Annotated in this window: 93 protein-coding genes (2 of these 93 cut by a window edge); 61 read left to right on the forward strand and 32 right to left on the reverse strand. The window is 31.8% G+C overall.

The window, feature by feature from the left end; all coding sequences use genetic code 11:
* Both Q0975_RS16720 and Q0975_RS16725 read left to right on the forward strand, forming a co-directional pair.
* Positions 1-59 carry the 3' end of a T9SS type A sorting domain-containing protein gene (locus tag Q0975_RS16720; RefSeq protein ID WP_299438727.1) on the forward strand. It extends 1,066 nt beyond the left edge of the window, so the window shows 59 of its 1,125 coding nt (coding positions 1,067-1,125); its start codon lies off the left edge, out of view; its stop codon occupies positions 57-59.
* A gap of 6 nt (positions 60-65) precedes the next feature.
* Positions 66-893, forward strand: a complete 828-nt coding sequence (locus Q0975_RS16725; RefSeq protein WP_299438729.1) for a heparin lyase I family protein — start codon at positions 66-68, stop codon at positions 891-893.
* 33 nt (positions 894-926) lie between these two features.
* Here Q0975_RS16725 and Q0975_RS16730 read toward each other — a convergent pair whose 3' ends face one another.
* Entirely contained in the window at positions 927-1,781 is an 855-nt protein-coding gene (locus Q0975_RS16730; RefSeq protein WP_299438731.1) for a DUF5777 family beta-barrel protein, read from the reverse strand.
* Positions 1,782-1,809: 28 nt separating this feature from the next.
* Entirely contained in the window at positions 1,810-2,193 is a 384-nt protein-coding gene (locus Q0975_RS16735) for a hypothetical protein (RefSeq protein ID WP_299438733.1), read from the reverse strand.
* Between the two features lie 126 nt (positions 2,194-2,319).
* Between Q0975_RS16735 and Q0975_RS16740 the strand changes: the two genes are divergently transcribed.
* From Q0975_RS16740 to Q0975_RS16770, 7 genes are all read left to right on the forward strand, one after another.
* Entirely contained in the window at positions 2,320-2,688 is a 369-nt protein-coding gene (locus tag Q0975_RS16740) for a hypothetical protein (RefSeq protein WP_299438735.1), read from the forward strand.
* Between the two features lie 13 nt (positions 2,689-2,701).
* Complete coding sequence (locus Q0975_RS16745) at positions 2,702-3,241, forward strand: YceI family protein (RefSeq protein ID WP_299438737.1); 540 nt, start codon at positions 2,702-2,704, stop codon at positions 3,239-3,241.
* A 276-nt stretch (positions 3,242-3,517) separates the two neighbouring features.
* Positions 3,518-4,417 carry a nucleotidyltransferase domain-containing protein gene (locus tag Q0975_RS16750; protein ID WP_299438739.1) on the forward strand — a complete coding sequence of 300 codons (900 nt, stop codon included), beginning with the start codon at positions 3,518-3,520 and terminating at the stop codon, positions 4,415-4,417.
* Complete coding sequence (locus Q0975_RS16755; protein WP_299438741.1) at positions 4,410-5,873, forward strand: radical SAM protein; 1,464 nt, start codon at positions 4,410-4,412, stop codon at positions 5,871-5,873. The genes Q0975_RS16750 and Q0975_RS16755 overlap by 8 nt, the downstream gene beginning before the upstream one ends.
* Positions 5,866-6,657 carry a class I SAM-dependent methyltransferase gene (locus Q0975_RS16760; protein WP_299438742.1) on the forward strand — a complete coding sequence of 264 codons (792 nt, stop codon included), beginning with the start codon at positions 5,866-5,868 and terminating at the stop codon, positions 6,655-6,657. The genes Q0975_RS16755 and Q0975_RS16760 overlap by 8 nt, the downstream gene beginning before the upstream one ends.
* Positions 6,654-8,042, forward strand: coding sequence for a radical SAM protein (locus Q0975_RS16765; RefSeq protein ID WP_299438745.1), 1,389 nt, complete (start codon positions 6,654-6,656; stop codon positions 8,040-8,042). Before Q0975_RS16760 ends, Q0975_RS16765 begins: the two co-directional genes overlap by 4 nt.
* Before the next feature lie 3 nt (positions 8,043-8,045).
* Complete coding sequence (locus Q0975_RS16770) at positions 8,046-8,804, forward strand: methyltransferase domain-containing protein (protein ID WP_299438747.1); 759 nt, start codon at positions 8,046-8,048, stop codon at positions 8,802-8,804.
* On the opposite strand, the gene Q0975_RS16775 is transcribed toward Q0975_RS16770, so the two are convergent.
* The 3 genes from Q0975_RS16775 to Q0975_RS16785 are packed head-to-tail and all read right to left on the reverse strand — an operon-like array spanning position 8,801 to position 11,271.
* Complete coding sequence (locus Q0975_RS16775; RefSeq protein ID WP_299438749.1) at positions 8,801-10,213, reverse strand: radical SAM protein; 1,413 nt, start codon at positions 10,211-10,213, stop codon at positions 8,801-8,803. The two genes, Q0975_RS16770 and Q0975_RS16775, sit on opposite strands and share 4 nt — an antisense overlap.
* Positions 10,214-10,232: 19 nt before the next feature.
* Positions 10,233-10,973, reverse strand: a complete 741-nt coding sequence (locus Q0975_RS16780; protein ID WP_299438750.1) for a hypothetical protein — start codon at positions 10,971-10,973, stop codon at positions 10,233-10,235.
* Positions 10,974-11,019: 46 nt separating this feature from the next.
* The gene (locus Q0975_RS16785) at positions 11,020-11,271 is read right to left on the reverse strand and encodes a hypothetical protein (protein WP_299438752.1); all 252 of its coding nucleotides are present in this window, start codon (positions 11,269-11,271) and stop codon (positions 11,020-11,022) included.
* A gap of 212 nt (positions 11,272-11,483) precedes the next feature.
* Between Q0975_RS16785 and Q0975_RS16790 the strand changes: the two genes are divergently transcribed.
* From Q0975_RS16790 to Q0975_RS16830, 9 genes are all read left to right on the forward strand, one after another.
* The gene (locus Q0975_RS16790; RefSeq protein WP_299438754.1) at positions 11,484-12,224 is read left to right on the forward strand and encodes a glycosyltransferase family 2 protein; all 741 of its coding nucleotides are present in this window, start codon (positions 11,484-11,486) and stop codon (positions 12,222-12,224) included.
* Positions 12,208-14,385, forward strand: coding sequence for a hypothetical protein (locus Q0975_RS16795; protein WP_299438756.1), 2,178 nt, complete (start codon positions 12,208-12,210; stop codon positions 14,383-14,385). The genes Q0975_RS16790 and Q0975_RS16795 overlap by 17 nt, the downstream gene beginning before the upstream one ends.
* A gap of 72 nt (positions 14,386-14,457) precedes the next feature.
* Positions 14,458-15,534 (forward strand): SGNH/GDSL hydrolase family protein, encoded by a 1,077-nt coding sequence (locus Q0975_RS16800; protein WP_299438758.1) that lies wholly within the window; start codon positions 14,458-14,460, stop codon positions 15,532-15,534.
* Between the two features lie 147 nt (positions 15,535-15,681).
* A complete protein-coding gene (locus Q0975_RS16805) occupies positions 15,682-17,112 on the forward strand; it encodes a hypothetical protein (RefSeq protein ID WP_299438759.1) in 1,431 nt (476 codons plus the stop codon).
* Positions 17,113-17,121: 9 nt separating this feature from the next.
* Positions 17,122-18,108: a polysaccharide deacetylase family protein gene (locus Q0975_RS16810; protein WP_299438761.1), complete on the forward strand. Its 987-nt coding sequence runs from the start codon at positions 17,122-17,124 to the stop codon at positions 18,106-18,108.
* 4 nt (positions 18,109-18,112) lie between these two features.
* Complete coding sequence (locus tag Q0975_RS16815) at positions 18,113-19,045, forward strand: GNAT family N-acetyltransferase (RefSeq protein ID WP_299438763.1); 933 nt, start codon at positions 18,113-18,115, stop codon at positions 19,043-19,045.
* A gap of 2 nt (positions 19,046-19,047) precedes the next feature.
* The gene (locus tag Q0975_RS16820) at positions 19,048-19,884 is read left to right on the forward strand and encodes an FkbM family methyltransferase (RefSeq protein ID WP_299438764.1); all 837 of its coding nucleotides are present in this window, start codon (positions 19,048-19,050) and stop codon (positions 19,882-19,884) included.
* Positions 19,885-19,992: 108 nt separating this feature from the next.
* On the forward strand, positions 19,993-21,042 hold the full coding sequence (locus Q0975_RS16825) for a glycosyltransferase (RefSeq protein ID WP_299438766.1): 1,050 nt from the start codon (positions 19,993-19,995) through the stop codon (positions 21,040-21,042).
* Positions 21,035-22,213 carry a hypothetical protein gene (locus Q0975_RS16830; protein ID WP_299438768.1) on the forward strand — a complete coding sequence of 393 codons (1,179 nt, stop codon included), beginning with the start codon at positions 21,035-21,037 and terminating at the stop codon, positions 22,211-22,213. The genes Q0975_RS16825 and Q0975_RS16830 overlap by 8 nt, the downstream gene beginning before the upstream one ends.
* On the opposite strand, the gene Q0975_RS16835 is transcribed toward Q0975_RS16830, so the two are convergent.
* The gene (locus tag Q0975_RS16835; protein ID WP_299438771.1) at positions 22,181-23,707 is read right to left on the reverse strand and encodes a hypothetical protein; all 1,527 of its coding nucleotides are present in this window, start codon (positions 23,705-23,707) and stop codon (positions 22,181-22,183) included. The two genes, Q0975_RS16830 and Q0975_RS16835, sit on opposite strands and share 33 nt — an antisense overlap.
* A gap of 179 nt (positions 23,708-23,886) precedes the next feature.
* Here Q0975_RS16835 and Q0975_RS16840 point away from each other — a divergent pair, with 179 nt between their 5' ends.
* From Q0975_RS16840 to Q0975_RS16855, 4 genes are read left to right on the forward strand one after another with little or no spacing between them, the layout of a single operon-like run.
* Positions 23,887-24,966, forward strand: a complete 1,080-nt coding sequence (locus Q0975_RS16840; protein ID WP_299438773.1) for a radical SAM protein — start codon at positions 23,887-23,889, stop codon at positions 24,964-24,966.
* 2 nt (positions 24,967-24,968) lie between these two features.
* Positions 24,969-26,492, forward strand: a complete 1,524-nt coding sequence (locus tag Q0975_RS16845; RefSeq protein ID WP_299438775.1) for a radical SAM protein — start codon at positions 24,969-24,971, stop codon at positions 26,490-26,492.
* Positions 26,493-27,167: a methyltransferase gene (locus tag Q0975_RS16850; protein WP_299438777.1), complete on the forward strand. Its 675-nt coding sequence runs from the start codon at positions 26,493-26,495 to the stop codon at positions 27,165-27,167. It begins immediately after the preceding gene.
* Positions 27,151-28,335, forward strand: coding sequence for a hypothetical protein (locus tag Q0975_RS16855; protein WP_299438779.1), 1,185 nt, complete (start codon positions 27,151-27,153; stop codon positions 28,333-28,335). The genes Q0975_RS16850 and Q0975_RS16855 overlap by 17 nt, the downstream gene beginning before the upstream one ends.
* On the opposite strand, the gene Q0975_RS16860 is transcribed toward Q0975_RS16855, so the two are convergent.
* From Q0975_RS16860 to rpmH, 11 genes are all read right to left on the reverse strand, one after another.
* The gene (locus tag Q0975_RS16860) at positions 28,289-28,447 is read right to left on the reverse strand and encodes a DUF5989 family protein (protein ID WP_256439425.1); all 159 of its coding nucleotides are present in this window, start codon (positions 28,445-28,447) and stop codon (positions 28,289-28,291) included. The two genes, Q0975_RS16855 and Q0975_RS16860, sit on opposite strands and share 47 nt — an antisense overlap.
* Positions 28,448-28,449: 2 nt before the next feature.
* Complete coding sequence (locus tag Q0975_RS16865) at positions 28,450-28,857, reverse strand: SxtJ family membrane protein (protein WP_299438781.1); 408 nt, start codon at positions 28,855-28,857, stop codon at positions 28,450-28,452.
* A complete protein-coding gene (locus Q0975_RS16870) occupies positions 28,844-30,595 on the reverse strand; it encodes a carbamoyltransferase (protein ID WP_299438783.1) in 1,752 nt (583 codons plus the stop codon). The genes Q0975_RS16865 and Q0975_RS16870 overlap by 14 nt, the downstream gene beginning before the upstream one ends.
* A gap of 3 nt (positions 30,596-30,598) precedes the next feature.
* Positions 30,599-31,540 carry a hypothetical protein gene (locus Q0975_RS16875; RefSeq protein ID WP_299438784.1) on the reverse strand — a complete coding sequence of 314 codons (942 nt, stop codon included), beginning with the start codon at positions 31,538-31,540 and terminating at the stop codon, positions 30,599-30,601.
* 218 nt (positions 31,541-31,758) lie between these two features.
* A complete protein-coding gene (locus Q0975_RS16880) occupies positions 31,759-32,265 on the reverse strand; it encodes a hypothetical protein (protein ID WP_299438786.1) in 507 nt (168 codons plus the stop codon).
* Between the two features lie 672 nt (positions 32,266-32,937).
* Positions 32,938-33,306 (reverse strand): hypothetical protein, encoded by a 369-nt coding sequence (locus Q0975_RS16885; RefSeq protein WP_299438788.1) that lies wholly within the window; start codon positions 33,304-33,306, stop codon positions 32,938-32,940.
* Positions 33,275-37,027: a DUF6443 domain-containing protein gene (locus tag Q0975_RS16890; protein ID WP_299438790.1), complete on the reverse strand. Its 3,753-nt coding sequence runs from the start codon at positions 37,025-37,027 to the stop codon at positions 33,275-33,277. The genes Q0975_RS16885 and Q0975_RS16890 overlap by 32 nt, the downstream gene beginning before the upstream one ends.
* 3 nt (positions 37,028-37,030) lie before the next feature.
* Complete coding sequence (locus Q0975_RS16895; RefSeq protein WP_299438792.1) at positions 37,031-40,510, reverse strand: hypothetical protein; 3,480 nt, start codon at positions 40,508-40,510, stop codon at positions 37,031-37,033.
* Positions 40,511-40,570: 60 nt separating this feature from the next.
* On the reverse strand, positions 40,571-42,220 hold the full coding sequence (locus Q0975_RS16900; RefSeq protein ID WP_299438794.1) for a hypothetical protein: 1,650 nt from the start codon (positions 42,218-42,220) through the stop codon (positions 40,571-40,573).
* A gap of 291 nt (positions 42,221-42,511) precedes the next feature.
* Positions 42,512-45,364, reverse strand: a complete 2,853-nt coding sequence (carB, locus tag Q0975_RS16905) for a carbamoyl-phosphate synthase large subunit (RefSeq protein WP_299438796.1) — start codon at positions 45,362-45,364, stop codon at positions 42,512-42,514.
* 109 nt (positions 45,365-45,473) lie between these two features.
* Positions 45,474-45,632 carry a 50S ribosomal protein L34 gene (rpmH, locus tag Q0975_RS16910; RefSeq protein WP_081414554.1) on the reverse strand — a complete coding sequence of 53 codons (159 nt, stop codon included), beginning with the start codon at positions 45,630-45,632 and terminating at the stop codon, positions 45,474-45,476.
* Between the two features lie 172 nt (positions 45,633-45,804).
* Here rpmH and Q0975_RS16915 point away from each other — a divergent pair, with 172 nt between their 5' ends.
* Positions 45,805-46,320 carry a DUF2892 domain-containing protein gene (locus Q0975_RS16915; RefSeq protein ID WP_299438798.1) on the forward strand — a complete coding sequence of 172 codons (516 nt, stop codon included), beginning with the start codon at positions 45,805-45,807 and terminating at the stop codon, positions 46,318-46,320.
* A gap of 147 nt (positions 46,321-46,467) precedes the next feature.
* Positions 46,468-47,271, forward strand: a complete 804-nt coding sequence (locus Q0975_RS16920) for a redoxin domain-containing protein (RefSeq protein WP_299438800.1) — start codon at positions 46,468-46,470, stop codon at positions 47,269-47,271.
* A gap of 245 nt (positions 47,272-47,516) precedes the next feature.
* Here the strand turns inward: Q0975_RS16920 and Q0975_RS16925 are convergent, their stop codons facing one another.
* The 3 genes from Q0975_RS16925 to Q0975_RS16935 all read right to left on the reverse strand — a co-directional run bounded on the left by Q0975_RS16925 (position 47,517) and on the right by Q0975_RS16935 (position 49,636).
* Positions 47,517-47,885 (reverse strand): sulfite exporter TauE/SafE family protein, encoded by a 369-nt coding sequence (locus Q0975_RS16925; RefSeq protein ID WP_299438802.1) that lies wholly within the window; start codon positions 47,883-47,885, stop codon positions 47,517-47,519.
* Positions 47,886-47,956: 71 nt separating this feature from the next.
* Positions 47,957-48,904, reverse strand: a complete 948-nt coding sequence (locus Q0975_RS16930) for a lytic transglycosylase domain-containing protein (protein ID WP_299438921.1) — start codon at positions 48,902-48,904, stop codon at positions 47,957-47,959.
* A 72-nt stretch (positions 48,905-48,976) separates the two neighbouring features.
* Positions 48,977-49,636, reverse strand: a complete 660-nt coding sequence (locus Q0975_RS16935) for an alpha/beta hydrolase (RefSeq protein WP_299438804.1) — start codon at positions 49,634-49,636, stop codon at positions 48,977-48,979.
* 295 nt (positions 49,637-49,931) lie between these two features.
* Here Q0975_RS16935 and Q0975_RS16940 point away from each other — a divergent pair, with 295 nt between their 5' ends.
* Positions 49,932-50,234, forward strand: a complete 303-nt coding sequence (locus tag Q0975_RS16940; protein ID WP_299438922.1) for an N-acetyltransferase — start codon at positions 49,932-49,934, stop codon at positions 50,232-50,234.
* Between the two features lie 68 nt (positions 50,235-50,302).
* Here Q0975_RS16940 and mtaB read toward each other — a convergent pair whose 3' ends face one another.
* Positions 50,303-51,622, reverse strand: coding sequence for a tRNA (N(6)-L-threonylcarbamoyladenosine(37)-C(2))-methylthiotransferase MtaB (gene mtaB, locus Q0975_RS16945; RefSeq protein WP_299438806.1), 1,320 nt, complete (start codon positions 51,620-51,622; stop codon positions 50,303-50,305).
* Between the two features lie 180 nt (positions 51,623-51,802).
* On the opposite strand from mtaB, the gene Q0975_RS16950 reads away from it, so the two are divergent.
* Together Q0975_RS16950 and Q0975_RS16955 are read left to right on the forward strand one after the other, a co-directional pair.
* A complete protein-coding gene (locus Q0975_RS16950; protein WP_299438924.1) occupies positions 51,803-53,422 on the forward strand; it encodes an ABC transporter substrate-binding protein in 1,620 nt (539 codons plus the stop codon).
* A gap of 129 nt (positions 53,423-53,551) precedes the next feature.
* The gene (locus Q0975_RS16955; protein ID WP_299438808.1) at positions 53,552-54,610 is read left to right on the forward strand and encodes a hypothetical protein; all 1,059 of its coding nucleotides are present in this window, start codon (positions 53,552-53,554) and stop codon (positions 54,608-54,610) included.
* 93 nt (positions 54,611-54,703) lie between these two features.
* On the opposite strand, the gene Q0975_RS16960 is transcribed toward Q0975_RS16955, so the two are convergent.
* The 3 genes from Q0975_RS16960 to Q0975_RS16970 form a co-directional block, all read right to left on the reverse strand.
* Positions 54,704-55,885 carry a GlmU family protein gene (locus Q0975_RS16960; protein ID WP_299438810.1) on the reverse strand — a complete coding sequence of 394 codons (1,182 nt, stop codon included), beginning with the start codon at positions 55,883-55,885 and terminating at the stop codon, positions 54,704-54,706.
* A 275-nt stretch (positions 55,886-56,160) separates the two neighbouring features.
* Positions 56,161-56,412 (reverse strand): type B 50S ribosomal protein L31, encoded by a 252-nt coding sequence (locus Q0975_RS16965; protein WP_299256570.1) that lies wholly within the window; start codon positions 56,410-56,412, stop codon positions 56,161-56,163.
* Between the two features lie 109 nt (positions 56,413-56,521).
* Entirely contained in the window at positions 56,522-57,001 is a 480-nt protein-coding gene (locus tag Q0975_RS16970) for a hypothetical protein (RefSeq protein ID WP_299438812.1), read from the reverse strand.
* Between the two features lie 234 nt (positions 57,002-57,235).
* Between Q0975_RS16970 and Q0975_RS16975 the strand changes: the two genes are divergently transcribed.
* The 9 genes from Q0975_RS16975 to Q0975_RS17015 all read left to right on the forward strand — a co-directional run bounded on the left by Q0975_RS16975 (position 57,236) and on the right by Q0975_RS17015 (position 66,898).
* Entirely contained in the window at positions 57,236-57,766 is a 531-nt protein-coding gene (locus Q0975_RS16975; RefSeq protein ID WP_299438814.1) for a DUF4199 domain-containing protein, read from the forward strand.
* Between the two features lie 301 nt (positions 57,767-58,067).
* A complete protein-coding gene (locus Q0975_RS16980) occupies positions 58,068-58,595 on the forward strand; it encodes a DUF4199 domain-containing protein (RefSeq protein WP_299438815.1) in 528 nt (175 codons plus the stop codon).
* A 281-nt stretch (positions 58,596-58,876) separates the two neighbouring features.
* Positions 58,877-59,386 (forward strand): DUF4199 domain-containing protein, encoded by a 510-nt coding sequence (locus Q0975_RS16985; protein ID WP_299438817.1) that lies wholly within the window; start codon positions 58,877-58,879, stop codon positions 59,384-59,386.
* Between the two features lies 1 nt (position 59,387).
* Complete coding sequence (locus tag Q0975_RS16990; protein ID WP_299438819.1) at positions 59,388-60,335, forward strand: glycosyltransferase family 2 protein; 948 nt, start codon at positions 59,388-59,390, stop codon at positions 60,333-60,335.
* 313 nt (positions 60,336-60,648) lie between these two features.
* The gene (locus Q0975_RS16995; protein WP_299438821.1) at positions 60,649-62,376 is read left to right on the forward strand and encodes a phospho-sugar mutase; all 1,728 of its coding nucleotides are present in this window, start codon (positions 60,649-60,651) and stop codon (positions 62,374-62,376) included.
* Between the two features lie 30 nt (positions 62,377-62,406).
* Positions 62,407-64,239 (forward strand): ABC transporter ATP-binding protein, encoded by a 1,833-nt coding sequence (locus Q0975_RS17000; protein ID WP_299438822.1) that lies wholly within the window; start codon positions 62,407-62,409, stop codon positions 64,237-64,239.
* Positions 64,240-65,231: 992 nt separating this feature from the next.
* Positions 65,232-65,774, forward strand: a complete 543-nt coding sequence (locus Q0975_RS17005; RefSeq protein WP_299438926.1) for an RNA polymerase sigma factor — start codon at positions 65,232-65,234, stop codon at positions 65,772-65,774.
* A gap of 31 nt (positions 65,775-65,805) precedes the next feature.
* The gene (locus Q0975_RS17010; protein ID WP_299438824.1) at positions 65,806-66,444 is read left to right on the forward strand and encodes a hypothetical protein; all 639 of its coding nucleotides are present in this window, start codon (positions 65,806-65,808) and stop codon (positions 66,442-66,444) included.
* A gap of 10 nt (positions 66,445-66,454) precedes the next feature.
* Positions 66,455-66,898 carry a sensor of ECF-type sigma factor gene (locus Q0975_RS17015; protein ID WP_299438826.1) on the forward strand — a complete coding sequence of 148 codons (444 nt, stop codon included), beginning with the start codon at positions 66,455-66,457 and terminating at the stop codon, positions 66,896-66,898.
* 54 nt (positions 66,899-66,952) lie between these two features.
* Here Q0975_RS17015 and Q0975_RS17020 read toward each other — a convergent pair whose 3' ends face one another.
* A complete protein-coding gene (locus Q0975_RS17020) occupies positions 66,953-68,020 on the reverse strand; it encodes an oxidoreductase (RefSeq protein WP_299438828.1) in 1,068 nt (355 codons plus the stop codon).
* A 76-nt stretch (positions 68,021-68,096) separates the two neighbouring features.
* On the opposite strand from Q0975_RS17020, the gene Q0975_RS17025 reads away from it, so the two are divergent.
* The 9 genes from Q0975_RS17025 to Q0975_RS17065 all read left to right on the forward strand — a co-directional run bounded on the left by Q0975_RS17025 (position 68,097) and on the right by Q0975_RS17065 (position 85,811).
* Positions 68,097-69,305 (forward strand): RsmB/NOP family class I SAM-dependent RNA methyltransferase, encoded by a 1,209-nt coding sequence (locus Q0975_RS17025; RefSeq protein WP_299438829.1) that lies wholly within the window; start codon positions 68,097-68,099, stop codon positions 69,303-69,305.
* 20 nt (positions 69,306-69,325) lie between these two features.
* Positions 69,326-71,164, forward strand: a complete 1,839-nt coding sequence (locus tag Q0975_RS17030) for an endonuclease (protein WP_299438831.1) — start codon at positions 69,326-69,328, stop codon at positions 71,162-71,164.
* Positions 71,165-71,318: 154 nt separating this feature from the next.
* Positions 71,319-74,984, forward strand: coding sequence for a phosphoribosylformylglycinamidine synthase (gene purL / locus Q0975_RS17035; RefSeq protein ID WP_299438928.1), 3,666 nt, complete (start codon positions 71,319-71,321; stop codon positions 74,982-74,984).
* A gap of 170 nt (positions 74,985-75,154) precedes the next feature.
* Complete coding sequence (locus Q0975_RS17040; RefSeq protein ID WP_299438833.1) at positions 75,155-77,554, forward strand: M14 family metallopeptidase; 2,400 nt, start codon at positions 75,155-75,157, stop codon at positions 77,552-77,554.
* 280 nt (positions 77,555-77,834) lie between these two features.
* Complete coding sequence (locus Q0975_RS17045) at positions 77,835-79,607, forward strand: long-chain fatty acid--CoA ligase (RefSeq protein WP_299438835.1); 1,773 nt, start codon at positions 77,835-77,837, stop codon at positions 79,605-79,607.
* A gap of 192 nt (positions 79,608-79,799) precedes the next feature.
* Positions 79,800-80,255 (forward strand): MarR family transcriptional regulator, encoded by a 456-nt coding sequence (locus Q0975_RS17050; protein WP_299438837.1) that lies wholly within the window; start codon positions 79,800-79,802, stop codon positions 80,253-80,255.
* Positions 80,256-80,272: 17 nt separating this feature from the next.
* Complete coding sequence (locus Q0975_RS17055; RefSeq protein ID WP_299438839.1) at positions 80,273-82,678, forward strand: 3-hydroxyacyl-CoA dehydrogenase/enoyl-CoA hydratase family protein; 2,406 nt, start codon at positions 80,273-80,275, stop codon at positions 82,676-82,678.
* Positions 82,679-82,769: 91 nt separating this feature from the next.
* Complete coding sequence (locus Q0975_RS17060) at positions 82,770-83,960, forward strand: acetyl-CoA C-acyltransferase (RefSeq protein ID WP_299438841.1); 1,191 nt, start codon at positions 82,770-82,772, stop codon at positions 83,958-83,960.
* Positions 83,961-83,993: 33 nt separating this feature from the next.
* Positions 83,994-85,811: an acyl-CoA dehydrogenase family protein gene (locus Q0975_RS17065; protein ID WP_299438843.1), complete on the forward strand. Its 1,818-nt coding sequence runs from the start codon at positions 83,994-83,996 to the stop codon at positions 85,809-85,811.
* A 661-nt stretch (positions 85,812-86,472) separates the two neighbouring features.
* On the opposite strand, the gene Q0975_RS17070 is transcribed toward Q0975_RS17065, so the two are convergent.
* The 3 genes from Q0975_RS17070 to Q0975_RS17080 form a co-directional block, all read right to left on the reverse strand.
* Entirely contained in the window at positions 86,473-86,595 is a 123-nt protein-coding gene (locus tag Q0975_RS17070) for a glycoside hydrolase family 11 protein (protein ID WP_299438845.1), read from the reverse strand.
* Positions 86,596-87,120: 525 nt separating this feature from the next.
* Positions 87,121-87,348, reverse strand: a complete 228-nt coding sequence (locus Q0975_RS17075) for a M57 family metalloprotease (protein WP_299438847.1) — start codon at positions 87,346-87,348, stop codon at positions 87,121-87,123.
* Between the two features lie 52 nt (positions 87,349-87,400).
* A complete protein-coding gene (locus Q0975_RS17080; RefSeq protein ID WP_299438848.1) occupies positions 87,401-87,982 on the reverse strand; it encodes a M57 family metalloprotease in 582 nt (193 codons plus the stop codon).
* A 763-nt stretch (positions 87,983-88,745) separates the two neighbouring features.
* Here Q0975_RS17080 and Q0975_RS17085 point away from each other — a divergent pair.
* Entirely contained in the window at positions 88,746-89,825 is a 1,080-nt protein-coding gene (locus Q0975_RS17085; RefSeq protein WP_299438850.1) for a hypothetical protein, read from the forward strand.
* 77 nt (positions 89,826-89,902) lie between these two features.
* On the forward strand, positions 89,903-90,472 hold the full coding sequence (locus Q0975_RS17090) for a TlpA disulfide reductase family protein (protein ID WP_299438852.1): 570 nt from the start codon (positions 89,903-89,905) through the stop codon (positions 90,470-90,472).
* Positions 90,473-90,545: 73 nt separating this feature from the next.
* Here the strand turns inward: Q0975_RS17090 and Q0975_RS17095 are convergent, their stop codons facing one another.
* Positions 90,546-92,165 (reverse strand): hypothetical protein, encoded by a 1,620-nt coding sequence (locus tag Q0975_RS17095; protein WP_299438854.1) that lies wholly within the window; start codon positions 92,163-92,165, stop codon positions 90,546-90,548.
* Positions 92,166-93,094: 929 nt separating this feature from the next.
* On the opposite strand from Q0975_RS17095, the gene Q0975_RS17100 reads away from it, so the two are divergent.
* Both Q0975_RS17100 and Q0975_RS17105 read left to right on the forward strand, forming a co-directional pair.
* Positions 93,095-93,352 carry a hypothetical protein gene (locus tag Q0975_RS17100; RefSeq protein WP_299438856.1) on the forward strand — a complete coding sequence of 86 codons (258 nt, stop codon included), beginning with the start codon at positions 93,095-93,097 and terminating at the stop codon, positions 93,350-93,352.
* Between the two features lie 460 nt (positions 93,353-93,812).
* Complete coding sequence (locus Q0975_RS17105) at positions 93,813-94,544, forward strand: hypothetical protein (protein WP_299438858.1); 732 nt, start codon at positions 93,813-93,815, stop codon at positions 94,542-94,544.
* Between the two features lie 34 nt (positions 94,545-94,578).
* Here the strand turns inward: Q0975_RS17105 and Q0975_RS17110 are convergent, their stop codons facing one another.
* Positions 94,579-96,396 carry a LuxR C-terminal-related transcriptional regulator gene (locus Q0975_RS17110; RefSeq protein ID WP_299438860.1) on the reverse strand — a complete coding sequence of 606 codons (1,818 nt, stop codon included), beginning with the start codon at positions 96,394-96,396 and terminating at the stop codon, positions 94,579-94,581.
* A gap of 382 nt (positions 96,397-96,778) precedes the next feature.
* Between Q0975_RS17110 and Q0975_RS17115 the strand changes: the two genes are divergently transcribed.
* The gene (locus Q0975_RS17115; RefSeq protein WP_299438862.1) at positions 96,779-97,792 is read left to right on the forward strand and encodes a hypothetical protein; all 1,014 of its coding nucleotides are present in this window, start codon (positions 96,779-96,781) and stop codon (positions 97,790-97,792) included.
* 68 nt (positions 97,793-97,860) lie between these two features.
* Here Q0975_RS17115 and Q0975_RS17120 read toward each other — a convergent pair whose 3' ends face one another.
* A complete protein-coding gene (locus Q0975_RS17120) occupies positions 97,861-99,558 on the reverse strand; it encodes a hypothetical protein (protein ID WP_299438864.1) in 1,698 nt (565 codons plus the stop codon).
* A 1,170-nt stretch (positions 99,559-100,728) separates the two neighbouring features.
* On the opposite strand from Q0975_RS17120, the gene Q0975_RS17125 reads away from it, so the two are divergent.
* Both Q0975_RS17125 and Q0975_RS17130 read left to right on the forward strand, forming a co-directional pair.
* A complete protein-coding gene (locus Q0975_RS17125; RefSeq protein ID WP_299438866.1) occupies positions 100,729-103,014 on the forward strand; it encodes a starch-binding protein in 2,286 nt (761 codons plus the stop codon).
* A 230-nt stretch (positions 103,015-103,244) separates the two neighbouring features.
* Complete coding sequence (locus Q0975_RS17130; RefSeq protein WP_299438868.1) at positions 103,245-104,039, forward strand: sugar-binding protein; 795 nt, start codon at positions 103,245-103,247, stop codon at positions 104,037-104,039.
* Positions 104,040-104,110: 71 nt separating this feature from the next.
* Here Q0975_RS17130 and Q0975_RS17135 read toward each other — a convergent pair whose 3' ends face one another.
* Complete coding sequence (locus Q0975_RS17135) at positions 104,111-105,889, reverse strand: glycoside hydrolase family 15 protein (protein WP_299438870.1); 1,779 nt, start codon at positions 105,887-105,889, stop codon at positions 104,111-104,113.
* A 92-nt stretch (positions 105,890-105,981) separates the two neighbouring features.
* Between Q0975_RS17135 and Q0975_RS17140 the strand changes: the two genes are divergently transcribed.
* The 9 genes from Q0975_RS17140 to Q0975_RS17180 form a co-directional block, all read left to right on the forward strand.
* Complete coding sequence (locus Q0975_RS17140; protein WP_299438872.1) at positions 105,982-108,186, forward strand: bifunctional alpha,alpha-trehalose-phosphate synthase (UDP-forming)/trehalose-phosphatase; 2,205 nt, start codon at positions 105,982-105,984, stop codon at positions 108,184-108,186.
* 55 nt (positions 108,187-108,241) lie between these two features.
* Positions 108,242-109,363, forward strand: a complete 1,122-nt coding sequence (locus tag Q0975_RS17145) for an MFS transporter (RefSeq protein ID WP_366889035.1) — start codon at positions 108,242-108,244, stop codon at positions 109,361-109,363.
* Positions 109,364-109,630: 267 nt separating this feature from the next.
* On the forward strand, positions 109,631-110,500 hold the full coding sequence (locus tag Q0975_RS17150; RefSeq protein WP_299438874.1) for a hypothetical protein: 870 nt from the start codon (positions 109,631-109,633) through the stop codon (positions 110,498-110,500).
* Between the two features lie 19 nt (positions 110,501-110,519).
* On the forward strand, positions 110,520-112,247 hold the full coding sequence (locus Q0975_RS17155) for an amidohydrolase family protein (protein ID WP_299438876.1): 1,728 nt from the start codon (positions 110,520-110,522) through the stop codon (positions 112,245-112,247).
* 223 nt (positions 112,248-112,470) lie between these two features.
* Entirely contained in the window at positions 112,471-112,857 is a 387-nt protein-coding gene (locus tag Q0975_RS17160; RefSeq protein WP_299438878.1) for a VOC family protein, read from the forward strand.
* A 21-nt stretch (positions 112,858-112,878) separates the two neighbouring features.
* Positions 112,879-113,304, forward strand: coding sequence for an Imm7 family immunity protein (locus Q0975_RS17165; RefSeq protein ID WP_299438880.1), 426 nt, complete (start codon positions 112,879-112,881; stop codon positions 113,302-113,304).
* A 69-nt stretch (positions 113,305-113,373) separates the two neighbouring features.
* Positions 113,374-113,862, forward strand: a complete 489-nt coding sequence (locus Q0975_RS17170; protein WP_299438882.1) for a hypothetical protein — start codon at positions 113,374-113,376, stop codon at positions 113,860-113,862.
* A 104-nt stretch (positions 113,863-113,966) separates the two neighbouring features.
* Complete coding sequence (locus tag Q0975_RS17175) at positions 113,967-114,749, forward strand: LytTR family DNA-binding domain-containing protein (RefSeq protein ID WP_299438884.1); 783 nt, start codon at positions 113,967-113,969, stop codon at positions 114,747-114,749.
* 72 nt (positions 114,750-114,821) lie between these two features.
* Positions 114,822-115,343, forward strand: partial view of a serine hydrolase domain-containing protein gene (locus Q0975_RS17180; protein ID WP_299438886.1) — the start only. The gene runs 567 nt beyond the window's last position; only the first 522 of its 1,089 coding nucleotides appear in the window; it begins with the start codon at positions 114,822-114,824; the stop codon falls past the right edge of the window.

The raw sequence follows: 115,343 nt of genomic DNA on the forward strand, positions 1-115,343 counted from the left end.
AATTCATCAATAGACAAACCAATACTTTTTCTGTAAAGCAAATTGTAAAAGTTAATTAAAAATATATGATAAAAGTAATAAAACTACTCTTTGGATTTTTAATATGCTCTCAGCTTTCAGCACAGGTCGTATTAAAAGCTAATGGTTCCGATAACACCTATGAACTTATCACTTCTGTACTTGCTCCAGGATACAAACCTATTGAGGCACCAGGCTCAACAAAAAAAAATTGTGACAATCACTCTTCTTTCAAAGGAACACATATTACAGAAATATTTGATACTGAATTGAATACACATGCTTTTAAGTTTTTAATCCATGTAAACGAAGATAATGACCGATGCAAAAAATTTGACAGACAGCGTAATGAAATTAAATCATATGATAAATCTCCTGAAAACTTAAAAGGAACCAAAGGAGAAACGGTCGTATATCAATGGAAATTTAAATTAGACAAAGGTTTTCAAGTATCAAAAAAGTTTACTCATATACATCAATTAAAAGCTGTGGGTGGTTCTGAAAAAAACATGCCTCTTATTACATTAACTGCCAGAAAAGGAAATCCCGATAAACTAGAATTACGATATTCTTCTGCTTTAGATCAAAATACCTTAAACTCTGTGCCATTAGATGTTTTTAGAGGAAACTGGGTAGAAGTAACTGAAACTGTTACGTATGAAGAAAAGGGAAATGCAAAATTTTCTATGCTTATAATAGATCGTAAAACAGGAATAGAAATCCTAAATTATTCATCTTCTCAATTAAGAATGTGGAAAACCAATGCCAATTTTGTTAGGCCAAAATGGGGAATATACAGAAGCCTCAAACACGCATCTGATCTAAGAGATGAAGAAGTACTGTTCGCTGATTTTTCGATTAAAGAAATTAAATAATTACGTATCTAATCAACAATTTGCCTTACTATTTTAAAGGTCAAAAACTCTGCTTAGATTAAATCCGAAGAAAAAATCACCATCTTCCCAAAGGCCACTTGTCTGACCTAAGAATCCATTCTCAAACATAGGCTGTGCATTTGTAAAATGTATCTGAAACACATGTCCTCCTGTTTCTATATCAAAACCAATAGATAAGGGATGATTAAATGTAGAACTATCACTCTTGTTTAGATGAACACCATAATCCAAATTAAGACTAAATCGTTTGGTTAACTTATAACGTCCTCCCATCCCCAAAATGAACTGTGAATTATCCTGATCATCAAACCTTACATAGTTTTCATGAAGAAAAGATGGAGCCAATTCCAGCGATAATTTTTTACCAAATTTTCTCGCAATCAATACTTGAGAAACGTATGATAATCTATTACTAAACTCCAATTTCGGTAATTGATCTTTTTCTAAACCAGTATTAATCGTTAACAAATTATAGCCTACAATGGTTAAAGGAAAACCGCCTCTCTTTTGCCTAGCTACTCTATATTTAACATGAGCTCCATATGTTTTCTGAAAAGAACTCCGAGCAATACCTACATTTAGTCCATCAGTTATACCATAAATAAACTTAAGCTGAGTAACCGCCTGATCCAAACCAAAGAGGTCATCAATACCGTTTTTTACGGTACCAAAACGGTGAGCAACAACAAAGAATAAATTTCTTTTGTTAACAAGTTTTGTAGATTCAAAATTCACAATCTTTAACCCTTTAAAAGTTGCTGTTACATAGTTGTCTTCTTGGACTTCGGATTCTAATTCACCAAGTAGGTCATCTTGGGCTAATATTATGTAGGGAAAAAGAAATAAAATTAATAGGAGTTTTTTCATGAATATGGTTTTATACAAAAAATGATAATTATTTAACTATTGATACTTGATCTAACTTTACTACTTCCAGAAGTTCATCGTAGCCGATACATCTCCCTTTAATCGTAAAACTTGAATTCATACTAGATTCCGAAATATTGTGATTAACATCAAAAGTACAGTATGCAGCGTCATTAAGCATCATAGAATTATCCTCTATTTCGGTCACCTCGCCTTTCACTATAATAGTTTTGTTGAGATATTTTTTCGTAGAACTATCCTGGTTTTCAGAAAACTCTCTTGCCAAATCAGTTGCATCAACCGTAAATTCTGCTTTTTCTTCTTGTATATCTCGATGCGATTGGTATACATATTTATATCCTATAAATCCTCCTATTAGTAGGACCAAAATTACTATCAACAGTTTTTTCATTATACTTTATTCAAGTTAAACTTGTTTTAAAAGTATGAAAATTATCTACCTAATGAAATTTATTTTTGCATATCTATGAAAATTGACATAATTTCTACCTCTCTAATAATACTCTAAAAGCAATTTATGAGAAGATATCTTTTAAAATTTTTAATTCTTTGCATAGTTTTAATCAACATAAGTTGTGAAAATGATAGTGAAAATGATCTAATAGATGTAACACCAGTACAATCATTAATTACCTATGACAATACTATAAAATCCATTATTGACACGAATTGTATTTTTTGTCATAATGATCCTCCTACTAATTTTGCTCCTATGCCATTATTAACTTATGATCAGGTAAAAGAAGCAGTCGATAATAGAAGCTTATTAGATAGAGTTTCTTCTGAGGATATTAGTTTTTTAATGCCTGCTGGAGGGCCTAGATTACCGCAAGCAACTATAGATCTCATTTTACAATGGAATACTGATGGATTGTTAGAACAATAAAACTCCTTAATATATGAAAAAGTTTACGTTTTTTTTATTTTTACTCGTTGCAGGATCTATCCTTGCCCAAGGAAAATACATTACCAAAAAAGGAACAATTAATTTTGAAGCCTCAGTCCCTTCTTTTGAGGAAGTAAAAGCTAAAAACACTACTGTAACTGCCATTTTAAATACAGACAATGGTGAATTTGCAGCCTTAGCTTTAATTAAGGGTTTTCGTTTTAAAAATGCCTTAATGGAAGAGCATTTTAATGAGAATTATATAGAATCAGATGATTATCCGAAAGCAACTTTTAAAGGTAAACTTGTAGGTTTTGATATCAATGATATTAAGGGTGAATATATGATTAAAGGAACACTGACATTACACGGGAAATCAAAAGAAATAGAGACAAAAGGTTCGCTGAGTAAAGATGATGAAGTAACTATTTCTATTTCTTCTTCTTTTATTGCTAAACCTGAAGAGTTTGATATTAAGATTCCGAGTATTGTAAGTAAAAAGATAGCAGATGATATTTCGGTAAATTTTAATTTTAAACTAGTTAAAAAATAATCTTAAATCATTCAATCCAAAATATTCCTTTTTTAAACTCAATTTTTCCTCTTTAATACATTTTATAGAATATATATTAAAACAATCTTGTTTCTTAGTTCTAACAAACCTTCAATGTTAATTCATTCAAAATTCAGAACAGAATTAACTATATGTTTAATTATTACACTGAGATTGTCTGTAAAATCAATATATTTAGATGCTAGCACAATAATTACTCGTTAAAAAATTTGTACTTATTTTTAATATGATGTTCTAATTAAAACTCAACTCTCTGTGAACTCCCTTAAACCATTATTGTATTTTTCTATTTTCAAATATCCTCTCTCAGCAGAAGAAATATATATGTTTTCTCCAGCGGCAAATAAAAGCGAAATCAATGACGAATTAGAATATCTTAAAAAAAAAGGAGTTGTTTCTATAGATAATAGCTATTACTTTCTCGATGGAGACATTCAATCTGTTACTAGACGTATTGAGGGAAACAAAATGGCAAAGGCTGTTATGGACAAAGCAATAAAAAAGGGAGTATTTATCTCAAAATTCCCGTACATCAAGGGCGTTGGAATTTCAGGAGCTTTATCAAAAAATTACCATGATAAAGATGGTGACGTTGATTTTTTTGTAATCACAAAACCTGGACGCTTATGGATTGCCAGAACGCTGTTAATGTTATACAAAAAAATATTTCTTTTCAATTCCAGGAAATTCTTTTGCATCAATTATTTCATCTCTGAAAGTTCTTTAGAAATATCCGAAAAAAACATATTCACAGCGACCGAGTTATTGACATTAATCCCTGTTTCAGGAAATTTCGCAGAGTTTTATAATAAAAATCAATGGGTTTCTGAATTTTTACCAAATTTAGAAATAGGTAAACCTTCAATTATATCAAAAAATAAAAAGTCGTTTCTATCTAGGTTCATAGAATTTATATTAAATTCAAAAATCGGAAACCTATTAGAGCTTCTATTTTTAAGGCTAACTGTAAAAAAATGGACTACTAAATTTAATACTTTAAGTAAGGAAGACTTTAAAATAGCCATGAAGTCAACCAATGGCGTATCTAAACATCATCCACAAAATTTTCAGAAAAAAGTAATAGCTAAGCTTAATAAAAAATATAATGAATTTCAATCAAAATATAATATAGAACTAGAAAAAGAGCATGCTTGATATTTTGTTTTCACACTCATATTACTATCCTTTAGATGCTAAACAATGGAAGAATCAAACACCTTTTCCTCCATTAGGAACTATTTATGCTGCCTCTTTAATGAGGGAAAAGGGATTTAGTGTCGATCTTTTTGACACGAATCTAAGAGATAATCCCTACGATATTGAAAAAGAAATTGTCGAAAGGAAACCAAAATTTCTAGTATTATATGATGATGGTTTTAATTACTTGACAAAAATGTGTCTTACCACCATGCGCGAAGCTGCCTTTGAAATGATGCGAATTGGTAAAAGTCATGATTGCACTATTATAGTAAATAGTTCTGATGCTACAGATCATTACCCTAAATATCTATTTAATGGTGCTGATTACATCATTCAAGGAGAAGGAGAAATTACGCTATTAGAACTTATAAATACACTGAATAATAATCAATCTGCGGAAAAAATTAAAGGAGTTGTATATACAAAAGAAGAAGAAACTATTACAAACCCTAAAAGAGAGGTATTAAAGAATTTAGATGAGTTACCAATGCCTGCGTGGGATCTTGTTGATATTAGTGCGTATAAGAATGTCTGGAATAGCAGTGGTAAAGATTTTACATTAAACCTTGCGACCACGAGAGGTTGTCCATTTAAATGTAACTGGTGTGCCAAACCAATTTATGGTAATCGTTACAACACCCATTCTCCGGAATACATTGTAAAACATATACAATTCTTACAAAAACAGTTTAAGGTAGAACGATTCTGGATGTGTGATGATATATTCGGGCTTACTCCAGGATGGGTACAGAATTTTAATCTGGAGCTAAAAAAAACAAAAACTAGCCTAAAATATTATATTCAAAGTCGAGTAGATTTATTATTAAAAGAAGATACTATTGAAGCTTTATCAGAATCTGGATTACAAGAAGTCTGGGTTGGAGCTGAAAGCGGATCTCAATCCATTCTAGATGCAATGGATAAAGGAACCAAAGTTGAAGAAATATATAATGCAACCACCTTATTAAAAGATAAAAATATTCGTGTAGCATTCTTTATTCAATTTGGATATCTTGGTGAGACTAAAAACGATATCGCCAAAACCATAAAAATGATTAAAGAATTAGTCCCAGATGATCTTGGTGTATCGGTATCCTATCCGCTTCCTGGAACTAAATTCTATGATAAAGTAAAAGATGATCTTAGGTTTAAAGCAAACTGGACAGATTCTGATGATTTAGCCATGATGTTTAAGGGTACTTATAATTCTAAATATTATAAAAAATTACATCGTTATGTCCATAAAGAATATAGAAAAAGTCAAGGATTACAATTCTTAAAGAGAGTTTTTAAAAGCCCTTCTAAATTATCTACAGTCGCCATTAAAAGAATTGCCTATTTATTATACTATTTTCCAAGTGCTTTTATGGATGCACAAATTTTAAAAAGAATGGAACATTTAAATGACTGAAAGTTTTGACATATCAGCTGCTTTGTATGATGACGTTTTCACGAATAGTCATATTGGTAAACTACAAAGGAAATTGGTGTATAGTTTCCTTAAAAGAACACTTCCTAAAAATCAAAGTCTGGAGATATTAGAAATTAATTGCGGTACAGGTCATGATGCATTATGGCTTGCCGATCAAGGTCATCGAGTAATTGCAACAGATATTTCTACAGAAATGATAGCCGTTGCTAATAGAAAATTAACAGCAACTCATAATCAACCACAATTTAGTCAATTAGACATCAACAAATTGAATGACAAAAATTTTCAACATTCTTTTGATTTAATTTTTTCTGATTTTGGAGGACTAAATTGTCTTTCTCCTGCCCAACTGGAGAACTTTTTTATTGCTGCTGAAAAAAAACTAAAACCCAATGGTAAAATTATTGGAGTTATTATGCCGAAGGCCTGCTTATTAGAAAGTATTTATTTCATAATGAAAGGTAATTTAAAAAAGGCTTTTAGAAGAAATACTGATAAGGTAGTAATGGCAAATGTAGACGGAAACGATGTAAGCACATGGTATTACAATCCTAAGAATATTGAAAAAACAGCTAACAATTTATTTACGGTAGACAAAGTAAATCCTATTGGAATTTGTATTCCTCCCTCCTATTTGGAATCCTTTTTCAAGAACAAATTAGGTCTTTTAAAAGTCTTACAGAAATTAGATTATCTTTTTAATCGTTTTGCTTTTCTATCTAAATATAGTGATCATTATATAATCTCGCTATCCAAAAGATGAGTATTGTACTGACCCACGCATATTATCTTAGTACTGATCCTAAAGAACAAAGGATTATGAAACCTTACCCACCTTTGGGTCAACTTTATATTTCAGGATATTTACAAGAACGAAAAATAGAAAACCATGTGTTTGACACCACTTTTAGTTCTAAAGAAGAACAATTAGGCTTCATTGCTTCTAAAAAACCGGATATCGTAGCTATTTATGCTAATTTAATGACTAAAGTAGAAGTCATCAAACTTATCAAAATTCTTAAAACCGAAGCTTTATATGGCTTTCCTAAAATAGTTTTAGGCGGACCCGACGTTTCTTATAATACAGAAAATTATTTAAGGTCTGGTGCGCAATATATTGTTATTGGAGAAGGAGAAGAAACCTTATATGAACTACATCAGGCTATAGTAAATAAAACTGATATTAATAATGTTTCGGGTATTGCATATTTAGATAACAACAAAGTGGTGAAGACTACGGCAAGAATAAAAATGAAAGATTTATCGTTACTTCCTTTACCTAATAGAAGGGTAATCGATATGCAAAAATATCTAGATACCTGGAAAAATAATCATGGTCAGAGTTCAATGACGGTAAGTACACAACGAGGTTGTCCATACACATGTAAATGGTGTAGTACAGCTGTATATGGACAGAGTTATCGTAGAAGACCTGCCAAACTTGTGGCAGAAGAATTAAGAATGCTTAAGCAGGAATATAATCCAGATACTATTTGGTTTGTAGATGATGTATTTACAGTGAGTCATAAATGGTTAGCAGAATTTCATAAAGAAGTAATACTACAAGATGCTATTATCCCTTTTGAATGTATTACACGTGCGGAACGATTAAACGATGAAGTTTTGCAACAGCTAAAAGAAGCTGGTTGCTATCGGATTTGGATCGGTGCAGAAAGTGGTTCTCAAAAGATCGTAGATGCCATGGATAGACGTGTGGATATTAACGTTGTAAAAAGAGCGATTCAAAAAACCAATGCTTTGGGTATGGAGACCGGTACCTTTATTATGGTTGGATATCCAGGTGAAGATGAACAAGATATAGAACAAACGATTCGTTATCTTAAAGCTGCAAACCCTACACACTTCACAATAACAGTTGCATATCCTATTAAAGGGACATCTCTATATAATGAAATCGAAGATAAAATAACAGTGCAACCTGATTGGCAAACTTCAACTGATCGTGAAATTGATTTTAAAAGGACTTATCATCGTAAATACTATGATTTTGCGGTCCGTAGAATTGTGAATGAGCTGAATTATTTTAAAAAGAAAACCTCCAAAGATCCTTATAGTTTATCCTCTTTGAAGCTTAAAACTAAATCTTTATTAGCTTTTTTCGCTATGAAGTATTATAAATTACAATAGGTTATGTTATCTAATATCAAAAAACATAATGAAGTCTATTTTATTACAGGCAAAAAAGAAACATTTTCTTCAGCATATATCCAAGTTCGCAATAAAGAAGAAAGAATATATACCGATCAGATAGTGAAATTACTTCCCGAGGTTTCCAAAGATCATCGATATTATAATGAATGGAAACTTAGACAAAAATCTACTAAGAGAATTGTAGATTATCTTACCAATAAAAACAAACCTTTAAAAATCCTAGATCTAGGATGTGGCAATGGTTGGTTTAGCAATCAACTATCTAAAATACCAAAGTCAGAAATTTATGCCGTTGATATTAATCAGATAGAATTAGAGCAAGCGGCAAGAGTTTTTCAAGTCTCAAATTTAAAATTCATCTATGCAGATATTTTTTCTTCTGAAACAGGTGTTCTACATGATTTTGATATTATCACAGTAAATAGTTGTATTCAATATTTTAAAGATTTAGATACTATTCTGGATAAATTAAAAAATAAACTAAAGTTGAATGGAGAACTTCATATAATAGATAGTCCTTTTTATAAAAAAACAGAAATTGAGTTAGCAAGAAATAGAACTAAAGTTTATTACAAAAACTTAGGGGTTCCCCAGATGATTAACCATTACTTTCATCATGAAATTGAAGCTCTTGATAATTTTGAAATCATGTATCAACCCAAAAAGGTAATAATCAATAAGTTTTTAAGAAGAAAAGACTCTCCTTTTATGTGGTGCAAGTTCATAAAAAAGCACTAAGATAGTTGTTGTTTGGTGATCATTAAATCTGCATTTTTTTTCTCCAATGGAATATTGAAAAACTTATGTTTACATCGTAACTTAGCTAATACCTGTAAAGGTTTATATAAAATACGTTGTTTAGAATATGCCAGTTTTAGATAAAATTTAAATCTCTCGAAAAAAGCATATTTCTCCTTACTCATCCAAGGTCCTGATGATCCAATGTAATCAAATTCTGCCCACTCTTCAATTGTTTTGGGTAATATATACCCTTTTTTAAGTACATCTTCAGTAATCTTAGACCCCGGATATGGTTTAAAATAAAATATCGGAGTAGAGAAATTATGATGCATACTATTTAGTTCTTTAGCTACTTGTACTGTTGCTTCTATACTTCTATCTGTTTCTTCAGGAAATCCTACAATGAAAGGGAAAATAACCGAAATACCTAAATTCCTACAGCGCTCTGCACACTCATATACCTGTTCTAATTTAATATCTTTTTTTAACCAATCCATCATTTCCTGAGAACCCGATTCTACCCCTATCAGTAATCTCCGTAATCCAGAATTAACGCAGGTTACAAAATCTTCTTCTGTCATTCTAGCTCCTTGATCAGCTCTCATCGTTGCTGCCCAGGTAAATTTCATTCCTCTTTCTACAATTCCCTCTGCTATTTCTATTACCCGATCACGGTACGTGAAATAGGTTTCATCTTGAAGGTTTAAGTCTGTGAATTTATATTTCTTATAAAGCTCTTCTAATTTATCAACCATAATTTCTGGTGATACTGCCGTCCATTTTCGATTATAGACAAATGGATCCGCACAAAAACTACATCGAAAATAACATCCTGTAGAAGATATATAGTCTAGTTGGCGTTGTCCTTTCTTTTCAAAATATTTTTCGACATCTATCAACTCATAATTAATATCCGCATAATTATCCATTGGTGAAATAACCCTAGGAGGATTTTTTATCACCTCACCAACTTCATTTCTATAACAAATTCCATTCACATTTTCCAGCGAATCTTCATTAACAATAGTTTCTACCAATTCTTTAAATGTCAATTCTCCTTGCCCTTGAACGGTTATATCAATAGTTTTTTCATCCATTAAAGTTTGCTCCGGAAATAAAGAAGTATGCCAACCGCCCCAAATTACTGGGATATCTTGTCGAACATTCTTAACCGCTCTGGTAATCTCTAATGCGTCTTTAATTGGGCTTCCGGTTAATGCTGTTACCCCAAAACAAATTGCTCCATCTAAATGTTCATTAATACGATCCATTGGATTTTTATCAATCCTGCCGTCAATGACAATTACCTTATACTTATTTTGATCTAAAGCAGAACCAATTGCCAATAATGCTAATGGCATGTCAAAGAAAACAGCTTTAGGATTGTATAATAGTATTTTTTTCAAAGGAGTATTATTAAGGTAATTATGTATATGTCTTTTGCGGTAAATTAATATCTGTAATCTTCCAGATTAAAAGAGATTTCCCTTTATATTCTCTTTCGAAACCTTTTTCGATATATTCTGATATGATCCTCATAGGTTTAGGAAAATTAAAAGGAGAGATTTCTAAATTTATTGGTCTCCAATCTCCAGTGACAATATCATGATTTATCGTATGGTTAACAAATGAAGTAGTCATTAAATATTTACAATCAGACTTTTTAATATTTATAAGAGATTGATAAATATGATTATATGAAAAATGCACAAAGCAATCTCTCGTTATTAACAAATCTGACAGAGGTAAATCATCTTCTAACAAATCGATTCTGCAAAAATTAATTTTATCCGTTCTGTAGTTTTTAATATTACCTGATATTAAATCTTCAACAATATCACCGCCTATATATGTAATTTTAGAGAAATCGATATAACGAATCCAGTTAAAATCTCCACAAGGAACATCCAATATGCTATTAATAGTAAGTTCGACAACTATTTGATTTATTCCTTCTATTATTTTTTCAGTTTGTTTAACTGAAGAACCAGGACCCGAAATACTTTCTTCATAGTTCCAATACTCTGAAGTGTATATGTTGGTAAAGACGTTTTCTACACTGTTATCCTTAAACTTAGACCTACTCTTAGAATAGGTAACTTTAGAATAATAATCTAAGATCCTTAAAGGAATTAATTTCTTTAGTTCTTTTTTAATTCTATTCATTTATTTTAATTAATTCGACTCTTGTTATAAAAGCATTATCATCCAATTATTCTTCATAAATCATCTTTTTTGTACTATTCTCATAACAAATTATATACAATTGATCAGCCTTTATTTCTCTAATTTCTCTTCCAACAATATCGTACATAGCTGTTATTCTCTTCTCCACAGGTTCTAATTCATATTGAAACAAAGAAGAAGGAACAGGTCTATTAAAATTTTGAGCAATTGTAAAATGATGTAGTATAAAAAATAAAAACAGAATCGACATCTGTCTTTTAATTAAATTGTTAGTCATTTAAATTAAATTAAGAGTTGCGAAAGCATTAAGATATATCATTTTATGATTCTTTCAAAGAATAAAAAATCAACTAATCAAATACCACAAGCTATATATTCAAAAGTTTATTGTATTTTCACTTTACATAAATAGTAATCGGGAAAATCACAAAGTCCGTCTTATTATAATTAAGCAAAATCGAGTGCAACTATATATTCATCTTCACACTTTTGAATAAAAAACATATTGACATAGTTCTTCCGTGTTATCTCTCTCCCTCAGATTGGAAAGAACTTATAATTGAAGCTTTTGAAGCACTTTCTAATCTCTTACCTCAATGGTCAATACAATTTATTATGGTGAACGATGGAGATCCTAAGATATCTCAAGAAGACTTTGATTTTCTTGGCGCTAAAGTTCCTGGGTTCATTGGTATTTCCTTAGAAAAAAATATGGGTAAGGGTTATGCTGTTAGAAAAGGAATGGAGATCTCTACTTCTGATCATGTCATTTATACAGATATTGAGTTTCCATATACCTATCAGTCTATATACAAAATGGTTAAATTACTAGGTGAGAACAATATCGACATTGTAATAGGTCAAAGGGCAATAGTACCTGAAAATATAACTATACCCTATAATAGGAAAATCATCTCTAAGTGCCTTAGAAATTTCAATAAATTATTTATTCACAAATCCATAACTGATACTCAATGTGGTTTAAAAGGCATGAATCAAAAAGGAAAAGAAATTTTACTTAATACAACAACCAATCGATATTCTTTTGATATAGAGTTTATTTTGCAAGCAAAAAAAGAGAGTGAAATCGTAATGAAACCTATGAGCATAGCTCTTAGTACAAGAGTTGCTTTTTCGAATGTAAGTTTGCTTACCTTATTCAAAGAATCTTTAAGTCTTCTCCATATTCTCTTTAAAAACCTATTTTCGAAATATGAAAGAGCTAAATAAATATCGATTCTATATATTGGCATTTGTAATGCCAATTTTATATTTGAGTATCGTATATTATCAGGTTTTTTCTAATCCTAATAGTTACCTTTTCTCAAATATTGGTGATGGCATCAAAAACTATTATACATATGCATATCACATAAAAAACGACTCTGGTTTTATTGAATTCGAAGGAATGAATTATCCCTTTGGAGAACATCTAATCTATACAGATGGTCAACTTTTTCTATCTAACTTAATTAAAGTAATCAGTATACCTATTCCAGAAATAGCTAATTACAGTATTGGCATTTTAAATATTTTAGTTCTGCTGTCTTATGGAATTGGTTCATTGTTCTTGTTTCTTTTTTTACGAAAGCTACAAATATCAAAATGGTATGCTAGCATATGTGCTTTTGCAATTATCATACTTGCTCCGCAATTGTTTCGCATTCCCTGGCATCAAGCACTTTCCTATGTATGTATCATACCAATATCCTTATATCTTTTTACTTGGTTTTATGAAAAAAGGAATCTGCGATCATCCTGTACTATATTGTTTTTTAACTGCTCCTGTATTTTTATACATCCTTATTGGGGATTTATTTTAGGATCTTTTTATGGAATTTTATGGTTTCTTCTATCTATTCAAGAGCGAAAAAGATTACTTTCTAAGCCTATTAGCTATGTTCATTTTACGTTTCAAACTTTACTACCTATTATTATTTTCGTAGGAATACTATTCTCTAGTGACACACATGTTAACAGAGTCAGTTCTCCTGAGTTTTTCTATGATTTTACTGCAAGTTTTAACAACACTTTCGCAACACCGTATTTCCCTTTAGGGAAGTTATATGATTGGCTATTTCATATAGATAAAGCACACCAAACATTACATTGGGAAGGGAGAAGCTACTTGGGAATATTTACTATAATACTTCTTTTAGTAGCCATATCTATTTATATAGCAAAATTATTGAGGAAACAAACTATTTCAAAATATAATCCAATAATGGTTTTATTTGTCGGAACTGGTAGTCTGCTGTTTGTAATTGCTACCACACTTCCTTTTCGTGTTTTTCCCATTTTAATCGACTGGTTCCCTTTGATCAAACAATTTAGAGCATTTGGACGGTTAACATGGGTTAGTTATTTTGTGTTTACAATATTCTCGGTATACTTTCTATATAGAATAGCTAATAAATTAAAGTATAAAAATATTATATTAATCGCATTGCCTATTATGATGATTACAGAAAGTCTGGTTCCTCATATTGCTAATACAAAATATGTAAAAAACTCCTTCAACATTTTTAATAAAGGATGCCTGGAAAGAGAAAAACCGGAATTAGCACAAGCTATTGCTTATATAGACTCCAAAAACTACCAAGCAATAATACCTATCCCTTACTTTCATGTAGGTAGCGAAACTTTTGGTCGTCCAAAATTTAGTTATGCATATGTAGCGGATCCGTTTACAATATCTTACCACACTAGACTTCCTCTTACGGGTGTTTTTATGTCAAGGACATCTATTTCTGAAACTAGAGAATCATTAATACTATTCAGTAAAATCAAACAAGAAAAGGCTATTCTAAAAAAAATGGATACAACTTCTCCTCTATTGGTCGTTCATATGAAAAATCAGCCTATTCCCAATGACGAAAGATGGATTATTGAAAAATCAAACGAAGTATTCTCAAACGACGAAATTGTTCTTTATGAAATTAAAGTCTCTGATTTAAAGACTACAAAGAGTGTAGCAGCCTCTTCTAATATTAGGCCAATATATTCTAATTCTTATGAAAATCTTCCTAGTACATTAACCTATAAAGGCACCGGAGCCCTGAAGTTACCACATTACGGAATTAATGAATTATTAAGATATGATCAAGTATCTCTTAAAAAAAAATCAGAGTACACTTTGCAATTTTGGTTCGAAAATTCAGGTAACCGTTGTCAGGCAAAGTTAAAACTTGGGATATTAGATAACGAAATCATTGAATATCAGGAGACTTTTATTAATACACCAAATACATACAAAATTAACGGCAATTGGTCTCTTTATGAAATCAAACTCAAGCAAGAAATACTTTCTAGGCCTTTTGTTATCTATTTTGAAGGGCATGATAGAAAACAACATATTTACATAGATGAATTAAGTATAATTCCTAATTAGCGAATTCTATATATGTTAAAAAAAACTAATCAAAAGCTACTGCTAGTTCTCTTAAGTATTTTTTTTACAATAATGCTTTGCGAACTTTTAGTATCTATTTTAGTATCAGATGGCTATTTTTTATTTCAACCTAATACAGTGTATGAATTTGAGGTAGATTCTACAAGTCTTAAAGGCGTAAGTGGACCAACCCAGTTTAGCATTAACAAAGATGGTCACCGTGGTAAGCCTTATGATTTTAATGCTGATTATCATATTCTAACTATTGGTGGAAGTACAACTGAGTGCTTTTACCTCAGTGAAAACGAAACCTGGCCCTTTTTACTCGAAAAACAATTAACCAATTCTACTCATAAAAAGGTCTGGGTTGGAAATCTAGGAAAAAGTGGTTTAAATAGCAGGCATCATATCGCACAGATGGAATATCTTGTTCCCACATTTCCTAAAATAGATTTGATAATCATTTTGGTTGGAGCAAACGATTTATTGCGTGAGTTAAAATATAGCCCAAACTACAATCCCTTAACATCGTCGGAAGTAATGAAAACCACTTTTGTTCACTATCCTAGTGATTCCATTAACGGTTTTCCTTACAGTTTTAAATTAGTACAATTAATTTCTGGGCAGAACCAACTCTTTTTCTCAAAAAGAACTACACATCTTGATATAAACGGAAGTAATACAAATGTGTTTAGAAATAATCGTTCATCCACCAAAGAACTTATTGAAAAAGTTCCGAATATGGAGGAATCATTAGATCGTTATGAAAACAACATAAACAAGATAGTTGAACTTTCTGAAAAGCTAAATATTAAGATAGTATTTGTAAACCAACCTACTTTATGGAAAAACAATATGACTAACTCTGAAATACAATCATTATGGTTAGGAGCAAATGGAGACTATACCAAAAAAGGACAATCCTATTTTTCTCATAAAGTATTACGTAACTGCATGGATCAACTTAATAAACGGCTTGAGCAAAGTCTAGAGAAAAGATCTGTAGATTTAATTGATTTAGATAGTAAACTGGAAAAGAGCATGAACTACTTCTATGATGGAATGCATTTTAATGAAAGAGGAGCTAAAAAAGTAAGTGAAATTTTAGAGAAATCGGTTCGAACTTCAATACATCTTCAATCAGAATAGATTTTTTTTTTAAAATTCTATTACTGTTATAACAAACTATAAATAAGTTTTATCTAATAAATTATAAAAACGTAATTATCCTTTCTAATAAATTTTATTCTTTGTCATTCATCAACTATATTTATAATCCATAAAAAAAAAGAGACATTGAACTTTAGAAAGTTAAATTCAAACAATTACGATAACATTGTTCTTTTTGGCATTCTACTGTTTTTCTTATTTGTTGTAAGAAACTTTGGATTTGACGGTTTATATGGGCAAGACGCATATGAATACTTAAGGTATACCAGAGCTCTAATTACGTATCTACAAACCGGAGCTCATCCAGGAGATTATTTTTGGCCATTATACTATCCTATTATAGGGGCACTTCTTGGTTATATTGCGGGACATGAAACATTAATTTTGCAATTAATTAGTTTATTATCAATTGGAGTTATTGCAATTTATATAAAAAAAATAATTGATCTTGTTTACCCTTCAAAATCTTATGCAGTCTTATATATTCTCTTATTTTTTGTACTCGCTCCCTATGTACTAAGGATTGGCCTAAGTATTATGAGTGATACATTAAGTTCATGTTTTATTGTTGTTAGTTATTTCTATGGCATAAAATACATTAAACAAGGTCTTATTAAAACATTATATCTAACTGCTATTTTTGCCGTTATGGCGGTTATGACGAGATATGGTGCCGGAGTAGTTTTATTACCTCTATTTATTTTGGTAATATATCAACTATTCAAAGATCGTTCTCATCTTATACACATATTACCGATACTAATTATTACACTAACTATTACGATTCCTCATTTAATCGTTAGAAATAACAATACTACGGCATTTTTAGAACACAATTTATTAATCAATTGGAGTTTTAAAAACATATTTTCATCTGTTTTTGTGATATCGGATGGTACTCTAAAATATAAATTCTTTAATCTTATATACTCAGGCTTTAATATTGTTCATCCAATTTATTTATTCTGTGGATTTATATTTTTATTCTTTACTAGAAGAGTTGATCTAATAAATAAATGGAGTTTGTTCTTTGGTATTGTAATTCTATCGTATGCTTTTTTTTTGGCAGGAATTCCTTTTCAAAACAAACGTTTTTTACTACTCTCTTTTCCTTTTGTCGTTTTATTCTTTTTCCCTGTATTTATAAGAATTTCTTCAAAGGAATTTGTAAAAAAGCATCAACATATATTTCTAATTTGTATATTTCTATTTCAAGGCATCTTTATTACTAGAGCCTTTATACCACTAATTGAAAGAGTTGACTTTGAAAAAGAAATGATACTGCTAATGAAGCCTCACCAAGATAATACTTTATATAGTTTTGACATAGATATTGCTCTACAAGGCAGAGGTTTAAATTTTGAATATAAAAACATGTTTTTGAAACAATACTTCGATTTTAAATCTAGTGACCTGGTTTTATTCAACCCCACGGCATTTGAAAAGCAATGGAAAGATAAAAACCCAATGATCAATTGGAATTATTTACAAAAACACTACAAATTAAAAGCTATCATAGAAGGTCCAAAAGGTTGGAAGTTATACCAAATTCAATAGGCTAAAGATATGTTATGGATAAAGATAAAATATCGATTAACGATACTATACAAAGCCTTGTTTTTTAAACTTGGTTTAGGCAAACTATTATTAAAAAACAGGTATGGTGAACACATTCTAGTATTTCACGGGATTGATCAAAAGGAGGAAACTAAATATAATAGTCGCTTTATCTCTGAAAAATATTTCGAAAACTTAATTCGTTATTTTACAGAAAACTACAATGTAATTTCGTTAGATGATTTCTATCAAAAAAAATTCAAAAAAGAAACTTTAAATATTGCCCTAACATTCGATGACGGATACCTTAACAACTATAAATATGCCATTCCTATTCTAAAGAAATATAATATTCCTGCTTGTTTTTATATCACTCCGATTCATGAAAAAAGCGATAATTTATGGCCTGACTTTCTTGATTTAGTTTCATTCTATTCACAAAAAAACAAGATCTTTTTTGAAGGAGAAAACTATATGAAAAATAGTCGAAATGAATATACAAGTAATAATGTTTCTCTAAAAAATAAATGCAAAACATTACCTTATGATAAGATTTTTCCTCTTTATCAAATTTTCGAAAAAGAATGGAATGAAATACAATTAAAGCCATTAGTAGATTATTGGAGTTTAATGACTTCAGATCAAATTAAGGAAATTGCTTATGATCCATTATTCACTATTGGGTCACATGGATTAACCCATTCTAATCTACAACAGATTGATCTAAATGAAGCTAAATTAGAAATCGCTAAAAGTAAAACGGTACTAGAAAATGTTTGCAAACAATCAATTGACGAATTTGCTTTTCCTTTTGGCACCTACACCAATGAATTAGTTAATTATTGCAAAGAAATTGGATTTTCTAAAATACTCTTGGTAGATTACAATACTCAAGATGACTCGAAAGACATAACAACCAGAAATCGTTTTGTAATGAATCCGTATATTTCAATGAAACAACAAATCTCTTGTTTATTAAAAGGATCTTATTTTTAGTAGTATGGAATTTAGATTTGAAAAACTTACAGAGACCAATATCAAAGATCTCAAAACTATTTATAAAACTGTTTTTGGAAATAAGGTAAGTGATAATTTTGTTTTTAGAAAATTTGATACTTCCTACCTTGGACTAAAGCATTTCGGTCATCTAGCATACCATAAAGACAAACCTATAGCTTTTCATGGAGCTATTCCCGTACTGATGCAATATAATGACCAAACTGAAATAGCTGCTCAGTATGGTGATGCCATGACATTTCCCGAATATGCTGGAAAAGGATTATTTACCAAATTAGGCAAACTAACAGATATACAATTGCAAAAGGCAGGAATCAAATTTGTTTGGGGATTTCCAAATCAAAATTCTGAATATGGTTACTTAAACAAATTAGATTGGAAATATATAGAACGCATGCAAGGTTTCAAGATAAAGACTACTAATGTGCCTATAGAGAAAATAGCACGGAAAGTTAATTTCACAAACCAGATATTCGAAAAGTATTTAGCTCAAGTATTTGCAAAATATAGAATTGACGAGATTCTTAAAGGAAGTGTTTATAGGAAAGATAATATAATTTCTACCTCTAGGAATAAAAAGTATTACGATTATAAATCTTTTGCAGACAATTTTATTATTAAAATAGAAGGATGCTTATTTTGGATTAAAATTAAAAACGGTTTACTAATTGGTGATATCGAAGTTCCTTCAGAAGAACAATTTTATAAAGGATTAAAAGCGTTAAAAAACATCTCTGCTAAGAATGGCATCGGTGAAATTATTATTCAATCTTCACCAAATACCTTAATAACTCAATTGCTGGAAAAACAAAATGTCCAGCAATTTGAATCATGGGTTGTTGGTTTTAAAAACTTTAATTCTCAATTTCCATTGGATCGTTTAAAATTAACATTTGGAGATTTAGATACTTTTTAAACATGAATATAACGCTTAGAAATTATAGTTTCGAAATCGATCCAGGACAAAATAAATTAATGTGGGAGCACATAAACAAAGAGAATTGGGAAGTTCATTCATTTGATATTTTCGATTTTTTTGTCCCAAAAAACGGAGTCGTATTAGACATTGGTGCTTGGAGTGGTGTTTTAAGTTTATATACCACACGTAAAGCTAAAAAAGTATACGCACTTGATCCCGATCCCGTGTGTTTTAAAGAATTACAAAAAAACATAGCATTAAATCCAACAATGAAGAATAAAATTTCCGCACATCCGATAGCAATTTCTGGAGTGAAAGAAATAGCGACTTTATCGGCAAGGTTGTCATATGGGGGATCGTCGAGTAGTATTATGAATCGAAAAAGAGATACTGAAAATTCTTTACAATTGACAACAGTTCCCTTGCTAAACTTCATAGAACAAGAACGAATTACACAAATTGATTTTATCAAAATGGATGTTGAAGGTGCAGAATTTAGTATTTTACCAACTATAGGAAGTGCGCTGAAAAAAATAAACTATCCTACTTTATATGTTTCGTTTCATTATGGTTTTTTGAATGAACATATTTATCATCAATATGTATCTTCTCGATTTTTGACTAAAGTCTTTCTGAAAATAGAAAAGATTACCGGTTTATCGTTCTTTAAAAAGAAAATAGAAAATAATATTAAAAAAATATACAATGATCTATTTGTTTATAAATACATTTATACCACGAAAGGGAAACTAGTCTCCAAAAATATTTTAAAGCAACAATTAAGATTTATTAAACAAAACGATTTAATATTTACCAATACAGCTTGGAATAGCTGATAATCATTATGATCATTTGCAAATAAGAGTTAGTCAAAAAATGTCATCGCGAACGCAATTGAAGTATAGCTAAGAATACTTAATTTAAAAAAAGATATTTACTCATAATTGAATGTAGAAAAATTACATATTGTTTTTTTAACACCTGGATTTGCAATCTCCGAAGAAGATTCTAATACAATTCCCGCCCTTCAGGTATATTTAAAAAACCTTCTAATTACGGTTCCCGAAGCTAAACTTACATTAGTAGCTTTTCAATTTCCTTTTACAAGAAAAAATTATACTTGGAATGGTATTGAAATAGTTCCTTTAAATGGTAAAAATAATCGTTTTAAGAAATTGTGGATATGGAAGAGCGCTCTGAAAACACTTAAAAAAATTCATAAAAAGCACCCAATAAGTACAATACATAGTCTTTGGATTGGAGAATGTTCCTTTATTGGTAAAAAATTCTCTAATAAACATAACATCTCCCATATTGTAACTGTAATGGGACAAGATACGATTGCTAATAATCGATATAACAAATCCCTTTTAAAATCAAAAGCAAAAATTATTACGCTCTCTATTAATCATCAAAAAGAACTCTATAAAAATCACAATCTAGATTCCCAAATAATCCCATGGTCATTAGACGTTAATTCTTTCCCAGAATTATTAGAAAATAAAATCAATATAATAGGTGTAGGATCTCTAAATACAATAAAGAATTACTTCACATTTATAAACATAATTAGTTTCTTAGTCAAAGATTATCCAAAACTTAAAGTAGAAATTATAGGAGAAGGTAAATTACAACAAGAACTTCTGGCTGTCATTCAGCAAAAAAAACTTGATCAAACTATTAAATTAATTGGTAAATTATCTAGACAGGAAGTTTTAAAAAAAATGTCGCAGTCCCATATTTTACTTCATACTAGCACATATGAATCTTTTGGGTATGTGTTTTCTGAAGCATTATATTCAGGAATGAAGGTTGTATCGTTTGATGTAGGAACAGCAACTAACATTAAAGAATGGAAAATCTGCAAAGATAAATCCGAAATGATCTCACAATGCAATCATATATTAGCTCATCCTAAAACCAAAAAACAACGCGTACTACTTCACCCACCAGAGGAAACTATTGCTTCATATCTAAAATTGTATAATGCATAAGTTACTAACTATTGGTATAAATACGTTAAAAGGGTTTTCTAGCCCCATATTCAATTTTCTAATTGCCGTCATAGGAGTAAAATATTATGGAAAATCGGATTGGGGAATTTTAATAAACTGCATGATATGGGTGTTTTTTATTGCTTTTATAGTTAATTGGGGAAACAGGGATTATCTCATTAGAAAATACTCAAAAACTCCTTCTAAAATTTATGCTATATTTTACTCTAATTTATTAAGCAGAAGCATTTTACTAACAGCTTCCTTATTACTATTCATATTTTTCCCTCCTAATACAGCTTTATATACTATAGTTCTTGTTGTTCTAATTTATGGATATACAAGCTTAGATAGCTTAGTTATATATCGTCAAAAATTTGGTGCACAATTACTTTCCGAAATCCTAGGTTTTCTTACTATCATAGGTGGTGTTTTATATTATGATAGTTTTAATCTGGTTTCATTTTTACAACTTTATTGTCTGGCTTTCTTTTTTAAAACTACGTATCTAGTTTTTGCTTTAGAATTATTTAAGCAAAAGTTTAATCTCCAAATATCTTTTGATGAAATCAGGGATGGATTTCCATTTTTTTTAATAGGTTTTAGTGGTTGGTTACAATCCAAAATAGATATTTATATAGTAAGTTTTTACTTACCTAAAGAACAATTATCAGAATATCAATTATTGATCACAGCATTCCTGATGCTTCAAGCCATATCTGCATTTCTTATCACTCCTTTTACAAAGCATATATTTAGGGTATCAAACAAAGTTCTTTTGAAAATAAAGAAAAAAATATCTTTGATTGCCACACCAATTGTATTAGTAGGAACCTTTTGTATTTGGATAGTTTTAGAAAAAATTGTCAATTTAAATATTTCGTATAATATCTACTTATTAGGAGGATTAAGTGCACTACCAGCTTATTTTTATACTATAAATATTATGCAACTTTACAAACAACATAAAGAAAAAAAAGTCATCTTGATGGGATTTATTGGAGCAATTATTAATTTTACAACAATAATATTGTTTATTCGTAAATATGAAATCCAAGGTGTTTTTATAGGAATCTGTTGTACTCAGTTGATAATTTTAGTGTTATACAAACTAATAGCTAAGAAGATCGAGAAACACTCACCTTCTTCTAACACTATAGATCCCCAGTAAATTGGATTCAGACTGATCAAGGTTATACTCTTTTAACGTTTTTAAATTATCCATTAAATTCATCCCTCCTAAATTTGAATAAAATTGAATACTTCCGGTGAAATCGATTATAACCTCTATTTTTTCTTCGCTGACATACTGATACAATGTCTTATTCTTTAAACTTTCTAATGCAGCATGATTAACCAAACCATCTAAATTTATAACAGTATACTTATCTCCCAAATAACTTCCATAAAAACCAGAGTTAAATGCACCTATACGCGTTCCAGGAGGGATATTTTCTAAAGTCCAATCTAAAACCTGATATTGTTCTCTATGCAAATAGTTACGTGGATAATGGTTTGCTTCAATCCACCAGCAAATAGTAAGTAAAAACAAAATAAGAAATGTATATTTCGCCATTTTTAATTGTTTCATCCCTTCAATAACTAAAAAAGTAATACTTATAATAAACAATATAAAGAGAGATACTCCATACCATTCCCTAAAATAAACTAGCAAAGCGATTAACACGATTGTATAAAAAATAGAAGCGGCTAAAAAAGGTAGAAAAATCCCAGTAAATAATTTATTTCTACTCATTTGTTTATTTTTAAACATACTATAAAACCCAATAACCAATAATAAAAAAGTCGTTATAGAGATTTGTTTTTCAGCCCTAAATGGTAAAGTGCAGATTTTAATTAAATTCTCTACGATGACAAAAGACTTTTTTATAGTTTGATTCCCAAGCTGTTCTTCAAAAATAAATGCTGAATGCAACTTTTTTGCAGCTCCAGAATCGGGGAAAAAGCTAAACGATTGGGTATATAAAAATACAAGCCAACCACCTAAGAATACAACAGGAAGTATTGAAGCTTGAAATAGCTGTCTAATTGACACTTCCTTTCTAATAAGAGATATAAGAGATAATCCAAAAATAAGTAGAGAAAAATCTAACCTTACTAAAATACATACCGCAAAAAAAAGACTACTAACAATTATTTTCTTTTTTTCGATAAAAAAACGATACCAGACAAAAATCAATAGTACAAATACCATCATGGATAGACCACCTTCGGTACCCTGAAAACAAACACTAAGTATTTTTGGATGAACAATAAATAAGGATGCACTAATAGTCCCGAACAAAGAATTATTGCTAAACATTGATAATACAGACCTCATAAAGAAGGCTGTTATAACATTGAAAAATGTTATAACGATTAATAATATCCTAATAGAATTTTCAAAATCATTAAGGAGTAACTTACCAAACGGAACAAGTACTAAAAAAAAAAGTGGTTGTACTCCTGTTCCTGGATTAATTCCATCAAAAGTTAAAAAACCTTTATCAAGAAAATGACCGGCAATCTGAGAATAATAAAACATATCATCCGACCCCCATCTATCCAAAATTATTTCTGAAGGCTGTGCAATGATATAGATCCTAATGAATACGCCAATTACTAGAAAAGTATAAAATAATATCGATTGGTTTTGTTTATTCATGTAAGACTTCATCTAATTACTAACAAATATGAAAAAAATAAATTACTTTTAGAGTGAGAATGTATTTTGTCATACTTTCTTGAGAAAAACATGAAATGTAAATTATTAATGCTAGAATACAACCAAACCGATGAATTCTTCTTTTCGCCGTTTTAGATTGAGTATAACTTTTAGGTAACATGCAATTAAGAACATTAAAAAAAATTAATAAAAAATACCTGCCAAAAAACTATTTATTTTCTCCTGAATGGATTGTTCTTGGAGTTAACAATGTATGCAATCTACATTGTAAAATGTGTGATGTGGGAACCAAGACCTTGGAAACTAATTTTGCACAAAACTTGATTGGAACACACCCTATTAATATGCCATTAGAGTTAATCCAAAAAACCATAGATCATATGGCAACATATTATCCCAATTCTAAGTTGGGATATGCTTTTACAGAACCTTTGGTTTATCCACACCTAGAAGCTTCTTTACTATATGCCAAAAATAAAAACATAAAAACGTCAATTACCACAAATGCTTTAACATTAAAACAAAAAGCAAAGAAATTAGTGGAATCAGGTCTTGGTAATTTGTTCATATCACTGGATGGCCCACAAGATATTCATAATGAGATTAGAGGGCATAAAAAATCTTTTCAAAAAGCTATTGAAGGTATTGAAGAGATCCTAAGTTTAAATCCAGAACTACCCATTTCTATCTTTTGTGTAATCACTGAATGGAACATTGGTCACTTAAAAACTTTAGCCGATTATTTTAAAGATTATCCTTTACAACAACTGGGGTTTATGCACACTAATTTTACTCCACAACGTATCGCTGATGGTCATAACGAATTGTGGGCAAACATTTATCCGGCTACTGCCTCTAATGTAGAAGAAGTAAATGTTGATAATTTTGACTTAGGATTACTTTTTGAAGAAATTATAGCTATAAAAAACAATAATTATAGATTTCCTGTGACATTCTCTCCAGAAATCACTTCAAAAGAAAAGCTTGAGGAATTCTATCATCAGCCCGAAAAAATAATTGGAAAAATGTGTAATGATGTGTTTTCTAATATTATGATTAAATCGGATGGAAGTGTAATTCCTGCTCACGGAAGATGTTACAATTTAACCTTAGGTAACTTAAACGAGAGTTCTTTAAAAGAAATATGGAACTCCAGTGTTTTAAAGAAATTTAGATCTGATTTAATAACCAATGGTGGGTTATTACCCGCTTGCAGTCGCTGTTGTAGTGCTTTTTAATTATGCAAAAAAACAAAATCATCATATTCAATCCCAGAAGTGCCGATGCTAAACATCGCATCCCAAATACTATTCTGCAAGTAGGAGCTTCAATCCATGGAAAATATAACTACGTTTTTGTAGATGGAAATTTAGAGGATGATCCCTGGGAAACGATAAACTCTTATTTTAAAACCGGTGAGTTTAAATACTTCTGTTCGACAGTAATGCCAGGACCGCAACTAAAACAAGCCATTCCCATTTCAAAAAAAATTAAAGAAAAACACCCTGATAGTATTGTGATCTGGGGAGGTTATTTCGCTTCTAATCAATATAAAGTCTCTATTACATCTGGATATGTGGATTACATTGTTAATGGTCCTGGAGACAATACTTTTCCTGAACTTTTAGATACTATAGAAAAACACGATTTAGATCATTTATCCAAAATTAAGAACCTTATCTACCGTAATAAAGAACAAAAGATCATACAAACTGCTAAAGAAGCATTACTAGATCAAGATAGTTTACCCCCATTACCGTATGACTATCTAAATTCTTTTTATGGATTAGACAATTATCTAGCCAAAACCTTTTTAGGTAATAAAACATTAGCCTATCATTCTAGTATGGGTTGTCCGTTTACTTGTTCTTTCTGTGCTGTTGTCCCAATCTACAATGCCAGATGGAAAGCTAAATCTGCCAAAACAGTGTATCAGGATATAAAATATTTTATAGATGAATATGGAATTGATGCTATCGAATTTCATGATAATAACTTTTTTACTTCTAAGAAACGTGTTTTAGAATTTGCAGAATTAGTAAAAGATGATGGTATCCAATGGTGGGGAGAAGGAAGAATTGACACCATCAATCAATATAATGATGAAGACCTCAGACTTATGAGAGAAGCTGGATGCGTTATGTTTTTTTTAGGAGCAGAAACCGGAAATGACGAAGTACTTAAACAGATGAATAAAGGTGGTACTCAGACAGGTAAAATGATTGAAGAGTTTGTAGCACGAATGAAAAAAGTAGATATTATACCTGAACTCTCTTTTGTACTTGGACTTCCTGCTGACTCAGAGAAAAAGGTGTATGATCAGATTTTATGGGATATTAATTTTATTAAAAAGATTAAAAAGATCAATCCTAATGCAGAAATCATTATCTACCTATACAGCCCAGTTCCGATGGAAGGTTCTGAGCTATATCAACAAATTATTGATGCAGGATTTTCATTTCCTCAAAATCTGGAAGAATGGATTGATCCAAGTTGGGAAAAATTTGATTTGAGAAAAAACCCTTTAACACCTTGGCTAAAACCCTATATGATTGATAAGATTAAAAATTTTGAAACTGTTTTAAATGGCTATTATCCTACCGTATCAGATTTTAGAATAAAGGGGTATAAAAAACAGCTGTTAAAACTGGTTTCTGGATATCGGTTTAAATATGGATGGTATCAATTTCCTTATGAAATTAAGGTATTACATAAAATCTGGAAATATCGTCAACCGGAAATTCAAGGGTTTTATTCAGAATAAATGAGACATCTAATTAAAAAGATACTACATCCTTTTCTAAAACTAGGTGCTGATAGATATTATGCTAAACCAAGAATATATAGATACGAAGGTATAGAAGTGTTGGTTGAACCCAGTGTTTTTCCTCCTCATCTAACAATAAGTACCAAAATTTTGTTGGAGTACCTTAAAACGATCGATCTAAAGGAAAAATCTTTATTAGAACTTGGGTGTGGATCAGGCATCATTTCACTATTTACTGCTTCTAAAGGTGCAATTGTTACTGCTTCTGATATTAACACTATTGCCTTAAAAGCACTTACCAAAGCCTCAGAAAAAAATCAATTGCCAATTATTACCATTTATTCTGATTTATTTACTGATATTTCAACACTGCATTTTGATTATATTATTATTAACCCACCATATTATCCAAATCAACCAAAGAATATAAAAGAACAGGCTTGGTTCTGTGGTGAAAACTTTGAATACTTTGAGAGGCTTTTTTTACAACTCTCAAAATACGTAAATCCCTCAAACAACATCTTGATGATTCTATCAGAAGATTGTCAAATCAAAAAGATTAATGATATTGCTCATAAAAACAATCTTTTACTACAGTGTATTTTAGAGAAAAAGGTAATCTCTGAAAAAAATTACATTTTTAAAATATTAATAAATGAAAAAGTGGATTAAAATTTTTACGATTAGTATCCGAAACACAGTAATACTCTTTTTTATATTAGAAATTTTTCTGCATTTTTTATTTCAATACAATGATGAAAATCGCTTTCATAAAAATGTAGATTTTAAAATAGCTTCTGGAGCGTATCAAGATATAGACCCTGAAATTATTAAGGAAATGTATGATGAATTACATCGCCTGGATACAGAATGGGCTCCTTATATTTATTATAAATTGAAGGAATTTGACGAAAAGTATCATCATATTAATGCCAATGGTATTCGAAAAACGGTAAATTTTAACCAGAAAAATAGAGCAAGTGCGTTTAAAGTTTTTTGTTTTGGAGGATCGACCTTGTTCGGAACAGGAACCAGAGAACAACACACTATTCCGTCTCGACTGTCGCATTATATTCATCAAAATTTTCCTAAAAAAAATATCGAAATCACAAATTTCGGATGCCACGGATACACCAGGAGTATAGAAAACATTCAACTTCAGAGAGAAATTCTTAAAAATAACATTCCGGATCTGGTCATTTTTTATGATGGAGTTAATGAAGTAATATCCGCATTTGAAAACAATGAAGCTGATCTTCCGGCTAGTTCTTTTAATCGTCGAAAAGAATTTAGAATATCTAATTATTATGGTAGAAAAATAAGTATGCTTTATTCATCAAGTAATATAAAAAGATTAGTAACCTACTTGCAAAAAAAAGTATTTAAAACAAAACCTATGCAGGTTTCAGATCCAGAAAATTTATCTACACAGATTGCTCTGCAACATATTCGATCTTTTGAAATTACAAAAGCTCTAGGCAAACAGTATAATTTCAAGGTATATAATTTTCTTCAACCAATGATATTCTTAGATAAACCTTTGACAAAACCCGAAAAAATTATGGCTAAAGATAATAGTCATTTCAGGTCATTATACATTAACACTTATAGAGATATTCTGAAACAGACAGAATTAAGAAAAGATTCTACTTTTACAGATATCAGTTCCATTTTTATTGAAGATACTAATACAATTTATACGGATTTTTGTCACATAGCAGAAAGAGGGAATGATAGTATTGCAAAAAAAATATTTAGTTATATTACACCTTCAATAGCAAAGGGTAATGAATCTAAAACAACGAATATACAAACGGAGACACTACAGAGTTTTCAGTAAATACCAATAGTGCCCCTAATAGCACCAATACTATAATAATTGGTATTAACCAATACTTTTTTTGATGCATTAAAAACTTTAGAAACTCTAAAAATATCCCGGACTTATTCATTTTTAATACAGTTTTTCATAATCAATACTTTCTTTTTTATCGACCCATCCTGTAATCACTTTCTTCTTATTTGTGATTTTTAGAAGTAAGGTAATCGGACTTAAAAGCAGATAATATACAATACCTAAAATAATAAAAGAACTGATCTCTCCCAAAATATTCCCTATAAATAACCAGATAAATAGGAAAGGATAAAATACTACTGGAATTAAAAATACAACTATTAGTAAAATAACAGATCCTATTGCTGTATATAACTGTTTAGAATTTAATATCAATCCTTCTTTATAAACAGACACAAAAAAAAGTAATAATAAAAAAGCAATGATCAACCCTCCAAATTGTCTTTGTTTTCTTTTAGCATTACTATTCTGATGAACTGTTTCTAAAGTATCTTTAATCCAACTCATACTCCACTTGTTTAGAAAGGGTTTCGCTTACATTCTTGTTTTTTTCTTTCTGTATTATGTAATTACCCAATACTAATATATCCATTTCTGTCTGAAAAAAGCACTTCAACGCATCTAATGGCGAAGCCACTATTGGTTCTCCTCGCACATTAAACGATGTATTAATCAATACTGGGCAAGAAGTTTTCTGTTCAAAAGATGAAAGTACTTGATGTAGTAATGGATTCTCTTCTTTACATAGTGTTTGTACTCTGGCTGTACCATCTTCATGAATACAAGATGGTATTTTATCTTTCTTATTACTTCTATATGTAAAAAGCATATATTTAGAAGATTGAATATGAGAAAACCAATCCTTTGCTTTTTCCTCTAAAACAATAGGAGCAAAAGGTCTAAATCCTTCTCTTTTTTTGATACGCATATTCACGTGTGTTTTCATATCTTCATATAAAGGACTTGCCAGGATACTTCGATTCCCCAATGCTCTTGGTCCAAACTCCATTTTACCTTGAAACCACCCTATTATCTTTTTATTCTTAAGTTCATTTGAAACTTCATCACAAAGTTCTTTATCATTAGATAACGTATAATCAATCTGATGCTCTTGCAAAGTAGCTTCTATATTTTCTTTACTATAACTTATTCCCAGATACGCCTGTTCAGTTAATGTATTATCGATATAACTTCTTTCACGCTTCAGGTAATGATACCATCCAACAAAAGCAGCTCCTATTGCTCCCCCACTATCACCTGAAGCAGGTTGCACCCATACATCTTTATAAATACTATTCTTGATTAATTCACCATTAGCTTTACAATTCAATGCTACACCACCAGAAAGGCATAAATTTTCCATTCCAGTTATCTTTTGAGCATAGGTAGTTATAGTTTGCAAAAAGTCTTCTGTAATGGCTTGTATGGAACTTGCTACATCACAATAAAAGGAAGTCATTTCGCCATCAGGTTTTCTAGCTGTTTGCCCTAATACATCACAAAAGTTATTATTTATGGTAGATTCTCCTTTATCAAAGGAAAAATATTTTAAATTCAAAATAACCTCTCCCATATCAGAAATAGTCACAAAATGATCTAAAATCAAATCTGTGTATACAGGTTTACCATATGGAGCTAACCCCATTAATTTATATTCTCCAGAATTCACCTTAAAACCGCAATATTGAGTAAAAGCACTATATAAAAGCCCGAAGGAATGTGGATAATGTTGCTCCTTTATAATTTTTACTGTATTATTTCTTCCAATTCCTATGGTGGTACAGGCTTTTTCTCCTACTCCATCTATAGTGACAATAACACTTTCTGTATAAGGAGAAGAAAAGAAAGTACCGGCAGCATGTGCTTCGTGGTGTTCTGAAAACAACATTTTACCAGAATATTGCAATTCTTTTTTAATAATCGCAAGAATCCATAATTTAGTTTTTGTCCAGGATTTAATAGATTTTTTAAAAAAAGAAAAACCGAAAGGAGCCTGCTCCTGAATTGAATTAATGATTCTATCAAATTTTAGAAAGGGTTTTTCATAAAAAACAACTAATGATAGTTCTTTTATTCCTATTCCAGCTTCCCTCAGACAAAACTCAATGGCTTGTTTAGGAAAAGAAGGGTCATGTTTTTTTCTGGTAAATCGTTCTTCTTGAGCGGCAGCAACTATTTTACCATCTTTTAGTATGCAAGCCGCTGAATCATGATAAAACGCAGAAATTCCTAATACAAAACTCACAAACTATTTATTTAATAATAATTGTTTTTTTAAATAATTACCTAAAACTTTCTGTCCCAAATCATTTAAATGAGGATCATTTTCATAATATAAACGATAATGTAATGAATCCGACTCCCTTAATTTTTCTAATGGATTAACTAAAGAAACATTTTTATACGACTTTAAATCTAAGGAAGCTTTTTTAAAAAAACCATAATATGTTCTATTAAATTCATCTTCTTCTAAAAAAGTTGCTCCTATTTGTTTAAGATTATTGTAGTAAAATGAATTTAACTGTGCACAGTGGGGAATAAAAACGATATAAACATTAGTATCAAGCGGAATTTCTGTTATAAATTTTTCTACTTCTCTAATCCAGATTGCGTATCTATTTTTGAAATCTCCTTCAATCACTACCGATTTATATAAATATTCTGGATCAGATTTAAAATATAATTTACTTCTTGGATTGTAATTATCAATACTAAAGGATTCTTTCAAAATATTAAAACCTGTTTTTCTTTTTACTGATTTAAAGCCTCCTAACCTAGCATTAATATAGGAACTACTTAAAATAATATCAGACATATCCCAGTACACGTTTCTTGCGAAGGATATTTTTTTATAATTCGTTAAATGATTCACATCTGTAAGATCATTACCTACATATACCTGATATATAATATTTTTAGGAGTATACTTTTTTAACCTACGATGTATAAAAGTATTCACTTGTTTGATTCCGATGCCAGGTATACTAGAATTAATGAAAGTTTTATCTTTTGATTGTCTTAAATAATCCACATAATTATTTCCTGCTGCAGAAAAAGAGTCTCCAAATACTAAATAATCCACATCCTTAGACTCTATATCCTTAGTCTCATTTAGTGCTTCAAACTCGCCTTTATAAAAATCAATAATCGAAAACCTGTAGGACAATTCAAAAAGTAAAACAACTATCATGAAAATTATAATTGTCTGAAATAAGAATCGAAACAGTTTCTTCACGTATAGAAATTTTTGTCGGTTAACTAACAGTAAACTTACTATTTATAAATAATAAATCAAGCTACTAACTTAACTAGTTATTTTTTTCAAGGGTTATTAAATAGTTTGAAACTAAAAGAACAATGAGTTTTGATTTTTTTATAGGGTTAGTTTATTATAGCGTTTCTAATAAATTAAAACATTAATGGTTCCTTTTTACTAAAATCCTCTGCCTCAATTACTTTCCCATTGATTGTAGTAGTATCCCAATCTTGTGTGATTTTCCAGATACCTTTGATTTTTTTTAATACAATATGAAATTGACCATATATATATTGAGTTTCATTATTTATCGTAATACCGATTTTATAAAAACCTACTTCATAAGAAGTATCTTCATTAGTATGCCTGCTATCAAACCAAAAATCAAGTTTTATCTGTGTTTTGCTTTCTTTTGAAGTTTTAAGACGCTTCAGGTTCTTATCCTTAAACTCATTCTTAGTATCAATTCCTTCTGGTGTCACACGTAATACCTCATCTGCATATATCGCATTTAATGACTCTCCATCTAGCGCTTCATATGCTTTCTGAAAGGGTTCCCAAACGGTTTGATCAATATTTTTTTGAATTTCTGCTACATTGATTTGTCCTATTATATTGGGACTTAAGGATAATAACAAAAGAAAAAAGAAGAGACGCATGATAAAAGTTTTATCCAAAATACAAAAAACCAGCTACATTGCTGTAGCTGGTTATTATCTTTATATTATTACTCATGATCGGCACGAGCCAGCCTAGGGTTCTTAACGTTTATTTTTTTACTCTAACCGCTTACTCAGAATGCTGCGAAGTTGCAAACTATCGCAGAGCATCACTCTTCGGAGAGCAGGTATTTCAAAATTAACATTTGATGTAGCTATTATTAGCAATTTCAATAAGCCTAATTCTTATGTCTTTGATAATACCAACAAAGGAATTAGTGCTTTTCTAAGGTTACTTAAAAACCAAAATATCCAACTATCAGACACTCTTATTTGTATGGAACATACAGGTGTTTATGGAAAGCTAATTATCCTCGCTCTAAGAAGTTTGAAACTTCGTAGTTATTACAATTTACATTTTTTGTTACTTTTTTGATAGTAATTTGCAATTACTAAACATGTTTTTTTGACCAATCTCTTTTGCACAGTGTGCAGCAATTGTTGTAAACTTCCATAAAAATTAACCACTCTTTAACGTGTTGCTGCGAAGTCACAGACGTTCGCAGAGCGAAACACTTCGAAGAGCAGGATTTATTAACTCTTCGAGGAGCTAGGATATCCAAAAGCAATTGACATAAAAAAACCACCCGGAAGGTGGCTTTCTTTTATTATTTAATTTATTAGATATACATTTTTGGTTTTCTTATTATACCTTAATTTTTTATGATTTATGGAATACCAAGCCGTCCAATTATGATAATCTTGTACAGTAGGTGGAAGTTGACCATCAAACTGTATGTCTGCTTCAGATTTATGTCCAGTTAGTTTTTCGAAAAAATTTCTTGCTTTAACAAGATCTTCATCTTTCACTTTTATCAGATAAAAATTATAATTTTCAATAAACTCAAGCTGTCTTTCATATTCTATACAGGCTTTCTTGTCAATAGAATCATATTTTGTCTTAGTAATAGAGCAAGATGTAAATAACAAAAATACTATTACTATAAGATTACCTTTGATCAATATTTGTAACATTTCCATTTTGAATATGCATTGTTGCCCTAACTGTTTTGTTTCCATTGTTATAAATAAAAGTTGTTGTTCCTGTACGTGCTGTTTTATATGGATTTCCTATACGGGAACCTCTAAGACCTCTTTTTTGTGATTTAGGTATTATTTGTAACGAAGTATTTCTTTCCATACCAACTCTTTCAAAACCTGTGATACTTTTTTCAACACCTTCTCCTCGTTCGTGTGCTATATGCTTATTAACAGGCTTTCCATCAGTTCCAACTTGTATTTCAAACTGCTCTTTAATCTCATGAGCAAATAACGACTGTTGGGTTACAGCTTCTCCATTTGTAACATTACTTATATCTCCTATGTCAATACGCTTACTGTCAGCACCTCCTACTACAATATCTACATTGTTTTCCACAATATTAATATTCACATCTGCACTATTTCCTTTGGCATCAACTGCATTGATCCCTTCGTCTAAAACTGCTAAAAATGCTGCCTTTCCTTTGTCTTTACTTATCTCAGCTCTTTGCTCTTTTGTCAAATTAAGGGTAAGATTTCCATTTTTATCAATTTGTGCGACATTGTCAAAACCAAGACCAGAATTTATATTATTCTGCACTGATTGTTCACCAATTCTATTTCCGTCTCGATCAGTTTGAAAACCAAAAATAATCCTCTGTCCATCAGGATCAATATAAAAAATAGGATTGTTAGCAACATAATTATAAGGACTTAAAGAATTATATTGTTCAGCCAAAGGATCAATATTCATCCATCTACCTAATGCAGCATCGTAGTTCCTAGCACCGAAATCATGCCAGTTTAAGCCTAACTCATTCTGCTCTTCTTTTCCTCCAATACTGTAGTTATGTTCCCTACTAGTAATGGTGCTGTTGTACCCTTTGTGTTGTAGTCCAAATGGATAGTAATTCTTTTCTTCTACAATTTCATTCTCAGCAGAGCCTGAGATTAGATCAATATCACCATCGTTATTCTTGTCTGAGTAGGAGAGCCTGATGTTACCAAGGTGATCTTTGTATTGGTAAATATAATCAAAACCACCTGATCCATTAGGTTCAATATATCCTTCAGGGTGGTTAAAGAATTGCAAGACTTTATCATCACTATTATTAGGCCCTAGAGGGAGTCCTAAACTATAATTACTTTCATAGATATAATTCCCTGCATATTCCGTGGTATTTACCGCAGGATAATTTGTTACCACTTTTCGTAATTTCACTCCTGTAGCATCATACGCATAATCAATTCGTTTTTCTGCTCCAGGTACACGAGAAATAAACTCAATACTTTCTGGTAAGTTTAAGTGATTATATGTTATCAAGCTTATATCTTTATTTTTATCCACAGTCATATTTCCATTAACATCATAAAGATAATCATTACCACTGGTATTTCCATCGGTAAACCCTTCTGCTACACCACTAGTATCTGAGACATAGGCTAATTGATTACCTTTTTGATAATCATAAGCTAAATCATCCATCACTCCAAAACTTGCAGTGTTTATATCAATAGGTCCTTTTCGTTCCAACGCTAATATATTACCATTTTGATCATAGGATACAGCCTCTAGATTATACTTATTTGTATTATCAGTAGCTTTCGTTATTCTGTTTAAAGCATCATATTGATACTTATAGGTTTTTTGTGAATTATCTACAGATGCGGTTTTCCAGTGAATTTGGCTTATATTACCATTATAAAGTGGAGTCGCATCCGTTGTTGATCGGCTATAATTAATCTGCATTCCAAACAAATCCCCTGTTCCTAAAGTAACGGTACTTATATCCCTGAAGTTATCTTCTTCTCTAATACTGTGGTTATTAATACCACTTAACCATCCTTGGATATTATAACGATAATCAACTGTCTGTAGTGGTTGGCTTTCTGTGTTACCGACTTTTTTCTGCTCCAATTGTCCTATACCATTATATTGATTACTAGCAATCAATTCTGAGTTCGATGCACCTTCTGCAATAGAAGCACTAAATGTATTGGTACTACTAGCAATAATATGAACACCTGGCTTTAATATAATATTATTGTTTGCTAATAAAGCTGAATTGTTCTCAGGCGTCTCATAGATTATGATTTCATCTTCTTCTGCAGATGATAATGGTAGGGTATGATCACCAATTCGCTGATGATGCGTAGCTAATCTAGCCACGTGATCATAGGTAAACTCATCTATAGTAACAATAGGCGTTTGATCATCTTTTTGATGATAAGTTCGGGTTTTTATTGATTTCCCTGTAAAATCCAGTTTATTTTCTATTATATCAATTGTATTTAGATATGGATTATTCGTCGCTACTCCAATCACACGTCCTTTAGTATCATATAAGGTTTTGGTCTCAATCCATACATTCTGATTCAGTACTTTTACTTTACTGTAGGTACTTAGCCCTTTAACAGGTTCTGTAGTAATTTGGTCTTGAACCAATGGGTACTGTTTATTGGCAATGTTTGGGTTTTCTATAACATCATATCGGTCATAATAATTTATCGTTAAGATCTCCACATTAGTCGTTGGAAATACTGTATTAGAGTATTGCACCTTAGTTCCTGCTGAAGTCCATGTCAAAGATGCGTTAAAAACTTCATTCAACACAGTATATGTATTTACCTCTTCCTGCATGGCCACTTGATCTAATACATTATTGTGTGTGTGTATACCTGTATAAACCACTCGATCAAATGCATCATACTTAGTAAATAACCATTTCTTATCTTCCCTAAGACTAGCGTCTTGTGTTAGCACGGGACGATCTAATTTATCGTATATGATATATTCCCAATCTTTTCCTGGGATCTTTTTCATTCGTAAGCGCTGTTTATAATCATATAGATATTGGTAACATAAATCATCAATATCGGTTTGCGATAACGTTTCTTTTTCTGCTGCTAAAGGAGGAATCACATAGGATAGATTATCATGCACATCATATACATAATATGTATCATGGTTTTCTCCATTATTATAGGCTCGTTTTAGAACTACTTGCCCTTTAGGGTTAGTATACTCTTCGACTGTATGATTTTTGCCTAAAGAAGGTTCCCAGTTTTCATCTTTAGTAGTTTTTTTATACAGTCTATTATCAGGAATTATAAAGCTTGGGTGCTTTTTTAAATAGGAGCCATAAGTAACTATATCTGATTCATCATGATAATCAACACTATAGAATCTAATATTATCTTCTACACTATTAAACCCATTTTCATACTCAATTTCTCCTTGAGAAAATGAAGTTCGTTGTGATCGATCCATCGGTAAACGTTCCTTCTTCACCTCATTCAAAGGCGAATTCTGAAAAGTAATAAAGCGTGCTCTACTTCCTACATCTGTATGGGTATCAAAATGATATTCTTGGGCATAAGAATCTGCATTTATTTCATAGGCTCCATTGTTATTTGCATCACCAAACGGTAAATACATTATATTTTCTCTACCATACTGATCATATTGATGGTAGGTGATAATATCTTCTTTATCACCTCCTGCATGTACTGCATTTTCCTGAAGCACCCTTCCTAATCCGTCGAAATAAGAGATCGTTTGGATTTTATCGTCATCTCCTGCAGTAGCTGTTTGTGATACTGTTAGAGGTATCTGATATACTTTAGTACTAACATAATTTTTATCGGTACTCTGTGCATCACTTATTGCTGCAATCAATAAGCAAGCGATTATACTAATATTTTGTATATAGCTTTTCATAACTTATTGATTTTTATAATTATACTCATATTCTTGTAACACATTTTCTTCTACATCTTTTATATATTGAAGTCTATTATATCCGTCATACACATAGTAACTGGTATATCCTTTTGGATCTGTAGTGCTTGTAGTACCAATTAGAGGATCATAGGTAAAGGTGGTAACCATTCCATTAGGAAAATCATTTCTTAAGGTGTTCAATGCTTCCCTTAGTTCTTGTTCGGTGCAAGTATTTTCTGTACAACGATCATCATCTAAATCGGATAGAGTTTTTAACGTAGTAATTGTATTTTCTGGAATATCATCATATGCTATATTGTGTAACATTGCAATTGGGTATTGCCCCTCATATCCCCATATATAAGATGTTATCGGACTATTTTCTTTTTCCTGAACTTCTATTGGGTTTAAATGGTCGTCATATTGTAGTACCTTACCAGTGATATAGGTTCCGTATCCTTCTTTATAGATTTCAGCATATTCTGGTAATACTTTGTTGCCATCATATTCTTTAAAACGAGTAGTATTTGTACTCTCTAACGATTCTATCTTTCTACTAAAAACCAATTCTGAAATACGATTTTGATTGGTTCTGTTTAGAGTTTCAATCAAAGATCGCTGTTGATTAGGAATATCTGAAGAACTTAAATTACCTATGTCATCAGGGTAATAATTATTTATCGATTGATATGCAAATGTATCAGAATAACTACTAATATATTTGCTAATTCTTGTTTGATTTAGTGTATTACTATTATAGCGATATACGGTAGAATCTTTCATGGATTCATTAGTTTCTGGGTCATATTTTATTCTAACACTACTGTTTAGTACATTCCAAAAAGAGGTCACAGTATATTTCTTAAAAATAGCCTCAATAATTCTTCCTATTAGACCTGCTGATATATTTTCGTCATAGGTGATGCCAATTTTATAAGCATCCTGAGTATGGGGGGTTATTATAGAATAATGATTTATTTCTTCTTCTTCTTTAATAAAACTTCCATTTTGATTTCGATATACGGTCTTAGATAAAAGATCTCCTCGTAAAGGATCGTTATTATATGAAGGAGGGAATGGGTATTCTTTTAAATAAGCAGGGTCTGTAATCATACCAAATCTATATTCTGTTTTACCATTTTCTTTATTTCCTTGATATTCAGTAACCATCTTATATCCTGTATAACTACCGTTTGGTTTTGCTAAAGCAACAGAGCTATTAGATGTATATTTGTGTATTTCACGATGAAATTGAGAAGTTCCAACTCCCACACCATTTATTAATGAACAGCCCCTCGCTTCTGTATATCCCTTAAAATAAGGTATTGAAGCTAATTGACCACTAGGGCTACTATCAGAATATTTATATTCATATTTTGTAGATGTTATATCATGATCACTATCGGTTTCATATAGTATTTCTTTAACTCGTAATCCTCCCGTTAGTACTTCTTCAAATTGATTAGGGTTTGAAGAATCAGTATTTTCCCATACTTGTGTATAAATATCAAAAAGAGGCTCATTGTCATATCTAGTTAAATCGGGAGGTGATCCTACAGTTTGATTTCCTCTATAAGCCGTTAGGGAATAGCTTCCTGCTTCTAAGTTATGAGAAAGTACTCTCTGACCAGATAAAACTCTAGCAATATTCGTCCCAACACTTCCATTTCTAGATAGTAGAACCCACCAAGGACAACTATCTCCATCATCATCATCCGCATCACAAGGAATATTCACATGAAAGTCCACTTGCTGTTCTTGTTGTAGGTCAAATACAAATTCATATTTTAAATAATCCGGAGCATCAAGAGGTACTTGATTTTCTGTATGTAAATCGTTGAAATAGTAAGTTTTTCTTACAAGATCTTCATTTTCTTCAATGGTTCCTAAATTAACAGTCTTCTTCACACGATTACTTTCATAAATGTATGTTTTAGAACCTCCGGTAGGATAGGTGATTTTATTTAAAGTACCATATTGAGATGCTTCTTCATTAACTTTTCTATCTGCTTCTCCAACGGTTTCATAGGTTGTTTGATTGTAAAAACCATTTTGATTATGTTTAAAAATATCAGTAGCAATTAGATCCTTATTGAAGTGTTTTCCATTATGGTACCCCCAATAATCCTGAGCTGCAGAAAAACGATGCGGTAATTTATTAGATTCAATATAATCAAAACTATGACGTTGATAATTATTAGGATCAATACTGTTATCTGGGTTTATTTTATGTTGATCAATTGATTCTAAAAACAATCTTTTTCTAGCATTTCTAAAGGCATCGGTTATATTATTCCCTATATAAAATGGATAGCCTTTGAAATCAAATTTATACAATCCTAAATCCGTATTATCAGTATAAAAATGATTAAGCTTATAATGTTTGATTTTTTTTCCTTTAGTATCAAATAATTCAATATGTTCTAATTTTTTGGATTTTGTTAAATCTTCACGTGTTTCACTAGACTGGGTAAATACAACTTTTCCTTGATCAAATACAATTTCATTTAACCAAACCTCATTATAATAAGATTCTATAAAAGAATGAGTTATGCTCGATTTAGGAAGCTGACAGGTAGTATTTGTTCCACCTGAACTTAACATATGAACAATATTTTTCTCTTCGGAAATTCTTTGTATTGTTCGTATATCTGTATTCAACTGATAATTAAACTCAATTGATTCTTCAGAAAGAGGGTCGTAAATTCGTTTAAGATACCAGGCAGCGATATGTTTCTTAGTTTCTTGAGGTTCTGTAGACGTGGTACCAAAATAGTAATCCCTATAACTGAAGATATATTCGGTGTCAATTCCACCTCGTACTTCTACAGAATGATCATCAGGATTTTGAGAATCTCCGAAGTAAAATTCAATTCCTTGTTCATTTATTACTTTAAATGATGTAATTATGTTATAACCGATCTCATTATGTATTGAAAAAACAGGTTCAATTTTAAGGTTGCTATGTTCTTCAAAAACTGGAAGTCTAGTTTCTTGATCAAAATAAAAACTACCTGAATATCCTGAAAAATTAAAACTATAAATATCTGGTTCATAATCTCTATACTGATTAAGATATCCTAACAGTTCTTCATTTTTTTCATCAAATTCTAAAGGTAATCTTTGTTTTAATGCTTCAACAGTTAAATTAGGCTGTGTATTAAGATATCCAAAAGGAACATCATCAGGGAGTTGTCTCTTTTGTCTGGAAATCATTCCTCCAGCACTTAATGACCATCCTAAACCTATTCGCGAGGCAATTTGATCCAAAGTAACTCCACCTGCATGATAGGATAACGAAATTGGAACCGAAAACCGTTTTTGTTTAATGGTACAAAGAGGGACTCCAATACCAGGAATACCTGTAAAAAGAGATACAGGAGTATCCACATATTGACCTAAAGAAGCTACTTCTGGCGAAGGAGGTATATTATCTTTAATAGGAATCTCTTGTGCCGCAACAGTCAATGAAAAAATCATACAACTAAAAGCAATTAACTTTTTTATTATACTATTAAATATATACATAACTACTACTATTTATTTTTTCAACAATGCCTCAATCTTAGCCAATCTAGCCTCAAGATTTTGGTTGTTAGTTATAAGTTGATCGCTGATTGTTTTTTGGGCTTTGATACTTTTCTCCTGTTCCTTCAACTTCTTCTCCTGCGCTATCGTATACAAAGTCAATTCTTCTATTTTCTCCAGAAGTTTTGCATTCATTTCACCTAATTGGATACCGTTTTCTTCTACTTCCGCAGCAGATGGAATATTGATTAGATGTCCATTTGTAATAATATGGTCTTCTACTTGTTGTAGTGTTGGTAAACTGTAAGCATCTTCGAAAACGTAATCAGGCCAATTGTTGTATAACGCTACTTTCACCTCCTCTGCAGCGATTTTTCCTTGGACACCGAGTTTATAACCTTTTGTATCCATCGTTCCAATACCTACATTACCGTCATCTTTTGCAAAAAAGATAGCTTCATTGTTTTTATCATAGATTCCAAAGCCGGGTAAATTCGAAATACCATTACCGTTTCTATCAAGTTTGAATAAGAATGCTCCATCAGATTCAAAAAGCATATCATCCTTAGTTGTTGTATTTGTAAATCCATCTGTCATATTTATTCTCCCAGGAAAACCTATAGAAGCGTCATCTACTAACAAACCGGTATTATTAACTATATGTAATGCTCCCTCTGGAGCAGTAGTACCAATACCTACATAACCATTGGACCTAATCACCATATCATGATCGTGATTATTCACTCTAAATCTTAAAAGATTGGATGCATGTTCATATTGCATTCCTCCTACAAAATTATCATCCGTATCAGAGAACCCATAATAACCTATCTTATTATTAGGTGATAACAAGTTCATCATTACATGGTCATCATCTTCTAAAGTTAGTTCTGAATACCCATGAACACTACCTCCCGATGATCCATTAGATACTTGCAATTTTGATTGAGGGCTTGTTGTCCCAATACCAGTATTACCATTATGATGTACTGTCAATCGAGCATTACCACTTGACCCCAATTGAACACCTTCACTATTATTCATTCCTATAAATAAATAATTCGCTAATGTACCTGGGTAATCAGTTTTTTGTTCCCAAGTACCAGTTTCATTGGTCCATCTTGGGTATTTATTAACATGAGGAGCTGTATTATTGTTACCTACTAATCCAATAAAACCCTGTACTTGATTATTATCTTGTGACAAGGTTATGAAAGGATTATCCATTTCATTAGCATTATCGGTATCTGCCTCAATAAATAATTCACTATCACCTGTTCCTCCACTCAGATGTAATTTAGCTGTAGGAGAAATTGTTCCAATTCCAATATTACCACTTGGATTAATATTTAGTACTGTATTTGCTCCATAAGAAAAATTAAAAGGATCATTTTCATTAATGTATAATGCGTTACCATAAGGACCTGTTCCAAAAGTTAATCCTTTAGTACCTGACTTTAATGTTAAAAAAGCAGAGTTTGTTGATGGCGCAACTAATTGGAGGACAGATTCACTAGTGCCGAAACCACCTTGAACAGATGTAGCTCCAATACTAACTTTATTATTATTAGAATAAATTAAACCAGAACCTGTTGTCCATTCTTGTCCATAAACACTAACACTTGACACTAAAACACATAAAAAAAACAATGATTTCTTCATAGCTGAAAATTGAATATTATTAAATGATATTATGATATTTATTTATTAAAAAATTGGCAAAAGTAAAGAATTGACAAAAGCTAAGAAGTAATTAATCAAGAAAAATTATTCCTATTATGAATTACTAATTCTTTCTATTTATGTCTAGACATTATTTACCGTCATATAATTAAGTGTCATAACCAAACAATATGTTACCACGGTTTTTTATAAAAATTCAAAAAAAAAACAATTTTGAGCATAAAAAAATCCCGCTAAAAAGCGGGATTTATATCAATATTATTTAGGTAATTACTTACTCAAATACATCTTACGTCTGGAATAAAGATCATAAAATTGATCATCCTTAAGATCATCAATGAATAAAATACTTTCTCCTGTACTCTTCATCTCTGGTCCCAGTTTTTTATTTACATTCGGAAATTTATTAAAAGAAAATACCGGTTGTTTGATCGCATATCCATCTAAATGTGGTTTGAAATCAAAATCTGTAACCTTTTTCTCTCCTAACATTACCTTAGTCGCATAATTCACATAAGGTTCTCCATATGCTTTAGCAATAAAAGGCACTGTTCTAGATGCACGTGGGTTCGCTTCAATAATATAAACGATATCATCTTTTATCGCAAACTGTATATTAATTAAACCAACCGTATTAAGTGCCAAGGCTATTTTATGGGTATGATCCTTGATTTGTTGCATTACAAATTCTCCAAGGTTAAACGGTGGTAATGTCGCATTAGAATCACCTGAGTGTATACCACAAGGTTCTATATGTTCCATAATACCAATAATGTATACATTTTCTCCATCACAGATTGCATCAGCTTCCGCTTCAATAGCACCATCGAGGTAATGATCCAATAATAATTTATTGTTCGGTATTTTGCGGAGTAAATCAACTACATGTTCTTCTAGTTCTTGCTTATTGATCACAATTTTCATTCCCTGTCCTCCTAATACGTATGATGGACGTACTAAAATTGGGAAATCTAATTTATCTGCAACCGCTAGCGCCTCATCAGCAGTTTCTGCTATATCAAACTCAGGATAAGGGATATTATTTTCTTTTAACAATGTAGAGAAACTCCCTCTATCTTCTGCTAAATCTAGTGATTGATAGGTTGTACCAATAATTTTAATTCCGTAGCGATCTAACTTTTCTGCAAGCTTCAATGCTGTTTGCCCTCCTAGCTGAACAATAACTCCTTCTGGTTTTTCGTGTCTTATGATGTCATAAATATGTTCCCAGAAAACCGGTTCAAAATATAATTTATCAGCTGTATCAAAATCTGTAGAAACAGTTTCTGGATTACAATTAATCATAATTGTTTCATATCCGCACTCTGCAGAAGCCAAAACTCCGTGCACACAGCAGTAATCAAATTCAATTCCTTGCCCAATTCGATTAGGACCAGAACCTAATACTACAATTTTCTTTTTATCAGTTACTACACTTTCGTTTTCTACATATACTTCTCCATCTGGAGTTTCTATTTCTGCTTCGAAAGTAGAATAGAAATAAGGAGTCTTTGCTTTAAATTCAGCAGCACAAGTGTCTACTAATTTATATACTCGATTAACTCCTAATTCATCTCTCTTGTTATAGACTTCACTTTCATAACAACCTACCATATGAGCAATTTGTCTGTCTGCAAAACCTTTTTGTTTTGCTTCAAGAATCAAATCCTTAGTTAATGATTGAATAGTATATGTAGAGATTTCTTTTTCTAATAAATGTAATTCTTCATATTGTTTTAAGAACCACATATCTATTTTGGTGATCTCGTGGATTCTACTCAGCGGAATTCCCATTTGGATAGCATCATAGATCACAAAAACCCTATCCCAACTTGCGTATGTTAGTTTCTCTATAATCTGATCATAATCTTTGTACCCTTTACCGTCTGCTCCAAGTCCATTTCTCTTTATCTCCAGAGATTGAGTGGCTTTATGCAAAGCTTCCTGAAATGAACGTCCAATTCCCATTACTTCTCCTACGGATTTCATCTGAAGTCCAAGTCTACGATCCGATCCTTCGAATTTGTCAAAATTCCAACGAGGTATTTTTACTATTACATAATCCAAAGTAGGCTCAAATAAAGCCGATGTTGACTTTGTAATTTGATTATCCAATTCATCTAGTGTATAACCTATAGCTAATTTTGCTGCAATTTTTGCAATCGGATACCCTGTTGCTTTTGAAGCTAATGCAGAAGAACGTGAAACACGTGGATTAATTTCTATTGCAATAATTTCTTCATTCTCATCCGGACTTACTGCAAACTGCACATTACATCCACCTGCAAAATCACCGATACTACGCATCATATGGATAGCCATATCTCGCATACGCTGATATGTTTTATCACTCAATGTCATTGCTGGAGCAACCGTAATAGAATCCCCAGTATGAATACCCATCGGATCCATATTTTCGATTGCACAAATAATTACTACATTATCATTAGCATCTCTCAGTAATTCTAGTTCATATTCTTTCCATCCAATCAATGCTTTATCAATCATTACTTCGTGAATAGGAGAAACCTCTAATCCTCGAGTCAATAATTCATCGAATTCTTCTTCTTTATACACAAAAGATGCTCCAGCACCTCCTAGCGTATAGGATGCTCTAATTACTAAAGGAAAACCAAATTCCTGAGCAATCTCTTTTCCTTTTAAATAAGATCCGGCAGTAGCTTGTGGTGCCATACCAATCCCAATTTTGAGCATTAACTCTCTAAACTGTTCACGATCCTCTGTAATATTAATCGCATCAATGTCAACACCGATAATCTCTACATCAAAATCTTTCCAAATTCCTTTCTCATCAGCTTCTATACAAAGGTTCAATGCTGTTTGTCCACCCATCGTGGGTAGTACAGCATCAATCTGTGGATGTTCTTTAAGGATTTCAATAATAGACTTGGTATTCAATGGCTTTAAATATATATGATCTGCCATTGAAGGATCCGTCATAATAGTTGCCGGATTAGAATTTATTAATATGGTTTCTATTCCATCTTCTCTTAAAGAACGTAAAGCTTGTGATCCTGAATAGTCAAACTCACATGCCTGGCCAATGATGATTGGTCCTGATCCGATGATCAATATACTTTTGAGTTTTTCGTTTTTTGGCATTTTGGTGTTGGTATTGAAATTTTAAAAATAAATTAGGAATCGACTAGATATAAAAAAAGGCGTTACTCCTAAAAGTAACACCTTAATATTTTTCACTGCACTAAAATCATTAGTGCTTATGTCTTAATTCTGAAGAAACAGATAGCTTCTTTCTACCTTTAGCTCTTCTACGAGCAAGGACCTTTCTACCATTAGCAGAAGCCATACGCTCTCTAAAACCGTGTTTGTTTTTTCTCTTTCTTTTTGATGGTTGAAACGTTCTTTTCATTGCTATCTATCTTTATATATCTTCTTGAAATCTCTTTTTTGTAAACTAGTGGATATGTAATCCCAAAACTGCGGGCAAATATACAAAGAGTTTTTACTTTCACAAACCTAATTATCAAAATCTTTTTAATTGTTTTTATTACCTTTGCCGCGACAAAAAAATAATACATTTCATGTACAACAAAAATATTAAACTAGTAATTGCAGCATTAATTGTTGGAACCGCCATTTGGCAAATGATAGAAGGATATATCGGAAACGGTATTATGTTGATTTTATTAGCTTCTATTTTTGTCTTTTTATATTTTAAAAACGAATTAATTCTTCTTTCTTTTTTAAGATTACGTAAACAAGATTTTGCGGGAGCTAAAAAATGGTTAGATAGAATTAAAAACCCTGAAAGCGCTCTTACTACCAAACAACAAGGGTATTACAACTATCTTTTAGGTATTATGTTATCTCAAACCAATATCACACAAGCAGAGAAATATCTAAAAAAAGCGGTGAAACTAGGATTATCCATGAACCAGGATCTTGCAGTGGCTAAACTTAATCTAGCCGGAATTGCAATGACCAAAAGAAGAAAAAGAGAAGCACAAAATCTCTTAACTGAAGCAAAAAAACTAGATAAACATGGGATGCTAAAAGAACAGATCACCATGATGAAACAACAAATGAAAAAGATTTAGGCACACTAATTGTACCTAAAATTACGTTATCTAGTAGTTTAAAGGAAAAATAAGCTCGGTGCTAAAGTAACAAAATATGGTTTTGATTAGCTAAAACTGTTATTTTTAAAGACTTTATAGTACTTTAGCTACCGTAATTAAGTTGTAATGAAGAAAATATTAATTCTAGGAATACTCTTTTTATATTTTGGAAATACTTTTGGACAGTTAGAAAGAAAAGTTCCTTTTTCTATAGCTGTTGCGGCTCATATTAAAAAGTATAATCTTAAAAGTAATGAAGCCTACAAAGACCAAGATCTTGAGTATGCCAAATTTTTATTTGATTCACTTGTCCAAAATCATTTAGTAGGAACCTACATGGATGACTTTAAAATGAGTCCCATCAAAGGAGAGCCTATTTCTTTTAAAGAAATCGAAAAACCAATATTCCTAATCACATATGCCACTTGGTGCGTTCCTGGAATTGGTGAAATACCTGCACTAAATGATTTATCAGATAAATTCCATGATCAAATTGATTTCATCGTTTTATTTTGGGATACAAAAGAAAGGTTAAAAGAAAAGGTTAATGAATACAGTGAGAATATTCAATTGCTCTATGTAAATGAAAAAACCAATCAAAACTCTTACATCATTAATAACTTAAAACACTCTCTTGGTTTTCCTATGATGTATTTCATGGATGACGAGAAAAAATTATTGGATATCCGAAAGATTGTAACACATCATTCTAGCGAAACACTCAGTAATTCCTACACAATCCATTATAATTCTTTATCAAAAGGAGTTTCTCTTTTGATAGCTGATCTTGATGCAAAAGGAGGATTAACACCTCCTGTAGTAGAAGAAAAAGAATCAAAAGAAAGAGATTTTCGTTCACAAGAAGAAAGAGATATCGATGAAGAATATGAACGATATCGAAGAGAAAAAGATTCTATAGACAATAATTAGACGACAATTAAACATACCTCCTGCACTGGTTAGTTTGAAATAGTTCATTCTCTTCTTTACTTATGTGAGAGGAGACATTTTTAGCTCCAACTAGACCTAAAAGAATACTACTGCCATCTAAAGGATTTCTAAGAGGTAAAAATTATCGACACAAAAAAATTCGACGATCAGTCAAAAGTAGTGCTATACTTATTTAATATGTATGAAGAATAAGAATGGATTAGTAATAAAAAAAAACAATATAACTATTTCCCTAAAATCATCTTTAGAGCAACCAGTAAAAGTACGCCTCCAAAGATTTTTTTCAGTACAGTCTGATTAACAGAAATTGCAAACTTACTTCCTAAATAACCGCCCAAAATAAAAGTCACCGCTATTATAGCTGCAAATTTCAGGTTTACGTGACCTTCTTTGTAATAATTAAAGGCTGCTAAAAGGGTTACAGGAACAGAAAGTACTGCTAGACTAGTTCCTTGCGCTTGATGTTGTGAAAAGCCAACCCATAATATCAGTAACGGTATCATCACTACACTTCCACCAATTCCCATAGTTCCACTTAAGAAACCAGCCAATAGCCCTATTACAACTAATGAAATAATTGTCATTGTATCCATACCACAATTTTACAATAATTGTAGTTATGAGACTATAAAAGATTGAAATATTTTAACCGTATGTACCGGTATTACTGTCCTACTCCGGTTTTATAATATCCTTCTCTAGGGATTTTAATCAAATACTCTTTACCTGTGGTATTGTTAAGATTTGTTTCTCGTAACCAAGGATTATGAAGCTTTAAAATCTTATAATTAATATTGTATTTAGCCGCAAATTCATTGAAATCTGTAATTGGCTCATCCACTAAAACATTAAATGTCGGGATATACTCATACAAATCATCCTTCGTAAAGTTGAATCCATATTTTTTAGGATTGCTCAATATTTCTTTCACTGCAGTAATTCTGAATACATATCTCCCAGTTTCTTGTCCTAAAAGAAGATCGTAATACGTAGTCGCATTCTGTCTCTTTAATTGTTTATTGATACCTGCAGGACCTGCATTATATGCTGCTGCTGCTAATGTCCAACTACCAAAACGTTTTTTTGCACTCTTTAAATATTTACAAGCAACTCTTGTAGATTTTTCAATATGATATCTTTCATCCACATTATTATTAACTTCTAGGCCGTATTCTTTTCCTGTATTTTTTAATATTTGCCAAAACCCAGTTGCTCTAGCAGGAGAAACTGCCTGAGTTAAACTACTTTCTATAACAGCAAGGTATTTAAAATCGTCAGGAACTCCTTCTTCTTTTAGAATCGGTTCTATAATAGGAAAATACTTGTTAGCTCGTTTAAAAAGTAATAATCCATTAGATTGCCAATAGGTATTCACCAAAAGCTCTCTATCCATTCGTTCTCGAATATCTGGATTTTCAACAGGTACCAATTCTCCGGCAAAATTTATATTGTCCGGCATAGGTACTGCGTAGACATTATAATCATTGATCAATTTTTCTTCTAAAAGCTCTTGCGCAATTGGTTTCTGAGGTTCTTGTTGAGTAGCGTTCACTAAAATACCAAAGGTAAATAACACGCCTAAAAAAACTAGCATTTTTCTTATCATCTTCATCATTAAGTAGGTTTTATTGGGGAATAATTTCTATAGTTTCCAAAATAATGTAAAATATTGGAATATTGGTAATTAATTCTCGATTATTTCCGGTAAATGCTCATTAAACCATCTTGCGCGATTAATAATCATCACATGTGTACCTTTTTCTAACCTAATACAATCCTTGATATGAGAAATAGGAAAAACGATATCTTTATCACCGTGAATATGAACAATACCCTCTATTGACTCTTCCTGATTCCAACATACAATATTCTCTATTGCCCAATCTAAATATGTCTTGTCATTTACCGAAAGATATTTCTGATACATCGCTGCTCTCTTCTTTGCAAAATCACCAAAAGCAAGTTTTTCCCAATTATCAATCTTTGAAATCAATGATGTCGGCATCAATTTATATGCTTTAGTTTTTCTTGTCAATTTTATCCTTCTCGGTAATTCATGTTTATTTTTTACGCTAGAAATTATGATCAGTTTCTTTACATTGAGGTACTTACTCATCTCCTGAACCATAATCCCTCCAAAAGAAACACCAATAAGTACACAGTCTTTATGTTCAATCTCCTCACACATACGTTTTGCATAGTTTTCTATGGATTCGCTTTTTTCAGGAATCTTCCATGGGATTGTATGTATACTATATGTATCTTTAGGCAGCTCTATGAATTCAAAAATGGATACGTCTGCCGCCATACCTGGAACAAAATAAACATGGGTAACTTCCTTCATACTAGGTATTTTAACAATGGTTTGTGCGTTTAAAGCACTAATTTTCTTATCTTTGCAGCTCAAAATTATAGTAATACTTTATTAGAAAAAAGTAAACAGTGTATTAAATTATTGTAAAAGGGAAAAAATTAACTAACAAATCTTAGTTAGGTTTAAAAAACAATAACAAAATTCAATGCAAATTATGAACCAATTTTCAGGGTAATTATAAAATTTCTGAAAACTAAAAACTATACATTTTAAAACACCCCTTTTAATTTTTATTAAATAGTAAATTAAAAAAAATATGGAGAACATGAGCGATGTAGAATTAGAAATAGTAGATAATGAATTTTTAAGACAATTCGAAACTACTATTGAAGGTCAAAAAGCTAAGATCGAGTATGCTCAACAAGAGAGAAAAATATTCTTAACGAAACTTATCATGACTGATGAGTTGATAGAAAAAGGATATTCTGAAGATTTTATAGTAGCTGTTTTTAATATTATTGAAGAACGTAATATTAGACTAGTCCCTACTAGCCCTATTATCGCTAAGTTTATGCGAAAAAACAGAAGAAAATACAAAGATTTACTTCCTGTGGGAATTAACATATAGAAGTATATCTCTTTTAAAAATAAAAAAACCTGCTTATTAAGCAGGTTTTTTTATTTTTTCAGTTCCGTTTATGTATCTAAGAATTTGAACCTCACCATTCCATCATCATCAATATCAGTTAGTTTTACTTTATATAATGTATTCACAAATGAAGGATTCCAAGGCATTTTCACTTTTACATAATTCTCGGTAAACCCATGGATATAACCTTCCTTATTTTCAGATTCAAACAACACCGTTCTTTCTGTTCCTAGCTGACTTTCATAAAAAGCTCTACGTTTTTTTACAGACAGTCCACGTAACATTTTACTTCTCTTCTTTCTTACATCTTGTGGAATCACATCCTCCAATGAAGCTGCTACTGTATTTTCTCTTTCAGAATATGTAAATACATGTAAATAGGAGATATCTAATTGTGATAAGAAATTATAAGTATCTAAAAAATGATCATCTGTCTCGCCAGGAAAACCAACAATAACATCCACTCCTATACAAGCGTGTGGCATCACTTCTTTAATCTTTTTAACACGATCCACATATAAATCACTAAGATATCTGCGTCGCATTAACTTTAGTATCTCATCATTTCCTGATTGTAATGGAATATGAAAATGAGGTACAAACGTCCTTGATTTTGAAACAAAATCAATAGTTTCGTTCTTTAGCAAGTTAGGCTCAATCGATGAAATACGTAATCGCTCAATACCTTCTACTTCATCCAACGCTTTTACTAACTCATAAAAAGTATGTTCATGTTTCTTATTACCAAACTCTCCTTTTCCATAATCTCCTATATTAACTCCCGTTAACACAATCTCTTTAATATCTTGTTCTGAGATTTCTTTCGCATTTTGCAATACATTTTCTAAGGTATCACTTCTAGAAATCCCTCTCGCCAATGGAATTGTACAATAGGTGCATTTATAATCACAACCATCCTGAACCTTTAAAAATGCTCTAGTACGATCGCCTATAGAATAACTACCAACATAAAAATCAGCTTCTTCAATTTCGCAAGAATGTATTTCTCCAAATTCATTTTTAGACAAATCATTAATATAATCCGTGATTTTAAACTTCTCTGTTGCACCCAGTACTAGATCTACACCATCTACCGCAATCAATTCTTCTGGTTTTAATTGCGCATAACAGCCTACTGCCGCAACAAACGCATCCGGATTTCCTTTTTGAGCTTGTTTTACAATGGTTTTAAATCTTTTATCTGCATTCTCTGTTACAGAACAGGTATTGATCACATAGATATCCGCGTTCTCAGAAAAATCCACTCGATCAAAACCTTCATTCGTGAAGTCTCTGGCAATTGTAGAAGTTTCTGAAAAATTCAGTTTACAACCTAAGGTATAAAAAGCGACTTTTTTTCTATTCATGCTGAACTTGTTTCAGTATCTTCTTAACTTTACACACTTATAGTACAAAAACAGGAATAATATGCTCCTGATTTTGGATTATATACTATTAATAATTAGTTCCTGAAACGAGTTCAGAACGCCCTCATTAAATTAAAGGGTGCAAAGATACCAACAATAATCCGTTTACTAAAATTGAAAATCAACCAATTAACTTCTATAATTCACTATTTAGCAGCAGTTTACCTATGTACCCTATGCTTTTCTTGTGGAAATTCTTCTAAAGAAGATAAAGATCATCTGGTATTCAGATACAATGAGTACTCTAATGTGCTTACGCTAGATCCTGCATTTGCCAGAAACCCATCTATCATTTGGCCAACAAATCAATTATTCAATGGTTTAGTACAACTAGACGATTCATTGCACGTGCAACCTGATATTGCCAAAGACTGGATTATTTCTGAAGATAATTTATCCTATACCTTTACCTTAAGAAACGATGTGAAATTTCATAAACATCCGGAATTCAAAACGAAGGATAGCACCAGAAATGTAATTGCACAAGATTTTGAGTACAGTTTTGATAGACTCATCGATCCTAAAGTAGCATCTCCCGGAAATTGGGTGTTAAAAAACGTTTCTACCTATAAAGCGATTAACGATACTACATTTCAGATACAGCTAAAAAAACCTTTTCCAGCATTTCTAGGATTAATGAGTATGCGCTACTGTTCTGTGATTCCTAGAGAAATTGTAGCATTTTATGGCACTGAATTTAGAGCAAATCCAGTGGGAACTGGACCTTTTAAATTCAAGCTTTGGGAAGAAAATGTGAAATTAATATTACGCCGAAACGAATTATATTTCGAAAAAGACAACAACGGAAAGCAGTTACCTTACCTCGAAGCTGTAGCTGTCACCTTTTTACCAGACAAACAAACTGAATTTCTGCAATTTGCTAAAGGTAACATCGATTTTTTAAACAGTCTTGATGCATCATATAAAGATGAATTACTAACACCTAGCGGGAAACTTAGAGAAAAGTATAAAGATCAGGTGAACCTATCCAAAGGACCCTATCTTAATTCTGAATATCTCGGTTTTTATCTCGACGGTGATAAGGATGAAGTAAAATCTAAACTCTTACGTAAAGCCATTAATTATGGTTTTGATAGAGAAAAAATGATTACCTATCTAAAAAATGGCGTTGGAACACCAGCTACGAGTGGTTTTATCCCAAAAGGATTACCTGGATTCAATAGCCAAAAGGGATTTGAATACAATCCAGAAAAATCTCGTAAACTCATCAAAGAATATATCAAACTTACAGGAAATCAAAATCCAACCATTAGCATTGCCACCGATAGCAATTACCAAAGTATTTGTGAATTTATCCAACGCGAACTAGAAAAGATAGGATTAAATATCATCGTAGATGTGATGCCACCTTCTACGATCAGAAAAAAGAAATGGAGTGGAGAATTAGATGTTTTTAGAGCCAGCTGGATTGCGGACTATCCAGATGCAGAAAATTTCTTATCACCTTTTTATAGTAAGAACTTTACCCCTAACGGTCCTAATTATACGCATTTTAAGAATGAAACTTTTGATCAACTGTATGAAGAAAGTTTTTCTATCACGGATGTTTCGGTAAGAGAAGAATACTACATCAAAATGGATTCTATCATTATTGCTCATGCTCCTATCGTACCTTTATACTATGATCAGGTAGTTCGTTTTACAAGAAAAAATGTAAAAGGATTAACCAATAACCCTCAAAACTTTTTAGTACTGAAACGAGTTTGGAAAGAGAAATGATGACAAAATATACTACACCAATTCAATAAAGTGTATTTAATCGACTATAACCAACTCTTTATCGGTGTTTTTAACTATATTCGCCATCGAATAATTTTATTTTTAACCTAAATTTTTAACCTAAATCTTATGAAAAAAGCCTATTTATGTGCATTTGCATCACTATTTCTCGTAACAATATCATGTAGTGATGATGACTCAGTTAGTGGAATCGTAGCTGTAAATCCTGATCCAGCGGAGGAAGTTGCTTTAAACCCTGATGAAGTATCCGAGAATATTATTATCAATAATGGAATTCAAGTTTCTGGTGACGCGCCTTCTCCAACAGGAACCTTAGCGTTTAGCATGAGTCAAACCACTCAATCAGGTTTTCAGAAAAATGGATTTGACATCACTTTTGACGCTCCTAGTAATTATGCCGGAGCTTACATTCAGTTAACCTCTGAAGACGGAACAATGGCTGGTGAATACTGGAACGTGGCAGTACCTACAAGAGCTAACGGCAATAAAAGAAAAGGAGTATTCAATCAGAAAATAAGCAAAATAAACGAACAAGAAATCGAAATTGATGTAGATTTTGAAGATGCTGTTTCTCCGGGAACATTCTGTTATTTTATATGTATTTATGATACAGACGGTAACATTAGTGAACCTACAGAAGTTTGTGTAGAAGTAGAAGCTTGGGGAGGAAATCCTAACCTAGTTGGCACTTGGAACCTTACTAAAGAAGAAATCACATATGAAGGTGAAACCGATACAGATACTGTAGGGCAAGAAACTTGCGATTCTTCAACAATAGATTGTAATAATGAAAACAACCTAACCGTAGAAGATGCTTTTTGCTACACGATAAACTTCGCTAACATCACATTTAATGCAGATGGAACACTTTCGGAAGCTTATAATGAAACAAGTAGAGATTACAACTATTCAGCAACTGTAGAAAGTTGTGAAGCTGTATATGACGATGCAGAAGAAGATAATTACACTGCAACTGGTTATTGGGCGTATGATGAAGAAGAAACATTACTAACACTAGTTATTTTTAGCGAAAGTGATGATGGAGTAACTAGGACATATGAAAATGGCGATGCTTATTCAGTTAACCTAACCGAAGTTACAGGATCTACATTAACCTTAAATGATCCGGGAATTGAAGCTATCAAATCATTTTTTACAAAACAATAATAACCTCTCTGTATTTCACGAAACAGAAGTTTAAAATACAAAAACGCCATCTTGTAAGATGGCGTTTTTTTTTTATATTATAGCATATGACAACTAAGATTCATATCCCTTACGCCATTGCTTTGTTTCTTCAAATATGTGAGTGAGAATTTTTTGATCTTCTTCTGTTAATTCTATTTCTCGTCTAGACATAACCACTTTTGCTACTTCAAAAGCTTTTTTAGTTAGATAGGTAGTAAATCCACTACTTCCTCCCCAACTATAGCTAGGAACAAAATTACGTGGAAATCCACTTCCAAAAATATTAGCATTCACACCAATCACAGTTCCCGTATTAAACATGGTATTGATCCCACATTTAGAATGATCTCCCATCATCAATCCACAGAATTGTAATCCAGTTTTGGCGAAACCTTCTGTTTCATAACTCCACAATCGCACAGCTGCATAATTATTCTTAAGATTAGAAGTATTGGTATCCGCTCCTAGGTTACACCACTCTCCTACTACCGAATTCCCAATAAATCCATCATGACCTTTATTAGAATATCCAAATATCACAGTATTATTTACCTCACCTCCTACTTTAGAATGTGGACCAACAGTAGTGCCTCCATATATTTTTGCGCCCATTTTAATCGTCGCATGATCACATAGTACAAAAGGTCCTCTAACAATACTGCCTTCCATAATCTCTGCATCCTTACCGATATATATAGGTCCTGCTGACGCATTTAATGTGGTGAATTCTAGCTTAGCGCCTTCTTCCAGGAATATATTTTCTGGAGCAATGATATTATTACTATCCGGAATTGGCTGGCTTTGTCGATCCTTAGTAAGCAAATCAAAATCCTCTTTGATTGCTCGTTCATTTTTAGAAAAAATATCCCAAGTATATTTTACTGTAAATACATCATAATCATACTGAATCACTTCATAGGTATCTAAATCAACTTCCTGATCTTCTTTTGTATAAAAAGCAATCGGTTCATCTTCATAAAAGACTGCTTGATCCGGTTGCAGGTTTTTAATTAGTCTCGCTAGATTCTCTGTTGGCAAATAAGAAGCATTGATTATTACATTTTCTTCTAATTCTACCATCGGAAACTTCTCACTAAGATAATCTTCTGTAATTGTAGAAGTTGTGTATCCTAAATATTGTTCCCATTTCTCACGAATCGTTAGGATGCCTATCCTAATATCTGCAACAGGTCTGGTATACGTAAAAGGAAGAAGCGAATTTCTGGAAGCCCCATCAAAAAGAATATAATTCATAGCTATAAAAATGAAATGTTTGTATTGCCGTTTAATTCAGATTATCAAATTATTAAAATTAAACTTTCACAATGTCAGTCTGAGCTTGTCGAAGACTAATAAAGCAACTTATTTACACTTCTACAAGCTCAGTGTAACATCAGATATCGTTTTTATAAGCTACAACATTACCCAGATTATACAATAGAAAATCTGGGTTCAAAAATACGGTAACGTATAAAAACAAAAAAGCCTTTCTAAAAAAGAAAGGCTTCAAATAATTCTTAACTACTAAATTACTTTTTGAATTTAGCATATTTGTTTTTGAACTTATCAATACGTCCTGCAGTATCGATCAGTTTAGATTTACCTGTATAGAAAGGATGAGATGTTCTTGAAATTTCTAATTTCACTAACGGATACTCAACACCATCAACATCAAGTGTTTCTTTAGTATTCGCAGTAGATTTAGTTAAAAAAACTTCATCGTTTGACATATCCTTAAAGGCAACTAGTCTATAATTATCTGGGTGAATATCTTTTCTCATTATATTATATTATCATTTTCGAGGTGCAAATTTAAACATTTTTTACAAAACACCAACCCTAAATAAAATTAATTTTGATTAAATTAATATCGTAATTTTTCTTTTGAGATTAATTATTCCTTGTTACTTCACATAAAAGTTTAGATAAAAAGACAATTAAATAATCGTCACTTTCTTGATTATCTAATTCTGCACATCCATCACTATTATCTTTTGTACCTCCTGAAAAATTTCTATTTACTGATTCTGCATACGCAATAACAATACTTCTAAGTTCCTCCCTTGTAATATCCAAGGTCGATACATAGTAATACAATTCCGCAAATTCAGCAGTTTGTTGGCTTAAAAATTCTTGCTCAAATTTTTGTAGTTCTTCGGCTGTAATACTTGAAGATGATTTAGTCTGTAATGTTTTAATAAATTTAGAATAACTTGGCGAATCCACTACACTTTTTGAAAACGAATCAAAAAGTTCTTTAACAGCTTCTTCTTTTTCATCCACTGTAGGTTCATTACCATTTTCATCTACAGAACAGGAAGTAAAAAAAACAAGCAGGAAACTTGCTAGATAAAGTAATTTTGTTTTCATATTTTTAATATTTTGGGAGTTAAAAAGCTAAAAAAAACAGTTAAAAAGCATTTATGATTAAATAAGTTTGACTTGTAAAAAATAACAAGAACAATGGTTTAACCGTAATTTTATAACGTAAATATAGTCTTTTTTTGTTTGTTTCACATCCAAAAAGCAAAAACTAAGTAACTTGTAACTAACATTTTGCTATATTTGGATATTATTTATTATAAATAAATCCAGAAAAACTCAATGAAAAGTAAGATTATTCCTGTAAGAAAATATATTATTAAATATGGAATTGTTTTAGGAATCGCAACCGTGATTTTTAGTTTTTTCATCTATCTAACTGGACACTATACAGAGCAAAACTTATTTCATGCTGCTATTTTTTTCTTAATAACTCTTTCCTGTATAATGACGGGTTTAATAGCCTTTAAAAATAATAATGATAAATATATTAGTTTAGGAGAAGCTTTAAAAATTGGAATAGGAATATCATTATTAGGAGGGTTAATAGCCATTTTATGGAAAATATTATTAATAAAAGTAATAGATCCAGGAATTATAATACAACTCGAAAATAATCATATCAAGCGTATAGCAGAAGCTTCATCTGATTTTACACAAGAACAGATTGATAGAAAAATGGCTCTTACTAGAAAATCTATTTCACCTATTAGAATGATAACAACTGCCTTAATTTCAGACTTGTTAGGAGGTTTTCTCATTTCATTAATAGGTGGTCTTATTATTAGAAAAAAGAGAGATCCTTTTAAATAAACCACAATACCACAAAAATCTAACTATTTTGTAATTAGATGTTTTTAAGTTTTTATTAATTCCTTCAAAATAAAAATCTTTCTAAATACCTCTTCTACTTCTACTTCGACAAGCTAAGTAACTAAGGGAAACTTTTTTTATTCTTCCATAGAAAGAAAGATTGAGGATAGATCTTCATTCTAAATTACGTTTCAAATACAATTATATACCGCTCCTAAAAATATATTTCTAACCTAAATGTAACAATTTACTACATTTGTGTACTTATGTGTTATATCTAAATAACCAAAACTTTATAATTATGGAAAAATCTGTTAAATCTAATGCTATATCCTTAGGAGTTATACTTGGTGTAATCCTATCACTTGTAATTGTTCTTGCTTATACTGTCTATCAAGGCTTCTATACCAACTGGATGGCAGGAATCGGCATATCTGTTATGATAATAATTTTTGGTATTGTATCAGCTATAAAGAGTAGAAAACTACTTGGTGGATTTATCTCTTTTAAAGATGCTTTTACATCTTATCTAATACCTATTGCTATCGGTACAATTATAAGTACCATAGTGAGTATCTTAATCTATGTAGTAATCGATCCTGATGCTGCCGCTGGGATTACCGAACAAATTATAGAGTCTACTGTCGGCTTTATGGAAAAATTTGGAACTCCAGAGTCTGAGATCGAAAAAGCTGTTGCCAAAATGGAAGAAGAAAATCAATTTGGCCTTCTTACTCAAATAAAAGGTTGGTTCTGGGGAATGCTTATTTATATCATCATCGGACTATTAGCTTGTCTGGCAGTAAAAAAGAAAGAGCCTTTATATTAAAACATATATAATTCAAAAATTACAAATGGATTGCTGTGACGGCAATCCATTTTTTTATAATAGAACTCATCATAACTTTTCTTTAGGCTACAAAATTCACATTTTAAACTCTAATTTTGCTGTTTTTTATTACCGTAGCTATGGCTATGCTGAGAAAAAACATCTTCATTATAGCTCAAAAGCCGAATTTTTCGGTTCAAAACAGAAAGTCAAGATGAGTTCATATTTTCTATTAATGGAATACTTATATTTGTCAACCAAATCATTTTATTAAATCATCAATGGGGGTCTCTCAGAAAAATTTTCTTAACTACATTCTCGGCATAGCGCTTTTATCTGGTATTGCTAGAGTTGCTTTGGATTATCTTTCCAGAATACTCGATATTGCTCCCATCCTATATTATGCTACGTTTTTGATCGCTTTGATATTGGAGATCATCATTATTATATATGTAATCAAAAAGTACAAGAACACTAAAGGAACTTTAACTATTGTAGATGCTCTAAAAGTAGGTATCATTATCATGGGAGTCATTGGTGTATCTTATTGTTCTATGGCCTATATATATGACATGTATATTGATCCTGATTTTCAGACCAATATGACAATACGATTTACAGAACAATTCTCTCCTGATCAATTGGAGCAGGTACAACAAAATTTAGCTAATCAAGATACTAGCAAATCTTATATTGGTGTCATTATGTATACAATTTGGTTTATATTTTTAGGAGCTGTGATTTCTTTAATTGCAGGTTCTGTTTTCAAAACTAATTCAGCATCAACATAAAATGGATATTTCTGTAGTCATACCATTGCTCAATGAGCAGGAATCACTAAATGAATTATATGATTGGATCATAAAAGTGATGCAATCCAATTCCTATTCCTACGAAATTATCTTTATTGATGATGGTAGTACTGATGGATCTTGGGACGCTATATCTGTATTGTCCAAAAAAGATCAAAACGTAAAAGGAATACAGTTTCTTAGAAATTATGGTAAATCCCAAGCATTACACGCTGGTTTTGCAGAAGCATTAGGCGATGTGGTAATTACCATGGATGCAGATTTACAGGATAACCCAGAAGAAATTCCGGAGTTATATGATTTGATTATTAAAGATAATTATGACTTGATTTCTGGATGGAAAAAGAAACGATATGATTCTGTAATCGCAAAAAACTTACCATCTAAGCTATTTAATGCTGCTGCAAGAAAAACATCAGGTCTGAAATTACACGATTTTAATTGTGGATTAAAGGCTTATAAAAATCAAGTAGTAAAGCAAGTGGATGTCCACGGAGAGATGCATCGATATATTCCGGTGCTTGCTAAAAATGCTGGTTTCAATAAAATTGGTGAAAAAGTAGTATTGCATCAGGCAAGAAAGTACGGGAAAACTAAATTTGGGATGAGCCGTTTTGTGAATGGTTTTTTAGATCTAATTACTATTTGGTTTATGTCTCGCTTTGGTAAGAGACCTATGCACTTCTTTGGACTTATCGGTACTATTCTTTTTATTGTTGGGTTTTGCTTTTCATTATATTTAGGAATAGACAAGTTACTTATAGCAAAAAGAGGGAGATTAATTGCGCAACGACCGGAATTCTATATCGCACTGACCTCTATGATATTAGGAACACAATTTTTCTTAGCTGGTTTTCTAGGAGAAATCATTTTAACCAGCAAAAGAGACAAAGAACGTTATAAAATATCTGAGAAAATACATCTCTAAATAATGGACTGCGTCTACCGGAGTTCTAAGAATTGATAAAACTTTTACCATTACATCAATATATAACTTAAATTTAACGGCTTACATCCGTTTTAAAAGAGCTACCAAATCAAAATGATATCAGTTCTTATATGAAATTACTGAAATACGAAATTGAACTATTTTGAATTCAGGTAAGGCATAAAATTTATTGATAGCCATAGCTATCGATCAATTTTGTAACGAAACATTAATTCAAAAGAGACAATTTTATACGGTCATTTCATATAAGAAATGGTATTAAGTAGTATTTTTGCTATCAAAACCAAACAGAATGCAGATTTCAGATTCCTTAATAACCACAAGAGTTGAAGAATGGTTATCACCAGTTTTCGATAACCAAACTCAAAAAGAAATTTTAGATTTACAACAGAATAACACAGAAATTCTAAAAGAAAGTTTTTATAAAGATTTAGAATTTGGAACTGGTGGTATGCGTGGTATTATGGGTGTAGGAACGAATCGCATCAATAAATACACTTTAGGAAAAAGCACACAAGGATTAAGTAACTATTTACAACAACAATTCCCTGGTGAACAAGGCAAAGCTGTAATAGCCTATGATTGTAGAAACAATAGTGATACACTGGCGCAATTAGTGGCAGATGTATTTTCTGCTAATGGAATACAGGTATATCTATTTTCTAGTTTACGCCCTACGCCAGAATTATCGTATGCAGTAAAAGAATTGGGCTGTCATTGCGGAATCGTATTAACTGCTAGTCATAACCCGCCAGAGTATAATGGATACAAAGTATACTGGCAAGATGGAGGACAGCTGGTACCTCCACAAGATGGTGAAATTATTGCGGAAATTAATTCATTGAATTATTCCGACATTAAATTTGAAGCTAATACTGACCTGATCCAGAAAATAGATAAAGAGATTGATGTACCTTTTATAGAAAACAGTGTTAAGAAAGGTAGCTTTGTAGCCACTCAACAAGCAAAAGATAACACTACAATTGTATTCACTTCATTACACGGTACTTCTATAACTGCAGTTCCAGAAACATTGGAAAAAGCTGGATACAAAAATGTACATATCGTAAAAGAACAAGAAATACCTGATGGTAATTTCCCAACAGTAAAATCTCCCAACCCAGAAGAGCCAGAAGCACTAGCAATGGCTATGGAACTTGCTAAAAAAGTCAATGCAGATATCGTGATTGGTACAGATCCCGACTGTGATCGACTAGGTATTGCAATTCGAAATACTGACGGAGAGCTACAGCTACTTAATGGAAACCAAACTATGGTTGTTATGACCTGGTTTCTATTAAAACATTATAAGGAACAAGGATTGAAAGGAAATGAATTTATTGCTTCGACTATAGTTTCTACTCCTATGATGAAAAATCTAGCAGAAGCTTATGATGTAGAATACAAAGAAGTCCTGACTGGCTTTAAATGGATTGCTAAACTCATTAAAGATTTTCCTGAACAGCATTTTATTGGTGGTGGAGAAGAAAGTTTTGGTTTTATGGTGGGTGATTTTGTTAGAGATAAAGACGCTGTTACCGCTACTCTATTGGCTTGCGAAATCGTAGCGCATACCAAATCACAAGATAGCTCTTTTTATCAAGAGTTATTGGCACTATATGTTGATCACGGTTTTTATAAAGAAAATTTGGTATCCCTTGTAAAAAAAGGAATTAAAGGAGCTGAAGAAATCAAACAGACAATGATTGATTTAAGAAACAATCCTCCTAAACACCTTGCTAATGAAAAAGTAGTACTAATCGAAGATTATCAAACGAGTATTGCTAAAAACACCCAAGATCACACTGAAAAAACTATTGATATTCCTAAATCTAACGTATTGATTTTTTACACTGAATCAGGAAGTAAAATTGCTGCCAGACCAAGTGGAACAGAACCAAAAATTAAATTTTATATCAGTGTACAAGAGTCTTTAGATACCGTTTCTGATTTTGATAAGGTTCAGGAACAATTAGATAGTAAAATAGATGCTATCAAAAAAGACCTTCAATTAACTTAAATAACGGTAATTACCGTTTCTGAATACTAAATGAACTATTTTAAACAAATTCTTCGCTTTGCGAAACCTTATAAATCTTTCGGGATATTAAATATCATATGTAATATTTTTTATGCACTGTTTAGTGCATTATCATTCATTGCATTGATCCCAATGCTTAAGGTTTTATTTAATAAAGATAAAAATACAATATACCCTGAACCTATCTGGAATGGTATCTCTAGCTCAAAGGACTACTTAATGGATTCTCTAAATTGTTTTATTTCAGAGAATGTAGCATCCAGAGGCGAGCTATATGTTCTTACCTATATGATCATAGCTATTATTGCTATTTTCATGCTTAAGAATATTTTCAACTATCTGGCCATGTATTTTATTACATTTCTAAGAAATGGAGTATTAAGAGACATCAGAGATGAATTATACGAAAAAACCATAAGTCTCCCGCTATCTTTTTTCTCAGAAAAGCGAAAAGGAGACACTATCGCTAGGATTTCTACAGATGTACTAGAAATACAACATTCCTTTTTATCTATATTAGAATTAATTGTTAGAGAACCTCTTACTATTCTTTTTACATTAGTTTTCATGTTCTATCTGAGTACCAAACTTACCTTGTTTGTATTCATTTTTATTCCGGTTTCAGGATTTCTAATATCCTTAATCGGTAAAACGTTAAAAAAGCATTCGGATAAAGTTCAAAAGGAACAAGGTCATTTTTTATCTATTGTAGAAGAAACCTTAGGAGGACTTAAAGTAATTAAAGGATTTAATGCCGAAAAAATATTTGGAACTAAATTTCAAGAATCTACATCTAGATTTTTTAAATTTTCTAATACCCTATTGAATCGCCAGAACTTAGCTTCTCCAACTAGTGAATTCTTAGGAATCTGTGTGATTTCTGTATTACTGTGGTATGGAGGAAGACTTGTATTTGTTAGCAAAACTTTAGAAGCTGAAATGTTTTTAGCATATATCGGTTTAGCATATAATATTTTAACTCCAGCCAAAGCTATCTCAAAAGCTAACTACGGAGTAAAAAAAGGAAATGCTGCTGCAGAGCGTGTACTGGAAATTCTAAATACAGAATCTCCATTAAAAGATAAACCTGGAGCTGTTGATAAAAATGATTTTGATGCTGATATCCTTTTAGAAGATATTTCCTTTAAATACGAAGATGAATATGTCCTCAATAATTTTACCCTAAATGTGCCTAAAGGTAAATCTGTTGCGCTTGTAGGACAATCAGGTAGTGGTAAATCTACTATAGCAAATCTGGTTACGCGATTTTATGATGTAAATAAAGGTACTATCAAAATAGATGGTATTGATATTAGAGATATTTCTAAAAATTCTTTACGAGGATTAATGGGCTTGGTGACTCAAGATTCCATTTTATTTAATGATACTATAAAAAATAACTTACTAATTGGAGATGAAAATGCTTCGGACGAAGAAATATTAGAAGCTTTAAAGATTGCAAATGCTTGGGAATTCGTCAAAGACTTACCTAAAGGGATAGAAACCAATATTGGTGACAGTGGTAATAAATTGAGTGGTGGACAGAAACAACGACTCTCTATTGCAAGAGCAGTTCTAAAAAACCCTCCTATTATGATTCTGGATGAGGCTACCTCAGCATTAGATACAGAAAGTGAGCGCTTGGTGCAATCCGCATTAGAAAATATGATGAAGAATCGAACTAGTATCGTTATAGCGCATAGGCTTTCAACTATACAAAATTCGGATTTAATCGTTGTAATGCAAAAAGGGAATATTGTAGAAAAAGGAACTCACGAAGAGTTAATAACTAAAAATGGAGTGTATAACAAATTAGTTACTATGCAATCTTTTGACAGCTAAAACCTGAAAAACAAAAGTATACAAAAACAAAAAAGAGTGTCTCCACACTCTTTTTCTTCACACAAATCATCTTAATTTAGGGGCTTAATCTAAAATTAAAACTCACTTTTATAAAAACCTTCATTTTGGGGGAAATGAAAGCACTAACTCATTTTCACTTTGTAAATATACAATCTATTTCTGAACACAGCAAAGGATTTTGTGTATTTTATCTAAAAAATATGCATTTTAACATTTGTTTAGTTTCATAAAACCACTATTGTAAGTTTTAACCTACAATTAAGTAAACAGAATAAAGAACCACATTAATTAATCCTACGAGGAGATAAGAAAAGTATCTAAAATAAAAAAGAGTGCTTTCGCACTCTTTTTCTTCACACAAATCATCTTAATTTAGGGGCTTAATCTAAAATTAAAACTCACTTTTATTAAAGACTTTCATCTTGGGGAAAATGAAAGTGATAACTCTTAATTACAATGTAAAGATATTACATTTTTTTAATTCACCAAATTTTTATCGCATTTTATCTAAAAAAAGTGTTTTTTACCATACTAAACAAGTAAAAAACAACAATAAAGTAGTATTTTTCTTACTTTAATAGAATTAACCAAATCCAGTAGTACCATTCTTTATTGGAGTCCAAAACAAAAAAAAGAGCACTTTCGTACTCTTTTCTTCAAACAACTAATCGATAATCTTGGGGCTTATTCTAAAATAAAAACTTAATTCTTTAAAATACTTTCAAATTTGGGGAGAAATGAAAGTATTAATTAATCATTACAATGTAAATATACACTAATTTATTAAAAAAACAAACAATTTGTGCACTTTATCTATTTTAACTGTAATTAAACTATATAACTAATATTTATTCCTACAATTTCCTACAAAAAATGTTTTACAAACCTAATTAAACCTTTTTTATGTATTTTAGTCTTATACTATATTAATGTATACTAACGTCCACTAAAACTTTTACCAACCTTTGAATATTAAAGAAGAAGAAAACCTACTCATTGCCTTGCAAACAGATAAAGACATTAACAATGCCTTTACCAAACTTGTTACGGCATATAAAGAAAGATTATATTGGCACATTAGAAATATGGTGAAAAATCATGATGATACTGATGATATATTACAAAATGTATTTATTAAAGTCTATAGAAACATATCAAAGTTTAAAGGAGATAGCAAGTTATACTCTTGGATGTATCGAATAGCCACTAATGAATCTATTACTTTCTTGAATCAAAAGGCAAAAAAATACAATGTGAGTAATGAAGAGTTACAACAGCAACTCATCCAAAACCTGGAAGCAGATGTATATTTCGAAGGAGATGAGATTCAACTTAAATTACAAAAGGCCATTGCACTATTACCCCAAAAACAACAACAAGTATTTAATATGAAATATTTTCAAGAATTAAAATATAGAGAAATATCCGAAATTTTAGAAACCAGTGAAGGTGCATTAAAGGCTTCCTATCATTTGGCTTCTAAAAAAATTGAAGAATTTTTAAAAATTAATTAAACCTTTTTACATTTACAACGTCTTATATATAGTGAAAAAAGATAAAACATACGGCAAAGAAGGATTTAAAGTTCCTAAGGATTATTTCGATAATTTCGAGGAGAAATTTTTTGATAAAATCCCTCAAGAGGGTAAAGACACTTCTTTACTGTCCGATAAGGTAACTTCCGGATTAAAGGTTCCTGAAGACTATTTTGGTACGTTTGAGAATCAGCTTATGGAAAAACTGAATTCTGATAATCCAGAATCATCCATCCTTACTGATAATTTAAAAACTGGTTTAACCACACCTGATAAGTACTTTGAAAATATTGAGAATACTATTTTACAAAACACAATTAAAGTAAAGCAAGAAACTAAAGTAATATCATTATTCTCTCGAAAGAATATATTGTACATTTCTGGTATCGCTGCCATGATTGCTATTGTTTTTTCTATATCCATCAATAAAGGAAATGATCCATTCAATTTTGACACTATAGATATTGTTGATATTCAGGAATATTTTGATGAAGGAAATGCAGAATTCAGTGATACTGAAATTGCTGAATTACTTGATGATGAAGCTAGTTTTATCGATACATTTAATGACGATGAAATCAGTGATGAAGAATTAGAAAACTATTTATCTGATGAAGAATTAGAAGATGAGATTATATATGTTGAATAAAAAAGAACACATGAAAAAGATATTATTACTATTTATTATTGTTTTTACTACACATATTGCTCTAGCACAAAAAGGATCTAGAGAACGAGTAAAAGCTTTTAAAATAGCATACATAACAGAACAATTAGACCTTAGTAGTAATGAAGCTGAACAGTTTTGGCCGATTTATAACGAACATGAAGCTACTATGGATGGACTTAAGAAAAAAGAAAGAAAATCTGTAAGAGCCATAAAAGAAGCTGAAGGTTTTGATAATTTAAGCGAAAAAGAAGCCGAAGATTTTTTAAGCAGTTACCTTGAAGCAGAAGAACAAAAGTTTCTTGCACGAAAAAAACTAATAACTGATCTAAGACAAGTTATTCCTCATAAAAAGATACTAAAGCTTGTGAAAGCAGAGATGGACTTTAATAAGCGTCTGCTAAAGCAACTTCGTAAAAGACGACAAGGACATTGACAATACTAAATATTGCTGATTTTGAATAAAAAGTAAATGAAATCCCTTTATCATTTACTTTTTTGTTTTAAAAGTCAATTTCGCAATCCTGTTTTTTCCAGCCGCAATAGCGATACTATCGTTTATAAATCGAATCGTATAAAAACTTTCTTTACTAATATCTTTCCAGGTATTCCCTGAATCATTAGAAATGGAGATTCCTGTAAAACCAATAGCAACCATTTCCTTACTACCTCCATTAGGTATATATCGGATACAACTTTTATATACTGCTCCTACTCCATTTGCAATTAAATTCCAAGTCTTACCTCCATCCGTAGTAATTGCCTTATTTCTTTTATTCTCTTCTGGTTTTGTATAATCTCCTCCAAAAATAATCCCATTATTATTATCATAAAAATCAACTGAATATGCTCCTGTTGTTTCAGTTCCTTGTATTATTGGTGTTTCTGAAACTTTCCAACTACTCCCTCTATCTGAGGAATAAAACACTCTGGATTTCATTCCACCCGAAACAATCCAAGTATCAGAGCCTACAATCGCTATATTTCCATTACTGGCAGCAAAAGCAGCTTCTCCTTCTACAGATTTAGGCAAATCATCACAAGAAACTTTATTCCAAGTCTCACCTCCATCTCTAGTAATAATAATCGATAAACATCCATCTGTAGGATCACCCATTGCAATTCCTTCTTTGTCATTCCAAAAAGTCATGGAATCATAAAACACTTTTTCATGACCTTCTCTATACACCAACGCCGTTTCTCTTGTAACTTTATTAACTTTATATAAAAGTGCCGGTGATGCAATGCTTAGAAGAAAAAAATCAGTACTTGTATTCGCAATAGCTCTGAAGTGTACTTTCTTTCCTTCAAAATCTATTACCTCTATTTTTTTGCTTCCTAGAGTAACTTCCTCATCTATTTTAAAAGTTCCATATATACCATTACTACCAGCAAACATTAATAAATTATTGTCTAATTCAATAGCTCTAATACTGATTGAATCTTTAAAAACAGTTTCTACAATAACTTCAGAAAAATTATGCTGAATCGTTTTTCGTTGCTCCGAACCACAATTACTAAGAAGTGCTACAACTAATAACAATAGTAAAAATCTCATACCCAATATTTTTGAATCAAATATAACACTATTCTAAAGCAAAGGATTACCTTTGCAAACCCTAAAAAAATAAAGGATGCGTTTACACAGAAATCTGGTCTTTGCCGTAATTGATGGACTGAATGATATTTTTAATGAAGGTGCTTATGCGGATAAAGTAGTTCAAAAATTACTAAAGCGTGATAAAAGATGGGGTTCTCGAGACAGAAGTTTTGTAGCGGAGACTGTATATGATATCGTACGTTGGAAACGTCTTTATTCAGAAATCGCTGGTATTTCTGAGCATTATTCAAGAGAAAATCTTTGGAAAATCTTTGCTGTCTGGGCAACATTAAGAGGTATTACATTGCCTGACTGGAAACAAATTATTCCTACTCCAACCAGACGTATAAAAGGTCGTTTTGACGAACTAAGCAATACGCGTAAATTCAGAGAATCCATACCAGATTGGATGGATGAATTAGGAGAAAAAGAACTTGGGGCAAAATGGGACAAGGAAATTCATGCATTGAATCAACAAGCTCCCGTAGTTTTGCGAGCTAATTCCTTAAAAATCTCCAGAGATAAACTTAGAGGTATTCTTGAGGATGAAAATATAGACACCGAATTTATCAATGGGTATTCATCCGCACTTCAACTTACAGAAAGAGCCAATGTATTCTCTACAGAAGCCTTCAAAAAGGGCTATTTTGAAGTACAAGATGCTTCATCACAATTAGTTGCTGATTTCCTAGAAGTAAAACCAGGCCAGCGTGTAGTAGATACTTGCGCAGGAGCTGGTGGAAAAACACTGCACTTGGCTGCATTAATGGAGAACAAAGGTCAAGTAATTGCTATGGACATTTATAGCAATAAACTAAAGGAACTTAAAAGAAGAGCAAGACGTGCGGGTGCTCACAATATAGAGCCAAGAACCATAGAAAGCACTAAGGATATTAAGAAACTATATGGTAAAGCAGATCGTGTTTTGATCGATGCTCCTTGTAGTGGATTAGGTGTTCTAAGTAGAAATCCTGATGCCAAATGGAAACTACAACCAGAATTTCTAGAAAAAATCAAACAAACGCAATCGGAAATATTAGAGAGCTACTCTAAAATGGTAAAATCGGGTGGAAAGCTTGTATATGCTACCTGTTCTATTTTACCTTCGGAAAATCAAAATCAAGTTAAAGCTTTCTTAACCACAGAAATAGGAAAAGATTTTATCTTTGTAAAAGATAAAAAAGTGCTCTGTTCAGAATCCGGATTTGATGGGTTCTATATGGCATTACTAGAACGAAAATAACTCAACTTACGTAACGAACAATGAAAACAAGATTACTTTTTATTGCACTTTGCACATTTTATTTGGGATTTAGTCAGGTTCCATCTGGATATTATGATAGTGCTAATGGACTTACCGGTTTTACTCTTAAAACAGAATTAAAGGATATCATATCAACTGGTCATGTAGATCAAGGTTATAGTGCTTTATACACTGCATATCAAACTACCGATAATGACAGTTATTACGAAATGGACAATACTGTTCTCGATATGTATACAGAGAGACCTACTGCCTCTGATGTTGTTACATATAATCATGATACAAATGGAGGAACTTCTCCAGGAGATGCTTGCGGTAATGTTGGTAACACGGAAGGTATTTGTTACAACAGAGAGCATTTGTTTCCTCAAGGTTTTTTTAATGAACTATTGCCAATGAGAACTGATGTACATCATGTAGTTCCCTCTGATGGTTATGTAAATGGACAACGAAGTAATTTCCCTTTTGGAGTTGTAGGAACTCCAACAGATACCTATTCTAACGATTCTAAAAGAGGCCCAAGTGCTACTTCGGGGTTTTCAGGAACCGTATTTGAGCCAATCGATGAATTTAAAGGAGATATCGCAAGAATGTTACTGTATTTTGCTACAAGATACGAAGACGAAGCTCTTAATGCTCCTTCTGATGGAAGCGGAACCTGGGATCCTCATACAGCATCAAATAATCCTATGGACGGATCTATAAATCAGTTTTATGAAACCTGGTATATCGAGTTATTAGTGAGTTGGCATCTTTCCGATGCAGTTTCACAACGAGAAATCGATAGAAATAATGCCGCTTACAATTTTCAAGGAAATGCAAACCCGTTCATTGATCATCCAGAATATGTACAAATGATATGGAACGTAACGCTAGACACAGAAGCACCAACAGTTCCAACAAATTTGATGGTATCTAATGAAACCTCTAACAGTATTGATCTTTCTTGGACAGCTTCTACAGATAATACCGCAGTAACTGCTTATGATGTATATGTGAATTCTGTTTTTAATAAATCTGTTGCAACTACAAATACAGCAGTTAACGGTTTAAGTGCTGAAACTACGTACTCTTTTACGGTATCAGCAAAAGACGCAGCAGGAAATGAATCTGCACAAAGTACTTCTGTAAATGGAACAACTTTAGCTGGTGGAACCGGTGGTGGTGATTGTGCATCAGAAACCTTTACTAATATAGGGTCCGCATCTAGTTCATATGCTGATCGTATGTGGACCGGTGATGATGGAGGAACCTGGAATGCTACTGATGCAAGAACAGATCAAACGCTCACAGGTGCTGCAATTACCATTAGGAATGGAGAACTTACAGCTCCTTCAATTTCTGGAGGTATTGGTTCATTAACCGTAACTACCATCAGAGCATTTGGTGGTGGTAGTGGAACATTTACTGTACGAGTTAATGGAACTACTGTAGGTACAATTCCATATAGTGATACACAGGAAACAACCACTATTAGCGATATTAACATTACAGGAAACATTGCTGTTTCTTTTACTGATAAAGCAACTACAAGTGATAGAGTTATTATCGATGATCTTTCTTGGACTTGTTATGATCCTGCCTTAGGAGTAGATGATTTTGATCTGAATGATCCTATAATGATATATCCAAATCCTTCTATTGATGGTTCTATAACCATAAGTATTCCTAACGGTATTGATAATGAACTAAACATATATGATATAACGGGTAAACGAATTATTTCTAAAAAGAATATTCAAGAAACAATTCAACTGTCCAATCTACCTCAAGGAATGTTACTGATAAAAATTATTTCGCCTCAGAGGAGCATAACCAAAAAGGTAATTATACAGTAAAAAGAAAAGCGGCAATTTAGCCGCTTTTTTTATTTAGGTCTATTGTTTAAAATTTAGTGAATAACTCTATTATTCCGTTTAAGTTTTATACAATACTTTCTATATAAAAACAGTAAATTTGCAGCTTATTAAAAACAACACAAAGTCTGGAAGCATGATCCACTTCTTCGGAAACCAAAATGAGAACGTATTTGCGGTACAAACCACTAGCGAAATCTCAACTGAAAATATCAAAAAATTAGTATGGTTATTTGGCAACCAACCTAAAATTTCTTCGGCGTCTATTGACGCTTTTTTTGTTGGTCCTCGCGCCGCAATGATTACTCCTTGGAGTACCAATGCCGTAGAGATTACTCAAAACATGGGAATCGAGGGAATTATTAGAATCGAGGAGTTTCAGTCTGTTACAGAGAACTTCACTGATTTTGACCCAATGCTTTCTCAAAAGTATGCTAATCTAAATCAAGATATATATACCATTGATATTGAACCAGAAGCGATTCTGGAAATAGATGATATCGAAGCTTATAACAAAAGTGAAGGTTTAGCACTAAATAAAGAAGAAGTAGCTTATCTGGAAGGTATAGCAGAAAAGATTGGAAGAAAACTTACCGATTCTGAAGTTTTTGGTTTTTCGCAAGTGAATTCAGAACATTGTAGACATAAAATATTTAACGGAACTTTTATTATAGATGGAGAAGAACAACCTACTTCTCTTTTTAAATTAATAAAGAAAACTTCAGAAATACATCCTAATGCTATTGTTTCTGCTTATAAGGATAATGTAGCTTTTGTCAAAGGTCCAAAAGTGACTCAATTTGCACCGAAGAGTGCTGATAAACCAGATTTTTATCACGAAACACCTTTCGAAAGTGTAATCTCACTGAAAGCTGAAACACATAATTTCCCAACAACAGTAGAACCATTTAATGGGGCTGCTACAGGTTCTGGTGGAGAAATCCGAGATCGTCTTGCTGGCGGGAAAGGCTCTTTACCACTAGCAGGAACTGCTGTGTATATGACTTCTTATTCTCGATTAGAAGAGAATCGTCCTTGGGAACAGGCCGTAGAAGAAAGAAAATGGTTATACCAAACTCCAGTAGATATTTTAATCAAAGCTTCTAATGGAGCATCTGATTTTGGAAATAAATTCGGACAACCACTAATCACAGGATCAATACTAACTTTTGAGCATCAAGAAGACGCCAGAAAGCTAGGTTTTGACAAAGTAATTATGCAAGCTGGTGGAATCGGATATGGAAAAGCTGAACAGGCTATAAAAGATAAACCAGAAACTGGAGATAAGATTGTTATTCTCGGTGGAGAGAATTATCGAATCGGTATGGGTGGAGCAGCTGTCTCTTCTGCAGATACAGGAGAATTCAGTAGTGGAATCGAATTAAATGCTATCCAGCGTTCTAATCCTGAAATGCAAAAACGAGCTGCCAATGCTATTCGTGGTATGGTAGAAAGTGATGTCAATACCATTGTTTCTATACACGATCACGGAGCTGGCGGACACCTTAATTGCCTTTCTGAACTAGTAGAAGAAACGGGAGGAAAAATTGATCTCGATAAATTACCTGTGGGAGATCCTACACTTTCTGCGAAAGAAATTATTGGTAACGAATCTCAAGAACGTATGGGATTGGTTATTGGTCAAAAAGATATCGATACTTTAGAGCGTATTGCAGAACGTGAGCGCTCCCCAATGTATCAAGTAGGAGATGTTACTGGTGATGATCGTTTTACTTTTGAGTCTAAAACCAAGGGTGACAAACCAATGGATTTGGCTTTAGAAGATATGTTTGGCAGTTCTCCAAAAACTATTATGAACGACAAAACCATTGATCGTAATTATCAGGAGATTTCATACAAAAAAGAAAACATTCATCAGTATCTTGAACAAGTATTACAACTAGAAGCTGTTGCTTGTAAAGATTGGTTAACAAACAAAGTAGACCGCTGTGTAGGTGGTAAAGTGGCTAAACAACAATGTACTGGGCCTTTACAATTACCACTTAATAACTGTGGAGTAATGGCTTTAGATTATACTTCTAAAGAAGGTATTGCCACTTCGATAGGTCACTCCCCTATTTCTGGACTTATCGATCCAGAAGCTGGAAGTAAGAATTCTATCGCAGAAGCGTTGACTAATATTATATGGGCTCCATTAAAAGATGGATTACAAGCTATTTCTTTATCTGCTAACTGGATGTGGCCCTGCAAAAATGAAGGGGAAGACGCGAGATTATATAAAGCCGTAAAAGCAATTTCGGAATTCGCTATCGATTTAGGAATCAATGTACCTACCGGTAAAGATTCTCTTTCTATGAAGCAGAAATACCCAAATGAAGAAGTTATTTCTCCAGGGACAGTTATTATATCTGCTGCTGCCAATTGTAATGATATTACAAAAGTAGTTGAACCAGTACTTCAAAAAGATGGTGGAGATATTTACTATCTTAATTTATCAGAAGACGCATACAAACTAGGAGGTTCTTCTTTTTCTCAGGTTGTAAACAAAATTGGATCCGAAGCACCTAGTATTAAGAATGCTGAAAATTTTAAAAACACCTTTAATACCATTCAGCAATTAATCCGTGACAACAAAATTGTAGCTGGTCATGATGTTGCTTCTGGTGGTTTAATTACTACTCTATTAGAATTATGCTTTGCAGATATTAACTTAGGTGCAACATTAGATCTTTCAGAAATAGAAGAACAAGATGCGATTAAACTTCTTTTTGCTGAAAATGCTGGAATTGTATTCCAAAGTACTGCAAACTCAGATATCGAAACTATTCTTTCTGAAAATGATATTCAGTTTTTCAATATCGGGAAAGTAACCAATAAGGGGTCATTAGAAATTAAAAATTCAAACGATTCCTATAATTTTGATATTTCAACTTTAAGAGAAACATGGTATAAAACATCGTATCTTTTAGATCAAAAGCAGACCGCAAATAATTTAGCAAAGGATCGTTTTGAAAATTTTGCTAATCAACCGTTGCAATATACATTTCCAAAGCATTTCACAGGAAAACTTCCGGTAATTGATAATACCCAACCAAGACCTAAAGCGGCTATCATTCGTGAAAAAGGAAGTAATTCTGAACGTGAAATGGCAAACGCTATGTATATAGCAGGCTTTGATGTAAAAGATGTACATATGACCGATCTGATCTCTGGTCGTGAAACCTTAGAAGACATTCAGTTTATTGGTGCTGTTGGAGGATTCTCCAATAGTGATGTCCTAGGTTCAGCTAAAGGTTGGGCAGGTGCTTTCCTTTATAATGAAAAAGCTAACACAGCTTTAAAAAACTTTTTCAAAAGAGAAGACACACTATCTGTAGGTATCTGTAATGGATGCCAGTTATTTATGGAATTAGAAGTAATCAATCCAGAACATAGCGAACACGGAAAAATGATTCATAACGAATCTCATAAACACGAAAGTAACTTTACTTCTGTTAAGATTCAAGAAAATAATTCTGTAATGTTATCTTCATTAACCGGAAGCACATTAGGAGTATGGATCTCACATGGTGAAGGGAAATTTAATCTTCCTCTTTCTGAAGATCAATATAACATCGTTGCAAAATATGGGTATGAAGGATATCCAGCTAATCCTAATGGATCAGATTACAATACTGCCATGATGTGTGATACAACAGGTCGTCATTTAGTAATGATGCCTCATATAGAACGATCTACTTTTCAGTGGAATTGGGCTAATTACCCTAACGGAAGGCAAGATGAAGTATCTCCTTGGATAGAAGCTTTTGTAAATGCCAGGTTGTGGATTGAGAATCGATAATGATTTTTATTTTACAAATAATAATGTGTAAAATAATTTAGGGTTTATTACTATACGGCTGTTATATTAACAACTGTACTACTGATCTATGATTCATGACTTGTGATAATTTAATCAGAATGTTTACAAAAATTTAAATACCATTTTTTAAAACCTAAATACGCCCTATCGTGAAAAGAGTACTCATAGCAATATTTTTTTTGGTTTCAGCAGTAACTAGCTCCCAAACTAAACTAACATATAGTAAAGCTAAAATCATATACAATACTCCTCAGAATTTTGAAATACTAATGAATGCTGGAGTACCAATGGATCACGGCCAGCATAAACGTGGAGTCTTTATCATCTCTGATTTTTCATCAACAGAAATTGAAATTGCAAGAGATCTTGGTTTCCAGGTAGACATTATTATAGAAGATTCTGAAGCTGACTTCATTAGAAGGAATGAAATTGCAAAAAACCAAAAAGCAGTTCAAAACCTAACGTGTCCATCAGGTGGTGGAGCTATAATTGACTATCCTACGCCAACTAATTTTTCATTAGGTTCTATGGGTGGATATTTAACCTATCAGGAAATGTTAGATAATCTGGATGCTATGCGTACCCAATATCCAAATCTAATTTCTGCCAGAGCTAATGTTGGAACTTTTTTAACCAACGGGACTGCAGACAATTCAGTATCTCCGTCTATTGGTGGTAACGCAATACAATGGGTTCGTATATCTGATAATCCAGAGGTAGATGAAAACGAATCAGAAATATTATATGATGCTATCCATCACGCCAGAGAACCAGCGAGTTTATCTCAACTTATTTATTATATGTGGTATCTATTAGAAAACTATGATTCTAATGCAGATGTGAAACAAATCGTTGACAATACAGAACTATATTTTATACCCGTATTAAATCCTGATGGATATCTTTATAATCAAGTAACCAATCCGAACGGAGGTGGATTTTGGAGGAAAAATAGATTTAATACTCATGGAGTAGATAACAATCGTAATTATGATCATTATCCCAACGGAAATGCCGCTGCTGCTACTTGGGGAGGGCCAGGATCTTCTAATTCTACAGGTGATCAAACATATCATGGGACCAGTGCTTTTTCTGAAGTAGAAAATCAAGCTATGAAATGGTTTACAGAACAACACAATTTTGTTATCGCTCTTAACAACCATACTTTTGGCGAATTGTTATACTTCCCCTACTCTTATGCTGCAAACACTCCTACACCGGATGAAGATATTTTTGTAGCAATAGGAGCTGAACTTACATCCCAAAATGGTTATAATCCATTAAGAGATGCTCCTTTTGCCGGAGATAGCGATGATTTCATGTATGGAGGAACTACACAACCACATAATAAAATATTTTCTTTTACTCCGGAAGTTGGTACTTCCTTCTGGCCAGCTTCTAATCAAATTGATGGAATCTGTAAGGGTATGATGTACCTAAATCTTACTGCCGCCAAAATGACTAATAATTATGCTCAACCAGAAAACACAGGTGATTCTTTTATTGGAGATAATTTATCATTTAATGCTGATTATATTTTAAAAAGACTTGGTGTAACAGGAAATGGAAATTTTACTGTTAGCATTTTACCTATATCCAATAACATTACTAGTGTTGGTAATCCAAAAAATTACACGAATACACAAATAGGAACTAATGTATCAGACAATATAGTAGTTAACCTTGATAACTCTGTACAAATTGGTGATGATATCTCGTATACAATTCAGGTAGATGGAGGCAATATTACTGAATCCGTTAACGTAACTAAAAAATATGGAGCTTTTCAGAGTATCGTTAATGACAATGCTAATAGCTTAAACAGTTATACACAATCTGGCTGGTCCACTACTACCGCTACTTTTGTATCTGGTAATGCCTCAATAACTGAATCCCCAGCGGGCAATTATGCACCCAATCAAAATAAAGCAATCGAACTTACTCAGAATATAGATCTTACCGATGTTGCTTTTGCTAATGTTCAATTTTACGCTAAATGGGATATTGAAAACAATTGGGATTATGCACAATTCGAAGTCTCTATAGATAATGGAGCTTCTTGGATTCCACAATGTGGTAAATTCTCGAACTCAGGAAGTACCAATTCGGGACAACCAACCGGCGAACCTTTATATGATGGAACGCAAACGGATTGGGTGTTAGAACAAATCGACCTTAGTGATTATCTTGGTGAAACTATAAAAATTCGTTTTCAATTTGTTTCAGATAGCGGTACAGAACAAGATGGTTTCTTTTTTGATGACCTGATTGTAAACACTATTGACCAAAGCGTACTAAATGTCCAAGATAATTTATTCTCTGAATTCAAAGTATTCCCTAATCCAGTAACGGACATTCTAAAAATAGCGCCATCATCTACCAAATCTTTTAATTGGAAGATGAGAAATGTGATCGGTCAGGAAGTATACACAAAAAACAATACTTCTGGTATTCAAGAATTTAATACCTCACAACTTAATTCAGGCTTGTATTTCCTTACCGTAGAAATCAATGGAAACACAAAAACTTTCAAAATATTGAAACAATAAATATTCAATTTTATCACATAAAACTTAAGGAGTTATCAAAAGATAACTCCTTTTTTTATATATTACGGTTGTATATTGTTAGATTTTTTATAATTTGCGAAACTATGCATGCATAGTAATATTTAGAATTCTCTAATATTGCAGAAGCAAAAGGAATTCAATGATGCTGATCAAACTTTTTTGTGCAGCTTTACGATAAGAGTTAAGTATTGTTTTTATAACATATAATGCTTAATTTAAAAGTTTTTAAAAACAGAGAAAAAATATCTTAAGACAACGTATGAATACAATTACTAGATTATTTGATTTTCCACATTATCAATTAGAGAAATACAATTTAGATAAAGCTTTAATAACAAAATACGATGGAGAATGGGTTGCTACTTCTACCAAAGAATATGTAGAAAAAGCAAATAAGATTAGCCGTGGTTTATTGCGATTAGGTGTAAAACCAAATGATAAAGTTGCAATAATTTCAACTAATAATAGAACTGAATGGAATATTGTTGATATAGGAGTTTTGCAGATTGCTGCGCAAGATGTACCCATCTACCCTACTATTTCTCAGGAAGATTATGAATATGTTTTAAATCATTCGGAATCTGTATATTGTTTTGTATCAGATGATGAAGTTTTACAAAAAGTAAAAAACATTAAGGATAATGTACCTTCATTAAAAGGAGTATACTCTTTTAATGATCTAGATGGTTGTGATAGCTGGAACAAAGTATTAGAACTTGGTACAGATGACAGTAATCAAGAAGAAGTAGAAAAATTAATGGCTTCTGTAAAAGAAGATGACCTAGCAACCTTAATATACACTTCTGGAACTACTGGAAGACCAAAAGGTGTTATGCTTAGTCATAAAAATGTTGTGAGTAATGCATTAGCAAGTTCTACAAGATTTCCAATTGTAGATGGAGAAACAAAAGCGTTAAGTTTCTTACCAGTTTGTCATATTTATGAGCGCATGTTAATGTATTTATATCAATATAGAGGCGTTACCATATACTTCGCGGAATCTTTAGAGACTATCAGTGATAATCTAAAAGAGGTACATCCGGATGTTATGTCTGCTGTTCCTAGATTATTAGAAAAAGTGTACGATAAGATTATAGCCAAAGGAACTGATCTTACAGGAATAAAAAAGAAATTGTTTTTCTGGGCGGTTGACCTTGGTTTACAATATGAACCATACGGAGCTAATGGATGGTGGTATGAAAAGAAACTGGGAATTGCAAGAAAACTAATCTTTAGTAAGTGGCAAGAAGCATTAGGAGGTAATCTAAAGGTAATAGCTTCAGGTAGTGCTGCGTTACAATCTAGGCTTGCCAGAGTCTTTAATGCAGCAGAACTAAATGTGATGGAAGGTTATGGACTTACCGAAACATCTCCAGTAGTTTCTGTAAATGACTCCAGAGATAGAGGTTTTAAAATTGGTACTGTAGGGAAAGTACTCCCAGATACTGAAGTTAAAATTGCAAAAGATGGTGAAATACTTGTAAAAGGTCCGCAAGTAATGATGGGGTACTATAAAGACGAAGAAAAAAGTAATGAAGTCCTACAAAATGGATACTTCCATACAGGAGATATCGGAGAAATAGATAGCGAAGGTTTCTTGCGTATTACAGATCGTAAAAAAGAAATGTTCAAAACTTCTGGTGGAAAATATGTTGCTCCTCAGGTAATAGAAAACGCAATGAAACAATCTCGTTTCATTGAGCAAATAATGGTTATCGGAGATGGAGAAAAAATGCCAGCTGCTTTTATTCAATTAAATTTTGAGTTTGTAAAAGATTGGGCTGATCGTAAAGATATCGCTATAGGAACTACTAACGAGGAGATCATAAATAATCAAATAATAATTGATCGTATTCAGGAAGAAGTAGACGAACATAACGAAAAATTTGGAAAGTGGGAGCGCATTAAAAGATTCGAACTTACCGCTGATGAATGGAGTATTGAGGCAGAACACCTCACTCCTACTATGAAATTAAAAAGAAAAGTGATTAAAGCAAAATATCAAGATCTATATAGTAAAATTTATGGCTAATTCAATTCACTGATTACAAATGTATCGTGTAAAACTTTAACTTTAAATCAGTAAACTCCTCATTTTATGAGGAGTTTTTTTATTAATTCACTAGAAAAATGTAAATTACTTACTCTTTTCATAATTTTTCTAGAATTTATTATGCGTGCATAGTAAATTTTCCTTACCTTTACATCATAACAAATTTTCTGAATGAGAGAAAAAACAATTGATTATGCACTCCGTGCTACATGGATGGCTGTTGCCAAGATGTATAACGAAGAAGCAGGTAAAAAAGGTAGTACAATGGCAACGGGTTTTGCACTGATTAGCATTGATCCCGAAAATGGAACCCCATCTACCTCATTAGGCCCTAAAATGGGAATGGAAGCCACTAGTTTATCAAGAACTTTAAAAACCATGGAGGAAAAAGGATTAATCTTCAGGAAGAAAAATCCGCAAGACGGACGTGGTGTTTTAATATATCTAACTCCTTTCGGAGTAGAAATGAGAAATTTTTCAAAAGACGTAGTTTTTACATTTGATCATGCCGTAAGAAAGCAAGTTCCTCAGGAAAAACTAGATACTTTCTTAGAAGTATTTCAATTGATAAATGATCTTATTTCAACTAAGAAAATTTACACAAAAAAAGAATCTATAAAATCTTAACAACCAGAAGTTAAAAAATGAAAAGAGTCATTAAAAAAGTTGCAGTTGTCGGTTCAGGAATTATGGGTTCCGGTATTGCATGTCATTTCGCTAATATCGGCGTCGAAGTACTATTATTAGATATAGTTCCTCGAGAATTAAACGACAAAGAAAAGGCAAAAGGCCTTACATTAGAGAACAAAGTAGTTCGTAACAGGTTAGTAAATGATTCACTGACTGCGGCTCTTAAATCTAAACCATCTCCAATCTATAGCCAAAAATTTGCTAATCGTATCACTACCGGGAATATGGAAGATGATATAGCAAAAGTAGCTGATGTAGATTGGATTATTGAAGTTGTAGTAGAAAGACTAGATATTAAAAAAATAGTTTTCGAAAACTTAGAGAAACATAGAACTCCAGGAACATTAATTACTTCTAATACTTCTGGTATTCCTATCAAATTTATGAACGAAGGAAGAAGCGAAGATTTCCAGAAGCATTTCTGCGGAACTCACTTCTTTAACCCTGCACGATACTTAAAATTATTTGAAATTATCCCTGGACCAAATACTTCTACTGAAGTTCTTGAATTCCTTAATGGATATGGAGAACAGTTTTTAGGAAAAACTTCTGTAGTAGCTAAAGACACACCAGCTTTTATTGGTAATAGAATAGGTATCTTTAGTATTATGAGTTTATTCCATATGGTAAAAGATATGGGCTTGACTATTGAAGAAGTTGATAAACTATCTGGTCCTGTAATCGGACGACCTAAATCTGCTACTTTTCGTACAGTTGATGTAGTAGGATTAGATACTTTAGTACATGTTGCTAACGGTATTGCTGACAATTGTCCTGATGACGAACGTCACGAATTATTTAAACTTCCTGCTTTCATCAATACAATGATGGAGAACAAATGGTTAGGAAGTAAAACCAAGCAAGGTTTTTATAAAAAGAATGTATCTGCAGAAGGAAAAAAAGAAATTCTTTCTCTTGACTTAGACACATTAGAATACAGAGCTGGTAAAAGAGCTTCCTTTGCTACTTTAGAAATGACTAAAACTATTGACAAGGTAGTAGATCGTTTTAAAGTATTAGTTGCAGGAAAAGATAGAGCTGGAGAATTTTATCGTAAAAGTTTTGCTGCATTATTCGCATATGTATCTAACCGTATTCCAGAAATCACAGATGATCTTTATAAGATTGATGATGCAATGAAAGCTGGTTTTGGATGGGAACACGGACCATTCCAAATATGGGATGCTATAGGTGTAGAAAAAGGAATCGAAATGATGAAAGCAGAAGGATATGAACCAGCTGCTTGGGTTAATGATATGACAGCTTCTGGAAGCACTTCTTTTTATACTGTAAAAAATGGAGCTACTAATTACTACGACATTCCTAAAAAAGAACAGGTAAAAGTTCCGGGACAAGACGCATTTATCATTTTAGATAACATTCGTAAGTCTTCTGAAGTTTTCAAAAACAGCGGTGTTGTTGTAGAAGATATTGGTGATGGAATACTTAACGTAGAATTCCAAAGTAAGATGAACACCATTGGTGGAGATGTTCTTGCTGGATTAAATACAGCTATTGATATGGCTGAGAAAGATTTCCAAGGATTAGTTGTAGGTAATCAAGCTGCCAATTTCTCTGTAGGTGCCAATATTGGTATGATTTTTATGATGGCTGTAGAGCAAGAGTATGATGAATTGAATATGGCTATTAAATATTTCCAGGATTCTATGATGCGTATGCGTTATTCTTCGATCCCTACGATTGTTGCTCCTCACGGTATGGCTTTAGGTGGTGGATGTGAAATATCACTTCACGCTGATAAAGTAGTAGCTGCGGCAGAAACCTATATGGGATTAGTAGAATTCGGTGTAGGTGTGATTCCAGGTGGAGGTGGTTCCAAAGAAATGGCATTAAGAGCTTCAGATCTTTTCAAAAAAGATGATGTTGAGCTAAATGTACTTCAGGAACATTTCTTAACAATTGGTATGGCCAAAGTATCTACTTCTGCATATGAAGCTTTTGATACAAATTTACTTCAGAAAGGAAAAGATATTGTTGTTGTAAACAAAGATCGTCAGATCGCTACTGCTAAAGCATATGCTAAATTAATGGCAGAACAAGGATATACGCAACCAGTAAGGCGAAAGGATGTAAAAGTACTTGGTAAACAAGCACTAGGAATGTTCTTAGTAGGTACAGATTCTATGGAAGCGAGTAAATATATTTCAGAACACGATCATAAAATAGCAAATAAGCTAGGATATGTAATGGCTGGAGGAGATTTATCTGAACCAACGCTAGTAACAGAACAATATTTATTAGATCTAGAGCGTGAAGCTTTCTTGTCTTTATGTACAGAACGCAAAACGCTAGAGCGTATAGAACATATGCTTAAGAAAGGTAAACCGTTACGTAACTAGTATTGAGTAATTAGATTACAGGATCGTTGGATTGTTAGACTATTAAATCCAACTAATCTAAAAATCGAATAATCTAAAAAAATCTAAAGAAATGAAAACCGCATATATAGTAAAAGCATATAGAACAGCCGTAGGAAAAGCACCTCGCGGAGTGTTCAGATTTAAAAGAACTGATGAGTTAGCAGCTGAGACTATTCAGCATATGATGAAAGAGCTACCTCAACTAGACAAAGATCGTATTGACGATGTAATTGTTGGTAACGCAATGCCAGAAGGATCTCAAGGTTTAAACATGGCTCGTTTAATCTCATTAATGGGATTAGACTCTATCGATGTACCTGGTGTAACCGTAAATAGATTTTGTTCTTCAGGAATTGAAACAATTGGTATCGCTACGGCTAAGATACAAGCCGGAATGGCAGATTGTATTATAGCTGGTGGTGCAGAAAGTATGAGTTCTGTTCCAATGACCGGTTATAAAACGGAACTGAATTATGATTTAGCAAAATCAGGTCATGAAGATTACTATTGGGGAATGGGAAATACTGCAGAAGCAGTTGCTCACCAATTCAATGTATCTCGTGAAGATCAAGATGAGTTTGCATATAATTCTCATATGAAAGCATTAAAAGCACAAGCTGAAAATCGCTTTCAGGATCAAATCGTTCCTATCAACGTAGAACAAATCTATGTGGATGAAAACGGAAAAAAAGCATCTAAATCTTATACAGTTACTAAAGACGAAGGACCTCGTGCAGGAACTAGTAAACAAGTATTGGGTAAGCTTAGACCTGTTTTTGAACTTGGAGGAAGTGTGACTGCCGGTAATTCTTCTCAGATGAGTGATGGTGCTGCTTTTGTAATGGTAATGAGCGAAGATATGGTGAAAGAACTAAATCTAGAACCTATCGCAAGACTTGTAAACTATGCCGCGGCTGGTGTAGAACCAAGAATTATGGGAATTGGACCAGTAAAAGCAATTCCTAAAGCATTAAAGCAAGCAGGATTAAAGCAAGATGATATTGAGTTAATTGAACTTAATGAAGCTTTTGCTTCTCAATCTCTGGCAGTAATGCGTGAATTAAACATCAATCAGGACATTGTTAATGTTAACGGTGGTGCGATTGCTTTAGGGCATCCACTTGGATGTACAGGAGCTAAACTTTCTGTTCAGTTATTTGATGAAATGCGCAAACGTGATATGAAAGGAAAATACGGTATGGTAACTATGTGCGTAGGTACAGGTCAAGGAGCTGCCGGTATTTTTGAATTTTTGAATTAAAAAAAATAGAATAAAGAAATAACACTAATAAAAATGAGTACGGAAACTTTAAATAAAGATATTCTTAGAGGAGGACAGTTCCTTGTCAAAGAAACGAAGGCTGAAGATGTATTTACTCCTGAAGATTTTTCGGAAGAGCAAAGAATGATGCGTGATAGTACAAAAGAATTTGTAGATCGTGAACTTTGGGCGCATTGGGAGAAATTTGAATCAAAAGATTATGCATATACTGAGCAATGTATGAAAAAAGCTGGTGAGCTTGGACTACTAGGTGTTGCTGTACCAGAAGCATATGATGGATTAGGAATGGGGTTTGTTTCTACAATGTTGGTATGTGATTATATTTCTGGTGCAACCGGATCTTTCAGTACTGCTTTTGGAGCTCATACAGGAATTGGTACTATGCCAATCTCTTTATATGGTAATGAAGAACAAAAGAAAAAATACGTTTCTAAATTAGCCACTGGTGAGTGGATGGGAGCATATTGTTTAACAGAACCAGGTGCTGGATCAGATGCCAATTCTGGTAAAACTAAAGCTGTTTTATCTGATGACGGAACACATTATTTGATTTCTGGTCAGAAAATGTGGATCTCTAATGCTGGATTCTGTAATCTAATGATTGTTTTTGCTCGTATCGAGGATGATAAAAACATTACTGGATTTATCGTGGAATATGATCCAGAAAATGCTAATGGTATTGCATTAGGTGATGAAGAAAAGAAATTAGGTATTCACTCCTCTTCTACTCGTCAGGTGTTCTTTAGTGACACTAAAGTTCCTGTAGAGAATATGTTATCAGAAAGAGGTAACGGATTTAAGATTGCGATGAATGCACTAAATGTTGGACGTATCAAATTAGCAGCTGCTTGTTTAGATGCACAACGTAGAGTAATTGGAGAAGCTACTAAATATGCTAATGAGCGTATTCAGTTTAAAACTCCAATTATGAATTTTGGAGCAATCAAAGCTAAGATTGCAGAGATGGCTACTAATACGTATGCTGATGAATCTGCAAGTTATCGTGCTGCAAAAAATATCGAAGATAGAATTGCTATCCGTCAAGAGGAAGGAAACACACATCAGGAAGCAGAGCTTAAAGGTGTAGAAGAATATGCTATAGAATGTTCTATTCTTAAAGTAGCTGTTTCTGAAGATGTACAGAATACAGCAGATGAAGGATTACAAATATTTGGTGGTATGGGATTCTCTGCAGACACTCCTATGGAGTCTGCTTGGAGAGATGCTCGTATTGCACGTATCTATGAAGGTACTAATGAAATCAATCGTATGCTAGCAGTTGGTATGTTAGTAAAGAAAGCAATGAAAGGGCATTTAGATCTTTTAGGTCCTGCTATGAAAGTTGCTGATGAACTAACAGGTATTCCTTCTTTTGACACTCCTGATTACTCTGCATTATTTGCAGAAGAAAAAGAGATTGTTGCAAGAATGAAAAAAGTATTTTTAATGGTTGCTGGATCTGCAATGCAGAAATTCGGTCCTCAATTAGAAGAGCACCAACAATTATTGATGGCTGCTTCTGATATTTTGATTGAGATCTATATGGCGGAATCTGCAATTCTACGTACTGAGAAAAATGCAAAACGTTTCGGAGAAGATTCTCAAGAAACTCAGATTGCAATGTCGCAATTGTACTTATACAATGCAATAGATATCGTTATCAAAAAAGGAAAAGAAGCCATCGTTTCTTTTGCTGAAGGTGATGAGCAACGTATGATGTTAATGGGACTTAAGCGTTTCACTAAATATGCGAACCAACCAAATGTAGTAGCATTGAGAAATAAAATTGCTGATAAAGTATCTGCAGAAAACGGATACTGTTTTTCATAAGCAATAAGTATATGCCCTCTCTATGGCATTAAACTAGAGAGTTGTTTAATTTTGATTTAAGAGACCGTCTTTCTGTTGGGGAAAGACGGTTTTTTTGTTTGCTATAATTTATCAAAAAGTTTCTTCCCATATAAAAGAAAAACTACCCTATAATCATTCAATAACATTAATTAAAATATTTAAAAAATAAAAAAGGGAGGAAAGGTATTTTTTTTATCTACTCCACTTTTATATCATAGAAAATACGTTCTTGTATACCTTTTGCTTACATAATATTTATTCTGTATACCTTTTGTTTACACTCTATTTTAGATCAATTTCACATTTATCACGTTCTTAGAAGTACCCTAAAAAAGAATATTATGAACATTGAAAAAATTTCTAAAATCACACAAATTATAGTTCCGATATTAACCGTTATTGTATTAATTATCTTGATCATACATCTAGTTACAATAAATGATGTATTATATTAAACAACAATTTATTAAGACATATTCTAAATCCTTGATCAGCTACTTTGTTATAAGCCCCAAAGTAATCTATAATAGCAATGCGAATATGCTCTTGGACACCAAACCAACCACCATCATTAACTACTAACTACTCTATATACCAATAGAAATTTCTTTATCAATGTGCCAATCTTCACATCATTCTCTTATTCTAAAATATAATATTCTATCAAAGGAGTTTTCATCCAATCATAAACCCCTACAAAATCATATCTTCCTCTTAGTTTCCCTTTATTGTAGTTAATAGTTTTATTCTCACCATTTACCAACTTTAATCACATATAACATACCAATATCATTCCATAAAATTTCGAAATTATCTTCAAAACCGCTTTCAAGAAATTAAACTATGATATACTAAAATAAGTTTAAGTCAGTGATATTACTTATATAGAAGATAGGCAAAATCCAATCTATTTAGTTTTAATAAATGATGCATATTATAAGAAAGCTGAAGGTTATATGTTTCTAATATTTTAGATGCCTCAGGATCTTTAAAAGCATAAATGTAGCTTTACAAAGGTAAGGGCATATACCTAAAGAACCTCTAATTAATAACTCTAACAGAGGATTACAGTATTGCTAAAATAATTATCAAAATGTATTGAATAAAAATAATATAAAACAATAAAGGTAGTGACCTAAAAGTACTACCCCTATTTAAAAGTTTTGTTCAATAAATCTATATCAATTAATTAGGTCGCTGTTTACTTTAATAAAATTGTACTTAAAAAAAGAGTTTGACTAATTAAAGTCAAACCCTAACAATAATTTTCTGAGATTTTTATTTATAGTTAATACACCTTTCTAATAGCTCTTCTATCATTTCTATTAAAAATACTGGTGGTATTTCCTCCAGCACAAGCCTGCATTAAAGAGGTGGTATCGGCTCCTGTAGGAGAACCATCTATATAAATGGCCCCCACTCCTGCTTGTCCTTCATTACCTCCTCTGATGCAACTCTCGCGAGTTGCAAAATCTGTATGTCTAAACCCTATGGCATGTCCAATCTCATGAGCCATAATCTGCGCTAATTCGAACCTTTTGATATCTAATAAATTTATAGCTATACTATTAAGTCCAAAAAGAAGGAGCTGGATTACCTCCTCTAGGAAATCCTTCTGACCTACCTAACACTATAGAACTAGTAATAGGATCAGGTTCTTCTGCGAAAACAGTTACTCTAATATCTATATTGCTAGCTGATTCTCCAGATCTTAATCTACGAAAACGTAGATCAGAATTAATATTATTGTATGCATTAATAGTACGATTAAGTGCTCCGTTACCCAGTGCTCCTAACCCACTACCCGTAATATCAACAATAAGCGTTCTAGCCCTGCCTGACACATTCACCAAGTTATTGGTTCTGTAATGTTTCTGTGGATCTCCAGAATTATCATATTCTTCTGCGAGTTCATATATTTCTTTAAATGTTAGAAACATATCTTCTACAGCTACTACTTCTTTACCTTCATACATAGTCAGAAAAGCGTTTGTTGTACTAAAATGTGCTGATTCTAATTTATCCAGAACATTTTTCGAGACTTCCTTTTTAGATAGAGACTGATGGTTTGATGCATTAGTATCATCTGGTTTACTACAGGAAGCAATAATCATTACGCCTAGAAAGATTACAAAATGGATTTTTTTCACGAGTTTGATTTTTAAAATTAGATAAAAATGAGTTTTCACACTGCGTATAGTTTACACGAAGTAGTTCTTAAATAACTAAATCCCTTTAATTATTTCTTCGAAATTTATGAGGATTAAGGCTGAAAGACAGATATAACAGGTTGATAAAAGGTAAACAACATGAAATGATAGGTTAGCAAAAGGTATACGCTTTTCACTTTACCATTTCAATACTTTTTCACTTTATAGTATAATGATAATATTTAACCAAGATTCGATCTTAAGGATTCAAATCGAATAAATAATTTATTTATACAATAAACTGCCTTTCTCTAACAGAAAGGCAGTTTTCTTTTTATACCAACAATTCGTAAACCTAGATAGCTACCTAAAATGACAAATGTATTTTAACTTGGATAATCGCAAAATTGTACCACTATAAACACATGATTCAAAACCACTAAAATTACAATTATCATTTACCTCCCTTCTTATCGAAATATCAGCTAATAATCATCCTTTCTAACAACCGAGACTCTCCCAAAGGGTTTTATCAGATGATGCATTTGGGTTTACCTCTTTTAAGCAATATATAAGAATATAGATTATAAAGAGCAGAAAGTTTCTATGATTACATCAAAAACTATCAAGCTCCAAACCAAAAACAAACCTCATTATTTTTCAACAAACCTTTTTCCAACTTTATGTCAAGTGCTATTTACAACTTATAGTAGACCTTAGTAGTGTTACGTAACAGTTTTCACTAATTCATAAATTAATCACAATGAAAAATTTTAAAAACAGAATTTTATTGAAGCTATTTTGCCTTTCAATAATCGTTACAGGAACATTAAGTTGTTCTAATGACAATCAAGAAGAAGTTTACGATCAAGAGTTGGCATCATTTGAAGAATTTACAATTGGAGATTTTGAAGAAGAGCTTACTATAGATGATGCAGAGGAGTTTGATGAAAATCCAAACGAAGTCCTGCCTACAAAAGGATCTGAAATTTTGATTATGGAAACTATCGGTAAGAAAACAAATTATTATATAACTACTGATTATGGAGAAACTTACAAAAAAATTCCAAACGAAAAATCTCTAGATTTTGAGGATAACAAATTTTGGGCTATTACACTTTATAGTCAAAATGACTTTTATGGCCAATCAAGTTTTTCCCTTTTTCTTCCAGACAAAAAAATAAAGAGGTCTCATAATTTCAAACTTAATGGAGTACGTTACCGTTCATTTGTTAGCAAAGGAAATATGAATGTAAGATTATTCGAAAGTAGTGATTTTACAGGTCACAATCATTTCTTTGATCGTAAAGACAAAAAACCTTACAAACTTAATAATTTATCTCACCATTATAGAAGTGTTAATCTTTGGCCTCACGATAGTAAAGACGCTAAATCAGTACTCTATGAGGATGATAATTATGAAGGTGCACCAAGACCTATTTGGAACAACGTAAACCTCAGCGATAAATGGAAAACTAAAGTTAGCTCAATAAGAGTGAATACACAGAATTGGTCAACAGGAAATGTATTGTCAAGTTCAAACAGTGATAATAGTATAGTAACGGCCTCGGATATGGGTCTACTTCCACTAGAATTAAGAGATAAGATAATTGAAATTGCGATAACAAATACCAGAGGTAAAGCATGTAATCCAAGACAATCATGTCATAAGGAAAGACTCTGTAATAGTCTGATAAGCGGGGTCGTTGGTAGTCATGACGTAACAACTGCTGCCGGATGCAATAAAGAACTAGCTCGAAAAGGAATACGTCGAAATAGAAGGTCTTTTTGTACTATTTCCGGTTATTGTATAGACCCTCGTACTTTAAATGGCAGAAATTAGTAATTATTAACTCATTAAAAAAGGTGGTAGTAATCTATCACCTTTTATCCTAAACATAATTTACAAAAACAATACTCATGAGAATCTATAATATATTAACAACTATATTATTATTAATGATAGGTTTTAACTGCTATCAAACCTATCAATTACAACGAACCAATCATAAAATACATAAAGCTGCTGCCAGCATGGCCACTCAATTAAAAATCATGCTTACTCCACCGCCAGCACCAGAAAGTATTGCAACAGGAATAGAGGCACCTGCTTTTTCTCTTATTAACAAAGAAAACAAAGAAGTAAGCCTAGCTACGCTATCGAAAGAGAAGAAAAAAATACTGGTATTCTCTAGCAGTACTTGTCAGTATTGCCAGGATTATTATCCAGAACTAGATAAGTATACCAAAGAAAACCAGGAAATCGAAGTGATAGTAATACAAGCAGAATCCACACCAGAAGAAAATGAAAAATTGATTACAAATAACAATTATAGTTTTGATATTTTAGTTGCCGATCAGCAGGTATGGCAGGATTATCAGATACAGGCAACACCCACCACTATTATACTAGATGAGAACAACAAAATAATCAGTAGTTCTATATCTTCTACCTATGCTGATCTAACGAATCTATTAGGGGATTCTTAATAAATTTAAGTTTGTGCGAACATGGCAAAACTGTTTTTTCAGAATAGAAAAAGCAGTTTTTTTTTTTTTTTTATTACATATATTCATCTAATTCTTCTTCAAAAACTTGTTGTAAATAGTCCCTTAGTGATAATTCTTTATCAAACCCCAGCTTTTTCTTAATCATACTTTTAGCATGTTTAACAGTAGTTGGAGCTACACATATTACATCGGCTATTTCTTTAATGGATAAATTAAGCTTTGTAAGTATACAATATCGTATCTGAGTATCTGATAAATTTGGGTACTTATCTCTCAACATATTAGTAATTCCAGAATACTCCTGTAGGATTTGATCTCCTATATGTGTAATATCCTCACCTGAAGTAATTAGCTGGTTTAATTCGGTTCTAACATTTTTTAAATTCGGATCAACTGCTTTAATATTCAAAACGATTGATTTTAACTCTCTAAGTTTATCAACCCTATTGTTAATTTTCATTGCCACAAGTCTTAACTCATCTTCACGCCTTAATAGTTCTTTTTTTTGTTTAGGTATAACCTCAACAAGTTTTGTTTTTTCTTTTTGTATACTCTTATATCCAATAAAGCCTAATATTAAAAATAATGCAAGTAAAAAGACTAAAACACCATTTTCTACACTCAATTGACTAATTTGAGATCCCAATATTCGATTAGAATTTTTCAGCTGTTTTTGATCTAATTTTGAAATAAAAAATTCTCCATTGTTAAGTATACCTACCTTAGCAACAAATGTTAGTAATTTTTCCTTTCTATCTTCTAATTTTTTAATATCTCCCCATTGATCTGATTCCTTTATATACTGAATTAGCTCTTCTAAATACTTAATTTGATTTACTATGGATGAAGACAATTCTATGGCTTTTGCTAATGAATCTATTGCTCTATAATTATCCTCTAGAGATTTTAAGTACAAAAATTCATAATAATATGCTTCTGCTAATGCATCGTTTAGAGATACAGGACCTTTTAAACAAACAATAGCATTTCTAATCGATTGTAATGCTCCTGAATTATTACCCTCTGCATAATAGATTCTACTCAACAACGTAGTAATAACACCCGTTATATAGTTATTACCATAGTCCACAGATTTAACCGCCCACTTTTTAGCTTCATCATATTCACCCAGTGCCAATAGGGTTTTTGCCATTACCCCAGATATATCATGATGTCGAATGTTATCCTCCCAATGATCATCTATTAATTGTTGTATATGAGATAACTCTTCTTCAAGTTTTTCTATACTAGGACTATTTTTCAATATCAACTCTGTCTTCTCCAGTTGTATTCCGATAATACCTCTACAATATTTTTCTTTAATCGATAATTCATACCCTCTATCATAAAGTTCCATAACGGCAGGAGTATAACCGTACTGCTTCCCAAGTATATAAGCTAAATGTAAATGCGCTCTAATTATATTTCTATTCCTTAGATCATTTGAATTCGATAATTTTAGCAAATTGGTTAAACTTTGCGTGTACTTATGTAAGCTATCATAATCTTTATGTCTATAGTAATGAAACATTAATACTCCATTAAAATTTACAGTTTCTTCGAAAAAACCATTCTTTTTAGAAAATCTAAGCAATCCTCTTAAATCATTTGCTGTAAATTCCCCAAAATCTTTTATTAATAATTTTTCTGCATTGGCAATTGAATCCTTCAAAAAAAACAATACGATCTTCAGTCATACTAACAGGTTTGTATAAATCTTGTTTAGAACAAAAACTCTTCAAATTTAGCACTGAAAATAGATTTACTTTAAGTACCAAAAATATTATTGTAATCACAATAGGTTTCATTGGTAAAAAACCTAAACTTTTAAACTTTAATAAAAGAGTATACATATCACTTTTGTTAGAACTATATTTTTTTCTCATCGATAATTTATGAAATTTAAAATTAAACCGTGATCCTTCAGATTTAACAACAAAAACCTACAACGAAAACTGGATATTAACTTTTAAAACCTTATACCGATATCATCTAAATCACAAAACTGAACAAACATCTTTGGCAAAACTAAGGGACATTTTCTACATCTAATGCTAATAACTTGCCATAAACCTTCAGGGCTTACTTCAAGAAACCAATCATTCATATAGATCGCAGTAAAAATTAGAACTAGTATACGAAGTTTATCTATTATAAATAGCAGTAATAATCAATACTTTAAAAAAATATAGTTGTTATTAAAGAGAATTTTAGACTTAAACAAACATATGATGTCAGTCTTAATAATAAAATGCTAAAAGATATTCTGTCAAAAAAGTTCTAAGAACTTCCGACTTGATAGTTTGAGTTGAATATTAGATCAAAACAAACCTAATGTCAATTGTATGAGCTTTTAAACTTGCTAATCTCACCCCATCTATGTTCTATTACCAGAGCAAGAAGGATGATATCAAAGTTATTGATAAACTAAAATAGCTAGCAGAAGCTTATCGCACTTGAGGTTTTGATGAGTATTATTACAAGGATCGTAGCAGATGTTCAAAATGGAATAGGAAACGTGTCTTTCTATATATAGTGAGATTAAGCCAAATTCTGAGGCGTAAACATGAAAAGCGCTTGATAGCATTTGTAAAACGACCTATGAAAACACCTTCTTTACTCAATGAATGTTGGAGTATGGATTTTATGAACCATATACTTGCAAATAGCAGAAAATTGCAAGTATTTAATGCGGTTGATGATTGTAATCTTGAGGTACTAACAATAGATATAGGACTTTCCCTTCCTAAAAGAACTGTTATGGAAACACTTAAAAATCTCAAAAAAGAAATAGGGTTACCAAAATTTATTAGATGTGATAATAGTCTTGAATCTATATCAAAAGCATTTATCAACTGATCTAAAAACTACTTTGTAGAAATCAAATACACTCATCCATGAAAAATCAACTTAAAAAAAACAGGTAATAACTAGAGAGTAGACTACATTTTTTTTAGTCATTCACATAATTCATTAGGACAATATATCTCTATAGAATATATGCCTAGTTTTGAGAAGGAATTTAAATTCTTCATCAAAACTGAATTAAATAGTGATTTCTTCCCGATAAAGTAGAGAATCCTTCAAAAAAACAAGAAACTCCTCAAATCTAGATAGAATAATAGACTATTTTGATACAAAAGAAATTAAAAACTAAAATCAATTCAAACCAAAAACAAATCCAAATTTTTCTTTTACAAACCTATTTCAAACCCAAAATTATTATTAATAAATTATGATAAAAATAAATTTGTAGCGATCAGATGTGGTGCTACAGATCAAGATATTATAATGAATTAATTATCAAAAATTTTAAACCATGAAAAAAGTAAAAGTAGTAAAACTAGTATTTGTCTTATCAATGTGTATTTTCTTCATTAGTTGTTCTAATGAAGATGAAGATCATAACGAAGCTTATCAACAAAGTTCAGAACTTATAGATGTTAACTTTGAAAAAGACTTAGATAATTTTGATTATGTTATTTATTTGAATCAAACTTATACGATGAAGGAAGTCTTAACAAATAAATCTTTATTTGAAACTTATAAAAACCATTCATATGTGGGAATAGACGATGCAACTCCAAGGACAATGTATCTTTTTGATACCGAAATAGAATTGGAGAAAAAAATGGAAGAACTAGACAGTTTTTACAAACCTCAAGCTAAAAATAGAGATAGAGACTATTGGGCTGCAAGAGTTCGTCTCTATGAGCACGTAAATTTTAAAGGTCGTTATATATCCTGGAATTTCCGAACAACTCACGATAAAAGGTACACAAAAAGTATACCTCTTTGGATAAATGACAAAATTTCATCAATGAAAGTAGACAATACTACATTTTCTTGGGAATGGGATAGAACCTATCAAAGAAAGATATGGAGAGCTATTTATATAAAATGTTATGAAGGTTTTCAAACAGATTCCAGAAACACGACGGATAGAATTTGGCATTATGAAGATAATAAGGATTATCCTAATTTACATGACGATGGATGGGGCGATAATATTTCTTTAATTCGTATTGGCGATGGAAATTTAGTGTATTAGTTAAATTAAACATATATGATTTTAAAAGCGAGATTCACAACATCGAATTCTCGCTTTTTATCAATTCAATTTGACCATCATCAAAAGTCAACTGAAGAAATCTTTTCAAGGATAACTTGCTATCAAAACCAATTTTCTTCTTAATCATACTTTTAGCATGTTTAACAGTGGTCGGAGCTACATGCATTACCTCTGCTATTTCTTTAATTGATAAACCCAATTTCGTAAGTATACAATATTTAATCTGGGTATTAGTCAAAAACGAGTGGCTATCCTTCAATATTCCTGCTAAACCAGAATATTCCCGCAATAATCGATCCCCAATTTGGGTAAATTCTTCTCCAGATTTAATTAATCCATTCAGTTCTATTTTAACCTTTTTTAAATCGGGATCAACTGCTTTAATTTTTGAAATGATAATTTTTAATTCCTTGAGTCTATTTACTCGATTATCAAGCTTCATTGAAACAAACCTTAACTCATCTTCGCGTTGCAGCAATTGTTTCTTTTGTTTAGGAATTATTGCAGCTAGTTTTGTTTTCTCGAAATGTACTTTTTTAAAAATCAAAAAAGCTAACACCAAAAGGGACACCATTAAAAAACACATCGCTACTGCAATACTTTTTGAGCGATTTAATTGACCTCCTAGTATTTTATTAGAACCTGACAATTGTATTTGATCAATCTTTGAAACAAAAAATTCACCTTCATTCAGTATATCTGCTTTATAAACTATTGTCAATAATTCTCTCTTTTTTTGTTTATAATCATTTACAAGATCCCATCCATTGTTTTCTTTCATAATTTCAATTGCAATATTCAGATATTTGATTTGATCTACAATAGAAGGCGAAGTTTTGATTGCTTTGCTAAGTAAACCGATTGCTTTATTTACATCATCAGATTTTAAATATTTAAACTTATTATAATATGCATCTGATAGAGCATCTCTGTAAGCAATATTTTCTTTAAGACAAACAATTGCTTTGTCTACAAACTGTATAGCTTTCTCAATATGTCCTTCTTTGTAATAAATTTCACTCAGTAAAGTACTTGTAATTCCTTCTTCATAATCATTGTGTTGATCCACTGATTTAGTGGCCCACTGCTTGGCCTCCTCATACTTTCCCTGCTTCAAAAGAATTTTTGCCATTAATCCCGCAATTGCATTATGTCTTATATTATCTTTCCAGTGGTCATTAATTAATTGTTCTGTTTCTTTTAGCAATTGATCAACTTTTTCTTTGGTAGGGTGATTCCTAAGAATGAGCTCTGTTTTTTCAATTTGTATTCCAATAATCCCCCTATAATATTCTTCTTTAATAGATAATTCGTATCCCTTATCATAAAATTTCATAACATTTGGAGTATAACCATACATCTTGCTAAGTATATAAGCTAAATGTAAATGTAGTAGTATAACATTCCCGTTCTTTTGATGATTTGAATTTGAAAATTCTAACAAATTAGATAAACTCATGGTATATTTATACAAGCTGTCATATTCTTTATGTCTATAATAATGAAACATTAAGGCTCCATTAAAATTTACTGTTTCTTCGAACAAACCATTTTTTTCCGAAAGTCTGAGTAATCCTCTCAAACCTTTTGCTGTAAATTCCCCAAAATCTTTTATTAATAATTTTTCTGCATTGGCAATTGAATCCTTCAAAAAAACAATACGATCTTCAGTCATACTAACAGGTTTGTATAAATCTTGTTTAGAAGAAAAACTCTTCAAATTTAGCACTGAAAATAGATTTACTTTAAGCACCAAAAATATTATTGTAATCGCAATAGGTTTCATTGGTAAAAAACCTAAACTTTTAAACTTTAATAAAAGAGTATACATATCACTTTTGTTAGAACTATATTTTTTTCTCATCGATAATCTATGAAATTAAAATTAAACCGTGATCCTTCAGATTTAACAATAAAAATATAAATACCTGAAATTCAGAATTTTATAAAAAAACATCTAGCACATTGTATACCATTAGTTTACTTTTTAAATCATTTTGTTAAAATCAAATACAACAATTTTTATAATATCTGCATCTTTTGGTTTAAAAAAACTATTACACCATATCATCAAGATTCGTTTTATAGTATAGATTGTTTTTATTATTTAAAAAATTAAAAAATAACCTATAACACCAAACCATTTTCAAACCTTGGTTTCTCCCCCTCTCATTAAATAAACGATTACATTTGAGAAACTAAGATTTATAATTATGAAAAACTTCTTTTTATTCTCTCTACTCATACTGTTTATGAGTTGTGAGAAACCGCAAATTGTTGCCATCGAAGATGAAACAAGCAATGAAAATCATGCTAAACTGGGGAGCTACAGATTTAATTTTTATAAAAATTTAGCATTTCATCATGCACCAATATTCTATCAAGATGTAGATCGTACTTCTATTGCAGGCTCCTCGAACGCAGGTTTAGGTGGCAAGTCTGATTATATAAGTAGATACGATTTTGATGGTGATAAAAACACCAACAACAACTGGGAAAATCTAGCAGGTAAAAGACCAAGTGCTGTTGGGTATTTTTCTGTAGCGGAAACAGAAACACATTATTATATTTTGTACGCATTTTACCATGCTCGAGATTGGGACGATGCACCTTGGTGGCGAGAAGATTCTCACGAAAATGATATGGAAGGAATTCTGATGGCTGTGTGGAAAAATAATGCAAGATACGGTGAATTAGAAGCTGCTATTACCGTGTTTCACAAAGATTTTTATTCCTATAAGAAAAACGGACATCATTGGACAAGCGGTGCAGAGTCTGTTGATGGAGAACTATCTTTTCAATGGCATAATGATATCTCCAGGGCAGAGTTTTCTTCAGAAGCTAAGGGGCACGGAATAAAAGCATATTCTAAACAAAAACCAGGTGGTAGCGACTATGTGGTATATAAGCCTAGTGTAACAACAAGGGGAGTACCGCGCGATCCTTATGACAGAAATGTGCCTTACAAATTAGAACATTTAATTGGTGCTGGTAAATTATGGAACCTTAGAAATGATTCCAGAATATTTGATGGAGCTGCGTTTGTAGGAGATAATTACAAAAGAAATGCAGCAAATCCGCCATGGGGTTGGAATGATCATAATGATCAAATGCCAGGAGGAGCCATGGCATATAAGCCTGCAGAATTGTTTAAAAATTATTTTGACACTAAATGGAGTAATGTAAGCACAAAATATATACATAATCCATATTTAAATATACCTTAGAATCACGAAACCACCCCAACAAATATCAACTAAACGGAAAAGATCGAAGAATTATTCTTCGATCTTTTTTATGCTTGTAATACATCTTCGAGATATTTTTTTAACGATATGTTTGGAGAGATTTCCATTTTCTTTTTTATTCTGCTTCTACTTGTTTTCACAGTATTTGCAGTTACTCCAAGAATATTAGCAGTTTCTTTAAGTGATAAGTTTAATTTAGTAAGTAAGCAATATTTAATTTCTGTATCAGAAAGTTCAGAACATTTTGCTTTTAATTTTAGTACCGCATTTGGATATTGGGATTCAATACGATCTGTAATCATGGATAAATGCGCTCCAGAAGAAACCAAACCTTTTATTTTTTTTTGCAATTGGTTAAAAACATCATCAGAGTTATTTATATTCCTAATATCTGAATTAATCTCAGACAAAACATTTTGTCTTTCAGATAAAGCTGATGCAAGTGTATTCAATTCATTTTCTCTCAATCGTACTTTTTCTTTCAAAAGAATTTTTTCCTGTTCTTTGAGTAAATTTATACTTTTTTTAGATTTTATATTTCTAACTAATAAAATGATCGAAAAAGTACCAATCATTGCAACAATTATTAATCCTAGAACAAAGTATCGCTGTTGTCTATTTTGGACTTGTAGTAACTCATTCTCAGCTTTAAGCTTTTTTGTTGTAAGCTCTTCCTCTATCAATTTATAAAGGGTTTCATTATTATGAATTACGTCCCTATTTCTAATCTTGTTTAAGCTATCACTGATTGAGTAATAATGTTCTCTAAAAGATATCCCTTTTTCAATATTTTTTTGTTCTAAATAAAGTTCTGATAATTCAAAACTAGCTTCTTTTTTAACTATTGGATCTTCAGTCGTATTAAAAGCATTAAGAAACTTGATTTGTGCCTCATTTATTTTTTTTAATCCTACATAAATTTTGCCTAGATAAAAATCTTTATTCCACTGAGTAAAACCTGTATCTACTTGATCATAAATCTTTTGTGCTTCAATAAATTTCTCTTCTTGCAATAAAAAATCACATAAATCAACTAGTAACACATTATGTAAACGTTCATGATTGTGTTTTTTTGTAATAACCATCGCTTTTTCGACCCAACTAATTGCATCAGACATTTTACCTTCTCTTTGATAATTCAAAGCAATACTTCGATATATATTGGCAAATCCTGCATCAGTAGTATCAAAATCATACTTGTCAATTATATCCTTGTAGTAAGTATCTGCCAAATTATACTCACCAAGATTACTATAAACTCTGGCTATGTTAAGCATGCTAATTTTAGTTATCCTTAAAAATTTTTCATGATCTTTTTTTTTTGAATAAGAATAAACTTTTTGATACCAATCCAATGCATTATTAAACTGACGCATCTCTAAATATATGTTTCCTTTTGCCAAATAGTGGCTATAAAGTTCTAGTTCATTATTATCTTCTTTAGCCAGATCTATTGCCTTTTTGATATAAAAAAAAGCGCTATCAAATTGATCCTGCTTTCTATAATAAATACTCAAAAAATTACTTGCTCTACTTTGTCCATAAATATAATTCAATCCTTTACTACTCTCTAAAAGATTATAAAAAGGTTTCGGGCTATCATAACGCCGGTTAAAATTATCAATAATACTATCGATTTTCTTTTGTTGTTGCTGTGATGACTTATTTTGTGCTTTAAATAGAATTGGGAATAATAAGACACATAAGAAAAGATACCTTCGTGTACCGCACATTAAATAAATCATACTAAATAATCGTGTTAGTTAAGTAAAATGGTTCTTTAATTTAAAACACATAAAATTAAGAGTATTAACACTAATCTAAAACCACTCCGTTCCTAAATATTAAAAAAAATGATTTATCTACAAAATATAATATAAACTAAATAAGTTCTATAATCTTAATACACTCTTGTTCTGCTATTTATAAACACTTCTAATAAACAAACCGTTTCATTTGCAGGAATTCTACAACTTGTACACCTTTTGTTGACCTGTAAAACCTTTATTCTTTCAGAAATAATCGGATATTAAAAAATGGAAATATAATACATGTAATTGTATCTAAACTTATATACCATATGATTAACAAAAATAAACTATTAAAGATCGCACAAACGGTAATAATTATAACCATCATTCTCTTAACTGCACTAATACTTCAACTTATTCAGTCAAATAAAGAAATACAAAAAAAAGTCCCCAATAATCCTATGGAAGTACATTTCTCCATTTAGAAATATATTACTAATTGTAAAAGTACCCCAATTTCAGAATTGATATAAAAGTTTCGTGAAAAACTTCCTCTTTAAAAACACTTAGAACTAAAAAAAACCTTTTAAAAACATAATGAATAATGTTTTCGCCCCACTAAACAACTGTTAATTAAAGCCTGTTTTTTAACATATTATGTAAAATGCTAAGAATTTATCAACACGAAAACGTTGTAGTAAGCTTTCCAAATCGCAAAATTGAATATTTCGTAATAACTTAGTAGAAATTTAACACAAGAAACACTTTTACAAACTAAAACTTATGAATTATGAAATCAATTTCACCTCCTCCGAAAATTTCAAAATTGTTTGAGCTACTTTAATCTTTTCTAATTATTAGAAAAATTAATTTTAGAAACTAAATTTTCTGAAAAAAATACATGTACTTGTAATCGTCATACCTCATTATTATTGTAACTAAACAGTACTCAAACCAGTATCTATCTTTACATTATAATAAAGCATAGTCAGTTTTAATTCTTTGTCAGTAGAATTACTTCTTCATTATTGTATATGACTTTCTATACTATCTAAATTATTTTCTTCAGATTCTTATTTTTTCTTGCGAACGAAAATTTGCGAGAAAACACAAACTCACTTATTACAAACTATGGTTCTTAACAGAACTAAAAAAATTATCAAAATGAAAAGAAAAAACTTTTTACGAATCGTACTAAGCTTTATTTTTTGTTTGCCTTTTATAGGACTACATGCACAAGATGAAGATGTAATGTTCCAGGCATTTGACTGGAATGTACAAAACCAACCAGCTGGTCAAACCTGGTATAATGTGGTTTCTAATGCCAGAAACACTATTAGTGATGCAGGTATCGATGTAATCTGGATGCCACCACCAAGTAATTCTGCAGCGCCGCAAGGATATCTACCTAGAGAATTAAACAATCTAAATAGTGCTTATGGAACCCAAAACCAGCTAGTATCTTTGATTGACCAATACCATGGCTTAGGGATGAAAGTAATTAGTGATATTGTAATCAACCATAGAGTTGGTTCTAATGACGCAGTTACTTTTACAAATCCTGCTTGGCCAACATTTTATATTACTGCAGATGATGAAGGCAGAAATTTTGTGAACGGTCCCGTGGAGTTTAGTATCAACGGAGATTTTGTTCCCGGTTTTGATCTTAAATCAGATGGATCTAGTGGAGGATTTGCAGCCGCTAGAGATCTTGATCACAAAAATCCAGCAGTTAGAGCAGAAATCATTAATTGGATGTTATTCTTAAAAAATGATATCGGTTTTGACGGATGGAGATATGACTTTGTACACGGATATGATCCTATCTACAATAAAGAGTATAATGATGCTACTAATCCATACTTTGCTGTTGGAGAATTATTAGAAAGTAGTAGAGTACAAACCAACAATTTCGTAAACAGAACACAGCAATCTTCTTCTGCATTTGATTTTAATACTAAAGTAAGTCTTCAAAATGCTATTAGAGACAACAATCTATCTTATTTGAGAGATGGTCAAGGTAGACCTTCTGGGATGATGGGTATCAATCCTTCTAAATCTGTTACTTTCTTAGATAATCATGATACAGGATTTGCTCAACAATGTTGTGGATCTGATTATGTTTTTCCTGGTGGAGAAACTAATCTTAGAAAAGGATATGCCTATATCTTAACGCATCCAGGAAATCCAATGGTATTCTGGACACACTTCTTTGATGGAGGAACTGGAGTACGTAATGCTATTAAAGATCTTATTTCTGCAAGAAAAAGCGTAAGAGTTCATTCTGGATCTACTATAAGCATTGCAGAAGCAAGAGGAAATCTGTATGCAGCATACATCGATGGTAAATCAGGTACGCTGGCTATGAAGTTAGGATCAGGTAACTGGGCTCCAAATGGTAGTGGATGGACGCTACAAACATCAGGTACGGACTATGCGGTATGGACACAAGGTGGAAACACAGGTGGTGGAGAAACAGTACCTCCATATACCGTTAATTTCTACAAACCATCTGGATGGGGAACCAATATCAATGCATATGTATATGATGATGGGGCCAATGCAACACTTCCTGGTACTAGTGGATGGCCTGGAAATAATATGACCAATATTTCAGGAACGGATTGGTATTCTTTTACTATAACACCGCCAGCAGGTGTATCTGCAAATAACCTTAGAGTGATCTTTAACGACGGAAACAATCAAACTAGTGACCTATCCAGAAGTACAAACGGATGGTACAGAGGAAATGCATGGAGTAATACGTGTCCGAGTGATTGTAGTGGATCTGGAACATCTAATGATGTGACATTAAACTTCCAAAAGCCTGGAGGCGGATGGGGTAACAATACCAATATGTATCTGTACAATAAATCTACAAACCAAACCATTTCTGGCACTGCAGGTTGGCCTGGAGCGAGTATGAATAACCTTAGTGGTACATCATGGTGTAGAAAAACATTTACATTACCTAGCGGAGTAAGTGCTAATAATGTAGGTGTAGTATTCAATAATGGAAATGGACAACAAACTGTAGATCTTACCAGAGGTACAGATGGATGGTTTAGAGTAACTGGTAGTAGTAATGGAAAAAGAACAGGAACTTGGTCTAACAATTGTACGAATAATTGCCCTTCTAACAGAGCAATGGAATTGGCTGATAATGCGGATAAAGAAGACTCTCCTATAAAAGAGAGCATCATAACTTTATGGCCAAATCCAATTAGAGAAAGAGGAACATTAAGTGTAAATACATCAGAAAATGGAATTCTGGAAGTATCTATCTCTAATATCTTAGGGCAAACCAAAACGGTATACAGTCAAAATACTCAAGTTGGTAATCAAACTATAGAAATTAGTGCAAACGACCTAGGCGAATCTGGCATATATTTTTGTACTGTTAAACTAAATGGTGCAAAATTAAAAGGAATAAAAATTGTAAAAGAGTAATTTTTTTGTCCCAACTACTTAACTAAATATCACAAGTTGATATGTTAATCAAAAAGCGGTCGTTTAGCACTAAACGACCGCTTTTTTTTGCAACTTTGTATTTATATTCTATGAGAAATTAACTTTACAAAATCTTAACTTCTGTATAACAACAAGCGAAAGGTGATTGTTTTTAATATCTTTCCACTCTTTAATTTTAAGTTTCATTTAATAATCAAAATACCAGTCTTGTGAAAAAATTAGCCTTCATCCTATCCCTTGTCCTAATAGTATCTTGTAAAAAAGAAGGAAATAGTAATGCTGAGAAAACAATTGCAGAGACTAAAAAGCAACAAATAATTCCAGGAAAAGAAAAAACAGATCATCAAATCCGAGAAATAAAAAAAGCAGAGATTGCTCCGAATGTTGATGGAAAAATGGATGATCCTATTTGGAAACAAACTAAATGGTATCCTATGGATCAAAACTGGATTGGAGAATTTCCAGATTTTAAAGATTTTATGGGTAGATATAAAATGACCTGGTCTCCAGAAGCACTTTATATTTTGGTAGAGATAAAAGACGATGTTTTATATGATCAACATAAAGATCCTCTAAAATTATGGTGGGATGATGACTGTGTAGAGATATTTATAGATGCTGATAATTCTGGTGGTGAACATCAATATAATAATAATGCATTTGCCTATCATGTAGCATTAGATGGCAATGTTGTAGATCTTGATGCACAGAAGAAACCATTGCTTTACAATAATCATGTAAAAATGAAACGCACTACAAAAGATGATGTTACCGTATGGGAATTCGAGCTTACTGTATATGATGATACTTATCAAGAAGGAAAACCCAATGATCCTGTAGTGCTATCCAAAGATCAGAAACTAGGTTTCGCTATTGCCTATAATGACAATGATACCAGCAAAGAAAGAGAGAATTTTATGGGTTCCGTTTTTGTTCCTGGAGAAGATAAAAATCAAGGGTGGATCAATGCTGATATTTTTGGAACAATCGTACTAATTGAATAACAAATACATTCTAAAAAATAAAAAGGATATTTTTCGTTAAAACATTCCTATAACACTGTTGCTGCCAGCTGTTAATCTTTAGTAACTCCTTCAGAAAAATTAACCGCTGTTTCAATTAGTGCTAAGTGAGAATACGCCTGTGGAAAATTACCTAGTAATCTTTTAGACTTAAAATCTATATCCTCACTAAATAGTCCCAAATGATTACTGTAAGATAATAATTGATCAAACATTGTTTTTGCCTTTTCTTTCTCTCCGATTTTATAGAGACTATTAATAAACCAAAAACTACAAATCGTAAAAGAAGAAGAAGGTAATCCGAAATCGTCTTTGTTTTTATATCTATACATTAATCCATCATTGCACAATTCTTTTTCGGTAGCTATAACTGTACTAATAAAACGTGGGTCTTTTGCATCAATAAATCCATAAGATTCCATTAATAAAGTTGACGCGTCAAGATCAGAAGATCCATATGATTGCGTATATGCCTGTATTTCTTCATTCCAAGCATTTTCATAAATATCATTATATATACGATCTCTTAAGTCACACCACCTAGAATTATTATCCGTTTTACCTATTAACTCACCTATTTTTATAGCTCTATCCACAGCCACCCAACATAATAATTTAGAAAATGTAAAATGCCTTTCTTCTGTTCTAAACTCCCAAATACCTTTATCAGGCTTCTCCCAGTTCACATTAACAATATGAACAATACTTTTACTTATGGTCCATAAACTCTCACTATCGTCTACTGCACAATCAAACTTCACAAACTGCTGATATATTACATTCATTAAAATACCATAAATATCATTTTGTTTTTGATGAAAGGCAGCATTACCAGTACGCACTGGGCTTGAGTTTTTATAACCGCTTAAATGATCCAACGTTTTTTCTGTAAGCTCCTTCTCTCCATTAATTCCATACATGATTTGGATCTTTTCGTCCTTATCGGGTATGATATCAATAATAAACTGAAGAAAACGTTGTGCTACTTTTTTATGGCCCAGATCCGAAATTACCTTAATCACCATAGAAGCATCCCTAATCCAACAGAATCTATAATCCCAATTACGAACTTCGCCTATGGTTTCTGGTAATGAAGTTGTAGCAGCAGCCAAAACAGCGCCTGATTTTTCATAGCTCAACAATTTTAGCACTAAAGCACTTCTAAGAATTTCATCATTATAAAAATCATATGAAGTTGTTTTTTCACTCCAATCCATCCAATAAACTCTAGTTCTTTGTAATTTTAAGTAACATAGCTCTAAAGATTGTTTCAGTATTTTTTCGTGGTAACTAATCAAGAAATATGCATTATCCGTCAATGTAATCTCTTTCGAATTCAAAATGGTTTCTAAATCCAAATCAGAATAGAGATATAAGGTATCGTACTTATCTCTATCTGTTATACTTTTTATATATTCATTACTTTTTTGAGAATATGTTTCTTCTTTAGCATATTCAAGCTTTGGATCATATTTAATTCTAAAAGATGGTTTTCCGGAAATTAGCTTGATATACCTAATAATATCAGCAGGAGTATGATATGTACCATCATCATTTTGATATCTAGGCATGAAATCTATACTTTCAAAAATATCAGTACCGTTACTAAATTCGGTAACCAGAATATTTGTTTTAGCAATATACTTTTGAGAAATAGTATATTCATCAGAAACCAAAATTTCAAAAGACCCTCCCTTTTCTTCATCTAAAATTTTTGCAAAAACTGAGGAAGAATCAAAATTTGGTAAACAGCACCAATCGATAGCTCCATTTTTTGAAATTAGCGCTGCGCTTTTACAATTTCCTATAATTCCATAGTCCAGATTGTTCATATACCTCAAAGTTCTTTTAAATAAACGTACCTTTATTCTCCCAACCGAAATTTAATAAATCAAAATTATTCAACCAACTTTCACCACGCTTTATGAGTAAAACTATCATAATCTCAAATCGACTGCCCTTACAATTAGAAATCAATAATAATTCAATAAATGCTACACCTAGTATTGGAGGATTAGCAACAGGAATGAAGTCTGTTCATTCTGCAAGTGATAGTATTTGGATTGGATGGAGCGGTCTTACGGACGAACAATTGGATTCTGAGAAAAGAAATCTCGTTAAAAAGGCTTTAAAAAACCATCAATGTGTAGGAGTATCTTTAACTGAATCAGAAATCGATGGCTTCTATTATGGTTTTAGTAATAATACACTATGGCCTCTATTCCATTATTTTATGGAATATACAGCATTTGATAAAGAAGATTGGGAAACGTATCAATTAGTAAATCAAAAATTTGCAGATGTCATATTAGAGAATTTAGACGAAAATGATACTGTTTGGGTACACGATTACCAATTACTATTATTACCAGAGATGATTCGCAAAAAAAAACCAAATGTAACCATAGGTTTCTTTTTACATATACCTTTTCCTTCTTATGAAGTTTTTAGAACGATCCCTTGCAGAGAAGAGCTTTTAAAAGGGTTATTAGGTGCTGATTTAATTGGTTTCCATACGTATGATTATGAACGCCATTTTCTAAGTTCTGCGCAGAGAATTCTGGGACTCGAAATCAACTTTAATAATGTACATATCGATAATCGAATTGTAAAAGTAGATTCATTTCCAATGGGTATCGATTATGATAAATTTAATAACGCTGCCAAAATACACGACCAGAAAGAGAAAAAAGATCAAACAGAAATACAACAAAAAATAGATGAACATCTAGTTACTGGAGATCGTGCAAAACTTATCTTATCAATAGATCGTCTGGACTATACTAAGGGTATTGCAAATCGCTTAAGAGCTTTTGAATATTTCCTAGACAAATATCCTCAATTTAAAGGAAAAGCACGGTTAGTAATGCTTGCTGTTCCCTCCAGATCCAATGTACCACAATATCAGCTTTTAAAAAATGAAATAGATCAATTAGTAGGTAGAATTAATGGTAAATTTTCTGAAGTAAGCTGGACACCTATTTGGTATTTTTATCGTTCCATGCCATTTGAGAATTTGATTGATTTATATACCTCAAGTGATGTAGCTTTACTTACTCCGATAAGAGATGGAATGAATCTGGTTGCGAAAGAGTATATCGCATCCAGGGTAGATCAAAAAGGAGTGCTTATCCTAAGTGAAATGACTGGGGCATCCAAAGAAATGAGCGAAGCACTAATTATTAATCCTAATAATTTCGAAGAGATTGCCGATACATTAAAATTTGCTTTAGAAATGCCCGAAGAAGAGCAAATAAAGAGAAACAAAGCACTACAAAAACGCCTAAAAAGGTATAATGTAGAAAAATGGGCAAATGATTTTATGGAGTCGCTGAAAACCACAAAAACCATAGCCAAGAAATATTCCTTGAAAAAATTGATCCCATCAATTAAAGAAGAAATGCTAACTGTTTTTAACAATGCACAAAACAGAATTCTGTATATAGATTATGATGGAACCTTAGCACCTTTTGAAAAAATTCCGGAGGATGCTAAACCTACTCAAAAAATATTTGATATTTTAGATACATTACATAAAGATCCTAGAAATAAAATTATATTAATAACAGGAAGAGATAAAGCTACTTTTAATGCGTGGTTTGGTCATAAAAACTACACGCTAATTACGGAACACGGTGCGTGGTTAAAAGAAAGCGATAAAGACTGGGAACTGTTAGAACGTGTTAATAATGATTGGTTTGAGTCGATTGCTCCTGTGTTAGAATCTTTTACAGACAGAACTCCAGGTTCGTTAATAGAAGAAAAAAATTATTCATTAGCTTGGCATTTTAGAAATGTAGATCCTGATTTGGGGAAACTAAGATCCATGGAATTAAAAACTACGATACAGCATCTCATTGCGAATCATAATTTGGAAATTCTTGAAGGTGATAAAGTCTTAGAGATAAAAATTAGTGGAGTTAACAAAGGAAAATCTGCTTGTAAAATGTTAGTTGAAAAAGAATATGACTTTATCTTTGCAATTGGTGATGATTGGACGGATGAATATATGTTTAAAGAATTACCTTCATCAGCATATACCGTAAAAGTGGGACGAAAAAAAACAGTAGCTAAATACTATGTAGAAGATACGGATCAAGTACATGAATTATTAAAAGAATTTAATTAACAATTATAAACTAAAATCTCTGAAGCCAAAATTCTATATTCTTCCTGTAATTATAATTGCGCAATTTTTCTGTACCTCTCTTTGGTTTGCAGGAAATGCAGTAATTGATGATTTTGCCGCCCAGTTTAATGCAGGATTTAATATTTTAGGATATCTTCTATCTACAGTTCAGTTTGGTTTTATAGTAGGCACACTTACTTTTGCTTTATTAACCATAGTAGACAGGTTTCCACCTTCTAAAGTATTTATGATATCTGCTATTCTGGGAGGGCTCTGTAATATCGTTTTATTAATCCCAAATATCACCGTTCTAAATGTATTAACTGCGCGTTTTGGTACTGGTTTTTTTCTTGCAGGAATCTATCCAGTTGGCATGAAAATAGCTTCGGATTATTATAAAGATGGTTTAGGAAAAGCCTTAGGATATTTAGTAGGTGCTTTGGTTTTGGGTACTGCACTACCCCACTTGCTAAAGGAACTCTCCTGGAACAGTGATTATAAAGTAGTGATACAATCCACAAGTATCCTTGCCTGTATTGGCGGTATATTGATTTTCTTATTTGTTCCAAATGGTCCTTACAGAAAACCTGTCTCAAGACTTCAGTTAGGTGTAGTCACACAACTTTTTGGTATTATCAGTTTTAGAAAAGCTGCTTTAGGATATTTTGGACATATGTGGGAATTATATGCTTTTTGGGGCTTTGTTCCTATTCTATTAAAAACATATGTGGAACAACATAGAATAGGAATACCTATATCATTTTGGTCATTTTTTATTATCGGAATCGGTTTCTTTTCCTGTATCCTCGGAGGATATATCTCCTTAAAAACAGGAAGTAGAAAAGTAGCTCGATATTCATTGATTATTTCAGGTATTTTTTGCCTTTTCTCTCCGCTACTTTTCCAACTTCAGATGGAGGTATTCTTAGCATTATTGTGTGTTTGGGGTATGGTGGTTATATCAGATTCTCCTCAATTTTCTACTTTAGTTGCTGCCGCCGCTCCTGCAGAACTTAGGGGAACAGGACTTACTATCGTAAACTGTATTGGGTTTGCAATTACCATTATAAGCATTCAGTTACTTTCTTATTTAACTGATAAAATCGATCCTACATATTTGTTTTTGTTTTTGGCAATTGGTCCTATTTTAGGGCTATATAACTCTAGAAAGCAGTGAGTAAAACTCTTAACATGAGTTTGATTATTAAATTGTTTATTATCAGCATTTTAATCTTTTGAATGTCACCTAGAGCATTTCGACTAAGCTCAACACAGACTTCGTTGAGAGGTCATTTCTATACAATCGGCTCGGCCTCGATTCTGATCGACCCGACAGTTTGATTTCAAACTACTGATTTTCAAGTACATAGACATCAAACTAAGGTTCTTAACAAATACTTAAGAGAATACTTGATATTTCAATGTATTTTAGAAATCAAAAAATATGCAAAACCGTCTCATACTGATAACACTGCTGCACGTTTTTATACTTTCAGCGCAGTCGGATACCGAAGTTTATTTATTTGATCTCTCTAAAAATGGAAATGTTTTAGAATTAAGTAATCAAAGAAACATTTCTAATAATAAAGGGTATGATAACCAACCTTCATTCTACAATGACAATATCCTACTTTTTGCTTCGACAAGAAATAAGCAGACCGATATTGCTGCATACAATATAAGAGATAATAAAGTCAATTGGATTTCTAAAACATCACAAGGCAGCGAATATTCGCCTACTAAAATTCCAAATCAAAAGGCAATATCTGCTATTAGACTGGACACTACCGGAAAGCAATTATTATATCAGTATGATTTCAAAACAGGAAAACCACAAGTCTTAATCCAAGACCTTGTTATTGGGTACCATACTTGGGTTACTAAAGACATCGTCGCTTCTTCTGTTCTGGAAGACGGAGGATTATCACTGGTAGTTTCTAATCTTACTGAAAACACAAACAAAACTTTTCAAAAGAAAATAGGGCGATCATTACATAAAATCCCTAATTCTCAACTGATAAGCTATATCAGTAAAGAAGGTGAACAATGGGAAATAAAATCTATAAATCCAATCACTGGTGAGACAAATAAAATAATAAATACAATACCAAAGGCTGAAGATATGTGCTGGCTTATTAATGGAACTATTCTAATGCCAAAAGACAATATCATATATAAGTTTAATCCGAAAACGGACACCGACTGGAGCGTATTCCATACTTTTGAGAACAAAGAGATCTCTAAAATTACAAGAATTACAACCAATGCTATAAGCAACTTGGTAGCATTAGTATCTGAAGAACATAGCAAATAGCGTCACACAAAACATCCAAATGAAGAATATTTTAATCTTATTAAGCTTTTTAGTATTGAGTAATACTTTAATATTTTCTCAATCTGTTTTAATAGAAAACATCAACCTAATTAATGTAGAAACAGGAAAATTAGAAACAAAGCAACATATTTTGATCGAAGGAGATAAAATCTCTAAAATTTCTTCCAAGCAAATAAAGATTGAAGGAGCAACGCCCTCTATAATAGATGGAACTGGCAAATTTGTAATACCAGGAATGATAGATACGCACATTCATTTTTTTCAAACAGGAAGTTTGTATACAAGACCGGATGCTATTGATATGACGCATATTTTTTCTTATGAAGATGAGATACAATTTGCAAAAGATATCATTCCAGATAATTTCAAAAGGTATTTAAGATTGGGAATTACTTCTGTAATGGATGTAGGTGGACCTTTCTATAATTTTACTGTAAGAGATAGTATTTCCAAAAGCAATCTTTCGCCTAACGTATATGTTACAGGACCTTTATTCTCACCATACCAACCAGCTGCATTTTCTAAACTAGAGGATATTCCTATCGAAAAAATTACTTCTAAGGAAGAAGCCACTAAACTATTTAATAAGATGTTAGCTTACAAACCGGATTTCATTAAAATTTGGTACATTTCTAGTAATGAAATTCCTGCTGAAAAAACTTTTCCTATTGTAGAGCATATTGCTAAATTGACACATAAAAACAACTTAAAATTATCGGTACATTCCACGCAACTTAACACTGCAAAACTAGCTATAAAAGCAGGTGCTGATATACTTGTTCACAGTGTAGATGATACAACCGTAGATCAAGAATTTATTGAATTATTAAAAAAGAATGATGTTACATATATTCCAACACTAATAGTTTCTCGTAATTACGGAAAAGCATTTTTTGCCAATCCAAGTAACCACCCACAAGATCTTGCCTTTGGACATCCTACCGTTTACAGAACCTTAACGGATATGAATAAGTTTACTGATGAAGAGCTCCCAGAAAATATCGTTCGCTTAAGAGAAAATCACGATTGGCTAGAGAAAAGATATACAAAAAGTGATAGTATTATGTTGTTAAATCTTGAAAAGCTTACGAAAGAAGGAATCAATATAGCAACAGGAACAGATGCTGGAAACATTGGAACCATTCATGCTTCTTCTTATATACAAGAAATTGAAGCTATGAAAAAATCAAATATCTCTAATATTGATGTTATCAAAGCATCTACAATTAATGCAGCTAAAGGATTTGGCTTAGAAACAAAGATTGGTTCTATTACTGAAGGAAAATTAGCAGATCTTGTTATTCTTACTAGTAACCCTATTGAAGATCTTCAAAATCTAAATTCCATCGATGAAGTGATCAAAAGCGGAAAAATACTAAAGGTGAAAAATCTTATCGAAGAGACTCCTGAGCAGGTTGTACAGCGACAAGTAAATGCATACAATGCCAGAAATATTGATGCTTTTATGGACACCTATGCTGATGATATCAAGATTTACAATTTTCCAGAAAAACTTTCTATGTCTGGTAAAGAAGAAATGAGAAAAAGTTTCCACAATATGTTCGAAAAGGTACCGAATCTTTATTGTGAGATCAAGAATAGAATAGTACTCGGTAATAAAGTAGTAGATCGCGAATATGTGCGCTTTGGTGAAAAGTATTCTAGTGTAATTGCTATTTATGAAATAACTGATGGTAAAATCTCTAAAGTTACTTTTTTACAATAATTCCCTATTATATGCTATTCAGAAATCTGGCAAAGCCATACTTTGAGAAGAGTAAAGAAAGAAAATAAAACTTTAAAACGGATTATCAATGGTGGAATTGGGACTGTGTCAACTAGTTTTACTTTTATTTACGACTTGTTAATCCCGGATACTAACCTCAAAAGAAATCTGAATTAAAAAAATTATAATAATTAAGATATTTGGGCTTAATAAACTTTAATACATGCGTACTTTCTTATTCAATCACATAGCGCTTTCCGTAAAAAATGTTGACAAAACTATTGAGTTTTATCAAAAGGTGTTTCAACTTAAAGAAATTCAGAATACTGCTTCTGACTCCAAAACTAGATGGTTATCTTTAGGTGAAGGTAAACAGCTTCATCTGATTCCTCGTCCAAATTCTGAAATAAAAATAAATAAAGCTGTTCATTTTGCGCTAACAACATCTGACTTAAATTCATTTGTAATCTATCTAAAAGAATTAAAAATTGATTACTCTGATTGGCGTGATACGCCAAACAAAGATTACATACGAAAAGATGGAATTAAACAAGTTTATTTTCAAGACCCTAATGGATATTGGATTGAAGTAAATGATGATATCTCATAAATTAATTGAAAACTTTTAACTATGTTCAACTCTTATGGATGGATTAAAATCGGAATGAACCGAAAGCATTTGGACTCTATGGATATGGAATCTGAAATAAAATATGATAAGTTAGATGATGAGTTAGATGCAAAAGTAAAATCTAGGCTCCAAGAAATTGTTGACACAAATGAAATCATAAAATTCGAATTTATAGAAATGAATAATTTGGATAGTTTTTTATCTATTCAATTGTCTCGTAACCATTTCAATAAAACGTTAAGAGAATTTTACAACTGGATAAGTGAAATATCAGACGGCAGTCACGGAATTCTTTATGAGATGAATGATGAAGACCCTAGTTTTAATAGTGATAGACCTTACAAAGTTTGGAGATTAATAGGGAATGAATTTGAAGAATGCGAAGAAAATATTATAAACGAAAAGTATCATCAAATAAATTATTAAACGATTATATAACGTATTAAAACGCTCCATATACAGAACGTTGCACGCAAGCATAAAAAACAACTCAAATTGATAAAAAAAATATTTTTGGGAATATTAGTATTCTTAATTGGAATTGGAATTGCATATTATTCTGAATCTTTTTTTCGTAGCTTAATTCAAGACATTTTTAGATGGTCAACATCTGACAAAATTAAATTTGCAGGAAAGAACTTTTATCTTTTTTCAAACAAACTTTATTCCCTAACATTTGGAATTGGTTTTCTGATTGTGACTCTTGAAAATCTGAATCAAAAACTTACTCAGATTTTGAAAAACGGGATTGTAAGCATTCTGGTTTTCGGAATATTATTAGTTGGAATTTCAGCTACTGATGCAACTATTAAAGTTGTCGAATGTACTGGTTGCGAGGACGGAATTAGAAAATTACATTGGAATGAAATAAATTACGGACTGATTATAGGATTAAGTGCAATTATTTCAATTATCCCAAGCTTAATTAGAATAATAAAAAGAAGAAAAAGTAAGCGTACAATGCGTTATACGCAAACACAGTAATTTAATACCAAATTCCAGAAGTTTGTCTTTTTTGTCGTGGCGCTAATTTTTTATAAATTGAACCTACCATTCATTTTGAGTAGAATTCACAAAATACAATGCCTTTGATAAAACTAAAATCATCAAATAACTATCATTTTTTAGTAGCTCTTGCCATTGCTATTTGGCTTTCGGTATTTTTGATTCTAATTGCACCTTTTGATATTGCAGAACTACCCATTGCAGCAAGGCTAGAAATAATGCCTTTTTATGGTTTGATCTCGTTTATAGGATATGTTATATTAATTCCTTTTCAAAATTGGGCTTATAAAAAGATACAAAAACAATCGATATATTTCGAAATACTCATTATTGTTTTATTCAATATTCTTGTTTTAATAGGTAGCTATATTTATTACAAATCTAGTATCGTTAATGGTGACTATTCCTTTATAAAATTCACATTAGAAATATACTACCCTATTTTCTTTATACTATTACCCATAATTATCTTTGCTAGATGGTTTATAAGTAGAAAAATAGCACCTCATAATTCAAAAAAACTAGTGTTAACTGGAGATAATAAATTAGATATATTGCAAATAAAAGAGGAGGATTTAATATGTATTTCTAGTGCGGATAATTATGTGACGGTAACTTATTTAGTAAATGATGTGTTGAGTAAGAAATTATTACGAACTACTTTAAAAAACATTGAATCTCAATTACCCGAATTAATGAAAGTACATCGTTCTCATCTAATTAATCCAATTCACTTTAAAGAATGGAAGAATGCAAATACACTTTTATTAACCCATATAGAAGTGCCCGTTTCTAAGAATTACAAAAAAGCTATATTGGCTATGAATCATTCGCCCCTAAAAACAAATAGTTCGCCACTATCATAGTAAAACAAGCACTTTCTATACTTTTCGTTTCTATTTTTGACATCACTACTAATTTCCTAAAACAAATACATGATGAAAAGATATATCATATTAGCAATTACTTTTTTAGTATCCTTTGTAAGTATCGCACAAGACAAGAATAAAGAAATAAGTGTATTACTAGAAAAAGTGATTTCAGACAAAACTGTTGCCGGTGTTGTAGCAGGATATTCCGTTGAAGGCAAAATAATAGGTCAATCTTCAGCAGGTTATGCAAATAAAAAAACAAAGAAGAAATTCGAACTTGACACCAAATTGAGAATGGGTTCTATTGCAAAACCAATGACTGCATTAGCTACTATGCAATTGGTGGAACAACATCTAATAGATTTAGATGCATCTATACAAACATATATTCCAGATTATCCAATACATCCAAAAACTCAAATTACAGTAAGACATCTACTATCACATACATCTGGTATAAGCGGTTATAAAGATGGACGTGAATCAAATACGACAGTTAATTATCCGACACTTTATGATGCATTAAGTTTATTTAAAGACCGAGATTTATTATTTGACCCAGGTACTCAATATAGCTATACAACTTAT

It is taken from the genome of uncultured Aquimarina sp., assembly GCF_947500065.1.
Classification (GTDB): Bacteria; Bacteroidota; Bacteroidia; order Flavobacteriales; family Flavobacteriaceae; genus Aquimarina.

Excerpts from the sequence above, each read along its gene's own strand:
- Q0975_RS16725 (WP_299438729.1), top strand. The coding sequence starts at position 66 with ATGATAAAAGTAATAAAACTACTCTTTGGATTTTTAATATGCTCTCAG.
- Q0975_RS16730 (WP_299438731.1), bottom strand. The coding sequence starts at position 1,781 with ATGAAAAAACTCCTATTAATTTTATTTCTTTTTCCCTACATAATATTA.
- Q0975_RS16735 (WP_299438733.1), bottom strand. The coding sequence starts at position 2,193 with ATGAAAAAACTGTTGATAGTAATTTTGGTCCTACTAATAGGAGGATTT.
- Q0975_RS16740 (WP_299438735.1), top strand. The coding sequence starts at position 2,320 with ATGAGAAGATATCTTTTAAAATTTTTAATTCTTTGCATAGTTTTAATC.
- Q0975_RS16745 (WP_299438737.1), top strand. The coding sequence starts at position 2,702 with ATGAAAAAGTTTACGTTTTTTTTATTTTTACTCGTTGCAGGATCTATC.
- Q0975_RS16755 (WP_299438741.1), top strand. The coding sequence starts at position 4,410 with ATGCTTGATATTTTGTTTTCACACTCATATTACTATCCTTTAGATGCT.
- Q0975_RS16760 (WP_299438742.1), top strand. The coding sequence starts at position 5,866 with ATGACTGAAAGTTTTGACATATCAGCTGCTTTGTATGATGACGTTTTC.
- Q0975_RS16765 (WP_299438745.1), top strand. The coding sequence starts at position 6,654 with ATGAGTATTGTACTGACCCACGCATATTATCTTAGTACTGATCCTAAA.
- Q0975_RS16770 (WP_299438747.1), top strand. The coding sequence starts at position 8,046 with ATGTTATCTAATATCAAAAAACATAATGAAGTCTATTTTATTACAGGC.
- Q0975_RS16780 (WP_299438750.1), bottom strand. The coding sequence starts at position 10,973 with ATGAATAGAATTAAAAAAGAACTAAAGAAATTAATTCCTTTAAGGATC.
- Q0975_RS16785 (WP_299438752.1), bottom strand. The coding sequence starts at position 11,271 with ATGACTAACAATTTAATTAAAAGACAGATGTCGATTCTGTTTTTATTT.
- Q0975_RS16795 (WP_299438756.1), top strand. The coding sequence starts at position 12,208 with ATGAAAGAGCTAAATAAATATCGATTCTATATATTGGCATTTGTAATG.
- Q0975_RS16800 (WP_299438758.1), top strand. The coding sequence starts at position 14,458 with ATGCTTTGCGAACTTTTAGTATCTATTTTAGTATCAGATGGCTATTTT.
- Q0975_RS16810 (WP_299438761.1), top strand. The coding sequence starts at position 17,122 with ATGTTATGGATAAAGATAAAATATCGATTAACGATACTATACAAAGCC.
- Q0975_RS16815 (WP_299438763.1), top strand. The coding sequence starts at position 18,113 with ATGGAATTTAGATTTGAAAAACTTACAGAGACCAATATCAAAGATCTC.
- Q0975_RS16820 (WP_299438764.1), top strand. The coding sequence starts at position 19,048 with ATGAATATAACGCTTAGAAATTATAGTTTCGAAATCGATCCAGGACAA.
- Q0975_RS16830 (WP_299438768.1), top strand. The coding sequence starts at position 21,035 with ATGCATAAGTTACTAACTATTGGTATAAATACGTTAAAAGGGTTTTCT.
- Q0975_RS16835 (WP_299438771.1), bottom strand. The coding sequence starts at position 23,707 with ATGAATAAACAAAACCAATCGATATTATTTTATACTTTTCTAGTAATT.
- Q0975_RS16840 (WP_299438773.1), top strand. The coding sequence starts at position 23,887 with ATGCAATTAAGAACATTAAAAAAAATTAATAAAAAATACCTGCCAAAA.
- Q0975_RS16845 (WP_299438775.1), top strand. The coding sequence starts at position 24,969 with ATGCAAAAAAACAAAATCATCATATTCAATCCCAGAAGTGCCGATGCT.
- Q0975_RS16850 (WP_299438777.1), top strand. The coding sequence starts at position 26,493 with ATGAGACATCTAATTAAAAAGATACTACATCCTTTTCTAAAACTAGGT.
- Q0975_RS16855 (WP_299438779.1), top strand. The coding sequence starts at position 27,151 with ATGAAAAAGTGGATTAAAATTTTTACGATTAGTATCCGAAACACAGTA.
- Q0975_RS16860 (WP_256439425.1), bottom strand. The coding sequence starts at position 28,447 with ATGAATAAGTCCGGGATATTTTTAGAGTTTCTAAAGTTTTTAATGCAT.
- Q0975_RS16865 (WP_299438781.1), bottom strand. The coding sequence starts at position 28,857 with ATGAGTTGGATTAAAGATACTTTAGAAACAGTTCATCAGAATAGTAAT.
- Q0975_RS16875 (WP_299438784.1), bottom strand. The coding sequence starts at position 31,540 with ATGATAGTTGTTTTACTTTTTGAATTGTCCTACAGGTTTTCGATTATT.
- Q0975_RS16880 (WP_299438786.1), bottom strand. The coding sequence starts at position 32,265 with ATGCGTCTCTTCTTTTTTCTTTTGTTATTATCCTTAAGTCCCAATATA.
- Q0975_RS16885 (WP_299438788.1), bottom strand. The coding sequence starts at position 33,306 with ATGGAAATGTTACAAATATTGATCAAAGGTAATCTTATAGTAATAGTA.
- Q0975_RS16890 (WP_299438790.1), bottom strand. The coding sequence starts at position 37,027 with ATGAAAAGCTATATACAAAATATTAGTATAATCGCTTGCTTATTGATT.
- Q0975_RS16895 (WP_299438792.1), bottom strand. The coding sequence starts at position 40,510 with ATGATTTTTTCATTGACTGTTGCGGCACAAGAGATTCCTATTAAAGAT.
- Q0975_RS16900 (WP_299438794.1), bottom strand. The coding sequence starts at position 42,220 with ATGAAGAAATCATTGTTTTTTTTATGTGTTTTAGTGTCAAGTGTTAGT.
- carB (WP_299438796.1), bottom strand. The coding sequence starts at position 45,364 with ATGCCAAAAAACGAAAAACTCAAAAGTATATTGATCATCGGATCAGGA.
- rpmH (WP_081414554.1), bottom strand. The coding sequence starts at position 45,632 with ATGAAAAGAACGTTTCAACCATCAAAAAGAAAGAGAAAAAACAAACAC.
- Q0975_RS16915 (WP_299438798.1), top strand. The coding sequence starts at position 45,805 with ATGTACAACAAAAATATTAAACTAGTAATTGCAGCATTAATTGTTGGA.
- Q0975_RS16920 (WP_299438800.1), top strand. The coding sequence starts at position 46,468 with ATGAAGAAAATATTAATTCTAGGAATACTCTTTTTATATTTTGGAAAT.
- Q0975_RS16925 (WP_299438802.1), bottom strand. The coding sequence starts at position 47,885 with ATGGATACAATGACAATTATTTCATTAGTTGTAATAGGGCTATTGGCT.
- Q0975_RS16930 (WP_299438921.1), bottom strand. The coding sequence starts at position 48,904 with ATGAAGATGATAAGAAAAATGCTAGTTTTTTTAGGCGTGTTATTTACC.
- Q0975_RS16935 (WP_299438804.1), bottom strand. The coding sequence starts at position 49,636 with ATGAAGGAAGTTACCCATGTTTATTTTGTTCCAGGTATGGCGGCAGAC.
- Q0975_RS16940 (WP_299438922.1), top strand. The coding sequence starts at position 49,932 with ATGAGCGATGTAGAATTAGAAATAGTAGATAATGAATTTTTAAGACAA.
- mtaB (WP_299438806.1), bottom strand. The coding sequence starts at position 51,622 with ATGAATAGAAAAAAAGTCGCTTTTTATACCTTAGGTTGTAAACTGAAT.
- Q0975_RS16955 (WP_299438808.1), top strand. The coding sequence starts at position 53,552 with ATGAAAAAAGCCTATTTATGTGCATTTGCATCACTATTTCTCGTAACA.
- Q0975_RS16960 (WP_299438810.1), bottom strand. The coding sequence starts at position 55,885 with ATGAATTATATTCTTTTTGATGGGGCTTCCAGAAATTCGCTTCTTCCT.
- Q0975_RS16965 (WP_299256570.1), bottom strand. The coding sequence starts at position 56,412 with ATGAGAAAAGATATTCACCCAGATAATTATAGACTAGTTGCCTTTAAG.
- Q0975_RS16970 (WP_299438812.1), bottom strand. The coding sequence starts at position 57,001 with ATGAAAACAAAATTACTTTATCTAGCAAGTTTCCTGCTTGTTTTTTTT.
- Q0975_RS16975 (WP_299438814.1), top strand. The coding sequence starts at position 57,236 with ATGAAAAGTAAGATTATTCCTGTAAGAAAATATATTATTAAATATGGA.
- Q0975_RS16980 (WP_299438815.1), top strand. The coding sequence starts at position 58,068 with ATGGAAAAATCTGTTAAATCTAATGCTATATCCTTAGGAGTTATACTT.
- Q0975_RS16985 (WP_299438817.1), top strand. The coding sequence starts at position 58,877 with ATGGGGGTCTCTCAGAAAAATTTTCTTAACTACATTCTCGGCATAGCG.
- Q0975_RS16990 (WP_299438819.1), top strand. The coding sequence starts at position 59,388 with ATGGATATTTCTGTAGTCATACCATTGCTCAATGAGCAGGAATCACTA.
- Q0975_RS16995 (WP_299438821.1), top strand. The coding sequence starts at position 60,649 with ATGCAGATTTCAGATTCCTTAATAACCACAAGAGTTGAAGAATGGTTA.
- Q0975_RS17000 (WP_299438822.1), top strand. The coding sequence starts at position 62,407 with ATGAACTATTTTAAACAAATTCTTCGCTTTGCGAAACCTTATAAATCT.
- Q0975_RS17015 (WP_299438826.1), top strand. The coding sequence starts at position 66,455 with ATGAAAAAGATATTATTACTATTTATTATTGTTTTTACTACACATATT.
- Q0975_RS17020 (WP_299438828.1), bottom strand. The coding sequence starts at position 68,020 with ATGAGATTTTTACTATTGTTATTAGTTGTAGCACTTCTTAGTAATTGT.
- Q0975_RS17025 (WP_299438829.1), top strand. The coding sequence starts at position 68,097 with ATGCGTTTACACAGAAATCTGGTCTTTGCCGTAATTGATGGACTGAAT.
- Q0975_RS17030 (WP_299438831.1), top strand. The coding sequence starts at position 69,326 with ATGAAAACAAGATTACTTTTTATTGCACTTTGCACATTTTATTTGGGA.
- purL (WP_299438928.1), top strand. The coding sequence starts at position 71,319 with ATGATCCACTTCTTCGGAAACCAAAATGAGAACGTATTTGCGGTACAA.
- Q0975_RS17045 (WP_299438835.1), top strand. The coding sequence starts at position 77,835 with ATGAATACAATTACTAGATTATTTGATTTTCCACATTATCAATTAGAG.
- Q0975_RS17050 (WP_299438837.1), top strand. The coding sequence starts at position 79,800 with ATGAGAGAAAAAACAATTGATTATGCACTCCGTGCTACATGGATGGCT.
- Q0975_RS17055 (WP_299438839.1), top strand. The coding sequence starts at position 80,273 with ATGAAAAGAGTCATTAAAAAAGTTGCAGTTGTCGGTTCAGGAATTATG.
- Q0975_RS17060 (WP_299438841.1), top strand. The coding sequence starts at position 82,770 with ATGAAAACCGCATATATAGTAAAAGCATATAGAACAGCCGTAGGAAAA.
- Q0975_RS17065 (WP_299438843.1), top strand. The coding sequence starts at position 83,994 with ATGAGTACGGAAACTTTAAATAAAGATATTCTTAGAGGAGGACAGTTC.
- Q0975_RS17075 (WP_299438847.1), bottom strand. The coding sequence starts at position 87,348 with ATGGCTCATGAGATTGGACATGCCATAGGGTTTAGACATACAGATTTT.
- Q0975_RS17085 (WP_299438850.1), top strand. The coding sequence starts at position 88,746 with ATGAAAAATTTTAAAAACAGAATTTTATTGAAGCTATTTTGCCTTTCA.
- Q0975_RS17090 (WP_299438852.1), top strand. The coding sequence starts at position 89,903 with ATGAGAATCTATAATATATTAACAACTATATTATTATTAATGATAGGT.
- Q0975_RS17100 (WP_299438856.1), top strand. The coding sequence starts at position 93,095 with ATGAAAACACCTTCTTTACTCAATGAATGTTGGAGTATGGATTTTATG.
- Q0975_RS17105 (WP_299438858.1), top strand. The coding sequence starts at position 93,813 with ATGAAAAAAGTAAAAGTAGTAAAACTAGTATTTGTCTTATCAATGTGT.
- Q0975_RS17110 (WP_299438860.1), bottom strand. The coding sequence starts at position 96,396 with ATGTATACTCTTTTATTAAAGTTTAAAAGTTTAGGTTTTTTACCAATG.
- Q0975_RS17115 (WP_299438862.1), top strand. The coding sequence starts at position 96,779 with ATGAAAAACTTCTTTTTATTCTCTCTACTCATACTGTTTATGAGTTGT.
- Q0975_RS17120 (WP_299438864.1), bottom strand. The coding sequence starts at position 99,558 with ATGATTTATTTAATGTGCGGTACACGAAGGTATCTTTTCTTATGTGTC.
- Q0975_RS17125 (WP_299438866.1), top strand. The coding sequence starts at position 100,729 with ATGAAAAGAAAAAACTTTTTACGAATCGTACTAAGCTTTATTTTTTGT.
- Q0975_RS17135 (WP_299438870.1), bottom strand. The coding sequence starts at position 105,889 with ATGAACAATCTGGACTATGGAATTATAGGAAATTGTAAAAGCGCAGCG.
- Q0975_RS17140 (WP_299438872.1), top strand. The coding sequence starts at position 105,982 with ATGAGTAAAACTATCATAATCTCAAATCGACTGCCCTTACAATTAGAA.
- Q0975_RS17150 (WP_299438874.1), top strand. The coding sequence starts at position 109,631 with ATGCAAAACCGTCTCATACTGATAACACTGCTGCACGTTTTTATACTT.
- Q0975_RS17155 (WP_299438876.1), top strand. The coding sequence starts at position 110,520 with ATGAAGAATATTTTAATCTTATTAAGCTTTTTAGTATTGAGTAATACT.
- Q0975_RS17160 (WP_299438878.1), top strand. The coding sequence starts at position 112,471 with ATGCGTACTTTCTTATTCAATCACATAGCGCTTTCCGTAAAAAATGTT.
- Q0975_RS17165 (WP_299438880.1), top strand. The coding sequence starts at position 112,879 with ATGTTCAACTCTTATGGATGGATTAAAATCGGAATGAACCGAAAGCAT.